Annotated in this window: 87 protein-coding genes and 3 pseudogenes; 40 read left to right on the top strand and 50 right to left on the bottom strand. The window is 72.4% G+C overall.

Going from position 1 to position 91391, the window contains the following annotated elements:
- Positions 1-769, top strand: a pseudogene (locus KBX34_RS18045) (hypothetical protein); the annotation flags it as partial.
- A gap of 182 nt (positions 770-951) precedes the next feature.
- Here the strand turns inward: KBX34_RS18045 and treZ are convergent.
- Genes treZ through glgX form a run of 3 tightly spaced genes read right to left on the bottom strand, consistent with a single transcriptional unit; the run spans position 952 to position 7098 of the window.
- Positions 952-2676 (bottom strand): malto-oligosyltrehalose trehalohydrolase, encoded by a 1725-nt coding sequence (gene treZ / locus KBX34_RS18040; protein ID WP_210925950.1) that lies wholly within the window; start codon positions 2674-2676, stop codon positions 952-954.
- Positions 2673-4979, bottom strand: a complete 2307-nt coding sequence (gene treY, locus KBX34_RS18035) for a malto-oligosyltrehalose synthase (RefSeq protein ID WP_210925948.1) — start codon at positions 4977-4979, stop codon at positions 2673-2675. The genes treZ and treY overlap by 4 nt, the downstream gene beginning before the upstream one ends.
- A 1-nt stretch (position 4980) precedes the next feature.
- Entirely contained in the window at positions 4981-7098 is a 2118-nt protein-coding gene (glgX, locus tag KBX34_RS18030; RefSeq protein ID WP_210925946.1) for a glycogen debranching protein GlgX, read from the bottom strand.
- A 315-nt stretch (positions 7099-7413) separates the two neighbouring features.
- On the opposite strand from glgX, the gene KBX34_RS18025 reads away from it, so the two are divergent.
- The gene (locus KBX34_RS18025; protein ID WP_210925945.1) at positions 7414-8859 is read left to right on the top strand and encodes a glycosyltransferase family 4 protein; all 1446 of its coding nucleotides are present in this window, start codon (positions 7414-7416) and stop codon (positions 8857-8859) included.
- A gap of 90 nt (positions 8860-8949) precedes the next feature.
- Here the strand turns inward: KBX34_RS18025 and KBX34_RS18020 are convergent, their stop codons facing one another.
- The 4 genes from KBX34_RS18020 to KBX34_RS18005 all read right to left on the bottom strand — a co-directional run bounded on the left by KBX34_RS18020 (position 8950) and on the right by KBX34_RS18005 (position 14075).
- The gene (locus KBX34_RS18020; protein WP_088947970.1) at positions 8950-10233 is read right to left on the bottom strand and encodes a citrate synthase; all 1284 of its coding nucleotides are present in this window, start codon (positions 10231-10233) and stop codon (positions 8950-8952) included.
- A 218-nt stretch (positions 10234-10451) separates the two neighbouring features.
- Positions 10452-12485 carry a sulfatase-like hydrolase/transferase gene (locus tag KBX34_RS18015; protein WP_210925943.1) on the bottom strand — a complete coding sequence of 678 codons (2034 nt, stop codon included), beginning with the start codon at positions 12483-12485 and terminating at the stop codon, positions 10452-10454.
- Entirely contained in the window at positions 12478-13908 is a 1431-nt protein-coding gene (locus KBX34_RS18010; RefSeq protein ID WP_210925957.1) for a bifunctional 2-polyprenyl-6-hydroxyphenol methylase/3-demethylubiquinol 3-O-methyltransferase UbiG, read from the bottom strand. Before KBX34_RS18010 ends, KBX34_RS18015 begins: the two co-directional genes overlap by 8 nt.
- A 17-nt stretch (positions 13909-13925) precedes the next feature.
- The gene (locus KBX34_RS18005) at positions 13926-14075 is read right to left on the bottom strand and encodes a hypothetical protein (RefSeq protein ID WP_179778832.1); all 150 of its coding nucleotides are present in this window, start codon (positions 14073-14075) and stop codon (positions 13926-13928) included.
- A gap of 191 nt (positions 14076-14266) precedes the next feature.
- Between KBX34_RS18005 and KBX34_RS18000 the strand changes: the two genes are divergently transcribed.
- Complete coding sequence (locus tag KBX34_RS18000; protein WP_210925941.1) at positions 14267-15124, top strand: arginase family protein; 858 nt, start codon at positions 14267-14269, stop codon at positions 15122-15124.
- Between the two features lie 12 nt (positions 15125-15136).
- Here KBX34_RS18000 and KBX34_RS17995 read toward each other — a convergent pair whose 3' ends face one another.
- The 5 genes from KBX34_RS17995 to KBX34_RS17975 all read right to left on the bottom strand — a co-directional run bounded on the left by KBX34_RS17995 (position 15137) and on the right by KBX34_RS17975 (position 21146).
- Positions 15137-16387 carry a glycosyltransferase gene (locus KBX34_RS17995; RefSeq protein ID WP_210925939.1) on the bottom strand — a complete coding sequence of 417 codons (1251 nt, stop codon included), beginning with the start codon at positions 16385-16387 and terminating at the stop codon, positions 15137-15139.
- Positions 16384-18528 carry a glycosyltransferase family 39 protein gene (locus tag KBX34_RS17990; RefSeq protein ID WP_210925937.1) on the bottom strand — a complete coding sequence of 715 codons (2145 nt, stop codon included), beginning with the start codon at positions 18526-18528 and terminating at the stop codon, positions 16384-16386. Before KBX34_RS17990 ends, KBX34_RS17995 begins: the two co-directional genes overlap by 4 nt.
- A gap of 44 nt (positions 18529-18572) precedes the next feature.
- Positions 18573-20078: a cell wall metabolism sensor histidine kinase WalK gene (locus KBX34_RS17985; protein WP_210925936.1), complete on the bottom strand. Its 1506-nt coding sequence runs from the start codon at positions 20076-20078 to the stop codon at positions 18573-18575.
- Positions 20056-20796, bottom strand: coding sequence for a response regulator transcription factor (locus KBX34_RS17980; protein WP_370453086.1), 741 nt, complete (start codon positions 20794-20796; stop codon positions 20056-20058). Before KBX34_RS17980 ends, KBX34_RS17985 begins: the two co-directional genes overlap by 23 nt.
- Positions 20797-20915: 119 nt before the next feature.
- On the bottom strand, positions 20916-21146 hold the full coding sequence (locus tag KBX34_RS17975) for a hypothetical protein (protein WP_141909226.1): 231 nt from the start codon (positions 21144-21146) through the stop codon (positions 20916-20918).
- A gap of 199 nt (positions 21147-21345) precedes the next feature.
- Between KBX34_RS17975 and KBX34_RS17970 the strand changes: the two genes are divergently transcribed.
- The 3 genes from KBX34_RS17970 to KBX34_RS17960 all read left to right on the top strand — a co-directional run bounded on the left by KBX34_RS17970 (position 21346) and on the right by KBX34_RS17960 (position 23939).
- Positions 21346-22293, top strand: coding sequence for a serine/threonine-protein kinase (locus KBX34_RS17970; RefSeq protein ID WP_210792961.1), 948 nt, complete (start codon positions 21346-21348; stop codon positions 22291-22293).
- A 73-nt stretch (positions 22294-22366) separates the two neighbouring features.
- On the top strand, positions 22367-22792 hold the full coding sequence (locus KBX34_RS17965) for an OsmC family protein (protein ID WP_210925933.1): 426 nt from the start codon (positions 22367-22369) through the stop codon (positions 22790-22792).
- A 295-nt stretch (positions 22793-23087) separates the two neighbouring features.
- Positions 23088-23939, top strand: a complete 852-nt coding sequence (locus KBX34_RS17960; protein WP_210792960.1) for a hypothetical protein — start codon at positions 23088-23090, stop codon at positions 23937-23939.
- 30 nt (positions 23940-23969) lie between these two features.
- Here the strand turns inward: KBX34_RS17960 and KBX34_RS17955 are convergent, their stop codons facing one another.
- From KBX34_RS17955 to KBX34_RS17935, 5 genes are all read right to left on the bottom strand, one after another.
- The gene (locus KBX34_RS17955; protein WP_210792959.1) at positions 23970-24491 is read right to left on the bottom strand and encodes an ATPase; all 522 of its coding nucleotides are present in this window, start codon (positions 24489-24491) and stop codon (positions 23970-23972) included.
- Between the two features lie 115 nt (positions 24492-24606).
- Positions 24607-25053: a response regulator gene (locus tag KBX34_RS17950; RefSeq protein ID WP_088951715.1), complete on the bottom strand. Its 447-nt coding sequence runs from the start codon at positions 25051-25053 to the stop codon at positions 24607-24609.
- 67 nt (positions 25054-25120) lie between these two features.
- Positions 25121-25468: an STAS domain-containing protein gene (locus KBX34_RS17945; protein ID WP_088947956.1), complete on the bottom strand. Its 348-nt coding sequence runs from the start codon at positions 25466-25468 to the stop codon at positions 25121-25123.
- Positions 25469-25573: 105 nt separating this feature from the next.
- On the bottom strand, positions 25574-26611 hold the full coding sequence (locus tag KBX34_RS17940) for a B12-binding domain-containing protein (protein WP_210925931.1): 1038 nt from the start codon (positions 26609-26611) through the stop codon (positions 25574-25576).
- Complete coding sequence (locus tag KBX34_RS17935) at positions 26608-28374, bottom strand: PP2C family protein-serine/threonine phosphatase (protein WP_210925930.1); 1767 nt, start codon at positions 28372-28374, stop codon at positions 26608-26610. Before KBX34_RS17935 ends, KBX34_RS17940 begins: the two co-directional genes overlap by 4 nt.
- A 221-nt stretch (positions 28375-28595) precedes the next feature.
- Between KBX34_RS17935 and KBX34_RS17930 the strand changes: the two genes are divergently transcribed.
- Positions 28596-28925 (top strand): STAS domain-containing protein, encoded by a 330-nt coding sequence (locus tag KBX34_RS17930; protein WP_210792956.1) that lies wholly within the window; start codon positions 28596-28598, stop codon positions 28923-28925.
- Between the two features lie 67 nt (positions 28926-28992).
- Here KBX34_RS17930 and KBX34_RS17925 read toward each other — a convergent pair whose 3' ends face one another.
- Entirely contained in the window at positions 28993-29307 is a 315-nt protein-coding gene (locus tag KBX34_RS17925; RefSeq protein WP_088947952.1) for a hypothetical protein, read from the bottom strand.
- A gap of 200 nt (positions 29308-29507) precedes the next feature.
- Here KBX34_RS17925 and KBX34_RS17920 point away from each other — a divergent pair, with 200 nt between their 5' ends.
- From KBX34_RS17920 to KBX34_RS17910, 3 genes are all read left to right on the top strand, one after another.
- Positions 29508-30485, top strand: coding sequence for a DUF2267 domain-containing protein (locus tag KBX34_RS17920; protein WP_088947951.1), 978 nt, complete (start codon positions 29508-29510; stop codon positions 30483-30485).
- 115 nt (positions 30486-30600) lie between these two features.
- A complete protein-coding gene (locus tag KBX34_RS17915) occupies positions 30601-31383 on the top strand; it encodes a spermidine synthase (protein ID WP_210792954.1) in 783 nt (260 codons plus the stop codon).
- Between the two features lie 95 nt (positions 31384-31478).
- Positions 31479-32579 carry an AI-2E family transporter gene (locus tag KBX34_RS17910; protein ID WP_210925928.1) on the top strand — a complete coding sequence of 367 codons (1101 nt, stop codon included), beginning with the start codon at positions 31479-31481 and terminating at the stop codon, positions 32577-32579.
- 20 nt (positions 32580-32599) lie between these two features.
- On the opposite strand, the gene KBX34_RS17905 is transcribed toward KBX34_RS17910, so the two are convergent.
- The 4 genes from KBX34_RS17905 to KBX34_RS17890 all read right to left on the bottom strand — a co-directional run bounded on the left by KBX34_RS17905 (position 32600) and on the right by KBX34_RS17890 (position 37917).
- A complete protein-coding gene (locus tag KBX34_RS17905) occupies positions 32600-33901 on the bottom strand; it encodes an NAD(P)/FAD-dependent oxidoreductase (RefSeq protein ID WP_141909214.1) in 1302 nt (433 codons plus the stop codon).
- Between the two features lie 54 nt (positions 33902-33955).
- Positions 33956-36109, bottom strand: a complete 2154-nt coding sequence (locus tag KBX34_RS17900) for an amylo-alpha-1,6-glucosidase (RefSeq protein WP_210925926.1) — start codon at positions 36107-36109, stop codon at positions 33956-33958.
- 216 nt (positions 36110-36325) lie between these two features.
- Positions 36326-36853, bottom strand: coding sequence for a GNAT family N-acetyltransferase (locus tag KBX34_RS17895; RefSeq protein WP_307871423.1), 528 nt, complete (start codon positions 36851-36853; stop codon positions 36326-36328).
- Positions 36854-36915: 62 nt separating this feature from the next.
- Positions 36916-37917, bottom strand: a complete 1002-nt coding sequence (locus KBX34_RS17890; protein ID WP_210925924.1) for a LacI family DNA-binding transcriptional regulator — start codon at positions 37915-37917, stop codon at positions 36916-36918.
- A 123-nt stretch (positions 37918-38040) separates the two neighbouring features.
- Between KBX34_RS17890 and KBX34_RS17885 the strand changes: the two genes are divergently transcribed.
- Positions 38041-38604: an ABATE domain-containing protein gene (locus KBX34_RS17885; protein ID WP_210925922.1), complete on the top strand. Its 564-nt coding sequence runs from the start codon at positions 38041-38043 to the stop codon at positions 38602-38604.
- Here KBX34_RS17885 and KBX34_RS17880 read toward each other — a convergent pair.
- Positions 38601-38990: a nuclear transport factor 2 family protein gene (locus KBX34_RS17880; RefSeq protein WP_247671940.1), complete on the bottom strand. Its 390-nt coding sequence runs from the start codon at positions 38988-38990 to the stop codon at positions 38601-38603. The two genes, KBX34_RS17885 and KBX34_RS17880, sit on opposite strands and share 4 nt — an antisense overlap.
- Before the next feature lie 68 nt (positions 38991-39058).
- Between KBX34_RS17880 and KBX34_RS17875 the strand changes: the two genes are divergently transcribed.
- Positions 39059-39838 carry a helix-turn-helix domain-containing protein gene (locus KBX34_RS17875; protein WP_210925920.1) on the top strand — a complete coding sequence of 260 codons (780 nt, stop codon included), beginning with the start codon at positions 39059-39061 and terminating at the stop codon, positions 39836-39838.
- Here the strand turns inward: KBX34_RS17875 and KBX34_RS17870 are convergent.
- Entirely contained in the window at positions 39828-40580 is a 753-nt protein-coding gene (locus tag KBX34_RS17870; protein ID WP_374223696.1) for a VOC family protein, read from the bottom strand. The genes KBX34_RS17875 and KBX34_RS17870 overlap by 11 nt on opposite strands.
- A 113-nt stretch (positions 40581-40693) precedes the next feature.
- On the opposite strand from KBX34_RS17870, the gene KBX34_RS17865 reads away from it, so the two are divergent.
- Entirely contained in the window at positions 40694-41101 is a 408-nt protein-coding gene (locus KBX34_RS17865; protein WP_141909209.1) for a pyridoxamine 5'-phosphate oxidase family protein, read from the top strand.
- A 251-nt stretch (positions 41102-41352) separates the two neighbouring features.
- Here KBX34_RS17865 and KBX34_RS17860 read toward each other — a convergent pair whose 3' ends face one another.
- The 5 genes from KBX34_RS17860 to KBX34_RS17840 all read right to left on the bottom strand — a co-directional run bounded on the left by KBX34_RS17860 (position 41353) and on the right by KBX34_RS17840 (position 44790).
- Entirely contained in the window at positions 41353-41646 is a 294-nt protein-coding gene (locus KBX34_RS17860) for a DUF6510 family protein (protein WP_088947944.1), read from the bottom strand.
- A 31-nt stretch (positions 41647-41677) separates the two neighbouring features.
- Entirely contained in the window at positions 41678-42439 is a 762-nt protein-coding gene (locus KBX34_RS17855; RefSeq protein ID WP_088951712.1) for a ferredoxin reductase, read from the bottom strand.
- A 7-nt stretch (positions 42440-42446) separates the two neighbouring features.
- Positions 42447-43046 (bottom strand): sulfite oxidase-like oxidoreductase, encoded by a 600-nt coding sequence (locus tag KBX34_RS17850; RefSeq protein WP_099852975.1) that lies wholly within the window; start codon positions 43044-43046, stop codon positions 42447-42449.
- Between the two features lie 76 nt (positions 43047-43122).
- Positions 43123-44148: a TerC/Alx family metal homeostasis membrane protein gene (locus KBX34_RS17845; RefSeq protein WP_210925919.1), complete on the bottom strand. Its 1026-nt coding sequence runs from the start codon at positions 44146-44148 to the stop codon at positions 43123-43125.
- A gap of 231 nt (positions 44149-44379) precedes the next feature.
- On the bottom strand, positions 44380-44790 hold the full coding sequence (locus KBX34_RS17840) for a DUF2267 domain-containing protein (RefSeq protein ID WP_088947941.1): 411 nt from the start codon (positions 44788-44790) through the stop codon (positions 44380-44382).
- Between the two features lie 154 nt (positions 44791-44944).
- Between KBX34_RS17840 and KBX34_RS17835 the strand changes: the two genes are divergently transcribed.
- Positions 44945-45217: a DUF2795 domain-containing protein gene (locus KBX34_RS17835; protein WP_088947940.1), complete on the top strand. Its 273-nt coding sequence runs from the start codon at positions 44945-44947 to the stop codon at positions 45215-45217.
- A 42-nt stretch (positions 45218-45259) separates the two neighbouring features.
- Positions 45260-45928, top strand: coding sequence for a DUF1345 domain-containing protein (locus KBX34_RS17830; protein WP_088947939.1), 669 nt, complete (start codon positions 45260-45262; stop codon positions 45926-45928).
- 291 nt (positions 45929-46219) lie between these two features.
- Here the strand turns inward: KBX34_RS17830 and KBX34_RS17825 are convergent, their stop codons facing one another.
- The 5 genes from KBX34_RS17825 to KBX34_RS17805 all read right to left on the bottom strand — a co-directional run bounded on the left by KBX34_RS17825 (position 46220) and on the right by KBX34_RS17805 (position 51083).
- Positions 46220-46888, bottom strand: coding sequence for a hypothetical protein (locus tag KBX34_RS17825; RefSeq protein WP_141909207.1), 669 nt, complete (start codon positions 46886-46888; stop codon positions 46220-46222).
- Between the two features lie 107 nt (positions 46889-46995).
- On the bottom strand, positions 46996-47970 hold the full coding sequence (locus KBX34_RS17820; RefSeq protein WP_210925917.1) for a pirin family protein: 975 nt from the start codon (positions 47968-47970) through the stop codon (positions 46996-46998).
- Between the two features lie 153 nt (positions 47971-48123).
- A complete protein-coding gene (locus tag KBX34_RS17815) occupies positions 48124-49146 on the bottom strand; it encodes a hypothetical protein (protein ID WP_210925915.1) in 1023 nt (340 codons plus the stop codon).
- Positions 49147-49427: 281 nt separating this feature from the next.
- Entirely contained in the window at positions 49428-49988 is a 561-nt protein-coding gene (locus tag KBX34_RS17810; RefSeq protein WP_210925913.1) for a hypothetical protein, read from the bottom strand.
- Positions 49989-50771: 783 nt separating this feature from the next.
- On the bottom strand, positions 50772-51083 hold the full coding sequence (locus KBX34_RS17805) for a MazG-like family protein (RefSeq protein WP_210792944.1): 312 nt from the start codon (positions 51081-51083) through the stop codon (positions 50772-50774).
- 356 nt (positions 51084-51439) lie between these two features.
- Here KBX34_RS17805 and KBX34_RS17800 point away from each other — a divergent pair, with 356 nt between their 5' ends.
- Complete coding sequence (locus KBX34_RS17800) at positions 51440-52810, top strand: hypothetical protein (protein ID WP_099852959.1); 1371 nt, start codon at positions 51440-51442, stop codon at positions 52808-52810.
- Positions 52811-52917: 107 nt separating this feature from the next.
- On the opposite strand, the gene KBX34_RS17795 is transcribed toward KBX34_RS17800, so the two are convergent.
- From KBX34_RS17795 to KBX34_RS17785, 3 genes are all read right to left on the bottom strand, one after another.
- Complete coding sequence (locus KBX34_RS17795; protein WP_088947933.1) at positions 52918-53631, bottom strand: hypothetical protein; 714 nt, start codon at positions 53629-53631, stop codon at positions 52918-52920.
- A gap of 245 nt (positions 53632-53876) precedes the next feature.
- Positions 53877-55058 (bottom strand): DUF3626 domain-containing protein, encoded by a 1182-nt coding sequence (locus tag KBX34_RS17790; RefSeq protein ID WP_247671939.1) that lies wholly within the window; start codon positions 55056-55058, stop codon positions 53877-53879.
- Entirely contained in the window at positions 55030-55485 is a 456-nt protein-coding gene (locus tag KBX34_RS17785; RefSeq protein ID WP_210925911.1) for a VOC family protein, read from the bottom strand. Before KBX34_RS17785 ends, KBX34_RS17790 begins: the two co-directional genes overlap by 29 nt.
- A gap of 58 nt (positions 55486-55543) precedes the next feature.
- On the opposite strand from KBX34_RS17785, the gene tsaA reads away from it, so the two are divergent.
- A complete protein-coding gene (gene tsaA / locus KBX34_RS17780) occupies positions 55544-55972 on the top strand; it encodes a tRNA (N6-threonylcarbamoyladenosine(37)-N6)-methyltransferase TrmO (protein ID WP_210925909.1) in 429 nt (142 codons plus the stop codon).
- Between the two features lie 37 nt (positions 55973-56009).
- Here tsaA and KBX34_RS17775 read toward each other — a convergent pair whose 3' ends face one another.
- A complete protein-coding gene (locus KBX34_RS17775) occupies positions 56010-56639 on the bottom strand; it encodes an MBL fold metallo-hydrolase (protein WP_088947929.1) in 630 nt (209 codons plus the stop codon).
- Positions 56636-57724: an S-(hydroxymethyl)mycothiol dehydrogenase gene (locus KBX34_RS17770; protein WP_210925908.1), complete on the bottom strand. Its 1089-nt coding sequence runs from the start codon at positions 57722-57724 to the stop codon at positions 56636-56638. Before KBX34_RS17770 ends, KBX34_RS17775 begins: the two co-directional genes overlap by 4 nt.
- A 184-nt stretch (positions 57725-57908) precedes the next feature.
- On the opposite strand from KBX34_RS17770, the gene KBX34_RS17765 reads away from it, so the two are divergent.
- From KBX34_RS17765 to KBX34_RS17755, 3 genes are all read left to right on the top strand, one after another.
- On the top strand, positions 57909-58331 hold the full coding sequence (locus tag KBX34_RS17765; protein WP_210925906.1) for a hypothetical protein: 423 nt from the start codon (positions 57909-57911) through the stop codon (positions 58329-58331).
- Positions 58332-58351: 20 nt separating this feature from the next.
- Complete coding sequence (locus KBX34_RS17760; protein WP_210925904.1) at positions 58352-59533, top strand: low temperature requirement protein A; 1182 nt, start codon at positions 58352-58354, stop codon at positions 59531-59533.
- 81 nt (positions 59534-59614) lie between these two features.
- Positions 59615-61075 carry a cryptochrome/photolyase family protein gene (locus KBX34_RS17755; protein ID WP_210925902.1) on the top strand — a complete coding sequence of 487 codons (1461 nt, stop codon included), beginning with the start codon at positions 59615-59617 and terminating at the stop codon, positions 61073-61075.
- A 12-nt stretch (positions 61076-61087) separates the two neighbouring features.
- Here KBX34_RS17755 and KBX34_RS17750 read toward each other — a convergent pair whose 3' ends face one another.
- The 4 genes from KBX34_RS17750 to KBX34_RS17735 form a co-directional block, all read right to left on the bottom strand.
- Complete coding sequence (locus KBX34_RS17750) at positions 61088-61999, bottom strand: SDR family oxidoreductase (RefSeq protein WP_210925900.1); 912 nt, start codon at positions 61997-61999, stop codon at positions 61088-61090.
- 23 nt (positions 62000-62022) lie between these two features.
- A complete protein-coding gene (locus KBX34_RS17745) occupies positions 62023-63540 on the bottom strand; it encodes an NAD(P)/FAD-dependent oxidoreductase (RefSeq protein WP_210925899.1) in 1518 nt (505 codons plus the stop codon).
- Between the two features lie 68 nt (positions 63541-63608).
- Positions 63609-64067, bottom strand: a complete 459-nt coding sequence (locus tag KBX34_RS17740) for a hypothetical protein (protein ID WP_210792935.1) — start codon at positions 64065-64067, stop codon at positions 63609-63611.
- On the bottom strand, positions 64067-64546 hold the full coding sequence (locus KBX34_RS17735; RefSeq protein WP_088947922.1) for a hypothetical protein: 480 nt from the start codon (positions 64544-64546) through the stop codon (positions 64067-64069). Before KBX34_RS17735 ends, KBX34_RS17740 begins: the two co-directional genes overlap by 1 nt.
- Positions 64547-64590: 44 nt before the next feature.
- On the opposite strand from KBX34_RS17735, the gene KBX34_RS17730 reads away from it, so the two are divergent.
- The 7 genes from KBX34_RS17730 (at position 64591) to KBX34_RS17700 (ending at position 73794) form a co-directional block, all read left to right on the top strand.
- Entirely contained in the window at positions 64591-65568 is a 978-nt protein-coding gene (locus KBX34_RS17730; RefSeq protein ID WP_210925896.1) for a YafY family protein, read from the top strand.
- 93 nt (positions 65569-65661) lie between these two features.
- Positions 65662-66294 (top strand): ATP-binding cassette domain-containing protein, encoded by a 633-nt coding sequence (locus tag KBX34_RS17725; RefSeq protein ID WP_185755283.1) that lies wholly within the window; start codon positions 65662-65664, stop codon positions 66292-66294.
- Positions 66291-67568 (top strand): extracellular solute-binding protein, encoded by a 1278-nt coding sequence (locus KBX34_RS17720; protein WP_210925894.1) that lies wholly within the window; start codon positions 66291-66293, stop codon positions 67566-67568. The genes KBX34_RS17725 and KBX34_RS17720 overlap by 4 nt, the downstream gene beginning before the upstream one ends.
- Positions 67565-69331 (top strand): ABC transporter permease subunit, encoded by a 1767-nt coding sequence (locus KBX34_RS17715; protein WP_210792932.1) that lies wholly within the window; start codon positions 67565-67567, stop codon positions 69329-69331. Before KBX34_RS17720 ends, KBX34_RS17715 begins: the two co-directional genes overlap by 4 nt.
- A gap of 59 nt (positions 69332-69390) precedes the next feature.
- Positions 69391-71712 carry a tetratricopeptide repeat protein gene (locus KBX34_RS17710; RefSeq protein ID WP_210925892.1) on the top strand — a complete coding sequence of 774 codons (2322 nt, stop codon included), beginning with the start codon at positions 69391-69393 and terminating at the stop codon, positions 71710-71712.
- 40 nt (positions 71713-71752) lie between these two features.
- Positions 71753-72376 (top strand): ABC transporter ATP-binding protein, encoded by a 624-nt coding sequence (locus tag KBX34_RS17705; RefSeq protein ID WP_088947916.1) that lies wholly within the window; start codon positions 71753-71755, stop codon positions 72374-72376.
- Positions 72373-73794 (top strand): DUF6297 family protein, encoded by a 1422-nt coding sequence (locus KBX34_RS17700; RefSeq protein ID WP_210792931.1) that lies wholly within the window; start codon positions 72373-72375, stop codon positions 73792-73794. The genes KBX34_RS17705 and KBX34_RS17700 overlap by 4 nt, the downstream gene beginning before the upstream one ends.
- 60 nt (positions 73795-73854) lie before the next feature.
- Here the strand turns inward: KBX34_RS17700 and KBX34_RS17695 are convergent, their stop codons facing one another.
- Positions 73855-74457 carry an MBL fold metallo-hydrolase gene (locus KBX34_RS17695; RefSeq protein ID WP_210925890.1) on the bottom strand — a complete coding sequence of 201 codons (603 nt, stop codon included), beginning with the start codon at positions 74455-74457 and terminating at the stop codon, positions 73855-73857.
- A 72-nt stretch (positions 74458-74529) separates the two neighbouring features.
- Here KBX34_RS17695 and KBX34_RS17690 point away from each other — a divergent pair, with 72 nt between their 5' ends.
- Positions 74530-75336: an SDR family oxidoreductase gene (locus tag KBX34_RS17690; RefSeq protein ID WP_210925888.1), complete on the top strand. Its 807-nt coding sequence runs from the start codon at positions 74530-74532 to the stop codon at positions 75334-75336.
- A 7-nt stretch (positions 75337-75343) separates the two neighbouring features.
- Here the strand turns inward: KBX34_RS17690 and KBX34_RS17685 are convergent, their stop codons facing one another.
- Entirely contained in the window at positions 75344-75952 is a 609-nt protein-coding gene (locus tag KBX34_RS17685; RefSeq protein WP_210925886.1) for a hypothetical protein, read from the bottom strand.
- A gap of 181 nt (positions 75953-76133) precedes the next feature.
- Between KBX34_RS17685 and KBX34_RS17680 the strand changes: the two genes are divergently transcribed.
- The 4 genes from KBX34_RS17680 (at position 76134) to KBX34_RS17665 (ending at position 78711) form a co-directional block, all read left to right on the top strand.
- On the top strand, positions 76134-77231 hold the full coding sequence (locus tag KBX34_RS17680; protein ID WP_099852902.1) for a DUF5919 domain-containing protein: 1098 nt from the start codon (positions 76134-76136) through the stop codon (positions 77229-77231).
- 73 nt (positions 77232-77304) lie between these two features.
- Complete coding sequence (locus KBX34_RS17675) at positions 77305-78186, top strand: pentapeptide repeat-containing protein (protein WP_210925884.1); 882 nt, start codon at positions 77305-77307, stop codon at positions 78184-78186.
- Positions 78187-78264: 78 nt separating this feature from the next.
- Positions 78265-78435 carry a hypothetical protein gene (locus tag KBX34_RS17670; RefSeq protein WP_210925882.1) on the top strand — a complete coding sequence of 57 codons (171 nt, stop codon included), beginning with the start codon at positions 78265-78267 and terminating at the stop codon, positions 78433-78435.
- A 39-nt stretch (positions 78436-78474) separates the two neighbouring features.
- The gene (locus KBX34_RS17665; protein ID WP_088947909.1) at positions 78475-78711 is read left to right on the top strand and encodes a preprotein translocase YidC; all 237 of its coding nucleotides are present in this window, start codon (positions 78475-78477) and stop codon (positions 78709-78711) included.
- Positions 78712-78717: 6 nt separating this feature from the next.
- Here the strand turns inward: KBX34_RS17665 and rnhA are convergent, their stop codons facing one another.
- The 3 genes from rnhA to KBX34_RS17650 all read right to left on the bottom strand — a co-directional run bounded on the left by rnhA (position 78718) and on the right by KBX34_RS17650 (position 81933).
- Positions 78718-79191 (bottom strand): ribonuclease HI, encoded by a 474-nt coding sequence (gene rnhA, locus KBX34_RS17660; RefSeq protein WP_088947908.1) that lies wholly within the window; start codon positions 79189-79191, stop codon positions 78718-78720.
- Positions 79192-79335: 144 nt separating this feature from the next.
- Positions 79336-80622: a lycopene cyclase family protein gene (locus tag KBX34_RS17655; protein WP_374223695.1), complete on the bottom strand. Its 1287-nt coding sequence runs from the start codon at positions 80620-80622 to the stop codon at positions 79336-79338.
- Between the two features lie 36 nt (positions 80623-80658).
- Entirely contained in the window at positions 80659-81933 is a 1275-nt protein-coding gene (locus KBX34_RS17650) for an MFS transporter (protein WP_307871422.1), read from the bottom strand.
- A gap of 136 nt (positions 81934-82069) precedes the next feature.
- On the opposite strand from KBX34_RS17650, the gene KBX34_RS17645 reads away from it, so the two are divergent.
- The 7 genes from KBX34_RS17645 (at position 82070) to KBX34_RS17615 (ending at position 87375) form a co-directional block, all read left to right on the top strand.
- Complete coding sequence (locus KBX34_RS17645; RefSeq protein ID WP_210925878.1) at positions 82070-82882, top strand: metalloregulator ArsR/SmtB family transcription factor; 813 nt, start codon at positions 82070-82072, stop codon at positions 82880-82882.
- Positions 82883-83189: 307 nt separating this feature from the next.
- Positions 83190-83675 (top strand): hypothetical protein, encoded by a 486-nt coding sequence (locus KBX34_RS17640; RefSeq protein ID WP_210925876.1) that lies wholly within the window; start codon positions 83190-83192, stop codon positions 83673-83675.
- An 87-nt stretch (positions 83676-83762) separates the two neighbouring features.
- On the top strand, positions 83763-84374 hold the full coding sequence (locus tag KBX34_RS17635; RefSeq protein WP_210925874.1) for a class F sortase: 612 nt from the start codon (positions 83763-83765) through the stop codon (positions 84372-84374).
- A gap of 129 nt (positions 84375-84503) precedes the next feature.
- On the top strand, positions 84504-85604 hold the full coding sequence (locus KBX34_RS17630) for a magnesium and cobalt transport protein CorA (protein ID WP_210925872.1): 1101 nt from the start codon (positions 84504-84506) through the stop codon (positions 85602-85604).
- A gap of 69 nt (positions 85605-85673) precedes the next feature.
- Positions 85674-86093 carry a YchJ family protein gene (locus KBX34_RS17625; protein WP_088951707.1) on the top strand — a complete coding sequence of 140 codons (420 nt, stop codon included), beginning with the start codon at positions 85674-85676 and terminating at the stop codon, positions 86091-86093.
- Between the two features lie 188 nt (positions 86094-86281).
- On the top strand, positions 86282-86992 hold the full coding sequence (locus tag KBX34_RS17620; protein WP_247671937.1) for a DUF4287 domain-containing protein: 711 nt from the start codon (positions 86282-86284) through the stop codon (positions 86990-86992).
- Positions 86989-87375 carry a VOC family protein gene (locus tag KBX34_RS17615; RefSeq protein WP_210925870.1) on the top strand — a complete coding sequence of 129 codons (387 nt, stop codon included), beginning with the start codon at positions 86989-86991 and terminating at the stop codon, positions 87373-87375. Before KBX34_RS17620 ends, KBX34_RS17615 begins: the two co-directional genes overlap by 4 nt.
- 44 nt (positions 87376-87419) lie before the next feature.
- Here KBX34_RS17615 and KBX34_RS17610 read toward each other — a convergent pair.
- Together KBX34_RS17610 and KBX34_RS17605 are read right to left on the bottom strand one after the other, a co-directional pair.
- Positions 87420-88867: pseudogene (locus KBX34_RS17610) on the bottom strand (MFS transporter).
- A 486-nt stretch (positions 88868-89353) separates the two neighbouring features.
- Positions 89354-90065 (bottom strand): annotated as a pseudogene (locus tag KBX34_RS17605) (hypothetical protein); the annotation flags it as partial.
- A gap of 193 nt (positions 90066-90258) precedes the next feature.
- Between KBX34_RS17605 and KBX34_RS17600 the strand changes: the two are divergent.
- On the top strand, positions 90259-91391 hold a 1133-nt coding region (locus KBX34_RS17600; protein WP_210925868.1), incomplete at its 3' end, for an N-acetylmuramoyl-L-alanine amidase.

Genomic DNA, 91391 nt, shown 5'->3' with positions numbered 1-91391 from the left:
ACAGGCGCGACCTGACGAGCGAAGTCGCCTGTTGATATTGGCTGCGCGTTTTGCCGAGTACACCGGCTGGATGGCTCAGGAAGCGGGAGATGATGATGCCGCAATGTGGTGGACAGACCATGCCTGTGATCTAGCGGAAGCGGCCGAATTCCACGACCTCGCCGCATACGCACTTGTCCGCCAAGCTTTGATTATGATGTACCGCCATGACGCAAGCAATACCATCGAACTGGCGAGGCTCGCGCAAGAACAGACGCAAAATCCGAGGGTCCGCGGGCTGGCAGCACAACGGGAAGCCCAAGGTCACGCGCTCGCTGGAAACTACGAGGAATGCTCTCGCGCACTTGACCGCGCGCGTGATTTTCTTAGTCGGCCGCACATCGAGGAGGGCCCTATTATCGGAACATCCACCCTGAGCGATCCCGTTACGTTAGTCACTGCCTGGTGTTTGCACGATCTCGGACGCCCACGGGAATCTGCCGAGTTATTCGAATTCGCCCTGCCGCAAATCCCTGCACATGCCCACCGAGCGAGAGCACGCTACACCGCCCGGTATTCGCTTGCCCTCGCCGCAGCCGGAGAGACAGAGCGTGCGTGCCACGAGGTCGATCAGGTTCTGGAAACCCTAGCGCGTGCCAACTCCGCGACGATCCAGCTCGATCTGCGGAGGCTGATGCAAGAACTGAGTCGGGCACACCACAATCTCGCCGCTCGTGATGTTGTGCCACGTCTGGCCGAGGCGCTATCACCGGCGAAACTGTTGTTCTGACGGCTCGGCAAGCAGATCCGAAGTGGACCCAGCCATAGTAAATAGATGTGAGTCGATCGCCGCCGACAACGGCCAGATCACTCTTATGATCGATTTCGCACGGCTATGCAGGCAATTCCGTGAGCATGCTAGGAGCAGCTCCTCGGGCCACGACCGCAGATTGATCCGAATTGAGCAGCCTGTCAGAGCGCCACGATCGCCGCAGTCTCCGCAGGCAGCTCAATCCGGTCCCGCATCACGGTGACGCCCTCCCCCGTAGCCAGCAGCACCCGCCGCGCCACCCCAGGCAGCGACACCCCCTGCCCCCGCCCAGCCAGGTTCGCCACCACCAGCGTGTCCCCCCGCCGCATCAGCAGGAACTGATCCCCGTGCTGCACAGAAACCGCGTTCAACCGAGGATCCGACAGGTCCGGCAGCGACCGACGCAGCCCAATCAACCGCTGGTAAAAAGCCAACATCTCCCGATGCTCAGTCTTGTCCAGCTCGGCCCAGTCCAACCGCGACCGTACGAACGTCTGCGGGTCCTGCGGATCAGGCACGTCCCCCTCCGGCCACCCGTGCGAGGCGAACTCCCGCCGCCGCCCGGTCCGCACCGCAGAAGCTAGCTCCGGCTCGGGATGCGACGTGAAGAACTGCCACGGCGTTGAAGCCGCCCACTCCTCCCCCATGAACAACATGGGAGTGAACGGCGCGGTCAACAGCAACGTGGCCCCAACGCGGAGCAGCGACGGTGACAGCGAGGCCGAGATCCGATCCCCGGTAGCCCGGTTCCCGATCTGGTCATGGTTCTGCAGGTACGCCACGAACCGGTGCCCAGGCACGCGAGGATCAACAGGCCGCCCATGGTGCCGGTTACGGAAGCTGGACCAGGTCCCCGCGTGGAAGAACCCACCCGTCAGCACGTCCGACAGCGTCTCCAGGGACCCGAAGTCGCCGTAATAGCCCTGCCGCTCCCCCGTCAGCAACGTGTGCAGCGCGTGGTGGGCGTCGTCGTTCCACTGCGCGTGCAGCCCGAACCCGCCCGCCTCGCGAGGGGTGATGAGCCGCGGGTCGTTGAGGTCGGACTCGGCAATGAGCGACAGCGGCCGGCCCAGGTGCGTCGACAGAGCCTCGACCTCGATAGCCAGCTCTTCGAGCAGAGGAACGGCCCGGGTGTCCGGCAGCGCGTGTACGGCATCCAACCGCAGCCCGTCGACGTGGTAGTCGCGCAGCCACATGAGCACGCTGTCGATGATGTAGCGGCGTACCTCGTCGGAGTGCGGGCCGTCCAGGTTGACCGAGCGGCCCCAACTGTTGCTCTGCTCGGCGAGGTAGGGCCCGAACTGTGGCGCGTAGGCCCCGGAGGGCCCGAAATGGTTGTAGACGACGTCGAGGATCACCCCCAACCCGCGAGCGTGAGCGGCGTCGACGAACCGTTTCAGGCCGTCGGGGCCGCCGTAGGGCTCGTGCGGGGCATACCAGCAGACGCCGTCGTACCCCCAGTTGTGTTCGCCGTTGAAGGCGTTGACCGGGAGCAGCTCGATCAGGTCGACACCCAGCGACACCAGGTGGTCGAGGCGGTCGATGGCCGCGTCGAAGGTGCCCTCCGGGGTGAAGGTGCCGATGTGCAGCTCGTAGAGGATGCTGCCGGGCAGTTGCCGGCCGGTCCACGAGCTGTCGGACCACGCGAAGGCCGCGTGGTCGTAGCGTCGGCTCGGCCCGTGCACCCCCGCAGGCTGCCACGGGGACCGGGGGTCGGGCAGCGGCGTTTCGTCGTCGTTCAGCAGAAAGGAGTAGTCGAGGCCGGCGTCCGGGACGTCGACCCGCCACCACCCGTCGGCGGCGGCGCGCATCTCGTGGTCGGCGTCGCCGGCCAGGCGCAGCCGGACGCGGGTGGCGTCCGGGGCCCACACGGAGAATTCGGTCATGAAGCAGCCTCCACGGAAGCGGTGGGAGGAGCCAGCAGTGCGACGGGATAATCGGCCAGGAGGTCGTCCAGGGGCGTCTCCCCGCCACTGTAGACCCGGCCAGTGAACAGGTCCTTAACCTCGTTAACGGGAAGCGACAGGGCCGTGTCACACCAGCCGCCAGCGCGGGCCAGGCCCAGCGGCAGGCGGGTCGCCACGGCGATCACGCCACCCCGGTCGAACGCCACCGCGTGCCGGCCCACCGGCCCGTGCGCCGGCACCGGCCGGTAGCCGGTGAACAGCTCCGGGTGCGACCGCCGCAACCGCAGGGTCCGCGACACCACGAGCAGCTTCGCTGCGCCGTCGGTGTCGATCGGGGGACGCCAGCCGCCGTCGATCCGTGCCAGCAACTCTCGGCGTACGTCGAAGTCGACCGGGCGGCGGTTGTCCGGGTCGACGAGGGAGTTGTCCCACAGCTCGGTGCCCTGGTAGGTGTCCGGCACACCGGGCATGGTGAGTTGCACGAGCTTCTGCCCGAGGGAGTTGCACCAGCCGGCCGGGGTGATCGCCGCGGCGAGTTCGGTCAGCTCGTCGTGCAGGCTCGGGTCGTCGTACATCAGGTCGACCACGGCGTGCAGGGCCTGCTCGAAGGCCGCGTCGGGGTCCGCCCAACTGGTCGAGGCCCCGGCCTCCCGGGCGGCCTTCTCGACGTACGCGTGCAGTCGCTCCCGCTCGATCGGCCAAGCGCCGACGGCGGTCTGCCACAGCAGGTGGGCGAACGACGGGTCGGGCAGCGGGGCGTACTCCATCCAGGCCTTGACCTGCTCGGCCCAGCGGCCCGGCAGCTCGCTGAGCACGGCGAGGCGGGCGCGGACGTCCTCGCCGCGTTTGGTGTCGTGGGTGGAGAGGGTGGTCATGCTGGCGGGCCAGCGCACCTGGCGGGCGCCGGCGAAGCGGTGGAACTCCGCCGGCGACACCCCGAAGTAGGCGGGGCTGTCGCCGACCTCGTTGAGCGCCACGAACCGGCTCCACCGGTAGAACGCGGTGTCCTCCACGCCCTTGGCCATCACCGCGCCGGTGAGCTGCGGGAACCGTTGGCCCAGCTCGTCGGCGGGGTCGCGCAGCCGGCGGGTGACCGCGTCCAGGGCGGCGGCCAGGTCGGGGCGGCGGCGGCCGGCCTCGGAGCGGGCGGCGGCGAGGTGCCGGGCGCCGTGCGGCGGGTAACCGCGGTAGACCGGGAACGCGGCGGCCAGCTCGGCGAGCGCCGCACGGGCCTGCTCGGTGGGCACCTCGGGGGCGAGGGCGGCCAGCCGGGTCAGCTCGGCGGCGAGCAGCCGGGTGGCGGCGGCCAGCTTGGTGGCGTGGGTCAGGTCCTCCCAGGAGGTGTGCTGCCCAGTCAGGCGGGTGTCCAGGGCGGTGAAGTCACCCTCGGCGTCGGTGTCGATGAAGAGCCCGCCGACCGCTGCCAGGGCGTCGTAGCCGGTCGTGCCGTCCACCGGCCAGTCCGGCAGCTCCTCGCCGTACTCCAGGATCTTCTCCACCACGAGCCAGGCCTGCGGCGCGGCGGCCCGCAACCGGGCCAGGTAGCCGGCCGGGTCGCGCAGGCCGTCCGGGTGGTCGACGCGGATGCCGTCGACCTCCCCGGCGGCGGCCCAGCGCAGGATGAGCTCGTGGGTGGCGGCGAACACCGCCGGGTCCTCCACGCGCAGACCGGCCAGGCCCGCGATGGCGAAGAATCGGCGGTACGTCAGCTCGGCGTCGCCCCGACGCCAGGAGACCAGCTCGTAGTGCTGCCGGTCGTGCACCTCCGTGGCGCTGCCGTCGCCGGTGCCGTCGGCGATCGGGAAGCGGTGCTCGTGGTAGCGCAGCTCGTTGTCGACCACCTTGAGGTCGTCCAGGGCGGCCGCGTCGTCGGCCAGCACCGGCAGCAGCAGCCGGCCCCGGTCCCAGTCGATGTCGAACCAGTCGGCGTACGCCGAGTCGCGCCCCCGGCGCAGCACGTCCCACCAGGCGGGGTTGGCCGCGGGGACGGCGACCCCGGCGTGGTTGGGCACGATGTCGACGACCAGCCCGAGTTGCTTGTCGCGCAGCGCGCGCAGCAGCCGCTGCCGACCGGCCTCACCGCCGACCTCCGGGTTGACCTCCCGGTGGTCGACCACGTCGTAGCCGTGCTGAGAGCCGGGGGTGGCGGCGAGCAGCGGGGCGCTGTAGAGGTGGCTGACGCCGAGATCATCGAGGTAGTCGACCATTGCGGCGGTGGCGTCCAGGTCGAAGCCGGGGCGGACCTGGACGCGGTAGGTGGCCTTCGGAGGGGTGGCCGGCATGTCAGATCGTCCTCTCCAGCACGACGAGGGACCGGTCCGGCACCCGGATGGTGCCGCCCGCGCTGATCACCGTGGCGTCGCCCGGCTCGGGTTCGGCCGTGCTGATCACCCGTTCCCACTTCTGGCCGTACTCGCTGCCGGGCATGGTGAAGTCCAGCGGCGCGTCGTGGGCGTTGAAGCAGAGCAGGAACGAGGCGTCGTGGTGTTTCTGGCCGTACTGGCCGCGTTCCCGGATGCCCTCACCGTTGACGAACAGCGCCACCGAGCGGCCGAAGTCGTTGCCCCAGTCGTCGCCGGTCATCTCCCGCCCGTCGGGGGTGTGCCAGGCCAGGTCGGGCAGCGGCTCGTCGCTGCCACGCCCACCCACCGGCAGGCCGGTGAAGAACCGGCGGCGGCGGAACACCTGGTGCCGTTTGCGGAACGCGGTCAACGTCTGGACGAACTCCAACAGCTGCTCGTCGACGTTGTCCCAGTCGACCCAGGCCAGCTCGCTGTCCTGGCAGTAGACGTTGTTGTTGCCGTGCTGGGTGCGACCCAGCTCGTCGCCGTGGCCGATCATCGGCACGCCCTGCGACAGCATCAGCGTGGCCAGGAAGTTGCGCCGCTGCTTGGCCCGCAGCGCGAGCACCGCCTCGTCGTCGGTGTCGCCCTCGACCCCGCAGTTCCAGGAACGGTTGTGGCTCTCGCCGTCCCGGTTCTCCTCGCCGTTGGCCTCATTGTGCTTGTCGTTGTACGACACCAGGTCGTTCAGCGTGAACCCGTCGTGGACGGTGACGAAGTTGATGCTGTGGAACGGGCGGCGCCCGTCGTCCTGGTAGAGGTCGGCGGAACCGGAGATCCGCGACGCGAACTCGGCGAGGGTGGCCGGCTCGCCGCGCCAGAAGTCGCGGACCGTGTCGCGGTATTTTCCGTTCCACTCCGTCCACAACGGCGGGAAGTTGCCCACCTGGTAGCCGCCCGGGCCGACGTCCCACGGTTCGGCGATCAGCTTCACCTGGCTGACCACCGGGTCCTGCTGCACCACCTCGAAGAAGGTGGACAGCCGATCCACCTCGTAGAACTCGCGGGCCAGGGTGGCGGCCAGGTCGAAGCGGAAGCCGTCGACGTGCATCTCGGTCACCCAGTACCGCAGCGAATCCATGATCAGTTGCAGTGAGTGGGGGCTGCGCACGTTGAGGCTGTTGCCGGTGCCCGTGTAGTCGACGAAGTAGCGGCGGTCCTCCTCGCTGAGCCGGTAGTAGCTGGGGGCGTCCACACCCTTGAAGCTCAACGTCGGCCCGAGGTGGTTGCCCTCGGCGGTGTGGTTGTAGACCACGTCGAGGATGACCTCGATGCCGGCCGCGTGCAACGCCTTGACCATCCCCCGGAACTCCTGCACCTGCTGACCGAGGCGGCCCAGCGCGGAGTAGCCGTGGTGCGGGGCGAAGAAGCCGATGGTGTTGTAACCCCAGTAGTTGCGCAGCCCCAGGTCCACGAGACGGTGGTCGTGCACGAACTCGTGCACCGGCATCAACTCGATCGCCGTGATCCCGAGCCGGGTCAGATAGTCGATCATCGGCGGGGACGCGATGCCCGCGTACGTGCCACGCAGCTCCTCCGGGATGTCCGGGTGCCGCATGGTCAGCCCGCGTACGTGCGCCTCGTAGATCACCGAGTGGTGGTAAGGGATGCGCGGCGGCTTGTCGTTGCCCCAGTCGAAGTACGGGTTGACCACCACCGACTTCGGCATGAACGGCGCCGAGTCGGCCTCGTTCATCCGCTCCGGCTCCGACATGTCGTAGTCGTAGACCGCCGGGTCCCACTGGATGTCACCGTCAATGGCCTTGGCGTACGGGTCGAGCAGCAGCTTGTGCGGGTTGCAGCGCAGCCCGTTCGCCGGGTCGTACGGGCCGTGCACCCGGTAGCCGTAGCGCTGGCCCGGCTCGATGCCCGGCAGGTACGCGTGCCACACGTAGGCGTCCACCTCGCGCAGCTCGACGCGGCGCTCCGCGCCGGTGTCCCACTCGTCGAAGAGGCACAGCTCGATCCGCTCGGCCACCTCGGAGAAGATGGCGAAGTTGGTGCCCATCCCGTCGTAGGTGGCGCCCAGGGGATACCTCTCGCCCGGCCAGACCTGCATGTCGCTCCTTAGACCATGGTTATGTGCGCACCGGCCGAGATCGCCCGCGCGCACGCAGGTAGTGCCCCCGGCCCGGGCGCGCCAATCCATCCTTCCAGGCGCTGCCCGGAAACGACCTGTCTGATGCGTGCTACACCCCCAGGTGTCCTCCGTCACGATGACCCAATTCAAGGTGCGTTCTTGGGCCCGATGCACTTTCCTTGACCGGGGGCAAGCGTCCGCGCGCGCCCCGCCAGGCCCTCGGCCACCCCTTACACCTCTTGCTCCGCCGCCACTGACGCCGGCGCGTACCACCATGCATGGACGGAGATTGATGTGACGACCCTGCGGGTCGACGAGCAGCTCGCTGCCACCAAGGACCGGGCCCACCGGCCCACAGTGACCTCCCGGCTCCAGCTTCCGGCGCAGCCCGGCCTCTCCGCGCAGCCCGGCACGCCCGTGCCGACGCAGTCCGGCCCCGGGGTGCCCCCGCAGACCCGTCGCATCCTCATGCTGTCCTGGGAGTACCCGCCGGTGCTCGTCGGCGGCCTCGGCCGACACGTGCACGCGTTGTCGGTCGCGTTGGCCGCCGCCGGCCACGAGGTCACCGTCGTCACCCGCCACAGCGAAGGCGCACCCCTGGAGGAGTACGCCGACGGCGTGCGCATCCTGCGCGCCCCCGAGGACCCGGTGACCTTCCCCCTCGCCACCGGCTCCCTGCTGGCCTGGACCATGGCCTTCAACCACACCCTCACCCGCACCGCCCTGCGCGCCACCCAGGCCGGCTCGTACGACGTCATCCACGCCCACGACTGGCTCGTCGCGCACACCGCGATGACGTTGCGCGACCACCTGGACATCCCGCTGGTCAGCACCATCCACGCCACCGAGGCCGGCCGACACCAGGGCTGGCTACCGGAAGAGATGAACCGCACCATCCACGGCGTCGAGCAGTGGCTCACCAGTGAGTCCAACCGGCTGATCGTCTGCTCCGGCTACATGCGCGACGAGGTGAACGCGCTCTTCGGCGTACCGGCCGGCCGGGTCGACGTGGTCGCCAACGGCGTCGAGCCGCACCGCTGGCGGGTGCCCGCGCGAGCCGTGGCCGCCGCCCGCGCCCGCTTCGCCGGAGACGGCCCGCTGGTCACCTTCGCCGGCCGCCTCGTGTACGAGAAGGGTGTGCAGCACCTCATCGCCGGACTGCCCCGGCTGCGCGAACGGCACCCCGGGCTGCGTGCCGTCATCGCCGGCGACGGCCCGTACCGCGCCGAACTGGAGGCCGAGGTGCACCGCCGCGGCCTCGGCGGCATGGTCAGCATGCCGGGCTTCCTCGGCGGCACCGACCTGCCGGCGCTGATGGCCGCGTCCGACTGCTTCGCCGTGCCGAGCATCTACGAGCCGTTCGGCATGGTGGCCCTGGAAGGCGCCGCAGCCGGCGCGCCACTCGCGGTCGCCGCCACCGGTGGCCTCGCCGAGATCGTCGAGCCGGGCGTCACCGGCATGACCTTCCGCCCGCACGACCCGGACGGTCTCACCGACGCCGTGGACGCCCTGCTGTCCGACTCCGACCGCGCCCGCGTCATGGCCCGTCGCGCCCGCCGGATGGTCCACGACCAGTACGGCTGGTCGGCCATCGCCCAGCGCACCGCCGCCAGCTACGCCGCCGCCATCACCTCGGACGCCACCTTCACCGCCGAACGCGCCGAGCAGCGCATGTCCCAGGGCCGCGCCCTCCCGGCGCTCCCCGAAGGCAACCTGCTCGCCGCAGCGGGCCTGCGCTAAGCCGCCACGCCGCGCGCGGGAATGCGGAAGGCCGTCGACCTGGATCGGTCGACGGCCTGCCGGTGTTGCGGAAAGCGGGGAAGACGGACGTCAGCGGTCGGCGAAGGGGACGTAGTCCCGCTCGGCGGAGCCGACGTAGACCTGCCGCGGACGGCCGATCTTCGTCTCCGGGTCGCTGATCATCTCGCGCCACTGGGCGATCCAGCCGGGGAGCCGGCCGAGCGCGAAGAGCACCGTGAACATCTTGGTCGGGAAGCCCATGGCCTTGTAGATCAGGCCGGTGTAGAAGTCCACGTTCGGGTAGAGCCGCCGGGAGACGAAGAAGTCGTCGGCGAGCGCGATCTCCTCCAGCTCCATGGCGATGTCCAGCAGCGGGTCGGGCTTGGCCATCCGGCCGAGCACGTCCTGCGCGGCCTTCTTGACGATCGCCGCCCGCGGGTCGTAGTTCTTGTAGACCCGGTGGCCGAAGCCCATCAGCTTGACGCCGTCCTCCTTGTCCTTGACCTTGCGGACGAAGGACCGGACGTCGTCGTCGCCGGCGTGGATCTGCTGGAGCATCTCCAGCACCGCCTGGTTGGCGCCGCCGTGCAGCGGGCCGAACAGCGCGTTCACGCCGGCGGAGACCGAGGCGAACAGGTTGGCGTTGCTGGAGCCGACCAGGCGGACGGTCGAGGTGGAGCAGTTCTGCTCGTGGTCGGCGTGCAGGACGAAGAGCATGTCCAGCACCTTCGACATCACCGGGTCGACCTCGTACGGCTCCGCCGGCACGCCGAACGTCATCCGCAGCAGGTTGTCGACGTACCCGAGCGAGTTGTCCGGGTAGAGCAGCGGCTGCCCGATGGACTTCTTGTACGCGTACGAGGCGATGGTGGGCACCTTCGCCATGAGCCGGACCGTCGAGATCTCCACGTGCTCGGAGTCGAACGGGTCCAGGCTGTCCTGGTAGAAGGTGGACAGGGCGCTCACCGCGGAGGACAGCACCGCCATCGGGTGGGCGTCCCGGGGGAAGCCGTCGAAGAAGCGGCGCATCTCCTCGTGCAGCAGCGAGTGCCGCCGAATCCACTCGGTGAACTCGGTCAGCTGCTGCTCGCTCGGCAGCTCACCGTAGATGAGCAGGTACGAGACCTCCAGGAAGGAGGACTTCTCGGCCAGCTGCTCGATCGGGTATCCCCGGTAACGCAGGATCCCCGCGTCGCCGTCGATGTAGGTGATCGCGGATGAGGCAGCGGCGGTGTTGACGAAACCGGGGTCGTACGTGGTCATCCCGGTTTCCTTCAGCAGCTTGCTCACCCCGATACCGGCGGGGCCCTCGACCGCGGGATGTACCGGCATCGACAGCTGCCCACCGGGGTGATCGAGCTTGACTTCCGTCATGTGGTTCCTCGCTTCGCCGGCAGATCTACGTTGAATTGCCTTCGCTTCTACCGTAATTGCGGTTCGGGGGACAACGCCCGCCGTGGTTCGGCGGTGAGGCATGCGTCACCCGATTCCCGACCGGGCCGCCGGGAAACCCGGGATCCCGTTGGGCGGGACACGGGCCGGACGACGGCCGGACGAGGGCGGGACAGGGGTGGACGACACCCGGTGGCAGGTCACGAGAGGGCAAGGCGTCGCAGCGTACCGTCCGTCGCGATCTCGTAGACGTCGAGCTGGTTGGTTCCGGCGCGAAACAGCCTGTCGTCGGTGAGCAGCGCGGCGAACCGGCGTCCGCCGGGGTCGGCCGGCGCGACCGGGACGACGGCCCCGATCCGGCCGTTGACGGCCACCGCGAGCAGGGTGCCGTTCGGGATCCGGTCCGGGACGTCCCCCCAGACGAGCGCCGGAAGGGTGCCGGTGTCCGGGTCCATGGCCGTGAACGCGGCCAGGTCGGCGACCCGGGCGCTGCCGGCGGGTGGGCCGGCGCGCACCTCGGTGCCGACGAGGGGGTGCGGTGTGGGCAGCGGCGGCGGGGTGGGCACGCCGCCGGGGAAGGTGACCGGTTCGCCTGGACGGTCGTAGAAGTGTTTCGTGCCGTCGGTGCGCGGGGCCTGCCGGGCGGAGCGGCCGTCGACGCGCCAGGGCAGCCGGATGTTGGCCTCGTCGGCCACTGTCGGCAGCAGGTCGACGTGTTCCCAGTTGCGGTCGTCCACCCGGCCGGTCTGCTGCCGGGGTTCCTTGACGAACATCGGCACCCAGGCGACCTCGCCGGCGGCGGCCTTGATCGCGTCCATGCCCCGGCCCTGGGCGCCGGGGCGGAAGCTGACGCCGTGGTCGGCGGTCACGACGACGAGGGCCTGGTCGTAGAGGCCGCTGGCGCGCAGCGTCCGCAGGGTCTCGCCGATGAGCCGGTCGGTGTAGCCGAGTTGGGCGAGGTGCCGTTGCCGGGCCAGGTCGACCCAGCCGGCGCCGTCGTTGGGCAGGTCCTCGGGGGCGTCGTAGCGGGCCCCGGACGGCAGGTACGCCCACGGTGAGTGCGGCATCAGCAGGTGCAGGAAGTGCAGGGTGGGCCGGGGTGTGGGCTTCAGCCCGGCCAGGAAGCTGGTGAAGCGGGCCGGCTGGTTGTCGTCGAGGCTGTCCCAGCGGAACTTCGGGTCGGCGGGCACCGGCTCGGCGGTGTCCAGGCCGGCCTCGGCGCGGGTCTGCTCCCGGTAGGAGTCCTCCGGGTCGACAGCGCTCTCCGTGGGCCCGGCGATCCGGCCGAGCAGCTTGCCGGTCTCCCGGACCAGCACGCCGAGCCCCTGCTCGGGGGTGACCGGCTGTTCGCAGCGGCTGGGCGGGCAGAGGCGGGTGATGCTCTCCTCGGCGCGGATGTCGTACAGGCCGCCGAAGGCGGTGAAGATGTTGTCCGGGTACTGCGAGTAGTGCGGTGCGACGGGCTTGGCCGGGTAGCGGCCGGTGAGCATCGCCGGCAGCGCGTTGGGCGTCCACCCGCTGACGCCGGTGGCGTTGCGGTACCAGGTCGAGCCGCCGGCCAGCTCCGCGAAGTGCGGGTACCTGGTCGCGTCGATCCGCCCGTCGGCCCCGAGCAGGCTGACCAACGGCAGCTCGTCGAGGATCAGCATGACCACCGGCGGGTGCACGCCGGTGCCCTGCGCGGTGCCGGCCGCGCCGCCGTCGCTGCGGGGCAGCACCACCGCCGAGGTGGGCGAGGCGAGCAGGAAGAGCGCCAGGAAGGCCACCGGCCCGGCGGCGGCCAGTCGCAGCACCCGGCCCGGCGCCCGCCACCGCCGGTGCGCGGCCGCGCCGGCGGCTCCGGCCAGCACGGCCACCAGCAGCAGGGGTACGCCCCGAAGCGGCGTCACGTGTCGGCCCACCTGCACGGCGAGGGCGGCGAGCAGCAGGCCGACCAGCCCAGTGTGGGTGAGGGCGCGGGCGGTCCGGCCGGCCAGGCGGCTGAGCGCGCCGAGCAGCGCCACCGCGACCGTGGGGAGCACCGCCACCAGGGCGACCAGCAGCAGGATCTGGGCCGGGTCGGCACGGTGGAACAGGAAGAAGTCGGGGCTGCGACCGAGCACGTCCAGCAGTGGCTGGGTGACCACCAGGCCGACCAGCGCCGTCACCTCCAGCAGCCGGCCCAGCTCGCTGCGCCAGCCCTGGTACCACCGCGTGGAGGCCGCTGGCGGGTCGGCGGCGGGGGGTTCAGCCACCCATCACCGTCCGGTAGAGCGTGCGGGTGCCCGAGGGCAGTTCCAGGCGCTCGGTGATCCGACCCCGGGCGGCCAGCAGCGTCTCGAAGGTGTCGCGCCGGTAGTCCGGGAAGAGGCCGGCGGGCTTGTTGGCCAGCAGCCGGCTTGCCATCGGGTCGTCCGGGTGGACGAACTCCACCACCACCGCGCCACCCGGCGCGGTCAGCCCGGCCAGCCAGTCGATGACCTCCGGCAGCGGCACGTTGCGCCCGATCGCCAGGTGGTGCACCACGGCCAGGGCGAGCACCACGTCGGCGGACGCCCGTTCGGCGAAGCCGGCCCGCTCGACGCCCCGCCAGCCGCCACCCGGTGACGGGTCGGCGAGGTCCAGCACCAGTGGCAGGATCCGGCGCTGCCCCTCGGAGCGCAGCTTGCGGTACAGCTCGTCGACCACGGCCGGGTCCTGCTCGACGGCGACCACGTAGTCGGCGTGCCCGGCCGCCAGCCGGGAGTACCGGCCGTCGTTGGCGCCGAGGTCGAGCACCAGGCGGGGTCGGGCGCCGGCGGCCACCGAGGCGGCGACGAACTGCTCCTTCGCCACCCGGTCGCGTGCCGAGTAGCCGCAGGTGCGCTGGTAGTCCGACCAGTGGGTGCCGGCCGGGCGGTGGTCCAGTTTGCGGACCAGTTTCTCGATGCCGCGTACGGTGGCCAGCAGCAACTCCCGGGAGAAGCCGGCGGCCCGCAGTTGGTCGCGGACGTCGCTGGTGCTGGCGGCGGCGTTGCGCTGCTGCATGGCACCGTGCAGGTGCAGGTGGGTCAGCACGCCGGGGCGCAGCCGGCGGGCCCCGCCGAAGAGCGGGCGCAGTTCGTCGGCCTCGATGCCGTCGACGCGGGCGCGCAGCCACGGTTGGAAGTCGACGCCCAGGTGGGCGGTGAGCATCAGCGGGTAGAGCATGGTCTGGCAGAACTGCCGGTAGCCGGCCCACGCTTCGCCGTCGCGGACCGGTTCGAAGGAGCCGATGTCGATGAAGACGGGCTCGGTGCCGTGCCACTGGAGGTTGTACGCCGAGCCGTCCTTGGTGGTGAAGCCCTCGCCGAGCGCGGCCCGCAGGATCTCCACGTGCAGCAGCGCGGCGTCGCGCAGCATGCTGAACGACCACTCGTACGGGTGGGAGACGAACGGGATGCGCTCGTGGCGCAGCACTGCGGCCCATGGCGCCCCGGCCGTGGCGGGCACCAGTGTCGACGGGGCGTCCTCGGTGGCGCAGACCTTGCCCGCGGCGACGAGCGCCGGGAAGAACCTGCTGCCGGTCAGCGCCCGCCAGTGCTCGGCGGCCCGGGTGTCCAGCCCGCGCAGCACCTCGTCGCCGACGTGGAATACGCGGTTGGCCGGGTCGCGGAAGGAGGCCGGTTCGGGCCGTACCTCGGTGGGTGAGATCGCCATCGTGGGGACCGGCCCGCTCACCGCTGGTCGGTGGGTTGCCGGCGGAACCGGTCGACCAGCCGTCGCCAGTAGAGCTTGGCGGCGACCGCGGCGCCGGCCACCCCGCCGACGACCGCCTGCACGATCAGGCTGCCGGATCCCGCGTCCAGGTAGGCCAGATGTCTCACCGATCGCTCCTTGCCCTCGCCGTCTCGATACCGGCGTCCCGGGCGTACACCGGTGAGGCTTTTGACCCAGAAAGCCGGACTTGTCCCTCACCGTACGCCGGTCGTCATCGCCGTCGCGGGCACATCGGCGTACTCCCAGCCTCGCCACAGAATGTGGCCGGGAGGCCGGACCTCGCCGGTACGCTGCGGACGTGCGCTGGACGGTCGTGGACGCGCCGCTGGACTCGTCCGGCGCTGGGCGCGGTGAGGAACGGGCCCCCGCCGCGCTGCGCGACGCCGGCCTGCTGGACGCCCTGGCCGCCGACGACGGTGGCCGGGTGGACGAGGCGTGCCTGCGCGACGCTGTCCGCGACCCGGCGAGCGGGGTGATCGGCGCCGCCGGCCTGGTCCGGGCCGGCGCGGCCATCACCGCCAGGGTCGTGGCGCTGATCGCCGACGGCCGGCGGCCCCTGGTGCTCGGCGGCGACTGCGCCATCCTGCCCGGCATCTGCCGTGCCCTGCCGCCGACTACCGAGCTGTGGTTCGTCGACGCCCACCCGGACTTCCTCGACGGCGTGACGTCGCCGACCGGCGAAGCCGCCGACATGGACCTCTCGATCGTCACCGGGCACGGCCCGGTCGCCGCCATCGGCTGCGACGGTCCGCTGCTCGACCCCGGTCAGGTCCACCTGCTCGGGCACCGCCCGGCCACCGACGACAGCAGCCGCGCCGAGGCGGCCCGGATCGACCCGGCCATCCACCAGGTACCCGCCGCCGAACTGCTGCGGCGGGGCGCGGGCACGGTCGGGGCGGGCCTGGCCACCGGCGGGGACGGCCCGGCCTGGCTGCACCTCGACCTCGACGTGGTGGACCCGCGGGACCTGCCGGCGGTGACCTACCCCGAGCCGGACGGGCCCCGCTGGGCGGATCTGATCGCGCTGGTCACGCCACTGGCCCACGCCGACCGGCTGCTCGGGATGAGCGTCACAGACCTGAACACCGACGAGGACCCCGACGGGCGTCACACCCGACGCGTCGTCGAGGTCCTCGCCGAGGTGCTGGGCGACTGACCGGCTGGCGCCTCAGGCGCGCCGGTGGTGCATGCCGAGGCGCAGCAACACGAAGCGGAGCACAGTGGCGGCCAGGTTCGCGGCCACCAGCACGGCCAGCTCGACGGGCCGGGCGGGAGCGGCGTGCGCCGCGTGCAGGACGGCCAGCGACCCGCTGGTCAACGCGAGGCCCAGGCCGAAGGCGAGCAGCCCCTGCAGGTGGTGCCGGCCGGCGTGCCGCCGACCGCTGATGCCGAACGTCAACCGCCGGTTCGCGGCCGTGTTGGCCACCGCGGTCACCAGCAACGCCAGCAGGTTCGCCGGCTGCGCGCCGAGCGCGCCCCGGGTGGCCACGAAGAGCACCAGGTACGCGAGGGTGCTGGCCACCCCCACCGCCGCGAACCGGACCAGTTGCCGTGGCAACCCGACCGGCACCTGCCTCAGCGGCGCTCGGTCGAGCTGCTCCGGCCGCGCGGTTAGCGGCGCCCGCCCGAGTTGTGCGCGCAGGTCGGTGAGCGGCAGCGCGCCGGTCAGCAGCGCCCGGCCCAGCCGACCCATCCCGCGCAGGTCGGCCAGGGCCGTGGCGACGATGTCGACCCGGCTGTCCGGGTCGTCGACCCAGTCCACCGGCACCTCGTGGATGCGCAGCCCGGCCCGCTGGGCGAGCACCAGCAGCTCGGTGTCGAAGAACCAGCCGGTGTCGCGCACCAACGGCAGCAGCTCGACGGCCACGTCGGCGCGGATCGCCTTGAACCCGCACTGCGCGTCGGAGAACCGCGCGGCCAACGCGCCGCGCAGCAGCAGATTGTAGGCCCGGGAGATCACCTCCCGCTTCGCCCCGCGCACCACCCGGGAGGTACGCGCCAGCCGGGTGCCGATGGCCAGGTCGGAGTGCCCGGAGATGAGCGGCGCGACCAGCGGCAGCAGCGCCGCCAGGTCGGTGGACAGGTCCACGTCCATGTACGCCAGCACCGGCGCGGACGAGGCGGACCAGGCCGCCGACAGCGCCCTCCCCCGCCCCTTGGCGTCCAGGTGCAGCACCTCGACACCGGGCAGCTCGCCGGCGAGGCCGTGGGCCACCGTCAGGGTGTCGTCGACGCTGGCGTTGTCGGCGATGGTGATCCGGAACGGGTACGGGAAGTGCTCGCTCAGGTGCGAGTGCAGCCGCCGTACGCACGGCCCGAGGTCGGTCTCCTCGTTGTAGACCGGGATCACCACGTCCAGCACCGCACCGGCGGCGGGTCGGGCCTGGACGGCGGCCCGGGGGCCGCTGAGCGCGGTCACGACGCGTCCCTGCCGGTGCTCAGGTCGTAGACGGTGACACCGTCTACGGTCTGCGCGGTGAAGTTCTCCGTGACCCAGGCGGCCATCTCCTGGGAGGCGGAGCTGCCGCCGTTGGCCCGGAAGCCGCCACCACCGATGAAGTAGTGGATCTTGCCGTCGGCGACGTGGCGCTTGAACTGCGCGAGGGTCGGTGACGGGTCACTGCCGTTGAACCCGCCGATCGGCATCACCGGGTCACCGGTGGCGAGCTGGTAGCCGGAGGCGTTGTTGGAGCCGACGGTGGCCGCGACCCAGGTGTAGTCGGCGCTGTCGCGCTCCAGCAGCTCACGCAGGGCGGCACTGGGCTCGCGGGTGTCGAGCAGCCCGCCCATTCCCCCGCCGCCGGGGCGTCCCTGCCCACCGGGTACCTGTCGACCACCACCAGGAGCGGTGGGCGTCTGACCGCCGTCACGGCCCCCGCCCGGGAACTGGCCGCCGTTCTGCGCGCCACCCGGGAACTGGCCGCCGTTCGGCAGTCCCATGCCGCCGGGTGGTCGTCCGCCGGGGAAGCCGCCGCGCCCGAACCCGCCCGCCACGGACGGGCCGGCGCTGGGAATCGACCCGGTGTGCGGGGTCGCCGCGGTCTGGACCGCGTACGCCACCGGGCCCGCGAGGGCCGCGGCCGCGCCGAGGCCCAGGACGACCGGCACCAACCGGCGGGGAAGCCGGGTGACCAGCAGGATCAGCGCCGCGCCGAGCAGACCGGCGACCAGCACGGTGGTGCGCAGCCACGGGTACCAGTCGGGGCTGCGCCCGAGCAGCACCCACGCCCACCAGACGGTGACCGCGAGGGTGCCGGCGAGGGTCGCCGTGGCCGCGAGGGGACGCCACCGCTGCCAGCGCGAGCCGGCTGGCGCGTCGTCACCCGGTGCGGGCTGTGGGTGGCGCTGCCGCCAGAGCACTGTCACGCCGATGCCGACCAGCGCGCCGATCGCCGGGGCGAGCGCCACCGTGTAGTAGGCGTGGAAGATCCCGGACATGAAGCTGAAGATCAGGCCGGTGACCAGCAGCCAGCCGCCCCACAGCAGCAGCCCGGCCCGGGTGCGGTCGGTGCGGGCCGCGCGACCGGCCACCAGCAGGCCGGCCACCAGCAGGATCAGCGCGGCCGGTAGCAGCCAGGAGATCTGACCGCCGATCTCGCCGCCGAACATCCGCAGCACGCCGGTCTGACCGGAGAACGGGCCACCGCCGCCTCCCGGCCGCGCTCCACCGCCGCCGACGCTGCCCACCTCGTCGCCGGTGATCCGGCCGAGGCCGTTGTAGCCGAGGGTGAGTTCCAGGACGCTGTTGCCCTGCGACCCGCCGATGTACGGGCGGGCGCTGGCCGGGACCAGCTCGACGAGCGCCACCCACCAGCCGGCGGAGACCAGCACCGCCAGGCCCGCCAGCAGCAGTTGCCGGACCCGGCGCCACAGCCCGGTCGGCGCGGCCAGCAGGTACACCCCGGCGAAGACCGGCACCACCAGGAACGCCTGGAGCATCTTGGTGAGGAAGCCGAAGCCGACCAGCACGCCGACCATCACGATCCACCGGGTGCTGGCCGTCTCCAGGGCGCGCACTGTGGCGTACGCCCCGGCGACCAGCAGCAGGACCAGCAGCGCGTCGGGGTTGTTGAACCGGAACATCAGCGTCGCCACGGGGGTGACCGCGAGGACCGCTCCGGCGATCAGAGCGGCGCCCGGCCCGTACCAGCGCTTCACCGTCGCGTACAGCACGCCCACCGAGGCGACCCCGCAGAGCGCCTGTGGGACGAGCATCGCCCAACTGTTCAGCCCGAAGATCCGCACGGACAGCGCCATCAGCCACAGCGACGCGGGTGTCTTGTCGACGGTGATGGAGTTGGCGGCGTCCGACGAGCCGTAGAGGAACGCCTTCCAGCTCACCGATCCGGCCTGCACGGCCGCCGCGTAGAACGAGTTGGCCCAGCCGGAGGCGCCCAGGCCCCACAGGTAGAGCAGGCCGGTGGCGAGCAGCAGGACCACCAGCGCGGGCGTGGCCCAGGCCGGGGATCGGCGCGCCGGCGGCTGGTGCTCCTCGGGGCGCGTGGCCGTCGGCGGCTCGGATGCGGCGGGTGCCGTCGGCAGGGTCTCGGTTCTGTCCATGCGGCCAGCCTCGACGGCCGGGCTGGCGCGACGCCGTGCGCCGACTATGCGTCAGCTGTGGGATTCGGCAACCGGACGGTGAACACGGTCCGCCCCGGGCGGCTGTCGACGTCGACAGTGCCGTGGTGGGCCTCCACGACGGCCGCCACGATCGCCAGACCGAGGCCGGTGCTGCCGTGCGCCCGGGACCGGGAGCTGTCGCCGCGCGCGAACCGCTCGAACATCTCCGGTTGCAACTCCGCCGGTATCCCGGGCCCGTCGTCGGCGACGGTGAGCACGGCGCTGCCCGCGTCGACGGCCAGTGTGGTGGTGACGGTGCTGCCGGGTGGGGTGTGCACCCGGGCGTTGGCCAGCAGGTTCGCCACCACCTGGTGCAGCCGGGCGGCGTCACCGGGAACCCGGATGGCGACCTCGGGCAGGCCGAGCTGCCAGTGGTGTTCGGGGCCGGCGACGTGCGCGTCGCTGACCGCGTCCACCACCAGGGCCGTCAGGTCGACCGGGTCGACCGCGAGCGGCCGGCCGGTGTCGAGGCGGGCCAGCAGCAGCAGGTCGTCGACGAGGCTGGTCATCCGGGTGCTCTCGGACTCCACCCGGCGCAACGCGTGTGCCACGTCGGGAGGAACCTCGTCGCGGCCACGCCGGGCCACCTCGGCGTAGCCGCGGATCGCGGCCAGGGGTGTGCGCAACTCGTGGCTGGCGTCGGCGACGAACTGGCGTACCCGGGTCTCGCTGGCCTGCCGGGCGGAGAGCGCGTCGGCGACGTGGCCCAGCATCCGGTTCAGCGCCGCGCCGACTTGACCGACCTCGGTGCGCGGGTCGGTGTCCGCGGCCGGGACGCGGACGGCGAGCGCCACCTCACCGCGGTCCAGGGGCAGCTCGGTGACCCGGGTGGCGGTGGCGGCGACCCGGTTGAGCGGGCGCAGCGTGGCCCGGACGATCAGCGCGCCGGCCGCCCCGGCGATGACCAGCCCGATGGCCGCGACCGCGGCCTGCGCGGTGACCATCCGCCAGACGATCTCCTGGACGCCCGAGAGGGGGATCGCGACGACGCGGACCCTGCCGTCCCAGTACTGCCGGCCGACCGCCCGGTAGTCGCCGCGGGCGCCGAGGTCGACGGTGCGTGGTTCGGTGCCGACCGGCACGTCGGCCAGGGTGGCGACCTCGTCGACCGGAACGGACTGCTCGTCGGGGAACGGGTCGTCACTGGACGGGCTGTTGGTCAGGGTCCGCGCGCTGGTCACCCGGCCGTCGGTGACCTCGGCGACCACAGTGCCGGACGGCAAGCCGGGCGGGATGGCCGGCCCGGTGCCCGGAAACGCCGGCCGCCCCGGACGGTCACCCCGCATGACCGTCGCGGGGGCCAGTTGGGCGTCGAGCCGCTCGATCAGGAAGTGCCGCAGCGCCACTGTGGTGAGCCCACCGATGGCGACGCTGACCACCGCCAGCAGCGCGAGAAGGGCAAACACCAGTCGGGTACGCAGGGAGCGGCCGGCCAGCCAGCGGCGGGCGGCGCGCAGCGGGCGGCGTCTACTCGGCGGGTTTGAGGACATAGCCCGCGCCGCGCAGGGTGTGGATCATCGGTGCCCGGCCGGCGTCGATCTTCTTGCGGAGGTACGAGATGTACAGCTCCACCACGTTGGCCTGGCCACCGAAGTCGTAGTTCCACACCCGGTCGAGGATCTGCGCCTTGCTGAGCACCCGGCGGGGGTTGCGCATCAGATAGCGCAGCAGCTCGAACTCCGTCGCGGTGAGGGTGATCAGTTGGCCGTCCCGGCGCACCTCGTGGCTGTCCTCGTCGAGGCTGAGGTCGCCGACGGTGAGAACGGCGTCCTCCCGGGTGGCGACCGCGAAGCCGGAGCGGCGCAGCAGCGCGCGCAGCCGGGCGATCACCTCCTCCAGGCTGAACGGCTTGGTGACGTAGTCGTCGCCGCCGACGGTCAACCCGGCGATGCGTTCCTCCACCGCGTCGCGGGCGGTCAGGAAGAGCACCGGCACTGTGGGGGCGTGCTCGCGCAGCCGGCGCAGCACCTGGAAGCCGTCCAGGTCGGGCAGCATCACGTCGAGCACCACGGCGTCCGGCTGGAACTGCCGGGCGGCGCTCAACGCCGCCATGCCGTTGCCGGCGCTGCGGACCTGCCAGCCCTCGTAGCGCAGCGCCATCGACAGCAGGTCGGTGAGGGTGGGTTCGTCGTCGACCACCAGCACCCGTACGGGTTCACCGTCGGGGCGGCGCAGCTCGATCCGGCTCGGCGCGCCCTGCCCGTTCATGACCATGTCCGCCATCGTGGCCGCGACGCCTGTGCCGCGCCCCTGTGGAGGCTGTGCCCCAGCTGTGCGGCCGGGCCGACGGGACGCCGGCGTCGCCACCGGTCAGCCCCGCCTCGTGGTCACTCGGACACCCCGTACGCGTCGGTGCGCACGAAGCGCATGCTCCAGCCACCCGCGTCGTCGGGCCGGTCGCGTTCGTAGAGGTGGTCGGGACCGGGCTGGACCGGACCGGTGCCGTCCGGGTGCCGCATGATCCAACGTGATGGTGGGGCGCCGTCCGACCCGGCCGGCAGCAACCGGACCAGACCGTCCGCGGGCCCGCCGACGAAGCGTACGGTGACCTCGCTCATCGCAGCGCCCTCTCGGGTGACCGTGCCGGCACAATCGGTGACACCGGCTCTGGCTCGCAAGCTACCGCACCCGCCGCCGTCGGCGCAGCGCGCTGCGCGCGGGGGTCGCCCGGAATGCCGCTGCGGTTTGCCCAGCTCGGAGCCCGGGTACCGCGTCCGGTGCACCCGTCGTCGGCGGGGCGGGGACGAGGAGTGGTCGATGCGCACGCTGGACGGGCGGTATCAGCTCGAGGAGCGCATCGGCGTGGGTGGGATGTCCGAGGTGTGGCGGGCACACGACCAGGTGCTCGACCGCTCGGTCGCGGTGAAGCTCATCCTGCCCGGCCCGGGCGACCAGGACGGCCCGGTGGAACGGATCCGCGCGGAGGCCCGGTCGGCCGCCCGCCTGGTGCACCCGAACGTGGCGAGCGTGCACGACTTCGGCACCTCGTCGACCTGGCCCGGCCGGCCGGTGCCCTACATCGTGATGGAGCTGGCCGAGGGTGAGACGCTCGCCGCGCACCTGCGGGCCGGGCCGCTGGACTGGCGGATCTCGGTGCGGGTCTGCGCGGAGGTCGCCGCGGCGCTGGCCGCCGCGCACGCGGAGGGCATCGTGCACCGCGACGTCAAACCGGCCAACGTCATGCTCACCCCGGCGGGGGTGAAGGTGCTCGACTTCGGCATCGCCATCCCGGCCGGCGCACCGGACCCGCTGCCGACCGGGGTCGTGCTGGGCACCCCGGCGTACCTGGCGCCCGAGCAGCTGGACGGGGAGCCGGCCACCCCGGCAGCCGACATGTACGCCCTCGGAGTGCTGCTCTACTACAGCCTCACCGCCCGCCTGCCGTACGACGCGGTCACCGCCAGCGAACTGCTCGGCGTACGCCGACGTCAGCCACCGGAGCCGCTGCCCGAGATCGACGGGCTCCCGCCGGAGGTGGTGGAGTTGTGCCACTCCTGTCTTGCCGACGAGCCCGGGCAGCGTCCCACCAGCCTGGTCGCGGCGCTGCTGCTGGCCGAGGCGGTGGACGCCCGGGTGTACGTGCCGATGATGATCCCGACGGCCCGCCACGCGGCTCCGACCTCACCGTGGACCGAACGGGCCGCAGCGGAGCCCACCGAGGCGGTGGCGGTGTTCGACGAGTCCTACCGCAGCGCCGGGCGCTGACGCCGGTAGGGCCTCCGGCGTTTCGCCGGGAGGTGGCCGGGTAGCCGAGCCGGTGAGCGACGGGAGAAACGCGATGCCGGAAAAGAGTTCCTGGCTGCGTGAGGCCACAGCGACCGCCGAGGGCGGTCACGTACGCACCGACGATGGCGAGCTCTCCACCGCGCTGGCTTCGCCGCTGGCGCCGCACTGCACCGGGTTGACCCCGGAACAGTTGCTGGCCGCGGCCTTCGCCTCCTGCCTGCACCACGCGGCCGTGGAGGTGGCCGGGGAGATCACCGACGAGGCGCACACCGTCCAGGTCCGGGCGGAGGCGAAGCTGGGGCGCGACGACGACGGCCGGTACCGGGCCGACGTGCACGCGGAGATCTCGTCCGCCGGCCTGAGTCGGGATCAGCTGGCCGACCTTGTCGAGTACGCCGACCGGCTCTGGCCGTTCTCCAGCGGCGACACCAGCAGGCACCGGCTGACCGTCACGCCGGCGGAGAACGGTCGACACTGAGATCCGGGTGACGACGGCTCCCGATGGGCAGGCGGGCGAGGCGCTGCGGACCGTTCGAGGGAACTGGCACCGCCCGTTCGGCTGAGCCTGTCGCGCGGTCTCATGCGGGACGCCAATCGCGGTGGCGTGGTCGCATTAGCCCAGCAAATCGGTAATACCCGTCTGGCCCGATCCACGAGGTTGATCGCTCTTGCTGCACCTTCGCCCCCGGAAATCCCCAAGATCGGGACAAACTGTGGCGCAGGCCACTGTACGGGCAGGCGATATCGAGCAATTGGGTCTTTAGCCTCGTCAGGTGCATCCCGACGACCCCTCCGACCAGAAGCTGACCGACGCGCGCCCGACCACCCATCCGGGCGACGCCGCATCAACCGAACGGACGATCGGCCGTCACCGCGTCCCCGAACCGCCCCGGCACACCCTGCTGGGCTCGACCCCGGTGCGGGTGGCCCTGGCCACCGGTGTCACCTGCTGTCTCGGCCTCGTCGCGGTGGCCACCGCCCGGGGCAGCGACGACGCGCCCCGCGCCGTGGAGCCGCTCGCCGAGGCCGTGGCCGACCGTGCCGCCATCGCCGACGAGCGCGCCTCCCGGTCACTGGACCGCGACCTCGCCCCCGCGCGGGTCCTGCCCAGCCCGACGGCGGCGTCGCCCACCCCGCGCCCCACAGTCGTGCGCAAGGCGCCCAAGAAGCCGGTCAAGCCCCGCCGACCCCGACCGGTCGCCGGCCTCGACCAGGCACAGATGGACAACGCGAAGATCATCGTGGACGTCGGCCTGGACATGAAGATGCCGCGCCGCGCCCTGGTGGTGGCACTGGCCACCGCGATGCAGGAGAGCAACCTCTACAACCTGGCCAGCGACGTCCTGCCGGAGTCGGCGAACTACCCGAACCAGGGCAGTGGCTCCGACCACGACTCGGTCGGGCTGTTCCAGCAGCGACCCAGCAGCGGCTGGGGCACGGTGGCCGAACTGATGCGCCCGTCGTACGCCGCACGGGCCTTCTACACCGCGCTCAACGAGATCCCCGGCTGGCAGGACATGAGCATCACCTACGCCGCCCAGTCCGTGCAGATCTCCGCCTACCCCGACGCGTACGCGCAGCACGAGGACCGGGCGACCACCGTCGTGGCGGCGCTCACCGCCTGAGCCGGGCACCCACGCAACGGCCTTCCGGCGTCAGCGACGGCCGGGCGGCTGCTCCGCGGCCGTGTCCTGCCCGCCGACTCCCACCCGACTTCCCGGCACGCCGGCAGCCGCGGTAGGGGTGTCGGCGGGCACCTGGTCCTCCGTCACCTGGCTGAGGATCTCGTCCACCCGAGCCTCACGTCGCCGGCGGACGTACAGCGCCGCCTCGAAGTCCCGTCGGGCCTGCACGGCGTCGGCGTACGCCCGCTCCCGCACCTGCCGTGCCTCCTCGCGGGCCTCGGCCAGCTCGGCACGGGCCTGGGCCCGGAGGTCGGCTGCCTCGCGCCGGGCGCCGTCACCGGCGTGCCGGCCGGCGGAGGTGTCACCGAGGTCCAACCTCTGCAGGAGCCCGCTGAGCCAGGTGGCCTCCTCGCGGATCTCGTCCCACTCCCGGGTCGCTCCGGCGGCACCCTGCGCCCGCGCCGCCAGCCGGGACAACCGGATCCCCAGTTCGTCCAGGCAGGAATCCACCTGCCGCTGGTCGTAGCCGGTCTCAACGACGGAGAACCTCATACTGTCGCCCCCCAGGCAGCTGCTGTTACTTCCCCACCTGGATCCTCGGCCCAGAGGGCGACGGCCGAGGGGGTTCGGGAAAAATGTTCAGCATGCGTGCGCGGCGGGGCCCGCGTCAGACGCGCTTGGGCAGCACGACAACCCGGCCGAAGAACTCGTCGATGCGGCGGACCACGTCGTTGAAGTCGTCCAGGTCGATCGGCTTGGTGACGTACGCGTTGGCCTGCAGCGTGTAGCTGCCGACGATGTCGGTGTCGGCGTTGGAGGTCGTCAGCACGACGATCGGGATGGTCCGCAGATCCTCGTCCTGCTTCACCGCGCCCAGCACCTGCCGACCGTCCATCCGCGGCATGTTCAGGTCGAGCAGGATCACGTCCGGGCGGCGGGCGTGCTCGTGCCGGCCTTCGGCGCGGAGAAACTCCATCGCCTCCTCGCCGTCGCTGACCACGTCGATGACCTTGTCGACGTCGGAATCCGCCAACGCCTCCTCGATCATCAGCACGTCGCCCGGGTCGTCGTCGACCACCAGGATGCGTACCGGCTGCGCGCTGTCTGCGCCCATCACTACCTGCTTCGGGTCGGCGGGACGGGACCGGACGGTCACCGCGCTGGCGGGGAAATGTAGCCCATCAGGAGGCACTGCGCGACGCGGGGTCGACCGCCTCCGGTTCGTACCGCAGCACGTCGGCCAGGCCGGTGACCCGCAGCACCCGCTCGACCCGGCCACTGGCGCCGGTGAGCCGCAGCCAACCGCCTTCGGCCGCCGCCCGGTTGTCGCCGCGGACGAACACGGCCATCCCGGTGGAGTCGCAGAACGTGAGGTCGGTGAGGTCGAGCAGCACCCGGGTCTCGCCAGCGGCGGAGAGCCGGTCGATCGCGGCACTCAGCTCGGGAGCGGTGCTCAGGTCCAGCTCGCCCGTGAGGCGCAGACAGGCAACACCGCCGTCGCGCTCGACGTGGCGGACGCTGAACGTCACCGTTCTCCCCCTCGCTCCACCCTGGGGTGGGACGTTTGCAGTGCGGCAAGTATACGCAGTGTCGGCTCGTCCGCCGACCGGCCCTGGTAGCCGGCGACGGGTCCGTCAGCGGTCGGCGGCGGGCAGCACGGCGCGCCCCAGGGCCAGCACACGCACCGCCCGGGGGAAGTCACGCAACGCGACGCCGTAGTGATCCAGAGGCTGGGCGACGGCGCCGGCGGGCACCCCACGGCTCAGCAGGATCTCCGACAGCCACTCCACGAACTCGGTGAACAACGAGGGGTCGTCGACGTAGACCGCCGCGGCCAGGAAATCCACTATGTGACCCAGGTCGCTCACCGTCGCGTCCAACTGGGTGGGGCTGTAGGCCCGTGTCGCCGGCACCCGCTCCCGCAGGTCGGCCAACGCGCTGTCGATCAGCTCGCCACGACGCCGCACCAGGCTGGCGTACTCGTCGTCGGCCAGGTGGGCCAGCCGCGCCGGCGGCACCCCGCGCAGCGCCCGCTCGTCGGCGATCAGCTCGGCCGCCGCGGGCGCGTTCGGCGCCCAGGCCACACCGAGTCGGCGCGCCCACCGACCGTCCGCACCGAACCCACGCCCACCGACCACCACCGGCACGTCGGAACGACGGCAGGCCTCGATCATCCGGTGGGCGTACGGCAACCGCATCGGCAACGCGCACGCCAACGCGACCGCGTGGGCGTCGTAGCGGTGCAGGTACGACACGAGGTGCGCAGCCGGGACACTGGCGCCCAGGAAGGTCACCTGCCAGCCACGCAACCGCAGCACCTCGGCCACCAGCCGGGGCGGCAGCGCGTGCCACTCGCCGTCCATGCAGGCGACCACGACCCGCCCGCCGGTCGGGCGCGGGTTGGCATGCGCGGCGACCGCCGCCACCACCTGCTCGCTGATGTGCGTGGCGGCGTGCTCCTGGGCGACGCTCCACTCGTTGCGCGCCCAGCGCTCGCCCACCTCGGACTGCGCGGGCGCGACCAGGTCGAGCAGCACCCGCTCCGCCGGCACGCCCGCGTCGAGCAGGCCGATCGCCATGTCGATCGCTGCGTACTCGTCGGCGTCGGCCAGGCAGTCCAGATAGCCGGCGTACGCGTCGGTCGGGTCGGCGGCCGTCGTGGCAGCGGTCACGCGTCGGTCTCCCTCTGTCGGTCGGCGCCGGCCTGCGCGGGCACCGAGTGCAGGTGCCGCGACCCGCGACCACCCGGACCGGCCGCCCGCAGCGCCAGCACCGCGATGTCGTCGTGGTCGCGGTGCGCCAACCAGTCGCAGGTGACCTGCTCGACCCGCTCGGCCAGGGCCGGCGCGGGCATCCGTTGGCAGCCGGTCACGGCGGCGACCAGGCGTTCCGTGCCGAACTGCTCGTCGCCGCGGCGGCCACCCCGGGCCTCGGTCACCCCGTCGCTGTAGAGCAGGCAGGTCTCCCCCGGCGCGAGCCGTACGGTCACCTCACCGACGCGGGGGTCGGGCACCACACCGATCAGCATGCCGCTCAGCGGCACCGACTCCACCTCACCGGAGTTGCGCAGCACCAGCGGCGGCATGTGCCCACCGCCGGCCATGGTGAGGGTCAGGCCGCCGTCGCGCTGTGGGCGGGCCACGCCGAGCACCATCGTGGCGAAGCGGCCCTGGCCGTGCGCCTGGGTGGTTTCCAGCAGCGCGTCGTTGAGCAGCCGCAACAACCGCCCGGGGTGCGACTCCAACCGGTGCAACGCCTGTAGGCACTGACGTAACTGGCCGGTGAAGACGGCCGCCTCGACGCCCTTGCCCGACACGTCGCCGAGGAAGAACACCGAGCCCCCGTCGGCGAGCCGGTGCGAGCCGTAGAAGTCGCCGCCGATGCGCAGCCCCGCCTGGGCGGGCCGGTACGCGGTGCCCCACTGCACCCCAGCGGCCTCGGCCGGCTCGACCGGCAGCAGGCTGGCCTGGAGGGTGTCGGCCACCTCCGCCTGGTCGCGGTAGAGCAGGGCGGTGGTCAGCGCCGCGCCGGCACGGGCCGCGAACGCGCGAGCCAGCTCGACGTCGGCCTCGTCGTACCAGCGGGTGGAGCGGCGGGCCACCAGCAGCACGCCGACGGGCGCGTCGCGGCCGGGCAGCGGGACGACCCGGGCGGCGCTCTCGGTGCCGGCGAGCCCGGGCAGCCAGCCGGCGTCGACCGCCTGCTCGACCAGCCAGTCGACCGCGTGCGGCTCGACCCCGGTCAGCCCGTCGGCGATGGCGGTCGGCAGGTCCCCGCCGGCCAGCACACCGCTGTCGACCGTCGGGGCCTCGTCGTCGGAGCGCGAGGCCCGCCACCAGCGGGCGCGACCGCCACGGGGGGCGAGCACGAGCACGGCCACCTCGGCCAGGGTCGGCACGGCGAGGCGGACGACCGCGGCAGCGGCCCGGTCGGGGTGCAGTGGGTTGCCGAGCTTGTCACCGACCACGGCCAGGAACGCCGAGCGGGCCCGCTCGGCGAGCAGCGCGTCGGCGCGGCTGACGCTGTCGGTGACGTCCTCGACGTACCAGCAGCAGCGGGCACCGGAGAGGGGCACCTGGCGGGCGGTGAGCCGGCGCCCGTGATGGGTGAAGCCACCGGCGTCGCCGTCGCTCAGCCCGGGCACACCGGCCGCGCTGAGCAGCTCGCCGGGCGTCACCTCGGGCAGCAGTCGTTCGGCCACCGGACTGACGTGTCGTACGACGCCGTCGGCGTCGCAGACGACAAGGCCCTCCCGGAAGTGCTCGACGACCTCGGACCAGTCGGGGGCGGCCGGATCCCGGTCGGGGGCGAGCGGCGGCAGCGCGGCGGTGGATCGGGGCGTGACGTCGGCGGACCACGCCGGGGACCGTGTCGTACTCGGCGTGGGAAGCCGTCCGTCGCCCGGGTCCCAGTCCCTGACGTCGGTAGCAGTCACCAGCTGAGCCTCACTCCTTGTCGTCCACCCGAACCCGTGCCGGAACCGGCGTCCATGGTCAAAAGTCTTCCGACCACCCTACGCCGGCCCGCGGAAACCGGCACCTCAGAGCCGTTGCCGAGCGTCGCCACCACGGCCTGAAGGGTGCCGGGCGGTCGATTTGGACGCGCGGATGTCGCCCCCGGCTTTGCGTTCTCCCGCAGGGCTGGGAACATGGTGGGATGTCCGATCAGCTGTTGACCATCGAGACGACCCGGCTCGACGCCGGGCACGTCCTCCTTCAGCTGATCGGAGAGCTCGACTACGACACCGCGCCCGAGTTGACCGCCGTGGCGGCCGACCTCAGCGGCGACGACGAGGTGCTGATCGACCTGACCCGCGTGAGTCTCTGCGACTCCTCCGGGCTCAGCGCGCTGCTGGTGGTGCTGCGGATCGCCCGGGCGATCCGGTTGACCGGGGTCAGCCCGCAGTTGCAGCGGATGCTCGACCGCACCGGCCTGACCGAGTTGCTGGCCGTCGAGCACGTCGGCGACCTGCGCGCCACCGGCTGATCTCCGGCCACCCCGGGACGGGGTGGCCCCCGACCCTGGGACCTGGGGTCGGGGGCCGGAGGAATGTCTAGGGTGCCGTCACCGGCTGGAGCCGGGGGCCGCTCTCGCGCAGTTCGCCGGTCGAGGGCGGTTCGACGTCCTCGGGCTGTCCCGAATCGGGCGTCTGGTACAGGTAGCGGACGAACTGCCCACCCGCCTCGTTGTCGTCCGCGCCGGGCCACTGGCCGATGCAGTCCATGCCGACCACCTCGCGGCCCGTCCCGTCGGCCTCCTCCAGCAGCGCCCACAGGCTCACCGGGTAACACCTGGTGAGTTCGGGCGTGAGTTGCCAGCGCGCGTACCAGCCCGGTCGAGCGGGGACGATCTCGACGATCTGTTTCATGACGACCTTCCTTCCGCGTACCTCGGAAGAACTCCGGTCCTGAGCTGATCGTGCGGGCCGAGCGGGTGAGCACCCCTCACCCCGCCCGGATGAAGCGTGGCGAAGGCCGGTCCGACCCGGCCGGCGGCCTCCGTTTCCTTCTCGGGGACGGCGGGAACGCGACCGGAGCAGCCACGATCCCCAGCGGAAGGGATGCCAGCATGCGCAAGCAGATGGAAGGCGACAACCAGAGGCGCCGGGCACTGGCCCGGCAGGCCCGGGAACAGAATCGCCAGCCCAGTGAGATCGGCGCCAGCCTGAGCGCCACCAAGCAGCTCAAGAGCCTCGATTCGGGCAAGCGGGCCGGCCCACCGGCCGCCGGGCTGCACAAACCGGACAGCACGCGTGGCGGGCCGGCGCCGCCGCCACTCGGCACCGCCGACAACCCGAGGCCACAGCCGTCCCCGCCCAGCGGCGCGGCCGGCGTGAGCACCATGGGCTACCACGACCTCGTCGACGAGGTCCGGCGTCGGGCCGGGGTCGACTTCAAGACGGCGAAGGTGGGCACCGAGGCGACAGTGCTGGTCCTCGCGTTCGCGCTGGAGGCGGCCGAGCGGCAGCGCCTGCTCGCGGCCGTGCCCGCGTCCCTGCACGACGTGCTGCCGGTCGACGGCATCGAGCGTCACCAGGACCTGCCCGGCTTCCTGGCCGAGGTGGGCCGGATCAGCGGCAACACCCCGGAGCAGGCCCGCTACCAGGCCGAGGCGACGATCGCCGCGCTCGCCGAACAGGACGGCGACCTGGTCGAGTCGTTGCACGTACCCGACGGTCTGCGTGACCTGCTGAACCCACCGGAGGCCGGTGGTGGCCTCGTCGGCGCCTCCACCACCACGCCCACCCTGGACGCGGACGAGATCAGTGCGGCACTGGACGACCTGCCGTACTGGGCCGGCGACAGCCAGGGCCTCTACCGGGTGGTCGCGCTGCCACCGGACAACCTGGACCGGGTGCTCGCCCGGCTCGACCGGCTGCGCCAGGACAACGGCCGCGGCCCGAGCATCGGACGCCCCGGTGGCACCGCCGCCGTGTTGACCGTACGGACCAGTCAGGCCGACGGGGTGACCGCGCTCGACGTGGACCTCGCCCACCAGATCGACGACGCGATCGACGAGGTGGGGGCCGGGATGGCCGGCGGCTGACCGGCAGCCCTGACCCGGGCGGGCCGGCGGACGGGGATCATCCCCGCTCCGCCGGCCCGTCGGCCGTGCCGGGCCACCGGCGTCGTGGACCGTGGGCTCGGCTAGCGTGCCGGTCATGAACCGCGCCGCCGACCGGCTGGAGCTGGTCGCCGACCCGGTCCGCCGGACCGGGCGGACACTGCTGTCCGCAGGGGTCGAGCAGTCGTACGTGGATGTCTCCGATCCCCTGCACCTGCACTTCGAGTACGTCCGACGGATCGCCTCGGCGGTGGAGGTGGCGGCCCCGGCCGGCGTCCCGTTGAGCGTTCTGCACCTGGGAGGCGGCGCGTTGACGCTGCCCCGATGGTTGGCCGCCACCCGGCCCGGCTCCCCGCAACGCGTCGTCGAGCGGGACCCCGCCGTGGTGGAGCTGGTCGCCCGGGAGTTGCCGCCGCTGCCGCCGCAGGTGCGGGTGGAGGTCGCCGACGCCCGGGACGCGCTCACCGCCGCCCCGGCCGGTTCCTACGACCTGGTGATCGCCGACATCTACCGGGCGGCCCAGATGCCCCGGCACGTGCGCACCGTCGAGTTCGCCGCCGAGGTGGCCCGCACCCTGCGCCCGGACGGGACGTACCTGGTCAACGTCACGGACCTGCCGCCACTGGTCGGCACCCGGGCGCAGGTGGCCACGTTGCGGGCGGTCTTCGCCGACGTGTGCATCCTCGGTGACCGGCGGATGCTACGCGGCCGGCGGTACGGAAACCTGGTGCTGGCCGCGACGTCGCGCCCCGGCGGCCTGCTGGTCGGGCGGCTGGCGGTGGCGGCCCTGCGTGACCCGGTGCCCGGCGGTCTGCTGCACGCCACCGCGCTCGACACCTTCGTCGCCGGCGCCCAACCCGTCACCGACGACGACCGCTGAGCACCTACGCCCTGTCGGCTCGCGTCTGGACCAGAACACACCGTCGCGCCCGCAATGCCGGGTTTCCGACGGCGAGCGGGGGGAAGGCGCGGCGGATGAGCAACGCCGACGATCGGGTGACCGCCCGTCACACCCTGATCGTGATCGGTCTGGTCCTGGCGACCGCGTTCGCGCTGGCGTTCGTGTACGCGACCCGGCGGGTGCTGGTCTGGGTCGTGGTCGCCGCGTTCTTCGCCGTGGCGCTCAAGCCCCTCGTGGACCGGCTGCAACGGCGTCTCGTCCGGCGTCGGGCCCTGGCCACGCTGCTGGTGTTCCTCGCTGCTTTCGTGCTGGTGGCGCTCCTGGGCGCGCTCATCCTGGTGCCGTTGTTCGGGGAGCTGGGCCGGTTCGCCGACCGGGCGCCCGAGCTGCTGCACGACGCCCGCGCCGGCCGGGGTCCGCTGGGGCAGCTGCTGGAGCGCACCGGCGCACGCCGGTACGTCAGCGAACACTCCGACCAGCTCCGCGATCTGGGCACCCGACTGCGTCAACCCGCGGTGGGCGTGCTGCGCGGCGTCGTCGAAACGGTCGCCGGGCTGGTCACGGTCGTCGTGTTGGCGTACCTCATGGTGTTGGAGGCGCCGCGGATCACCCGCCGCCTGCTCGCGGCGGCCGGGGACGGTCAGGGTGACCGGCTGCGCCGGGTCGGCCGGGAGGTGTCGCGCACCGTCACCGGTTACCTCACCGGCAACCTGCTGATCAGCGTGATCTGCGGGCTGTTGACCTACGTGGTGCTGGCCCTCACCGGCGTGCCGTTCGCGGCCGTGATCGCCCTGTTGGTGGCGGTGACCGACCTGATACCGCTCGTTGGTGCGACGTTGGGCGCGGTGATCGCGGCCGGGGCCGGCTTCCTGCACTCCCCCACTGCCGGGATCGTCGTGCTGGTCTTCTTCGTGGTCTACCAGCAGGTCGAGAACCACCTGCTCCAGCCGCTCATCCTGTCCCGGGCGGTCCGGCTCAACCCGCTGACCGTGCTGGTCAGCGTGCTGCTCGCCGCGGAGCTGGCCGGCCTGCTCGGCGCGCTGCTGGCCATCCCCGCCGCCGGCATCGTGCAGACGCTGCTGCGCGAGTATGGGCCACGCCGACTCCGGCCCGCCCCACCGGCCGGTCCGGAAACGCGGTCACGCCGACCGGCCGGTCCCGCCCCGCAGGGCTGACCGGCCGGGTGGTGCGTGCTTCAGCGGGCCCGCGTCGCGACCTCGGGTGAGGTGCTCTCCAACGGCACCGCGTTGGCCGGCACCAACCCCAGCTGGACCGCCGAGCGGGTCAGCGCGGCGTCCAGCGCCCAGTCGGCGGTGACCCGCGTGCGGTTTCCCGGCATCGCCATCAGGTGGTACGCCCGGGTGACCGCCTTGGCCGGCAGCCCGGCCAGGTTGACCTGCAACGGGTTCGCCGCCGCGTCCTTGCCACCCAGGTCGACGACCCAGCCCAGGTCGTGGTGCTTGTACGGCTTGCGCTTGCCGAAACCGTAGGACGCGGCGATGTTGTACGCCGCGCGCTTGCCCTGCCGCTGCGCGTGCTGGGCGGTCATCCCGCAGACCTTGCCCGGGTTGACGAGGTCGGGCACCGCGGCGGCGTCGCCGCAGGCGTACACCTCCGGATAGCCGGGCACGTTGAGGAACTCGTCGGTGACCAGTCGACCCCGGTCGGTCCGCAGGCCCAACTCGTTGACGAACGGGTCGGGGCGCACCCCCACACACCACACCAGCGTGCAGGTCGGCACGTACTCGCCGTCGGTGAGCTTCACCCCGTCGCAGGTCGCCTCGGCCACCGAAGTGCCCATCCGCACGTCCACCCCACGCCGGTTGAGCACCTTGTGCGAGGTGTCCGACATCCGCTTGTCCAGCTCCGGCAGCACCCGCGACGCGACATCGAGCAGCATCCAGCGGGGGCGGAGGGTGAGCCGGGGCCGCTGGGCGTGCAGCGCGTCGGTGAACAGCTGCCCGTGCGCGGCGACCTCGGTGCCGGTGTAGCCCGCGCCGACCACCACGAACGTGGAGCGGGCCCGCTGCTCGGCCGGGTCCTCGGCCTGCTCGGCCAGCTCGATCTGACGAACGATGTGGTCATGCAGGTAGACGGCCTCCGGCAGACCGCGGAAGCCGTGCGCGTACTCGGTGACCCCCGGGATGGGCAGCAGCTTGTTGACGCTGCCCACGGCGAGCACCAACCGGTCGTACGCCAGCCGGTTCTTCTCCCCCTCGGCCTGGGTGAAGCCGACCCAGCGGTTCTGCAGGTCGACGTGGTCCGCCTCGCCGATCACCACGCGTACGCCCTTGAGTGTCCCGGTCAGCGGCACCGCGATCCGCTTGGGCTCGACCACCCCGGCCGCCACCTCGGGCAGCAACGGCAGGTAGAGGAAGTAGTCGGTGGAGTTCAGCAGCACGATCTCGGCCCGGTCCCGGGCGATCCGGCTCAACGTCTTCGCCGCGTGGTAACCGGCGAACCCGGCCCCCACGATCACCACACGAGGTTTCGTCATTGCGGGCCGTTTCCCGTCGGAGCCCTCGACAAACGTCCGACGCGACAGCCGCGGTCAGCTGGGCTGGAGCCGGACGTGGCCGCTGCGGCCCACCGCCTCCACCTCCCACTGCTCACCGAAGGCCCGCACCCGTGAGGCGGTGATCCGGCCCAGCTCATCGGGGATGTCCGGGTCGAGCACCAACCGGCCCTCGACCGGGTTGATGCCGAGCATGGCGCGGATCAGGGCCAACGGCGTGCCGGCCGCCCACGCCTGCGGGCTGCACGCGGTCGGGAACGGCACGGCGAACAGCAGCCGTTCCCGGTCGAACCCGCTGAGCGCCTCCGGCAGCCGGTGGCCGAACTGCTCGGCCGCCTCGAACATCGCCAGGCTGATCCGGTTCGACTCGGCCCGGTAGCCGTACCGAGCCAGGCCGAGCGCGGCGATCGAGTTGTCGTGCGGCCAGACCGTGCCCAGGTGGTAGCCGAGGGCGTTGTAGAGCCGTTCCTCCCGGGACAGGGTGCGGATGCCCCAACCGGAGAACATGTCCCGGGACATGAGTTGTCGCACCACCGCTTCGGCCCGCTCCGGCGGCACGATTCCGCTCCACAGCAGGTGACCCATGTTCGACGTCTTGGAATCGACGCGGTTCTTGTCGCCGTCCAGCGCGACCGCGTAGTAGCCACCCCGCTCCTCGATCCAGAAGTCCTGGTTGAACCGCTCGTGCAGGGTGTTGGCCTCGTCGCGCAGCCGACGCGCCAACGTGGGGTTGCCCAACGGCCCGTCGAACAACTCGGCCAGTCGCAGTTTGGCGTCGTAGGTGTAACCCTGCAGGTCGGAGGTGGCCAGCGGGAGTACCGGGATCCTGCCGTCGGCGAAGCAGACGCCGTCCGGGGAGTCCCGCCAGCACTGGTTGCCGAGCCCTTCGGGCGAGCGGGTCGCGTACTCGACGTAGCCGTCGCCGTCCCGGTCGCCGTAGTCGTCGATCCAGCGCAGCGCCGCCACCGCGTTGTCCCGCAGGAGGCGGACGGTCTCGTCGTCACCGGTCCAGCGCCAGTACTCGGAGAGCAGGATCAGCCAGAGCTGGGTGGCGTCGGCGGTGCCGTAGTACGGCCCGAACGGTTTCTCGCCACTGCGGGTCAGCTCACCGCTGCGCACCTCGTGCAGGATCTTGCCGGGCTCCTCGTCGGTGAAGTCGTCACACGCTTCGCCCTGGAGGCGGGCCAGGGCGAGCAGCGCACCCCTCGCCAGCGTGGGTCCGGCGACCAACGTCTGGTAGGCGGTGATCAGGGTGTCCCGTCCGAAGACGGTGAGGAACCAGGGCAGTCCCGCACCGGGCAGCATGATCCGCTGGCCCTTGACCTCCAGATCGAGCCGCAGCGCCGACAGATCGTCGCGGGACTGGGTCACGGTGCGCTCCAGCGTCGCGTTGTCGCTGCGCAACACCGCTCGCTGTTCTATCCAGCGACGCAGCGGGTCATCGGCGCGACCGTGGAAGACGTCGGCGATGTCGCCCCGCACCGGCTCGACGACTCCCATTCCAGGCGGCAACGGCACGTGCAGGTCGACCTGCCACTCCACGCGGGGGCCCAGTTCCAGCTCCCAGATCAGGTCGTCGCCCTCGATGCGATCCGCCGGCTTGGAGCAGCACACGCGGGTCTGGGCGGAGAAGTCACCCCGCCGGTAGGAGAAACACAACTCGGACCCGTCGGCGGCGTGGTCACGGCTGATCTCGGCGGAGCGGTCCCGGACCCTCGACTTGACCTCGAACAGGTCGGCGAAGTCGGCGGCGACGGCCAGCCGCAGCTCCACCCGGACCGGTTCCAGCCGGAACGACACCAGTTCCACACGCTCGTGGAAGCCGTCGGCGACGTAGCGAAGCCGCCGCAGGCCCAGAGTGTTCGGCGGCAGCCCGGGCAGTTCCGGGTTGGTGAGCACGTACTGCGCGGAGTAGTGGTCGATCGTCTCGGCGCGCAGCAGCAGCAGCTCGCCGCCGTTGACGGTCAGGCTCCAGCCGCTGATCAGGCGGGTGTCCAGGTGGACGAGCCCGCCGATGCTGCCCGTCGGCACATCCCCGCAGGCGTTGGAGTACAGGAAGGTGGGCCCGCTGAGCACCGCCAGGGAGTTGGGGCCCAGCTCGGGCGGAATCGCTCGTTGGTCGCCGCTGTCCCCGTCCGCGACGAGCAGGTCGGGGGTGGGATTGGCAGGGGTCGCGCGGACGGCAGCCATGACACCCACCGTAGGAGTATCGATTACCACGAGTCATCACCCGCTCCGGGTGAAAGCGTTGCCGCGCCGCTCGCTGCGCCCCCGCCGGTGGCGCCCCGCCGCCGGGCCGACCCCAAGATCCGGGCAACATCAGGGATCCTGCTGTCTCAGCAGCTCGTGAGGCAGCACTTTCCCCGATCTTGCGCGGACCTTGGGCCGGCGCAGCGGGGCCGACGGTCAGGCGGGGGTTGGCGCGGTGATCGCCCAACGCTCGTGGTCGCGCCAGGCGCCGTCGATGAACAGGTAGTCCGGGGAGAACCCCTCCAGCCGGAAGCCGAGCTTGCGGGCCACCCGCCGGGACGGCTCGTTGCCCGGCTGGATGTTCGCCTCCAGCCGGTGCAGCCCGACCGTGGTGAACGCGTGGTCGATCACCAGGGCGACGCCCGCCGACGCGTGCCCGGTCCCGCTGTACGGCCGGAACGCCGCATACCCCAGGAACCCGCCGCGCAGCGCGCCAAGCACGATCCCGCTGATGTTCACGTAGCCGGCGATCTCGCCACTGGCCCGGTCGCAGATCAGGTAGCCGGCGCTGTCCCGGCGGCGGATCCGGCGCAGGTAGCTGTCGTACTCCTCGGGGCTGCCGGGCGCGACCAACCAGGGGTGGTGCAGGTCGTGGCTGCGCCGCACGGCGGCGATGAACTCGTCGGAGTCGGTGGGCCGGGGCCGCCGGATCGCGGCGGGACCACCGGTACGCAGGTACCTCACGGCGGACCACTCTGACCGACCGACGCCGCCGTTGTCCAACCGGTTACCGGCCGTCGCCCCGGTCACCGGGGCGTGGTGTCGGTGCTCTCCCGGGGGAGCACTGTGTGCGGCGCGATGATGTCGGCGACCGCGGCGTCGGGTTGACCGATCCGCACGGCGAGGCGGGCCACGGCCTCCCGGGCGAGAAAGCCGGTGTCGACAGCGACGGTGCTCAGGGTGGGCCGTGAGTAGCGCCCCTCCTCGATGTCGCCGATGCCGATCACCGCGACGTCGTCCGGCACGCGCAGCCCGACGTCGAAGGCGGCCCGCATCGCCCCGATGGCGAGCGGGTCGGAGGAGCAGAGGATCGCGTCCGGGCGGTCCGGGCCGACGAGCAGTTCGCGGGCGGCGCGGTAGCCGTCGGCCCGGCGGTGGTGCGGCGCCGGCAGCAGCCGACCGGACACCGGCACCAGCCCGGCCCGACGAAGCGCCCGGTGGTATCCGGGCGTACCCGGGTGTGGGCTGGCTGCGGGGCGTTCACCGATCGCGGCGATCCGGCGGCGACCGACGCGCAGCAGATGGTTCGTCGCGTCCTCGGCGGCCTGGGCGACGTCGATGCCGACCCGGTCGCACCGCTGATCGTGGGGTGCGCCGCCGATCAGCACGACGGGTGGACCGGTGGCGGTCACAGCGCGGCCCAGGTCGCCCGGCGTGACGGGGGCACCGACCAGGACCCCGTCCACGGGGATCGTGCGGGCATCGTGCAGGCCCGACGACGTGGGCTGGTCGTCGTCGTGCGCGACGACGACGCGGTAGCCCTGCTGCGCCGCCGCGTGGACGACCGCACCGGCGAGGTCGCCGGCGTACGGCAGGTCGGTGGTCGGTAGGACGAGAGCGAGCATGCCGGTGCGCCCGGTGCGCAGGGTCCGGGCGGACGCGTTCGGCCGGTAGTGCAGCTCGGCGACGGCCGTCTCGACCCGACGTCGCACGTCGGGGCTCACGTGGGGATAGCCGTTGACCACGTTGGAGACGGTCTTCACCGACACCCCGGCGAGCCGGGCCACGTCCCTGAGCGTGGAGGCCATGAGCCGCCCTTCCCGACCGAGATCACACCGGCAAAACCATTTCGCTGGTGTAGTTCCGACCCTCGCAGGCGATTCGACACCTGTCAAGGCGATACGGTGGTGTCAAGAAGAGGGAGGTGGTCGGTGGACGACGACGCAGCGGTGCCGGCCGCCGCCCGGCTGATCCGGGACTTCGTCAACACCGTCGAGCCGCAGATCGACCACGAGACGCTGACGAGCCCCGACCACCTTCGCGACTGGTTCGTCGAACGGCAGCTGATGCCGCTCGGCACGCAACTCGGGCCCGCGGACCTCGACCTGGCCCTCACGGTCCGGGAGGGCCTGCGCGCGGTGCTGCTCGGCCACGCAGGCCACCCCGCCGACGCCGGCGCGCTCGACCGACTCAACCAGACGCTGGCCGGGCTGCCCGTCACGCTGCGCTTCGCGGACGACGGCCACCGCCTGGTCACCGCCGCCGGCACACCCCTGGGCCCGGCCGTCGCCGGATTGGTCGACGCCGTCCGCCGGGCCGCCGAGGACGCCACCTGGGCGCGGCTCAAAGTCTGCGCCCGCGACACGTGCCGCTGGGCCTACTACGACTCCTCCCGCAACCAGGCCCGCCGCTGGTGCTCGATGGCCGGGTGCGGCAACTACATCAAGATGAAGCGGGCGTACGCCGTCCGCACCGGCCGCACGCCGCCGGTCTAGAGGAGCGCTGGTTCCCACCACGTTCCGTTGGCGGCGGCCTGGGCCACGGGTTCGATGATTTCCCATCCCTCGGCGATCAGCCCGTCGGCGACCCGCAGGACGTCGACGACCACGATCTCCGGTCCCGCGTCGGGTAGCCAACGTCGCGAGTGCACCACGACGTGATCGGCGTCGGCCAGGAGGTGAAGGATCTCGACCTGCATGCCGGCGGTCGGGCCGAGCGCGGCCTGGACAGCGGCGAGCCATTCCACCTTTGTCGAGGTGGTCGAATCCGACCGGTGGTGGAGGAAGTCGTCGCTGAGGAACGAGGCGAGGGTGTCCACGTCGCCCGTCTCGATCAGCCCCGCCAGCGCCCGTTGGACGATGCCCTTGTTCTCAGTGGTCATGGGCCCCAGTGTTTCCACGGCCGCGGCGGTTGTCGATGAAATCGCACTTCATGGCGTACGGCGCGACGATGAGTACGCTCCTGGTCGTGTACACGGTCGGGGCACTCCTGCGGCAGTGGCGGCAGCGCCGCGGGCTCAGCCAGCTCGACCTGGCGATCGCCGCAGACGTCTCGGCTCGTCACGTCAGCCTGGTCGAGACCGGGAGGTCCACACCGAGCGCGGACATGATCCTGCGGCTCGCCGACCAGCTCCACGTCCCGCTGCGGGATCGCAATCGGCTGCTGCTCGCCGCCGGCTTCGCACCCCGGTACGCGGAGCGTCCGCTCGACGACACCGCTCTGTCGGCTGCCCTCGACGCCGTCCGCCGGGTGCTCCAGGCGCACGAGCCGTATCCGGCGCTGGCGTTCGACCGCCGGTGGAACATCGTGCTGACCAACCGCGCGGTGGACCCGTTCTTCGCGCGCGTGGCGCCCGATCTGCTGCGACCACCGGTGAACCTGGTGCGGCTGGGCCTGGACCCGCGCGGGCTCGCTTCCCTGGTCGTCAACCTGGCAGACGTACGGGCGGTGTTCCGCAGCCGGATCTCGCGCCAGCTCGCCATCGCCCCCGACGCGGAACTCACCGCGCTCTACGAAGAACTGCTCCACCAGGTGCCCGAGGACACGGTGGGCCAGCAGGTCGACGCCGACGTGGTGATCCCGATGATCCTCCGGATCGACGGACGGGAGCTGCGCCTGTTTTCCACCATCACCACGTTCGGCACCCCGATGGACGTCACGATCGACGAGATCGCCATCGAGTCCTACTACCCGGCAGACGCGCAGAGCGCCGCCTACTTCACGCAGTAAACCCCGGCTGTCGGGGCGTGAGCAGGCAGAACGCGGTGCCGTCGGGATCGGCCATCAGCACCCGGCCCGTGTCGCTCCGGCCCTCGTTCAGGAGCGTCGCCCCGAGTGAGAGCAGCCGGTCGACCTCAGCCTGCTGGTCACCGTCGGCAGGCGGGGCCACGTCGAAGTGCAGCCGGTCCCTGCCGCCGTTGGGCGCCATCGGCGGCCCACCCCAGGTGATCTTCGTGCCGCCGAGGGGCGACTGGATCGCGGTCTCCTCGTCCTGGTCCCAGACCAGCGGCCATCCCAGCGCCTCGCTCCAGAAATACCCGACCGCCTGCGAACCGTCGCAGGCGAGCGCGCCCGTGAACCCGCAGCCGGCGAGGAAGTTGTTACCCGGCTCGATCACGCAGAACTCGTTGCCCTCGGGGTCGGCGAGCACCACGTGCCTCTCCTCCGGGAGCTGACCGACATCGGTGTGCCGTCCGCCGAGTTCCAGCGCCCTGGCCACCGTCCGCTGCTGCTCCTCCAGGGAACCGCTGGTCAGATCCAGGTGCATCCGGTTCTGCACGGTCTTCGGCTGCTGGTGCGGCACGAAGCGGAGTCGAAGCTCGGTGTCAGCGTGAGGCAGGACCAGGACGCCGTCCCGTGGGTCATCGACCATCTCGCGACCCAGGAGCCCGGCCCAGAACCGCCCGAGACGGAGGGGGTCGGCTGCGTCGTAGCTGATCGCGAACAGGTGGGACGTCATCGCTTCGCTCATCTCCGATCCGACCGCATGCCGAGCAGTCCGTGCGGCGGCAAGCCTAGGGACGAGCCGGGTCACCCGCACCCGAGTATTCGGCAGGTCGCGCGGCGCTGTGATCCACTGGCCCGGTGAGCCCATCCCCCTCAATCCTGCCGGCCGACGTCGAGGTGCGACTCGGTCGGGAGCGGAACGTCTGGCTGTGCACGGTGCGGCGCGACGGCTCCCCCCACCTGACGCCGGTCTGGTTCGTCCACATCGCCGGGACCTGGTGGATCGGCACCGACGGCCGCAGCGTCAAGGTCCGCAACGCCCTGGCCGATCCACGGGTGTCCCTGGCCCTGGAGGGGGGCGACGCCCCGGTCGTGGCCGAGGGCGCCGCACGCGTACACCGCGACGGGTTCCCCAGCACGGTCGTCGAGGCGTTCGCGAGCAAGTACGACGGTTGGGACGTCAGCCGACAGGTCGGCCCGGGCAGCGAGCGAGTGCTGCTGGAGATCCCCGTCCGGCGGTGGCTGCTCGCCGGAACGGCACGGTAGGAAGTGCCATTCGTCGCCGCCGGCCGAGAATGAGGACGCCCGCCGCTCTGCCACGCCGACCCGCCCTCGGGGACACGGTCGAGATCTGCGCAACTTCAGCGAAATTGCTGCCTCGGGTGCTTTGGAGGCAGCAACATCCCTGAACTTGTGCGAATCGTGCGCCACGGTAGGGCCGCCAGCGGTGTGGAACCCCATCGGCCGGCGCTCATCCGGCCATTCTGCCTCCGCCGGGCAACGCCGACCGGGATCGGTCAGAGGGGCCCGGGGAAGGGCTGCTCCATCGGCATCGGCACCTGGAGGAACGTGGTGCCGCGCATGTCCAGCCAGGCCCGGTCGGGCCCGCGGACCAGCCGCAGCATCACCTGCTCACAGGACGGGCAGCGGGCGACGAGGCCCGGGGCGTGCGAGTAGACGTGCAGGCTGGCCATCGAGCCGGTCATCCCGCAGCTTTCGCAGCGGCCCGTCGCGCTGCTCAGGTCCACGGTGAACAGCTCGCGCATCGGGCCGTCGAGCATGTTGCCGTCCAGGTACGACATCTCGGTCATCGGATCTCCTCGACGTTGCGGGGGCGAGCGGTCAGCCGGTGGGACCGAAACGTTCGGTCTTGACCTGCCGTGACGGGTGGCCGAGCCCCACCAGCAGATCGGCCACGGTTTCCACGAACGCGGTCGGGCCGCAGACGTAGGTGAGCGGTTGCAGGTCCGGTGGCCAGCCGTGTGTGTTGACGTCGGCCAGCCCGATGCGGTGCGGTTCGCCGCGCCAACCCTCGGGCGCCTCCCTGGTGTAGACGTACGCGATGTCCAGGCCGAAGTCGTCGCGGACCCTGCGGCGCAACTCGTCGGCGTAGATCACGTCCCCGGGGGTGCGCACCGAGTAGATCAGCCGGAACGGCGCCTTGTTGCCGGCCGCCCGGCGGGCCCGGATCATCGCCATCAACGGCACGATGCCCGAGCCGCCGGCGACGAGCTGCACCGGCGCGGTCTCCTCCGGCCGCCAGATGAACCAACCACCGAGCGGTCCGCGGACCTCCACCGGGTCGCCGTCGGAAAAGACATCGATGAGGTACGGGGACACCTCGCCGTCGTGCACACGCTGGACGGTCACCTCGATGCGCGGCCCGCCCGGCCCGTCCACGACGGGCCCGGCGATGGAGTACGACCGGGCGGCCTGGTAGCCGTCCGGAGCGGTCAGTCGCAGGTCGACGTGCTGCCCGGGCAGGTGCCCCGGCCAGTCCGGGACCTCCAGCACCAGGGTCTGCGCGGTCGGCGTCTCCACCCGGCGCTCCACCAGCCGGCCCACCTGCCACCGGTTGGCCGTCCGCGGTTTGCTCGTCGCCACGGCGCGCTCAGTCACCCTGGTACCGCTGTTCGCGCCACGGGTCGCCGTAGTCGTGGTAGCCGGCGGTCTCCCAGAACCCCGGCTCGTCCATCGTCTTGAGCCGGATGCCGCGCACCCACTTGGCGGACTTCCAGAAGTACAGGTGCGGCACCAGCAACCGCGCCGGCCCACCGTGCTCGGCGGGCAGCGGCGCGCCGTCGAAGGTGTGCACCACCCAGGCACGGCCGCCGCGCAGGTCGTCCAGCGGCAGATTGGTGGTGTACCCGCCGTAGGAGTGCGCGAGCGCGAAGTGCGCCCCCGTGTCCACGTCGGCGAGGAGCGTGTCCAGGGAGACGCCCTGCCAGTTGGTGCCGAGCTTGGACCAGCGGGTGACGCAGTGGATGTCCACCATCGGCGTCTCCTGCGGCAGGGCCATCAACTCCTGCCACGACCACCGGTGTTCGCTGCCGTTCTCGGCGGCGATGACGAACTCCCAGGTGTCCAGGGAGACCCGGGGCGTCGGGCCGGCCGAGAGCACCGGGAAGTCCTCGGTCAGGTACTGACCGGGTGGCAGGGCCGGCTCCTGCGTTCGGGGCCGACCCTGAAAGCCCGGTGACACGATTCCCATTGCACAGTCGTACCACCCGCGCCGGCCGGGGCGGGAGCTTTCCCGCGTACCTCCTCGTCGCTCCGGCGGGGCGCGGTCAGTGCCGCTCCGCGACCACCTTGCGGTCCTCGGGCAGGTCTCCGCCGCGGGTGGCGCGCAGGCTGGTCAGGGTGACCACCACCAGCACACCGATGATCACGCCGAGCGAGGCCAGGGTGGGGATCTCCGGCACGCTGTCCCAGATGCCGTGCGCCCAGTGCAGACCCAGCTTGAGGCCGATGAACGCCAGGATGACGGCCAAGCCGTAGCTGAGGTGCACCAGCCGGCTCAGCGCCGCGTGCAGGACGAAGTAGAGCGCCCGCAGGCCGAGCAGGGCGAACGCGTTGGTGGCGAAGACCAGGTACGGGTCCTCGGTGATGCCGTAGACCGCCGGCACCGAGTCGACAGCGAACACGATGTCGGTGGCCAGCACCGCGACCACCACCAGGGCGAACGGGGTGAGTGCCCGCTTCGCGCCCTGCCGGACGGTCATCCTGGTGCCGTGGTATTCGTCGACCACCGGCATGACCCTGCGCAGCAGCTTCACCGAGCGCATCTTGTTGATGTCGACTTCCTGCTGATGCCCGGACATGGCGTCGCGCAGCAGCTTCACCGCGGTGGCGAGGAGGATGATCGCGAAGAGCAGGAAGGCGAAGTCGAGGGTCTGCAGCGCCGCCGCGCCGAGGGCGATGAAGACGGCCCGCAGCACCAGCGCGCCGGCGATGCCGTAGAGCAGCACCCGCTGGGCGAGCACCGCCGGCACCGCGAACGCGGCCAGCAGCAGCATGAAGACGAACAGGTTGTCGACCGAGAGCGACTTCTCCACCAGGTAACCGGTGAGGTATTCCACGCCCTGCTGGGAGCCGTAGCGCGACCAGATCCAGGCGCCGAACGCCAGCGGCAGCGCGATGTAGAACGCCGACCAGCCGATGGCCTCCCGCATCGACACCTCGTGCGGGCGACGCGTGACCAGGAAGTCAAGCACCAGCAGCAGGAGTACGCCGATGATGGTGACCGCCCACAGCGTGGGCGTGCCCACCGACGACAGGTCACTGGCGGCGGACAGATATGACACTTCGCTCATGTGGGGTCTCCTCGAACACCGTCATGTTCGAGGTCTCCTTCACCCACCACCTGATGGGCAACCACCCGAGGCGCGCCGGGCGCGCCGTACTGACCGGAATGGTTCGTGGGAAGTACTCCCCTCGCCACGACAAGGTTAGGCCAGGCTGAATCGCCATGCCAAGCGGGACATCGATGGTTGCCCTGGTAAACCGCTGTGCGTGCCCGGGACGACCGCTGTGCGTCGTGCCCGTCAGCCACGACGCAGCGTCGCCCCGGGAGCCATCGCCTGCTCGACCAGACCCCGGTAGTCACGCGGCAGCTGAGTCGCCACGTCGTCGAACTCACCACCGGTGATCGCCTCACGCAGGGTCGTGAAGACCGCCCGGCTGGCGTCCCGGGCGGCCGACTCCTCCACCCCGGCGCGCAACGCGACCCGGGCGACGAACTCGGCAGCACCGAACCGGTCGGCCTGCTCGGTGCTCGGGCTCGGCTTGAGCACCAGTTGCAACGGTTGGGGCAGCTGGGCGGCCAGATCCAGGTTCTCACCGCCGGTCAACCGCTCCGCGAACGTCTCCAGCACGGCCCGGGTCAACTCGACCGCCCGCTCGGACGACGTCGCGGTGCGCTGGGAAACCTGGTCGATGAAGGTGTCGTAGTTCATCGCGTACTCCCTTGGCTCGCGTCGGCGCCTGCGGGTACCCGCGACGGCCCGGCGGAAACGGCGCCTGTTTCCTGCGCTGGGTGGGCGTGACCGGCCGGCGGGCGGGTAACCGCCGCCGGTCGTCACCACATCGATGCCCGAGGGAGCCCATGCCATGGCGAGCTACGCCGACGTCCTGCAGTACCTGTCGAGCCTGGACTACCCGGCCGAGAAGAACGACGTGGTCCGCGAGGCCGAACGGGAAGGCGCCCCGCCGGACGTGCTGAAGGCGCTGCGCGCCCTCCCGCCGGTGGATTACGCCAACGGGACCGAGGTCGCCCGGTCGGCCGGGATCGAGGCCGCGCCCGAGGTGAGCCCCGCCCAGCGGGCCGAGCAGGCCCGGGACAAGAAGCACAACCGGGTCTCGCAGCATCTGCGCGGCATCTGACCCGGCGGTGGCGCCCACCACCCCGACCCGGGAGCGTCCCGGATGACCCAGACCGGCCCCGACCGCCCAGCGGACGTACGTTTCCCGGCTGCCGCGAAGCAGCTGGCCGTGGTGGCGGTGGTCGGCGTCATCGCCGGCGGCGTCTTCACGCTGATGCTGCCAGTGCCGCTCGCCGCGCTGGCCGGCTGGGACGTGGGCGCACTGAGCTGGCTCGTGCTGGTCTGGCACAAAATCTGGCCGATGGACGCCGAGCGCACCGCCGAACTGGCCGTACACGAGGACCCGAACCGGGCGATCCGGGACGCGCTGCTGCTCGTCGCCTGCCTGGCCAGCCTGCTGGCCGTGGGGTTGGTCGTGGCCAGCGCGCAGAGCGCGCCACCCGGCATGGCCCGGGAACTGCACAGCGGCCTGGGCGTCCTGAGTGTGGTGCTCTCCTGGTTCGTGGTGCACACCGTCTTCGCCGCCCGTTACGCCCGGATCTACTACACCGGCCCGGACGGCGGGGTGAACTTCAACCAGCACGACCCGCCGCGCTACTCCGACTTCGCGTACGTGGCGTTCACCATCGGGGCGACGTTCCAGGTCTCCGACACCAACCTGACCAGCAACGAGATGCGTCGTACGGTGCTGCGGCACTCGATGGTGTCGTACCTGTTCGGCGCGTTCATCATCGCCGTGACCGTGAACCTGCTGGCGGGCCTGGCACGCTGAGGCTGGGCCGTTGGAATGGCTCTGTGGGCTGGCTGGGCGGCCTGGCGACCCCGGGGGCGTCACGGGGTGGGGGCTCGCCTGAATCGCCGGGACAGGCGGGCGCCCCTGGTCACGAACCGCGACCTAGGGCGCCACGCAAACCTGCCCAGGCGGTGAGCCGCTTCCGAACCGGTCGCGGTCACCAGGCGGTGGATGCCCGCTCGAACCGAGCGGCCAGCACTGCCGGGTCCAACCATACGACAGAACATCCTCCGTTTGGTCAGAATTTGGCGAAGTGTGGGCCAGGGCACGTCACGGCCTGCCGGTGACCTCCGCGTACCGGTGCTCAAGGTCGACCCGCGCCAGCGCCCCCACCAACCAGGCCAGTTGCTCCGACTCGCCGCTGGCCAGACCGGCCAGGTCGTTCGCCGACCTGCCCAGCCCGAGGCGACGGGCGGCGGCCAACGCCCGCCGGTCCGCGACCGGGGCCACCTCCCGCCACAGTGCCTGCGCCTCACGCAGAAACAGGTCGACGACCTGATCGTCCACGCCGGGAAGCTCGGCGAGGAGCGCCCGCTCCCGGACCGGATCGTGATGCGCCACCGCCCGCAACCGGCGCAGATCGCCCCGGTACCGCTCGACCACAGAGCGGCCCAGGTCACCGAGCGCGCTGGCCAACGCGTCCACGTCACCGCGCTGACCGCTGGCGCGCAGCACCCGTACCCGGTCCTCGTGCAACGACCGGGCCAGCCTCGCGGCGCTGTCCCATCCCTCGTCACGCAACGCCCGGGCCCCGTCCAACGCCCGGCGGAAGTCACCCCGGCGGGCCAGCAGCACCGCAAGATAGAGCACCTGGAACAGGCTCGCCGGGTTGTTGGTCACCCGAAAGCCGTACTGCTCGGCGAAGCCCCGCCCGCTGCCGGCGAGCCGGCGCGCCAGGCGCTTCCGGTCCTCGACCGGGGTGATCAGAGTGGTCGGCATGTCGACGACTACCCGCGCGACAGTGGGTCACACGGGCCGCGATGTGCTGGCGCCCGTGCAGGCCTCGGGCCTGCGTGTGGCCCTGGCGTGGGCGCCCTGGCGTGGTGTCAGCCGTGCAGGCCGCCGGTGCGGTCGCGGGCCTTGAGACGGGTCGTGGGCAGGGCGGGCGCCGGCAGCGGAGGCGCCGAGTCGTCGGCGACCACCCCGAATCGTCGGTCCCCCGCCATCCAGTCCTCCCGTGCGGCGGCGATCTCCTCGTGGGAACGGCCCACGAAGTTCCACCACATCACCAGCGGCTCCTCGAACGGCGTACCGCCCAGCAGCAACAACCGCGCCCCGGCCCCACCGCGCACCGTCAGCTCGCGGCGGCTCGAGCCCAGATAGAGCAACGCCCCCGGCTCGAACCCGACCCCGGCTGCCTCCGCCGACCCGGACATCGCCAGCAACGCGTACTCGAAATCGGGCCGCAGCGACAGCGTCGTCGGCGCCCCGCCACCCAGCTCGACCTGCACGCCCACCAGCGGGGTGTGCACCACCGCCGGTGACCGATGCCCGCCGAACTCGCCGACCAGCAGGGTGCAGTCCAGATCGCCGTCGCGCCAGCGCGGCAGGTCCGCGTGGTGCGCGAAGTCCGCTGCCCCGGCCCGCGCGGGGTCCGGCAGAGCCACCCAGAGCTGCACGCCGTGCATCACCGGCGGGTGGACGGCCGGCGACCGCTCCGAGTGGGCGATCCCGTTACCGGAAGTCATCACGTTGAGCTGACCGGGCCGGATCGGCTGCACGTTGCCCAGGCTGTCCCGGTGCAGGATCTCCCCTTCCAGCAACCAGGTCACCGTCTGCAGACCGGTGTGCGGGTGCGGCGGCACCTCCATGCCAGGCCGCTGCTCCACATCGTCCGGGCCGAAATGGTCGACGAAACACCACGCGCCAACCATCCGGCGGGGACGCTGCGGCAGCAGTCGCCGCACCGTGGTGTACCGACCCAACGGCACGTCGTGGCCGGGCAGCAGCACGCTGCCGGGATCAACGTCGGCCACACCAGGTGGTCGGGTCTGCGCCAGCATCGATTCAGTACGCTCCACCGCCCGACTGTACGCTCACGCCCGCCCACAACCGCGGCGCTTCCAGCAGGGCGGGTGGGGGTCCGCCGGGTTGGCTCAGCGGCTTGTTGCACAGCGGGCTGGGTGCAGGGGGCTGGGTGCAGCGGGGTGGGGTTGGGCTCAGCGGTTGCTGGCTTACCGGTTGGCGGACACGGTCACGGTGTTGGCGCCCGCGACCAGATCCAGGAACAACCGCGCGGCCGAGCGGTCCCAGCCCGGCGTACTCAACACCGCACCCGCCGCCACCCCATCCCAGCGGTCATCGCGTACCACAACCGAGCCGGCGCCAGCTCCCACGCGGACCCGCACCGGCGTCTCCCCGGCGGCCCGGATGTCGAGCTGGCTGGTCCCACCGACGAGTCGTACGGTCATGATGCTGGTGCTGTCCGGGTCGCTCGCGTTGCCGGTGCTGGTGGCGGTGATCGGTGGCAGCAGGATCTCGGTGCGCGACGACCCGCCGGCGAGTTCCACTCCCAGCAGCCGGGCCCGGGTCAGATCCAGCACCTGACTGCTCACCCCGCCGACGAGCTGAAGACGCCAGGCGACCCGCTCGTTGAGCGCCACCCGCAGGCTGCGCGTCTCGGAAGCCCCTGACTTCACGACCTCAAGCCGGACGGTCTCGCCGACCACAGTCGGTCGACCCAGCACACCCGAACCTGCCGGGCTGCTGATCCGGTACAGGTCATCCCCCAGATCAGCCACCCCCAGCTCTAACGAGGACAGCCCGTCCGCGAGCACGAAGGTGCCCTTCTGGCGGCCCGCCAGCGGCGCGGTCAGCAACTCGCCGCCAGCGGCACCCGGTCGGCCGTCAGCCGAGTCCGGGTCTTCACCTCCGGGACGGCCGACGTCACCGGGCCAGGTGCCGTCCGGTCGCGTGCCATCTGCTCGCGTGCCGTCCGGTCGCGTGCCGTCCGGTCGCGTGCCGTCCGGTCGCGTGCCGTCTGCTCGGGTGCCGTCGGGTGCGCCGGAGTAGGTCACGCCGAGGCGGTCAGGGTCGGCGACGATCACAGCCACCGCGGCCGCGCCAAGGACAAGCACGACGGCTGCGGCAGCCACCAACAGGCGAACCCCGGTGGACCAGCGCCCTGGTGTGGCGTCGTCGGCAGGTTCCGGCGGTGACGCCGGTTCGCGATCCGTGCCGTACCCCACCGCGGCCATACCTCTGTCCCTCCGCCGGTCCCCGTCGGGAGGTACGTACCCGTCCGCCGATCGGATCACTCCGCGCCGATCACGGCACTCCGCCGCGTCGTCAACGCGAGATCTTGGACAGTTTCCGTTAGCGGGGCGGGCTCAACTGGTGGTTGCCCGGCTAACGGAAAGTGTCCAAGATCTGCCGGGCCTGGTTGTCGGTGTCCTTGTGTTTGGCGGGATATGCCGCTGGCCGGCACCCCGGGTGGGGGTGCCGGCCAGCTGTGCTGTGCGGTGTGTGTGTTGGCGGGTCAGCTGTTCCAGTACTGGCCAACCAGGTCGGTGGCCTGCTGCTCCCACTGGGCGTAGGCGTCCGGGTAGGCCGACACCTGCACCGTCTGCGCGGCCTCGGTCAGGGGCATGTCCTGCCACCCGTCGACCTGGCGGAGGCCCTTGAGGAACGCGGTCGTGGAGTAGGCGGGGTCGGTGATCTGCTCCGGCGTACCCCAACCACTGGTCGGGCGCTGCTGGAACAGGCCCAGCGAGTCATGGTCATTCTTGTCGCCGAGGTGGCCCAGGTTTTCCAGCTTGGATTCCTGCAGGCTCGTGGCGATGGAGATGACCGCGGCGCGCTCGGGCAGGCCGGCCTTCTTCGTCGCGGCGATGATCGCCTTGACGTTGGCGGTCTGCTCAGCATTCAACGTGATGTGGGACTGGTCGCCCTGGGGCTTCGGGGCGGTCGACTGCACCGCTACCGCGACCGGCTTGGCGTCGACGGGGTTGGCGTGGGCGGCGATCGGGCCGGCGAAGACACCCCCGGCGAACGCGAGACCAGCAACAGACACCATGCTCTTACGGAAGATCGTGTTCATGGGGGTAGCTCCTTCGGGGGTAGGAAACACCCGCACCGCCAAGGGGGGTCGGCGACGCAAGGGTGTGAGCACCTCGTCCGGCGCTGCATCAAACAAAGGGGAAAAGTCTTAGGGAGATCGGCACCAGTCAGGCCGGGGGGCTTGCGGGGGCCGGGTCGGCGGCCTGCGAGCGGAGGGCTCGGGCGCCGGGGTCGGCGGTGACAAGCGCGGGCTTGTGGCGCCGGGTCCATGTGTAACGACCGGGGGTCGGGGGTCATTCCCCGGGTGGCTCCCCGACGTCCACTCGTGTGAAGCGGTGGTCGCTCGTCGGGACTGCAACGACCGGGGGCCCGGGGTCATTCCGCAGGCCGGGCCATTCCGCAGGCCGGGCCATTCCGTCGCACCCGTTGGAGCGGGGTGCTGGGGAGGCTTCAACGATGCGGGCCGGGGCGGCATTCCAACCCCGATACCAGCTGTTCCAACCCCGGTGGGCGGGGCGGTTAACCGGTGGTCCTGCGATCGTCAGAGTGTGTAACGACCCCGCCCCGGCCATCATTCCGACCCACCGGTGCGACCGCTCACAGGCCAAACGCCCCGAAGGCCGCAACCCTCGTGGCGCGGTGCTCGGCGCACCCGACACAAATACCTATAACGGACAGACGCCCCTACGCGTCGAACATGACTGGGCCCCAGGGCCACCCGATTGACCTTGATCGACTCGGCTTTCTGAAAATCGGGGCATCTGAGACGGCATGACACCCCGACTTCGTGAAAGCCGAGTCGATCACCACGAACGAGTGCCACTCAGCCCGTGAGGCGGGAGCGCACCTTCGCGGCGCAGGCGTCCAGGACCGTCTGCGCGTCAAGCCCCAGGCTCTCGATGGCCACCAACGCCGTGAAGGCGACGTCGGCCAACTCTGCCGCGACATCGTCGCGCGTGTGGGTGACACCTTTGCGCGGATTCTGCCCGAGCAGACCGATCCAGGCGGCCGACGCCTCCCCCGCCTCCTCGGTCAACTTGAGGATGCGGCAGGTCATTTCGGTTTGCCCGGCCCCGTTCGCCGCGTCCAACCAGCTACGCGACGCGCGGGCCGCCTCCCAGATCGACTCGTCCACGGCGACCAGTCAACCCGACCGACTCCCCGACCCGCGCGACCGGGTACGGCGAACGACAGACGCCTGGCAAAGAATGGATCGCCGCCCGGAACACGAGGGCGGACGCCGACGAGGGCGGACGCCGACAAGAGCGCCGCCCCGGCACGACGAGGCGGAACACGAGGGCAGCCGCCGACGAGAGCGCCGGGCATGGGGAGCGCCCCGGGCTGATCGGCCGGACAGTCGTGCTTGACCGGCCGATCAGCGTAGCCATTGACACTGTTCGACGGCGGTCCTAGGTTCAGGACGCTACCGGCCGGTAGGCAACCGTCCCGCCTGGTCGCCCCCGGGCGACGTCCGTCCGATGGGGAGCATCGATGCTGTCCACACCCGTTCGTACCCTTCGCCGGCTGCTCGCCGCCACCGCGACGCTGACCCTGGCGGTCGGTCTGGCCGGCGCCGCGCCGGCCAGCGCCACCGGTCGCGACCCGAAAGGCGGCGAGCCGCTGCCCGGGTACACCATCGAGAATCCGCCGCTGGCTCCGCTGGTCGTGGGCGGCAAGCCGACGACGGTACGTCAGGGCGTGCACCGCCACGCCGGGTACATCATCGAGGTCCCCGCCCGGTGGAACGGTGACCTGGTTCTGTGGGCGCACGGCTACCGGGGCCAGGGCACGGTGCTGTCACCGGAGCAGCCGGGCTTCGGGCTGCGCCAGCGACTGCTGGAGCAGGGGTACGCGTGGGCGTCGTCGTCGTACGACCGCAACGGCTTCAACATCCGGTCGGGGGTGCTGGGCACCAAGGATCTCGCCGACCACTTCGGGCGGACGGTCCGCAGGCCGCAGCACACCTACATCGCCGGGGTGTCCATGGGCGGATACGTCATCGGGCGTTCCCTGGAGCAGTATCCCGGCTACTACGACGGGGCGCTGCCGATGTGCGGGGTGCTCGGCGATCAGACGCTGCTGGACTTCTACCTGGACTACAACCTGGTCGCGCAGGCGCTCGCCGAGGTGCCGGCCTATCCCACCCCGGCCGACTACCTGACCAACGCGGTGCCCCGCATCCAGGTGGCACTCGGTCTGGCCGGGTTGACTCCCACCGGGCCGGACACCACCACCGAGCGGGGCAGGCAACTGCGGGCGATCACGGTGAACCGTTCGGGCGGGCCGCGTCCGGGAGCCGACGCCGCGTTCGCGGTGTGGAAGGACTTCCTCTTCTCGATCAGCGTGCCCACCGGCAGCGGCAACTCCCCCGCCCAGCGGCCCGGTCAGCTGTCCACCAACCTGCTCACCCGCTACGCCCCGAACAGCCCGGTGAACGTCAACGCCACAGTGCAGCGGGTCGCCCCGGAGAACGTCGTGCAGCGGCTCCTGCCGACGCTGACCGAGGTGCCGCGGATCGCTGGTCGGCCCACCGCGCCGGTGCTCAGCCTGCACGGCCTCGGTGACATGTTCGTCCCGTTCAGCATGGAGCAGGCGTACGCCAGTGACGTGGCGCGCAACGGTCGCAGCAGGCTGGTGGTCCAGCGGGCCATCCGAGCCACGCAGCACTGCGAGTTCAGCCCGGCGGAGGCCGGCGCCGCCTGGGACGACCTGACGTCCTGGGTACGCACCGGCAAGCGCCCGGCCGGCGACACCGTGACCGACCCGGCGGTGGTGGCCCGGCCGGACTACGGCTGCCGGTTCAGCGACCGGGACGCGTACGCCGCGGGCGTCGGCACCCGGCGCCTCTACGCAGCCTGCTGAGCAGTCGACCAGCACGAAAACAGCACGACACAAGCCAGCACGACACCGAGCAGCACAAAACCGGCCGGCTCCCGTGAAGGGGAGCCGGCCGGTTTTGTGTACGGGTGTCACCACATCTGCTGGACGATGTCCGCCGCCTGCTCCTCCCACTGCGCGTACGCGTAGGGGAAGGCCGAGACCTGGACGGTCTGCGCGGCGGTGGTCAGCGGCAGGTCCTGCCAGCCGCCGACGTTCTTGAGCGCGGTGAAGAACGCCGTGGCGGAGTACTCCGGGTCGGTGATCTGGTCGGGCGTGCCCCAACCGGACGACGGGCGCTGCTGGAACAGGCCCTGCGAGTCGTGGTCGTTGTAGGCGCCGAGGTGGCCGAGGTTGTACAGCTTCGACTCCTGCAGCGAGGTGGCGACGCCGATCACCGCGCCCCGGTCACCGACGCCGGTCTTCTTGGCGGCGTCGACGATCGCCCGGGCGTTGGCCAGTTGTGCGTCGTCGAGCGGTACCCGCGACTGGGCACCCTCGATGCCGTGCGGGATCAGTTGGTCGCGGCTGGGCTTGCCCGCCGGCGGCTTGCCGGTGGCGGAGCCGGTGGTGAGGCCCGACTCGACGGGCTGGTCGTCCTGGCGGGCCTGGGTGGCTGCCTTGCCGGTGGCGCGGTCGATGGCGGCGACGGCGCCCTGGTGCGGTCCGGAGGTGACCGGTGCGGCGACCGCGGTCGGCGCGAGGGCCAGACCACCGAGAGCGGCCACACCCGCCACGCTCAGCGCGGTCTTGCGGTACGAGTCCTTAGCGATGGCGGGGAGCCATCGAGTGAAGTCGACCTTCACGATGGTTGCCCTTTCGATCGTGCGGAGCGCTCCGGGGTGAACACTCCTCGGGAGATGACCGCGGAAAAGGGTTTGGGCTCCGGCGGTACGGGGGACACAACCAGGTTCACGTGTCGGTCATTCCGGAAATGCCGGGGCCTGGGTGAGGTGCGGTCCCGGTCACCTGGGGAAATGGGACGGTCGACGACAGCGGCCGAACGTCGGCCTGAAACGGACGATCGGCGCAGACGTGACGAGCCGGCAGATCAGGTGCCGTACGGCGTGCCGAAGCGGACCAGCACGTGCCAGAGCTGCTTGAGGTGCTGAAGGGTGTCCGCGATCGGGCCGCGATCCGCCCAGCGGTGCGGTTCGGCGACCACCGAGGCCGCCGCCCGACCGATCAGCGCCGCGTCCACCGGGTCACCCGACCGGGCGAACTCCCGGTGCACCCGGGCTGCCAGCACGGGGATCGCCGGGCCCCGGAACTCCGCGTCGACCTGGTCGACGGCCAGCACGAAGCCGGGGTGCCATCGCAACGGGAAACCGAACCGCGCCGCGATCGATTCCAGGGTCGCGCCGGTGGGGGTGCCGGCGAAGGACGGGTCGACCACCAACTCCTCGACGTCGTACGCGAGGTCGAGCGTGCCGTGGACCTGGGCCTCCACGTAGTCGTCGAGCGCGCGACCGACCGCGCCCGGCGTGGTCGGCACCCCCTTGGCTCGCGACTGCGGGGCTCGCACGCCCGGCTCACTTCTCGCGTTCGGCTGGTCCAGCAACGTCCCCACCAGCGCGGCGACGCCCGTCCCGGCACGGCCCAGGCATTCGCCGGTGGCGGCGACGCCGGCCAGGAGCCCGGCGAGGACCGCCTCGAACGCGTCGGCCGTGCCCACCACCTCCGGGCCGAGGTGGCTGTCGCCGAGGCAGAAGGTCGCCCGGCTCAGCACCGCCGGGCGAAGCCGCAGGTGGCAGGAACCGAAGCGGGGGCAGGCGCCGTCCGCGTGGTCGAGCAGGTTCAGACCGCCGTACGTGGGCCGCTGCGCCAGCGTCACGCCGGGCCGCTGGTACGCGCCGCCGAACATCTGGTGCTCCCAGCGGTCCCGGTCACCACCGGGATACGCGGTGAGCCCACCGTTGGAGATCCCGGTGACGAACTGGCTGCGGTAGACCCCGTCCTCGGCCAGCGCGTCGGCGACGGTCCGACCGTCGGCACACAACCGGTCGGGGTGGAAGTTGACGGTCAGCCGCCCGGACCCGATGGCCCCGAGCAGATGCTCCGGGCGGTGGCCGACGTCGGCGGTGGTGAGTTGCCGGGCGATGGTGGCCAGCGCGGCAGGACGTTCGACCACGGCCAACGACCGCACGTACGCGACGGCAGCCGTCTGCGCCGGGGTGAGAGCGGCGGCGCGCGGGCCGCGCCGCTCAGACGTCGCCGTCATGTCCGGGGTCATCGTCGTCCACCCCGGTGCCCAGCTCCTGGAAGATGGTGATGTGCAGGTCGGCCGGGGCGTCGAGGCGGGAGTTGAGCGACTGCCACGGCGTGCGGGTGGGCGGGGCGACCTCGCTGGCCCCGGCGGCCACCAACCGGGTGGTGGTCGCCTCGGCGTCGTCCACCTCGAAGGCAACCCGGATGCGGGGCGCGACCTGCCGACCCACCTCAACCTCGTCGATCATGCGCTTCTGCGCCGGGTTGGCAATCTCCAGGGTGGCGCGGCCGGCGTCCAGGATCACCACCCGGGCGTCGCCGTCGCCGCTGAACGCCGCCTCCGCCGGCATGCCGAGTGCGTCGCGGAAGAACGCGACGGCGGCGTCGTGGTCGGCGGCCTCCACCACGAGTCGCAGCTGACGGACAACGGGGGCGGGCGAGTCGGCGGCCATGTTCAAGATCCTAGCGCCGCGGCGAGGTTAGGTTGGGACCGTCCAGAGGGGAGCACCAGTGGTCGAGGCGGCGAACGATGACACGTACCTGCTGCGACCGGTCGGGCGGGTCGTCTCCCCGCTGACCGACGCGGCGAGCGCACCGCGTCAGGGCGACGAGGGCGCGCCACCCGCGTGGCTGATCTTCGACGCGCCCGTCGAACGGGCCCTGCGCGACCTGCACGTCGGCGCGGAGCTGCTGGTGCTGACCTGGTTGGACCGCGCCCGGCGCGACGTGCTGGCGGTGCACCCGCGCGGCGACGAGAGCCGGCCGGAGACCGGCGTGTTCAGCACCCGCTCCCCGCACCGGCCCAACCCGATCGGGCTGCACCGGGTGCGGGTCCTGACGGTGGACGGCCTGCGTGTCCAGGTGGCCGACCTGGAGGCCCTCGACGGGACCCCGGTCCTGGACGTCAAGCCGGTGCTGGGCGCGGTCGACGAACGCTGAGCCGTCGACCGCGCGCCAGCAGGCCGGTGTGTCGGGCTCAGTGGCCGCGGTCCAGCCACTCCTGCAGGTGCGGCGCCTCCGCGCCGATCGTGGTGTCGTCGCCGTGACCGGTGTGCACGACCGTCTCCGACGGAAGGGTGAGCAGGCGGGTGCGGATCGACCGGACGATGGTGTCGAAGTCGCTGTACGAGCGCCCGGTCGCACCCGGCCCTCCGGCGAAGAGCGTGTCGCCGGTGAACACCACGCCCAGGTCGGGGGCGTGGAAGCTGCACGCGCCGGGGCTGTGCCCCGGGGTGTGCAGCACCCGCAGCGTCGTGCCGCCCACCTCGATGTCCTGCCCGTCGTGCAACTCGCCGTGCGGCGGCAGGTGCGGGTGGACCATGTCCCACAGCACCCGGTCGGCGGCGTGCAGCAGCACCGGCGCACCGGTGGCCTCGGCCAACCCGGGTGCCACCCGGACGTGATCGTCGTGGGCGTGCGTCGCCAGGATCGCCCGGACCTGGCGGTCACCCACCAGGGCGAGGATCGCTGCCACGTCGTGCGGCGCGTCCAGGACGACGCACTCGCGGTCGTCACCGATCACCCAGACGTTGTTGTCGACGTCGAACGTCTGCCCGTCCAGGGAGAAGGTGCCCGAGGTGACCGCGCGGTCGATCCGGGCGGTCACGGGAACACCACCACCGAGCGCAGGACGTCGCCGTGGTGCATCCGCTCGAACGCGTTCTCGACCTGGTCGAGCGCGATCTCCTCGGTGACGAACGCGTCCAGGTCGAGGCGGCCCTGCAGGTACAGATCGGTGAGCATCGGGAAGTCCCGGCTGGGCAGGCAGTCGCCGTACCAGCTGGACTTCAGCGCACCGCCGCGCCCGAAGACGTCCAGCAACGGCAGCTCGATCTGCATCTGCGGGGTCGGTACGCCGACCAGCACCACGGTGCCGGCCAGGTCCCGGGCGTAGAACGCCTGCTTCCACGTCTCCGGCCGACCCACCGCGTCGATCACCACGTCGGCGCCGAAGCCGCCGGTGGCGGCCTGGATCGCCTCGACCGGGTCGGTCTCCGAGGCGTTCACTGTGTGCGTGGCACCGAACTGGCGGGCCCAGTCCAGCTTGCGGCTGTCGGTGTCCACCGCGACGATCGTCGTGGCGCCGGCGAGAACCGCACCGACGACCGCGGCGTCTCCGACACCGCCGCAGCCGATCACTGCGACCGAGTCGCCGCGGGTGACGTTGCCGGTGTTCATCGCCGCGCCCAGCCCGGCCATCACACCGCAGCCGAGCAGGCCCACGGCGGCCGGCCGGGCGGCCGGGTTGACCTTCGTGCACTGCCCGGCGTGCACCAGGGTCTTCTCGGCGAACGCCCCGATGCCCAGCGCCGGTGCGAGTTCGGTGCCGTCGGTGAGGGTCATCCGCTGGGTGGCGTTGTGGGTGTTGAAGCAGTACCAGGGGCGACCCCGGCGGCAGGCACGGCAGACCCCGCAGACCGCGCGCCAGTTGAGGACCACGAAGTCACCCGGGGCGACGTCGGTGACGCCCTCGCCCACCTGCTCGACGATGCCCGCCGCCTCGTGGCCGAGCAGGAACGGGTAGTCGTCGTTGATGCCACCCTCGCGGTAGTGCAGGTCGGTGTGGCAGACGCCGCAGGACTGGATCCGGACAACGGCCTCACCGGGGCCGGGATCGGGCACCACGATGGTGGTGACCTCGACCGGTGCTCCCTTGCTGCGGGAGATGACTCCCCGGACTTCCTGGCTCACTTCGCCTCCTGCTGGTGGTCTGCGGCAGGGCCGGGCGCCGGGTGGGCGAGTGTGCCACGGGCTCGGCGGTGGGCCCCCCGGCGAACCTACCGCGACCACCACGGTCAGCCCAGCCGGCCCGGCGGTTATCGCTGGCGGTCCGGGGTACGCGGGCCGCATTCGACCACGGCCATCGGGAGTGACCATGAAGCTCGCACACCTGCCGTTGCGGGTCAGCATCGGCGCGTACGTCCTCAACTCGGGTCTGGGCAAGCGCAACCTGGAGGGCGCCGCCGCGGAGGGCATGCACGGGATGGCGGTCGCCGCCATGCCCCAGCTCGGCCAGTTCGAGCCGGCGCGCTTCGCCAAGCTGCTGTCGTACTCGGAGATCGCGCTGGGGGCCGCGCTGCTCGCGCCGTTCGTCCCGGCGCCGCTGGTCGGGCTCGGATTGACCGCGTTCGGCGCGGGCCTGGTGCAGCTGTACCTGAAGACGCCGGGGATGCGGGAGCCCGGCAGCGTACGTCCGACCCAGCAGGGCACGGGGCTCGCCAAGGACATCTGGCTGGTCGGCGCGGGGCTGACCCTGGTGCTGGAGGGGCTGACCCACCGCCGTCGGTGGCACCGCTGAGCCCGGTCTGAGGAGCGGCGTTGACCGTCTCCCGTTCGGTGCGGCCCTTCTACCGGCCGATGCGTCCTCGTCGCCGCGACGAGCCGCACCGCGCGGCCACGCCGCTGGAACTCTTCTTCGACCTGTGTTTCGTGGTGGCGGTGGCACAGGCCGCCAGCAGCCTGCACCACGACGTCGCCGAGGGGCACCTCCGCCATGCGGTGACCAGCTACCTCATGGTGTTCTTCGCGATCTGGTGGTCGTGGGTGAACTTCACCTGGTTCGCCTCGGCCTACGACACCGACGACGACGTCTACCGGATCACCACCCTGGTGCAGATCTGCGGAGCGCTGATCCTGGCGGCCGGGGTGCCGCCCGCCTTCGCCGGCGGCAACTTCACCGTCATCACCTACGGGTACGTGGTGATGCGGCTGGCCGCCGTCGTGCACTGGAGCCGCGCGGCGGCCGGCGACCCCCGGCACCGCGCGGCGGCGCGTCGCTACGCGATCGGCGTGAGCGTGGTGCAGCTCGGGTGGCTGCTGCGGCTGTTGCTGCCCGCCGAGTGGGGCATCGCGTCGTTCGTGCTGCTGGTGCTGGCCGACCTGCTGGTGCCGGCGGTGGCCGAACGCCCCGGGATGACCCCGTGGCACCCCCGGCACATCACCGAGCGGTACGGGTTGTTCACCCTCATCGTGCTCGGTGAGGCGGTCCTGGCCATCTCGATGGCGATCCAGACCGGGCTCGACGCCGGCGAGCACGACCTGTGGTCGCTCGCGGCGGCCGGCGCCGTCATCGTGTTCGCGCTCTGGTGGCTCTACTTCGACCGGCCGATCGAGGCGCCCGACCGGCTGCCGTACTCCTTGATCTGGGGTTATGGCCACTACCTGGTCTTCGGCGCGGTCGCCGCGGTCGGCGCCGGCCTGGGCGCGACGGTGGACGTCGAGCGGCACCTCGCGCACATCTCCGAGACCACCGCCGGGTACGCGGTGGCCATCCCGGTCGCGGTCTTCCTGCTCACGATCTGGGTGCTGCACGTGCGCCGGCACCAGCACGGCGCGGTGGTCGTCGCCTTCCCGGTGGTGGCGCTGCTCGCACTGCTGGCGCCACTCGGCCCGGCCCCGGTGTACGTGCTCGCGGCCCTGCTGGTCGCCCTCGTGACGCTGACCGTGCTGCTGCGCGGCCGCGACCTCGGACCCGCAGCGACGGTGTCCGACCCGGCCTGACCCGACGCCGCGCGGAATCCGGTGCCCGAACTGCCGGACCGGCGTCGGTTGCGACGGCCGGAAAGTGGGCAGAATTGCGGCATGTATCGCCGCCGATGGTTGCTGGCCGACCAGCTCGGGCCACACTTCCTCGACGACCCCGACCAGCCGGTGCTGCTGGTGGAGATCCGAGAGCTGTTCCGCCGACGGCCGATGCACCGGCAGAAGGCTCATCTGATCCTGTCCGCGCTGCGCCACCGGGCGGCCGAGCTGGGCGACCGGGCGCTGCTGCTGCGGACCGGCACGTTCCGTGAGGCGCTGGCGCAGGTCGCCGAGCCGGTGGAGGTATGTCATCCGCACTCCCGGGCGGCCCTGCGTTTCGCCCGTTCGGTGCCGGAGCTGACAGTGCTGCCACCTCGTGGGTTCATCACCAGCCGGGCCGACTTCGCCGGCTGGGCAGACCGCCCCCGGCGCGGCCCGCTGCGGGTGGCCGACTTCTACCGGTACGCGAAGCGGCGGCACGACATCCTGACCGCGCCGGCCGCAGCGGCCGGGCCGGGGCGTCGACCCCGCGCCGAGGGGCGGGACGCGTCGGCGGTGTCACCGCCGCCCCCACCGATCGTCGAGGACGACATCGACGCCGAGGTCCGCCGCGACCTGGACCGGTGGGCGGCCGACGGGGTGCGGTTCGTCGGCCGGGACGGCCCCCGGCGGCACCCGGCCACCCATGCCGAGGCGCAGGCCCGGCTGGCGCACTTCCTGACCCACCGGCTACCGGTGTACGGCCGCTACGCCGACGTGATGAGCGGCGACGACCCGGTGTTCGCGCACTCGGTGCTGTCGTCGTCGTTCAACCTCGGGTTGCTCCACCCGGAGCCGGCCGTGCGGGCCGCCGAGCAGGCGTGGCGGGACGGGACGGCCCCGCGGACGGCGGTGGACACCTTCGTCCGGGGGTTGCTCGGCTGGCGGGAGTTCCTCTGGCAGCTGTACTGGTACTTCGAGCCGCGCTTCCGGGGGGCGAACTGGCTGGCCGCGACCGAGCCCCTGCCGGAGTGGTTCGCCGAGTTGGACGCCGACGCCGTGGAGGCCCGCTGTCTGGCCGACGTCCTCGGCGGTGTCCGGGACCGGGCGTGGACCCACCACACGCCCCGACTGATGGTGCTGGGCAACTACGCGTTGCAGCGCGGCTGGCGGCCGACCGAGCTGGCGGACTGGTTCCAGCGCTGCTTCGTGGACGGCACCGACTGGGTGATGAACGCGACGGTGATCGGCATGAGCCAGTACGCCGACCTCGCCCGGTTGGACACCCGCCCGTACGCGGTGGACGGCACCGACATCGACGAGATCAGCGACTACTGTGCCGGCTGCCGCTACGCACCCGAGCAGGCGCTCGGCGAGCTGGCGTGCCCGTACACCGGGGGTTTCGAGAGTTTCCTGCACCGCAACCGGGGTCGGTTGGTGGGCGACCCGCGGCTCGCCGCCGAGCTGGCCCGCCGCGACGAGCCGGAGCACCGCGAGGCGGTGCTGGCCCAGGAGGAGAAGCGGGGCAGCACACCCCCGTGACCGGGACGCCGGTCACGCCACCTCACGGGCCGGGTCGACAGCGGCGTCGCCGGGGCGTTGCGCGGGTACGCCGGGGGTCGGCGACGCCGGACGGACGACGCCCCGGTTCAGACCGGTGACCAGAAGCCGGTTGTACGAGGCCGGCAGGACCCGGGCCAGCAGGTCGGGCAGCTTCGCCGACCAGCCGATCAGCACCCGGCCCCGACGCCGCTCGACGCCGCGCAGGATCACCTCGGCGGCCCGCTCCGGCGAGATGGTGAGCAGCTTCTCGAACTGCGCCCGGCCGGCCGCGTACTCCTCGTGTGAGACGCCGCTGCCGATCCGGGCGTTCTCGGTGATGCGGGTGCGGATCCCGCCGGGGTGCACCGACGTCACCCCGATGCCGTCGTCGACCAGCTCGTGGCGCAGCGCCTCGGTGAAACCGCGCACCGCGAACTTGCTCGCCGAGTATGCGGTCTGCCCGGCCGGCGCGATCAGCCCGAACAGGCTGGAGATGTTGACCAGGTGCGCGCCCGGCTCCGCCTTGAGGGTGGGCAGCAGCGCGTGGGTCAGCTGCACGACGGCCCGGAAGTTGACGTCGATCACCCAGCTGAACTCGTCGAACGTCACCTGGTCGAACCGGCCGCCGAGGCCGACGCCGGCATTGTTCACCAGCAGTCGGACGCGCGGGTGACGCTGACCGATCTCCGCGGCCACCTGGGCGGTAGCCGTCACGTCGGCGAGATCCAGCAGGTACGTGTGCACCTGGCGGCCCGGGTGGTCGAGGCGGATCGCGGCGGTGACCGCCTCCAGCCGCTCGGCGTCACGGTCCAGCAGGACCAGATCACTGCCCCGGCGGGCCAGTGCGTGCGCCAGCGCCGCGCCGATGCCGCTGGCCGCGCCGGTGACCACGGCCGTGGCGCCGGCGAAGTCGAACCTCTGCACGATGGGTGCTCCTCTCCGGGCGGTTACCGACGAGCAGACGGACTGGTCGGGACGGGACGCTGGACGCCGACGGGTGTGGCCACCTCGCCGGCCCGGGTGAAGCGCACACCCTCGTCGGTGAGCCGGCCGTGCCGCATCAACAGCACGTCACGGGCGTAGTTCTGGTGCAACCGCCACGGCGCGGCCGCACCCTGCTTGGGCAGGGCGTCGACAGCGCGCAGCACGTAGGAGGAGCGCAGGTCGATCAGCGGCACCCGCCGCGCGTCGGGCGGCGGGAGCGGGGTGACGACCTGCTGACCGGTGCGGTCCAGGTGCCGCAGCAGCCGGCAGACGTACCCGGCGACCAGGTCGGCCTTGAGCGTCCACGACGCGTTGGTGTAGCCGATGGTCAGGGCGAAGTTCGGCACGCCGGAGAGCATCATGCCCTTGTAGGCGACGCTGTTTGCCAGGTCGACGTCGACGCCGTCCACGCGCACTGTCAGACCACCGAGGGCCAGCAGGTTGAGCCCGGTCGCGGTGACCACGATGTCGGCGGGCAGCTCGTCGCCGGAGGTCAGCCGCACGCCGTGCGCGGTGAAGGTGTCGATGGTGTCGGTGACCACCGACGCCCTGCCCTGCGCGACGGCCGTGAACAGGTCGCCGTCGGGTGCCACGCAGAGCCGCTGGTCCCACGGGTCGTAACGGGGCGAGAAGTGCCTGTCGACGTCGTACCCGACCGGGAGCCGGCCCCTCGCGGCCCGGCGCAGCACCCGCTTCACCAGCCCCGGCGCACGCCGGCTGAGCTGGAAGTTGACGGTGGACAGCAGCACGTTCTTCCACCGCACCACCGGATACGCGGCCTTCGCCGGCAGCCGGCGCCGCAGCGCGTCGGCCAGCCGGTCACGCGAGGGCAGCGCCATGACGTACGTGGGTGAGCGCTGGAGCATCGTCACGTGGGCGGCCCGCTCCGCCATGGCCGGCACCAGGGTCACCGCCGTCGCGCCGCTGCCGATCACCACCACCCGCTTGCCGGCGTGGTCGAGATCGTCGGGCCAGTGCTGTGGGTGCACCACCTGCCCGGCGTACGCGTCGAGACCGGGCAGCGCCGGGGTGTAACCCTCGTCGTAGCGGTAGTAGCCGGTGCAGGCGAACAGGAACGAGCAGGTCAGCACCACGGTTTCGGCGGTGTCGGTGCGCTGGGCGTGCACCGTCCAGCGGGCGGCGGCGCTGTCCCAGTCGGCGCGCAGCACCCGGTGCCGGAAGCGGATGTGCCGCTGCACGTCGTACTCCCGGGCGGTCTCCCGCACGTACTCCCGGATGGTCGTGCCGTCGGCGATGGCCTTCGGGGCGGTCCACGGCTTGAACGAGTAGCCGAGGGTGAACATGTCCGAGTCCGAGCGGATGCCCGGGTAGCGGAACAGGTCCCAGGTGCCGCCGACGGCGTCGCGCGCCTCCAGCACCGCGTACGTCTTGTCGGGGCAGTCACGACGAAGGTGGCAGGCGGCCCCGATGCCGGACAGGCCGGCACCGATGATCAGCACGTCGACGTGGTCGGAGGCCAAGGCGTTCCTCCATCCGGGGCGGTGGACGGACACTAACACCGCGACCACCGCCCCACCATCGTCCTGCGTCAGTCCCCCACCCGGGTGGACGTCATGATCCAATTGGTCTCCCAGGTCTGCTCGCCGTCGACGGAGAACGCCTGCTCCCAGCGGGCCGTGGTCGCGCTGATGTCCGACCAGATGAACCGGCACCGCACCGGTCGGCCCTCGTGCTGGTCGTCGGCGTAGAAGCGGCCCACCCCGTCGACGAAGCGGCCCACCATCGGCGGCAGCCCCAGCACGCCGTCAACGCTGCTCATCCAGTAGATCGACCACTCCTGCCGGGCCGGGTCGAAGATCCGGACCGTGGCGCCAGCGGAGCCCTTGGTCGGGAAGGTGATCTCGTCGAAGTTGCCGCCACCACCGAAGAAGCTGTGCGCGACCGACACCCCCGGAAACTCCTCCCACTCGTCGGAGCCCACCAGCCGCTCGCGCAGCCGCCGGTTCACCACGTTCCAGGTGCCCACATAGAAGTCGAAGTCGCCCATCAGCGGCCCACCGGCCCTTCCGCTCGCGTGTCACGCAGATAACCGATCAGATTCGGGCTCTCCGGCGTCAGCATGTGCCGGACCCAGGCGGCCCGCTCGTGCTCCAGCACCGCCAACTCCCAGACGCAGCCCACCGCCGGGCGGCGTAGGTGGACGAAGTGTGCCGGGTCGTCGTCGGGACAGTCCAGCGCCGGCTGCCCGGCCGCGGCGACGCGGACCTCCACCGCGTTGTCCCACACCCAGGTGTACGCCAGCAGGTAGGCGCCGGTGTCCGCGCCCCGGTGCAGCACCACCCACCCGGCGGCCGGGGTGCCGTCGTCGACGACGTCGGCCAGCAGCGCCGGCAGCAGGTCGTACGCGGCCTTCTCCACCTCCGGCTCGATCGGCCGCTCCGGCTGGTCGACGTGGTAGCGCTTGAGTTGTCGACCGTCCACCGTGATCGGTCCCGGTGTTGTCAGATCCTTGTCGCGAAAAGCCATGCCGGGACCGTACGAGCGCTCCCCTGACAGCTAGTGTCAGTGAAGTGCGGGCCAGTCGACTCCTTTCCGTCCTGCTGCTGCTGCAGTCACACGGTCGGTTGACCGCCGCGCAGCTCGCCGACCGGTTGGCCGTGTCCCCCCGCACCATCTACCGCGACGTGGAGTCGTTGCACGCCGCCGGCATCCCGCTCTACGGAGAGGCCGGGCACGCCGGCGGCTACCAACTGGTCGACGGCTGGCGGACCCGCCTGACCGGGCTGACCGCCGACGAGGCCGACCGGCTCTTCCTGGCCGGGCTACCCGGCCCCGCCGACGAGCTGGGCTACGGCGACGTGGTCGCCGCGCTGCAACTCAAGCTGCACGCCGCCCTCCCCGCGCCGCTGCGCGATCGGGCCGCCCGGCTCCAGCAACGCTTCCACCTGGACACCCCCGGCTGGTACGCCGACGGCGACGCCTCCCCCGAGCTGGCCCGCACCGCCGAGGCGGTCTGGCGGCAGCACCGCGTCGAGGTGCGCTACCGCGGCTGGAACGGTGAGGTGACCCGGGTGCTGGAGCCGTACGGCCTGGTGCTCAAGGGTGGCCGGTGGTATGTGGTGGCCGACCAGCCCGGCCGGGGCTCGCCGGCGACGTACCGGGTCAACCAGATCCTCGCGCTGACCCCCCTGGCGCAGGAGTTCCACCGACCCGCCGACTTCGACCTGCCGACCTGGTGGCGGGCGCACGTGGTGCGGTTCCGCGCCCAGCTGCACCGCGACGAGGCAACCGTCCGGCTCTCCTCCGCCGGTCGCCAGCGCTTGCGGGAGATCGGCAGCGATCCGGTGGTGACCGCGGTGGACGCCAGCGCCGGGCCGCCGGACGCACGTGGCTGGGTGACCGCGGTGCTGCCGATCGAGTCGCTCACCCATGCCCACGGTGACCTGCTGCGCCTGGGCGCCGACGTCGAGGTGCTGACCCCGGTGGCGCTCCGCGAGCGTCTGGCCGCCACGGCGGCCGGGCTCGCCGCGCTCTACGGGCCCGGCTGAGAAGCTCCGCCATCTCCATAGTGGAGATGGTGAGGACATCGATTGTCGGCACGATGTGCCACCCTGGGGACGTTCGCCCAGCGGTCACCGGAGGTGAGGGCCACGTTACGGCTACGCGCACTGGTCGCCGTCCCCGGCACCGGGCCGGTGACCCTCGACGTCCCCGCCGGCACCCTCGCCGCCCTGGTCGCGCCGCCCCGGTTCGGCACGGCGGTCGCCCGGGTGCTGGCCGGGCTCGCCGCCCCGGTGACCGGTCGCATCATGGTCGGCGACCGGGACGTCACCACCCTGCCGCCGCCGCGCCGGCAGATCGGCTACGTGCCCGCCGGTGGCGCGCTGCTCCCCCAGCTCACCGTGCGCCGCAACATCGAGTACGGCCAGCGCAAACGCGAACGGGTGCACGAGGTTGCCGACGACTGGACGGCCACCGTTGTCGACCGTCTCGAGCTGGCGTTCTCTCTCACCCTGCTGCCGCACCAGATCAACGCCGCCCAGCGGTTCCGGGTGGCGCTCGCCCGGGCGGCTGCCTGCCTGCCCGAGGTGCTCGTCATCGACCTGCCGGCCGGGTCTGCGGGCGACAGCGCCCTCGGTGACCTGATGCCTCGACTCTCCCCACCGGCCTCCCCCGGGGTGGCGGTGCTGGTCTGCACCGCCGACCCGGCCACCCTCGCCGAGATCCCGGTGCGCCACGAGCTGGTCACCGAGCCGAGCGAGGCCACCCCATGACGCCGACCGTCCGACTGGGTCGCCGTGCCCTGCTGCGGGCCGCCGCCGCGGGTGCCGCGGCCCTGGCCGCAGGCTGCTCCGGCGGGACCCGGTCGGTGCAGGTCGCGGTCGTCTGGAGCACCAGCGAGCTGGACCGGTTCCGCGAGGTCGTCGCCGACTACCCCGGCGACGTGCAGGTGGTCAGCGCCGGCAACGACATCGACGCGTTCCTGCGGGCCCGGCACCTCGCCGGCACCAGCCCGGACGTGGCGATCCTGCCGCGCCCCGGTCTGGTCACCGAGTACGCCCAGCGCGGCTGGCTGAGCCCGGTGCGCCCGTCCACCGAATACGCGGTGCCCGACGCGCTGGGCGAGCTGCTGACCGCCGAGGGCCGGCGCTACGGCGTCTGGGTGAAGGCGGCGCACAAGTCACTCGTCTGGCACCTGCCGTCCGTGCTGTCCGAGCAGCCGGCCAACTGGGACGAGCTGGTCGCGCTCACCCGCCGGCTCGGCGCGGCCGCACGGCGCGACGGCGGCCCGGCGCCCCTGGCCATCGGCGCGGCGGACGGGTGGGTGCTGACCGACTGGTTCGAGAACGTGCTGGCCGACGTGGCGCCCGAGAGCTACAACATCCTCGCCCGGCCGGACGCCGACTGGCAGGCCAGGCCGGTGCGCGACGCCCTGGGTCGGCTCGCCGAGCTGTGGAGCGTCGACGGCGCGTTCCTCGGCGGCGGGCGTCGGGCCCTGCTCACCCAGTACGAGGAGTCGGTGATCCAGATGGTGCACACCCGGCGTGCGGTGATGCTCTTCGGGGCCGACTTCACCGCCGACGTCGTCGGCCCGTTCCAGCGGGGCCCGGAGGCACCGACCACGTTCCCGTTCCCGGGGGCCCTGCCGGGCGGCGGCCCACTGATCGTCGGCGGGGACGCCGCGGTGGCGTTCACCGGCGCCCAGGGCGGGGTCGAGCTGGTCGAGTGGCTCACCAGGGCCGGCTCGTTCGGGCCGTGGCTGCGCGCCGGCGGCTATCTCTCGCCCAACACCAACGTCCCGATCAGCAGCTACACCGACCCGGTCGGCCAGCAGTTGGCCCGGGAGATGCAGGCACCCGGCACGTTGCGTTTCGACCTCTCCGACCAGCTGCGCGGCGCGTTCACCGGCTCGGACGGGGTCGGCATCTGGCGGATCATGCAGGGCTTCTTCGCCGACGTCACCGACGGCGTCGGCGCCGACGAGGCGATCCGACGCGCCACCGGTCAGCTCGCTCTGGCGGCCCGCAGCGCGGGTGGCGGCCGATGAGCCAGGTGCGGGTCCTCGGCGAGCTGGCGGTGCTCGACGACGTCGGGCCGCCCCGGCGCGGCCGGGCCTATCCGGCGGCGGGGGCGACCTCCGCACTGCTGCTGCCGGCCGCGGTGCTGCTCGGTGGGCTCGTGCTCTGGCCGGTGCTGCGGACCATGCACGCCAGCGTCACCACCGACGGCCGCTGGGTCGGCGCGGAACACTTCCGCACCGCGCTCGCCGCCCCGGGCACCGGCGCGGTGGTCGGCCGGACGGTCCTCTGGGCACTGCTGGTGCCGGCGGTCGTGACGGCACTGGGCTATCTGCTCGCCGCCGCCTCCCGCCGCTCCCAGGAGGGCGGGCTGGTCCGGTTGATCCTCCTGGTGCCGGTGGCGTTGCCGCTGGTCGTCACCGGGGTCACCTTCCGGCTGATGTACGACCCGGACCCGCGCCGGGGGCTGGCCACCCTGGTCGCGGCCCGGCTGACCGGCCGCTCGTACGACGACGCGCCGCAGCTGCTCGGGCCGGGGCTGGTCACCGTGGCGTTGATGTCGGCGTTCGTCTGGGCCTGGGTGGGTTTGGCCGTGCTGGTCTTCCGGTCCGCGCTGGACGCGGTGCCGTCGAGTCTCGCCGACGCGGTCCGCGCCTACGGCGGGGGGCGTCGGCATGTCCTGTGGGACGCGCAGTGGCGGCCACTGCTGCTGCGCACGACCGCTGTGGTGTTCGCGTTGGTGGCGGTCGGCACCAGCCGCACGTTCGACCTGATCCTGGTGATGACGCCCGGCTCGGTCCGGGACGAGGCCTCCGTGCTCGCGCTGCGGATCTGGCAGACGTCGGGCGGCACCACGACCGGCGACGGCGCGGCGCTCGGAGTGGTGTGGCTGGTGGCTGTCGTCGGCGGGATCATGGTGGCCGCGCTCTTCGTCCGACAGGCCTGGCCCCCGCCGCGCGCCGAGGCGGCCCCGGAGCCGGGCCCCGTAGCCCCGCCCCGGCGGGTGTTCCGGCTGCTCGCGGCGGGCGCGGCGATCGCCTGGCTGGTGCCGCTGGGGGTGCTGGTCGCCACGTCGGCACACGGCAGGGTGGACGCCGCCGCGCGGGGCTGGTGGTCGGCGCCGCCGAACGGCGAGTCCTACCGCGATCTGATCACCGGCACCGAGCTGTGGCACACGCTGGGCTTCACGCTGCTCCTGGCCTCCGCGGTCACCGCAACGGTGCTGGTGGTCGCGCTGTTGGCCGCGTACCCGTTGGCCTGGTTGACCGGGCCGGCCGCGCAGGCCACCGGGCTGGTGCTGCTGGCGGCCAGCGTCGTGCCGATCCAGGTCATCGCCGGGCCGGTCAACGAGGTGCTGGGCCTGGTGCTCTCCTCCGGCACGGCCCAGGGCCTGGCCCTGGTGCACATCGCGCTGGGTGTGCCGTTCGCGGTGCTGGTGCTGCGCAACGCGTTCGCCGACCTGCCGGTCGAGCAGGTGCGCGACGCCCGGCTGGGCGGGCGTCGGTGGTGGCACACCCTGCGCCGGTTGGCCCGGCACAACCTGTCGGCGGTGGTGGCGGTCTCCGTGCTGGAGTTCGTCCAGGTCTGGAACGACCTGGTGGTGGGTCGGCTGTTCAGCGGGCCGGGGGCGTCGCCGCTCGGCCCGTTCCTGGCCGAGCAGACCCGCAGCTTCGTGAGCAACAGCGGCGCGCTGGCGGCCAGTTCGGTGCTCGCCTCGGTGCTGCCGGTGGTGCTGGTGGTGCTGTCACGGCGGCACCTGGTCGCCGGGCTCGTCTCTGGAGGTGTCCGCTGACCCGGCCGGGCGGTGGCCGCCGCGGCTCCCGTTGGCCGGCGCTGATCGCGATCGGCGGGGTGGTCAGCGGTGTCCTCGCCAACGTGGTCAGCAACCTCGCCAGCGACCTGCTCTCCGGGCTGGCGGCCAGCGTGCTCGGGCCAACGAGCATCGCCCTCGCCGTCGGGGGCATCGTCGGCTTCGTGGTCTACGAGGTGCGTCGCCGCCGGGCCGACCGGGAGGTCGACCCCGAACCAACGGATGTGCTCACCGCGCCGTCCACCGGCGCGCCCACCCTGCCCTACACGGCCGAGTTCACCGGTCGCGAGGACCATGTCGAGGCGGTGCTCGGGCTGCTCGCCCGCGAGCACGCGGTGGCCGTGCTGGGCCGCCGCGCGGTGGGCACCTCCGCGTGCGCGGTGCAGGCCGCGAACCTGTGCCGGGACGACTTCCCCGACGGGCAGTACTACCTCGACCTGCGGCGGCGCGGTCGAGTTCACTCGGCCCGGCAGGTGCTCACCGCGCTGGCCCGGATCCTGGGCACCGCCCCGCCGGTCTCCGGTCGGCCGGACGCGCTCGTCGCCGCCGCCGACGCCCTGCGCGGCCAGCTCGACGGCCGCCGGATCCTGCTGGTGCTCGACAACGTCGACCGGCCCGAGCAGGTGTGGCCACTGCTGCCACCCACCGCGCGCACCTGTCGGCTGCTGCTCGCCGGCGGTCCGGCGCTGGTGGGGCTCAAGGGTGTGGTCGCACACTGGATCGCCGAGCCGGGCACCTCCGAGGCGGTCGAGCTGTTCGCCGCCGCCGGTGGGGCCGCCCCCGCCGCCCGGGTTCGCCGTGCCGATCCCCGCACTGACCCGGAGGTCCGCGAGATCGTCGACCTGTGCGGCCGTCAGCCGCGCACCGTCCGTGCGCTCGGTTACCGCACCGCGCAGCACGGCTGGCGGCACTCGGACCTGCTGGACGCGCTCCGCCGCGCCGTGCAGACACCGCCACACCAGCGGCTCGCCGTCTCGCCGGCCGCGCGTCTGATCACCGAACGGGACACCGCGTACCGGGCGTTGACCCGCGGGGCCCGACGGTTGTACAGGGTGATGTCGCTGACCCCCGCCCCGGTGGACCGGCCGACCATCGCCGCGCTGGCCGGGCGGCACCCCGAGCGGGTGACCGCGCTGCTCGACCAGTTGGCCGCCGCGGCGTTCGTGGTCGGCGCGCCCGGCGACCGGTACGAGATCCGCCCGCTGCTGGCCGCCAGCGCCCGGCTGCACCTGCGCGACGCCGATCCGGCCCGGGCCCGGGTCGCCGCGCAGGCCCGACTGACACGACACCTGGCCCGCAGAGCCGAACGGCACGCGGCCAACCTGGCGGTGCTCGGCACCCCACCGGACCGGGAGTGGTCGTTGCCGCTGGACGACGACCCGTACGGCTGGTTCGACCTGCACCAGGAGCTGCTGCTGGCGGTGGTGCGAGTGCCGGCCGGCGCGGCCGAGACGCTGCCCCGCCGCGTGCGCCGGTGGTGGTTCCGGCTGGCCGTGGCGCTCTGCGGCTGGCTGGCGTACGCGGAGCGGCTCGACGAGTGGGAGCAGGTCTGCCGCACCGTGCTGGCCACCCCGACGGCCGACGACCGACCGGAGATCGCCGGGTGGGCGCACAACGAGCTCGGTGTGCTGCGCCGTCGCCGCCACGACCCGCACGGGGCGGCGGCCGCGCTCACCCTCGCGGTCAACGAGCGTGGGCGCCGGGGCACCGCCCAGGCCCGGATGAACCTGGGCCTGGCGCTCCTGGACCTGGGGCAGCTCGACGACGCGGTGGAGCACCTGGAGATGTCGCGTCGGCACCGCTCGGGGGCCGACCGCGCCGGGCACGCCCTCACCGACCTGGGTCTGGGCGCGGCGCAGCTGGCCCGCGGTGAGCTGGACATCGCACATCACCACCTGGTCCGGGCGGCCAACACGTTCCGGTCGGTGGGTGACGCGCGCGGATACGCGGCGGCGCTGACCAACCTGGTGCTGGTGCACGCGGCGCTCGGCGAGCACCTGGACGCCGCGCAGGCGTGGCGGGCCGCGCTGCACGAGTACGAGTCGGTCAACGACCCGACCAGCCGGGCGACGGCGCTGCTCAACGCCGGGGCGACGCTGCTGAGCAGCACTCCGGGGCAGGCGCACACGGCGTACGAGCTGCTGGCCGAGAGCCGGCGTCTGCGCGAGGAGGCACGGCCCACGGCGGGGCTGGCGCGCACCCTGCTCTACCTGGGTGACGCTGCCGCCGCGCTGGGCGACCATGCCGACGCGCGGCGGCACTGGGCGGACGCGGCGGCGGTCGCCGAGGAGGTCTCCGACGATCAGGGGCTGGCCGCGGCCGACGCCCGACTTGAGGCCGACGCCACGGACCGCGTGACGTAGGTCGCTCAGGTTGGTCGGTGGCAGGGCTCTGGGAGACTCTGTGATCGTGGACGCGCTCTCGGTACGGGGACTCAGTCGCAACTTCGGCAACCTGGTCGTGCTCGACGATGTGAGCTTCACGCTCGCGGCGGGCCGGATCGCGGTGGTGCTGGGCCCCAACGGCAGCGGCAAGACCACCCTGCTGCGCTGTGTCGTCGGCGCGGACCGCCCGGATGCGGGCGAGGTGCGGGTGCAGGGCCGCCGGGCCGACGAGACCGACCCGCAGGTGCGGGCGCTGGTGGCGGCGGCCCTGGACGACATCGACTTCTTCCCCGACCTGTCCGTGGTCGAGCACCTGGAGCTGGTGGCGTACGCCCATGGGGGTGACGCCGAGCCGGTCGAGGAGGTCCTCGCCGAGCTGGGTCTGGAGCCGGCCCGCGACCAGCTGCCGGTGACCCTGTCCAGCGGGCAGCGCCGCCGGCTGGCGTTGGCCTCGTGTTTCGTTCGGCCGCGCCGGGTGCTGATCCTGGACGAGCCCGAGCAGCGGTTGGACGTGCGCGGGCGGCAGTGGCTCGCCGAGCGGCTGCTGCGGGAACGCGCAGCCGGGACGGCCGTGCTGCTGGCCTCGCACGACCCGGAGTTGATCGACGCGGTGGTCGACGAGCGCATCGAGATCGGCCGGTGACCGCCCCGCCGGCCACGATCGCCGACACGCCGGCCGGGGTGCCCACCGCCCGGCAGCTGCGGACTCACCTGCGCAAGGCACGCAGCCGACACCACGACCACTCCCTCGGCGACGTGCTGGGTGACGCGTACGTCATGGTCCTGTTCGGGGCCATGTACGGCTGGTTCGCGATCAGCGCGAGCCGCGACCTGCTGGACTCGCCCACGATGGGGCGGGCCGAGCCGGGCGTGCGGTGGTGGTTGGCGGTCGCCGCGCTGCTGGCCGGCGCCGGGCTCGCCTGGCGTGGTCTGCGCGCGCTCGGGCCGCTGTTGGTCACCCCGGCCACGCAGAGCTGGGCGACCAGTGCGCCGGTGGACCGGCGGGCCTGGCTGGCGCCGCGCTTCGTCCTGCTGCTGGTGGGTGCCGCGACCGGCACCGCGGCGCTCGGGGTGGCCGTGGCGGCGCTCGGCGGTGTCACCGACCTGGCGGCGCTGGGCTGGGCGGCCGGGGCCGGCGCGGGGTGGGGTGCGGCCGCGCTGGCGCTCAGCGTCGTCGCCCAGAGCAGCCGGGCGGGTCGGCGGTGGCCGACAGTGGTCGGTGCGGTGCCGATGGTGGCCGCTGCGGCCATCACCGCCCTGGTGGTGCTCGTCGGTCGTTTCGGCGACGGGCTGCCCCGGCCGGCGACGATGCCGACGGTCGCGCTGTTCGCCGCGGCGGTGCCCCTCGTGGGCGCGGGCACCATCCTCGCGGTACGCGCGTTGCCCCGGGTCGACCGGGCCACGCTGACCACCGGCGCCCAGTTCGCCAACGCCGCCTCCACGGCCATGATCCTGCTGGACCCGAGCCTGCTCGCCGGCCTGGTGGAGAGCCGGCGTTGGCGTCGGATCGGCCGGGTTCGCAGCAGCCGCTTCCTGCCCGGCCCCGGCTGGTGGGCGCTGCTCCAGGCCGACGTACGCCGGTTGCGCCGCCACCCGAGCGCCGTGCTGATCTGGGCCGCCCTGATCGGGGTGCAGTATGCTGCCGCGCTCGCCCTGCCCGGGCTGGCCGGGGCCGCGCAGGTGGTGTTCGCCTACCTCGCCGTCGACCGGCTGACGGGTGGTCTGCGGTCGGTCAGCCGCTCACCCGGGCTCCGCCGGGCGCTCGGTGGCAGCGACACCCTGCTGCGGGGGATCCACGTGGTGGTGCCGGCGATCGGCGCCGGTCTGTGGTGGTTGCTGACCCTGCCGACGGTCGACCCGGGGCCGGCCTGGCTCGCGCCGACTCTGGCGGTCGGGGTGGTGCTCGCCGCGTTCCGGGCCGGCACCCGCCCGCCGATCAACTACGGCGGCGCGACGGTCAACACCCCGTTCGGGATGATCCCGGTCGACCTGATGCGGCAGGGTTCACGCGGGCCGGCGCTGCTCGCCGTGCTGGTCCTCGTCCAACTGTTCCTGGGCTGAGGCCGGGCCGACCCACGCTGAGACGCTCGGCGTGACCCTCGCCCTCCCGAACGACAGGAGTCAGGCGGTGTCGCCGGGCACGAGGTGGCGGTAGCCGGGGATCGTCTCGGTGAACCAGCCGGCGACGCTGGCCAGGCCGCGCTCGTTGAGCTGCGCGTCGTGGATCGGGTACGCCGCCGCAGCGCCCACGGCGGCGGCGAATCGGATCGCCTCGTCGAGGCGCAGCCACGACCCCTGGGCCGGGACGAGCAGAGTGTGCACCGGCTCGTCCGGCACGTGCAGTGAGTCACCGGGGTGATAGAGCTCGGCACCGACCAGGTAGCCGAGGTTGGGGCAGTCCGGTTGCCCCTCGTGGATGGCGGCGTGCCGGCCGCCGTGGGCGCTGACCTCGATGCCGGCCGCCGTGAAGCGTTGCCCGGCGCGGACCCGGGTCACCGGCAGCGGCGCGAGATCCGGCAGTCGGGCGCCCTCGGGGGCGTACACCGGGACGCCGAGGCCGGCGAGCCGCAGGACGTCCACGTGGTCGGTGTGCTCGTGGGTGACCAGGACGGCGTCCGCGCCGACCAGGGCGCGCGGCTCGCTCCACGTCCCCGGGTCGATGACCAGCACCCCGCCGCCGTGCTCGACCCGGACACAGGCGTGCGTGAATCGGGTGATCCGCATCCGGCGACGGTACGCCCTCGGCGGCCAGGGACGTGGCGATTGGGTCGGCCCGCTCGGGGTAGTGCGAACCACATGCCCCAGCGATACGAGAACTACCCGAGGATCGCCGTGGTCACCGGTGCGGACTCCGGCATCGGCAAGGCCTGCGCGGTCGCGCTGGCCGAGGCCGGCTTCGACATCGGCATCACCTGGTACGGCGACCCCGACGGCGCCGAACGGACGGCGACCGAGGTCCGCGCCACCGGTCGTCGCTGCGAGGTCGCCGAGGTGGACCTGACCCGGCTACCGGAGGCGGCGGCGGTCGTGGACGAGCTGGCCGACCGACTGGACGGCATCGGGGTGCTGGTCAACAACGCCGGCACCGGCGCCTCGACGCCGTTCGTCGACACCGGTTGGGAGCAGTGGCGCGAGGTGCTCGCCGTCGACCTGGACGCGCCGTTCCTGTGCGCACAACGGGCCGCGCGACGGATGCGGGCCGCCGGCACGGGCGGGCGGATCATCAACATCACCAGCGTGCACGAGCACGCGCCCCGGGTGGGCTCCGCCGCGTACTGCGCCGCCAAGGGTGGGCTGGGTCTGCTGACTCGGGTGATGGCACAGGAGCTGGCCGCCGAGGGGATCACCGTCAACGCGGTCGCCCCGGGTGAGATCGCCACACCGATGACCGGCATGGAGGACGTCGACCCGTACACCCAGGACCGGCCCGGCGTGCCGGTGGGGCGACCGGGCGACGCTCGCGAGGTCGCCGCAGTGGTCGCATTGCTCGCCTCCCCCGCCGCCAGCTACGTCACCGGGGCGTCCTGGCCGGTCGACGGCGGGATGCTGCTGATGGGCCCGCAGGCCAACTCGTTGATCAGCGACGACTGGCGTTCGGTCTGAGCGGCGGTCAGTTCCGCTCGGCCGCGGCCGTGCGCAGGATGTAGAGGAACTGCGCGGCGAACGCCGCCAGCGCGACCACCACCCCGGCCGGGATCGCGAGCGTGTGCCCGACGCCGGCCAGGCCGGCCAGCAGGGCGACCCCGAGCCCGACCAGCAACGCGTTGACCGCGCCGACCAACGCGGCAGTGGTCAGCAGGAACTCCCATCGCCCGCGCTCGATGCCCACCAGGGACCAGGCAGATCGCATCGTGCCCTCGTCCGTCACGGCGTCGGCGAAGAAGTCGTGCTGGCCGGCGAACCGGTGGTGGTAGTACGCGCGGATGCGCTGGATCCTCCACAGGTCCAACGAGTTCTCGACTGTCGTCTCGACGAGCCGCAGGAAGGTCAGCAGCCCGATGACCACCAGGGTCGGCAGCACCGCGCCCAGGTAGGGCCGGACCAACCTGTCGTTGCTGGCCACGAAGCCCAGCCCGATCAGGGCGGCCGACAGGACGGACAGGTAGATGGTGGCCCGGCCGGTGGACTCGGCGACGGTGCCCGAGCGGGCGGTCTCCAGCGCGAAGTGCTCGGTGGTCAGGGCGGTCAGCAGCGCCTGTTCGCGTTCACTGTCGTTCATCAGAGCCCACCCTGTGTAGTCGCGCGCCACCGTTACCGTCACCCTATGAGCGGTGGTGACGGTCCGGTCGACGAACCCGCTGGCCCCGAACGGGACAGCGAGCAGCAAACCGGGCACGTATCCTCCGCATCCTGGTGATTTGCGGGCGGCGGTGGGCCGACCGACGAGGGAAGGGGACCGGATGCCCGAGTGGGCTGGTCGGGGCGGGCGGCAACGACGCGCCTTCGTCGTCGGTGGGGCACTGCTCGGGGTCGCCGTCGTCATGCTGGTGGGCGCCTGGCGCAGCACCGGCTTCCTCAGCGACCTGCTGCTCAACCTCGGTGCCAGCGTGGTGCTCGCGGCCATCTCGTACGTCATCTTCGACCCGCTGTTCGAGGAGGCCCGCAAGGCGCGGGTGCAGGAGCACCTGAGCTTCGACCAGCAGGCGTTCGTGAGCCGGCTGAACCGCTCCGGACGCCGGGTGCGCATCCTCGACACCTGGACGATCCTGCTGGAGCAGCGGCACCGCGAGGAGACCCTGACCGCGATACGAGCGGCGCTCGGCAACGGCGCCCAGGTGCAGTTGCTCCTGCTCGACCCGGACTGCACCGCCGCCCAGCAGCGCTCCGAGGAGTTGGAACGGCAGCGGGTGGACGTGCCCCGACAGATCCGCACCAACCTGCGCCACCTGGCCGCCTTCAGCGACGCCCTCGACTCCCGGCTACGGCAGCGCCTGCAGGTCCGGCTCTACGACGCGTCCCCGTCGATCCAGCTCTACCAGTGGGACGGGCGGGCGTTGATCTCGTTCTTCCCGATCGGGAAGCTGTCGTTCAACGTGCCTCAGCTGGAGGTGGACATGGACAGCCCGTGGGGCGGGTTCGTGCACGCCCGCTTCGAGGAGTTGTGGGAGCACGAGCAGGCCACCCTGAACCTGGAGCGGTACTGGTCGGTCGTGGTCACGCTGCGCCACGACGACTCGGACGTGGTCGAGGTGCGCGTGCCGTACGTGACGGTGGACGGGCAGCACTACGTCGACTGCCGCGGGTTCCGGGTGACCGGGCCGCTGACCGTGCGGGCCATGCTGCCGCCCCGCGCGCCCGGGGCGTCCCCCGCGGTGTTCGCGCTGGCCGAGCCCGCCGACGGCGACCACACGCCGGCCGACGCAGTGAAACGGCACTTCGACCAGAAGTACGGGCACGACGACGGGGACCGGGCGATCTACCGGTTGGTGCCGCCACCGGGCCACTCCCGTACCCCGGCTCCCCGCTCGGCGGCGGCCGGCGACACGCACGGACGGTGACCCCGACCCGTCCGGTCGGCTCGGCGCGCGAAACAATGGTGGTCTCGCCCCGGACACCAGGAGGACCGGCCACGTGTCGCCCAGCCCCACACCGCCGCCCGGGTCGGCGCAGCTTCGCGCCGACTGCGGACGCTGCTTCGGTTTGTGCTGCGTGGTGCCCGCGTTCGCCCGATCGGCGGACTTCGCCATCGACAAGCCGGCCGGGCAGGCCTGCCCCAACCTGGGCCCGGACCACCGCTGCGGCATCCACACCGAGCTGCGGCAACGCGGGTTCCCCGGTTGCACGGTGTTCGACTGCTTCGGCGCCGGCCAGCAGGTCTCCCAGGTCACCTTCGGCGGGCGCGACTGGCGGGGCGCGCCGGAGACGCTGCCGGCCATGGCGGAGGCGTTCGCCGTGCTGCGGCCCCTGCACGAACTGCTCTGGTACGTCACCGAGGCGCTGACGCTGCACCCGCCAGCCGACCTGCGCGACGAGCTGGCCCGCGCCCGTGCCGAGACGGCGGCACTCACCGAGGGTGACCCGATGCACCTGCGCACGGTGGACGTGGCCGCGCACCGGGACCGGGTCAACCCCCTGCTGTCCCAGGCCAGTGACACGGCCCGCTCCCCCGGGGGCGTCGACCACCGGGGCGCGCGCCTGCCCGGCGCCGACCTGCGCCGGGTCGACCTGCGCCGGGCCAACCTGCGCGGGGCGCTGTTGATCGGCGCCGACCTGCGCGGCGTCGACCTGAGCCTCGCCGACGTCACCGGCGCGGACCTGCGCGGGGCCGACCTGCGGGGCAGCGACCTGCGGAACACGCTTTTCCTGCACCAGTCCCAGCTGGACGCCGCTCGGGGCGACGTACGCACCGGCCTGCCGGCGACGCGCACCCGGCCACCGCACTGGACGGCGCTGCCGCTCACCCCGGTCCGCCAGCCGTCCCGGGCCACGGCCCGTCGCGGCCGGCGCCGATAGCGGCCTGGTTGCAGACGGCGGGTCAGCTCGGCATCGCCGGCGGCTCCGCGACCAGCGGCGCGGTCAACGACCACCTCGGTGACACTCCCGGCGTTCCTGGTGGTCTGCGGCGCGCTGGCGGTGGCGCTGACCGTCGCGCTCAGCCGTCGCCGGACGCTGCGGCTGCCGTCCGCTCCCCCGCCCGCCGAGACTCTCGGACCGGCGGTCACCCCTGGCGGGCGAGGTTTCGGCCGTGACGACGCCGGGTAGCCAGCGCCGACGCGGACCGGCATCGACGGGAGGCACGGCGTGGGCTACCGAAAGCGCGACGGTGAGTTGCCGGGCGACCCGCAGCACAGCGAGGACGAGGCCGGCCAGGTGCCGTTGGTGCAGGTCGAGGCGGACACCGAGGTCCCGGCGCCGGAAGACACCGACGTACGGCCGGACATCGTCACCGAGGACAACAGCGCGGGCATGACCGGCGGCTCGTCCGGCAGCAGCGGCGGCGGGTCGAGCATGCCGGGGCACCCCGACGCGGCCCGCTGACCCGGCTCAGCGGCTGGCCAGTGCGGCTCGCGCCTCCGTCATGCCCTTGTTGGCCAGCCCGTCGGCCCGCTCGTTCTCCGGGTGACCGTTGTGCCCCTTGACCCACAGCCAGGTGACCTGGTGCCGCTCGCAGGCCGCCTCCAGCCGCTGCCACAGGTCGGCGTTCTTCACCGGCTGCTTCGCGGCGGTCAGCCAACCGTTGCGCTTCCAGGACGCCAGCCAACTGGTGATGCCGTTGCGCACGTACGTGCTGTCGGTGTGCAGTTCGACGGTGACCGGCCGGTTCAGGCTCTCCAACGCCTGGATGGCCGCCATCAGCTCCATCCGGTTGTTGGTGGTCGGCGTGGCCTCGCCACCGCACAGCTCCCGCTCGTGGTCGCCGTAGCGCAACAGCGCACCCCAACCGCCCGGCCCGGGGTTGCCACTGCACGCCCCGTCGGTCCAGATCTGCACGCCCCTGCCGGCCGCCGCGTCCACCATGCCCGGCAACCTACCGGGCGGTGGCCTCGTCCTCCCCTCTCGGGGGGCCCGGCGCGCCGAGGCGGCGGCCCCGGGTGCCCCACTCCCGGGGCAGCTCGACAGGCGGCCCAGGAGACGACGCCGGTCAGGTCAGGACGCCGCCGGTCAGGTCGGACGGGGTGCTCCACCCGCACTGGGCTCCGAGCCCAGCGGGTCGCCCACCACGGCGGGCGGAACGGCCGGCGCCGGGCGGGTCGGGCGCAGCCGGTCGCGGACGCGGTGCGCCGCGTCGCCGGCGGTGGCGGCGATCATCGGCAGCAGCCGGGTCGAATTCATGATCGCGACCTCCTCGGCCGGGGTGGTGACGCCGTCGAGGAAGCGCAGCACCCGCTCGGCCGGGTTGCGGTCGAAGAGCCGGTCGAAGAAGTCCGGACCGCCGACCCCGCCCCGGTCCAGCACCCGCAGGGCCACCGCGTCCATCCAACGGTGCCGGCGCGGGTAGGCCGCCTGCGGCACCGGGGGTCGTCCCGCCGCGAGGGCACGGGCCACCTGGTCGGCCTGTCGGTACATGGCGGAGAAGGTGAAGCCGGTGGAGGGGCGGGTTGCACCACCGGCCGTACCGAGCCGGACCACCCGGGGTGAGGGCCGGGCCGGGAAGGGCGCGTCGGTCATCGGGATCACCCCGTTCTCCACCTCGCGCACGCGCAGCCCGGCCGGGTCCAGGCCGAGCAGGTCCCGGTAGCCGGCCAGCGCCGCGTCGTACCCGGCGTCGGTGAGCAGGTCGGGCGAGAACTCGGTGTACTCGACCAGGGCGTACCTGTCGCTCACCGGCAGCACGTAGCCGAAGGAGACGCCCCGGGGCGGCTGCGGGGTGCGGAAGTCCATCAGCACCGCGCGCGCCGGGTCGAAGACGGGCCGGTCGGCCTCCAACCACCAGCCGCGGAAGTGCTGCAACCAGGTGGTGCGCCCCGCTCGCGCCGGCGGGCGGGGGCGGGAGTCGAGCACCCAGCCGGCCCGTATGCTCCGCCCGTCGCCGGTGCGCACCAGCACCCGAGTGCCGTCGTCGGTCACCGTCTCGGCGGGTGCGACGATCCGGGTGGCGTCCAGCCGGCGTTCGGCCGCGGCAGCCTGGTCGTAGACCGGGCCGGAGCGGAGCATGGCGTACCTCAGTGGGGTCAGGTCCAGGACGCGGCGCCGGGCCGTCGTCGCCACCTCGACCTGCTGCCAGCTCGCGCTGAGCAGCGGGTCCAGATCGGTGCCCGGGTGGCCCCAGAACGCCCAGGTGCGGTCCTGACCGCGCCGGCGGACCGGATCGACGACGGCGATGCGCAGGTCCCGCACATCGTGCCGGTCCAGTGCGGCGAGCAGCAACGATGCCGCGCCGCCACCACCGAGCAGCGCGAGGTCGACATCGAGCGGCGCGGAATCGGTCACCGCACCACGCTGCCACACCGCCGCGGGCGGCCGCGCGCCGCCACCCGACAGCGCTCAGGGCACCGGCGTGGGCCGCTGCTCGGCCGGAGGCGGATCGGCGTAGGCGCGTGCCACCGTCGCGCGGTCGAAGACCCGCCAGGTGGCCAAGGAGACGCCGATGGCCACCACCAACCCGACCCAGTACGGCGCGGTGATGCCGAACCGGGCGGCGAGCAGCCCGCCGAGCAGTGCGCCGACGCAGTTGCCCCCCGCCGCCACGAAGAGGGTCGTGCTGGCCACCCGTCCCTGCAGTGTCGGTGGGGTGAGTCGTTGGCGCAGGGAGTTCGCCACGATGTTCCACAGTGCGCTGTGCACGCCGAAGGCGAAGAGCGCGATCCCGACCACGATGGTGCTGCGCGAGGCGGCCAGCGCCAGGTGCAACCCCGCCTCGATCAGCAGACCGACCCGGATCGTCCAGGTGGGGCTGATCCAGGCGATGAGCCGGTCGCCGAGGAGCGCGCCGAGCACCCCGCCGACGGCCATGCAGGTGAACAGCAGCCCGTAACCGACGGACCCGAGTCGCAGCCGCTCGGCGGCGAGCAGCACGAGCACGGCGAGCGCTGCGGTGAGGGTCACGTTGAGCAGGCCGATCAGCACTGCCATCGTGCGCAACAAACGCTGGTGGGCCAGCCAGCGCAGCCCTTCGACGATCTCGGCGCGCATCGATCGGGTCGACCGTACGCGGGAGTCGGTCGCGGCGGCCCGGAAGTCACCGCCGATCAGCGCCACCAGCACCGCGCTGAGGGCGTACGTGACGGCGTTGACGAGGAACGGGCTGCCCGCCGAGAGCGCGAACAGGAACCCGCCGAGCGGTCCGGCGAGCATCCCGTTCATGAGGGTGGTGCCACCGCCGAGCCAGCCGTTGGCGCGCTCCAGGCGGTGCCGCGGCACCACGGTCGGCAACATCGCCTGGCTGGCCGAGCGGAACACGATCTCACCGGTGTTGACCACGAACAGCACCACGTACAGCAGCACCACCCCGGCCCGACCGCTCATGATCGCCGTGGCCAGGACGGCGAGCGCGACCACCCGGACCAGGTCGATGATGATCATCAGGCGGCGTCGGTCCATCCGGTCCACCAGCACGCCGCCCGGCAGGGCGAAGAGCAACCACGGCAGCCAGGCCACGGCGGACGCCGCGGCCACCACGAGCGGATCGTCGGTACGCGAGGCGACGAACAGCGGTGCGGCGACGGTGGCCAGCCCGCTGCCCAGGGCCGACAGGGTGCTGGCCGCCCAGAGGCGGGCGAACACCGTTCCCAGGCCGGCCGTCGTGTTGTCCTGTGTCACGGCGAGCGAACCTATCAGCGCCTCCCCGGCTCCACCCGGATTTATCCGAGCGGCAGAAGCCCGAACGGATTGACAGGCAACCGTCTGGTTGCCTATTTTGACAGGCAACCGCTTGGTTGCTTTTTACGGAGGGCCGATGGACGACGCGTTCCGGGCGCTGGCCGATCCCAGCCGGCGTCGACTGCTCGACCGGCTCAACGACCGCAATGGCCAGACCCTGCGGGAGCTCTGTGACGGGTTGGCAACGAGTCGACAGGCGGTCAGCAAGCACCTCGCGGTGCTGGAGGCGGCCCACCTCGTCACGAGCATTCGGCGCGGCCGGGAGAAGGTGCACTACCTCAACGCCGCGCCGATCAACGCCATCGCCGACAGATGGCTCAGCCGATACGACCGCGAGCGAGCCGCCGCGCTCGCCGACCTGAGCACCGCATTGGAGCGACAGTCCATGGAGAGTCCCGCGTTCGTCTACACCACCTACGTCAGGACCACCCCGCAGCGGCTCTGGGCCGCACTCACCGAACCGGCCTTCACCCGCCGCTACTGGGGCGGGGTCGCCCTGGCGTCCGACTGGCAGGTCGGATCCCCGGTGCTGTGGCAGGACACGCCGGACGGCGAGCCACGCGATCTCGGTCAGCGGGTGCTCGTCGCCGAGCCGTACCGTCGCCTGTCGTACAGCTGGCACGGCTTCCAGCCGGAGCACGCCGAGCACTTCGGCTGGTCACCCGAGCAACTGGTCGCCCGGCTCGGTGAGCGCCGGTCGAAGGTGACCTTCGAAATCGAGCCACACGGCGACGCTGCCGTCCGGCTGACCGTCGTCCACGACGGCTTCTCCCCCGACAGCGAGATGCAGCGGGCGATCAGCGGCCAACTCGATGGCAGCGGCGGCTGGCCGGAACTGCTGGCCAGCCTCAAGACCCTGCTGGAGACCGGCGAGCCGATCCCCGCGTGACCCGCCGGGCGACCGGTCCCGCCCAGCGGGTCCTGGACAGCCGACGCCATACCTCGCCATCGACCCAGCGGCGACAGCCCGGGCGGAGCGGACATCGACCGGAGCACCGGTGCCGGTCGGGCCGTCCGGGCCTTTCCGCAGCTCTCCCCGCCTTCGGGTGGACACGTGACGGCAACGAGGAATTCTCATTTTCACCTGATCGTGGGCCCAACCCACCTAGTGTTGGGCACACCGGTGCTAGTCACGGAGTTGGCCACCCGAACGACGTCCCACGCAGTCAGCGGACGAAAAGTGAGGGAAGACGCGTATGAAGGTCTCAACAGCACTCTGCTCGGCGGCGCTCGGCGTGGGCCTCGGCACGCTCCTGCTGCCAGGCGCCGCACTGGCCGACACCACGGTGTCACCGGCCACCACCCCGGTCGGTGGGACCGTCGTGCTCACCGCGACGACCTGCAACCCGAAGTCGGGTGACGCCCTCTTCCGGGTCACCGGCCCCAACCGCGACCAGAACGTCCGATCCACCACGGCCGCGGCCGGCGGCGGGCTCAGCGCCGAACTCTTCACCGCCGGGTTCACCCTGGGCACGTACACGGTGGCGGCGACCTGCGGCGACGGCAGCTCGGCCGGCACGGCCACGTTCACCGTCACCCCGATCGGCGGCGCACCCGCCGGTTCCGGCGGCGACAGCCGCGACACCGGCACCCTGGCCGCCGGCGGCACGCTGCTCGGCACCGCCCTGGCCGGCGCGGTGATCCTGAACCGCCGGCGACGTCCGGTGTCCACTGTCGCCTGATCGGCGACTGCTCCATCCCTGAGGACGGGTGCCCGCACCGGTGACACCGGCGCGGGCACCCGGACGATCCAGCGCGGAGGTGCCCAGGTGTGGTGGCGGCGGACCCTACCGGCCGTGGTGGCCCTGCTCGGCGTGACCGGGCTGGGGCTGATCACCGTCGGCCTCACCGCCGACCCGGCGCGGCCACCACGGCCGCCGGCCGACGCGCCGCGACGCACCCATCCCGCACCGGACCTGGCGCCGCTGTCACGCGCCGCGCCGGTCCGGGTGCAGATCACCGCCATCGGCGTACGCGCCGAGGTTGTCCCGATCGGCGCGGACGCTACCGGGGTGCTGGAGGTGCCCCCACTGGACAAACCCACCCTCGCCGGCTGGTACCGGCACGGGGTGAGCCCTGGCGAAACCGGCAACGCCGTCCTGGTGGGACACGTCGACTCACCGGCCGGCCCGGCGGTCTTCTTCGACCTCGGTCGACTGCGCGCCGGTGAGCAGATCCAGGTCACCCGCGCCGACGCGCAGGTCGCCACATTCACAGTGGACGACGTCCAGGCGTACCCCAAGGACCGCTTTCCCAGCACGCTGGTCTACGGCCCGGCGGACGCGGCCGGGCTGCGCCTCATCACCTGCGGCGGCCGGTTCGACGCCTCGACCGGCAACTACGTCGACAACATCGTCGTCTTCGCCACCCGCACAGCCTGAGCCACCCGCAGGGCCTGAGCCACCTGCCCCGCTGTCGGGAGCCGGACCCTGCTCGGCAGAATGCGGTGGCACCATCCCCTGCGAGCACACCGTGACCGGGGCGGTGCGCGGGCGACGGGGAGGCACGTGGTGGATCAGCGGCCGGTACGGGACCGGGCCGGTCAGGGCGTACGCGCGCTGGCCCGTCGACTGCTCGGCCGACCCGAGGCCGTCGCCCCCAACCCCCGCCGGTCCAATCCGGACGCCGTGGTCGACTGCGCCGTCTACGTCAACGGTCGGCGCGAGCCCGGTCGACCGCACTACGACGACGCGTACGCCCGAGCGCGGCACGGTCGCGACGCCTTCGTGTGGCTGGGACTGCACGACCCGGGCCCGGCCGTGCTCGCCGCGGTGGGCCGCACCTTCGGCCTGGACGAGCTGACCGTCGAACAGGCGCTCGCCGACGGGCACCGCCCGACCGTGCAACGCCACGGGCCGGTCACGCTGCTGGTGCTGCGCACCGCCGGGTACGTGGAGCACGACGAGCTGACCGACACCTCCGAGGTGATCGACACCGGGGACGTGATGGTGCTGCTCGGGGACCGGTTCGCCATCACCGTGCGGCACGGCGCCGCCGGGGCGCTGCGCACCGTCCGCGCCGACATCGAGGGCCGCCCCACGCTGCTGGCCGCCGGCCCCTGGGCGGTTGCGTACGCGGTCTGCGCCCGGATGGTCGACTCCTACCTGGAGGTGGCCGGGCATGTGGAACGGGACCTGGAACGGGTCGAGGAGGCGGTGTTCGCCCGCGACCGTAGGGCCGACATTCAGCACATCTACCAGCTCAAACGGGAGGTGGTGGAGTTCAAGCGGGCGGTCCTGCCGTTGCAGGCGCCGATGCGTACGCTGCTCGACCCCGACGGCCCGCCGCGCGCCCTGCACCGCTGGTTCGTGGACGTGGACGGCCGGTTGAGCAGGGCGGTGGACCGGGTGGCCGCGTACGACGACCTGCTCACCTCGATCGTCCAGTCGCGACTGGCACAGCTCGCCGTGGAGCAGAACAACGACATGCGCAAGATCGCGGCATGGGCTGCCATCGCGGCTACCCAGACCGGCATCGCCGGCATCTACGGCATGAACTTCGACCACATGCCGGAACTGGCCTGGCGCTACGGCTACGCCGGTGCCCTCGCCCTGATGGCGGCGGCCGCCCTCTTCCTGTACCGGCTGTTCCGCCGCTCCGGCTGGCTCTGATCGCCCCGGCCGCCCCGACCGGCGGGAGTCGTCGCCGATCGACGCCCGGCGGTGGGGCAGGATGACGACGTGGGTAAGGGTGCGGGACGCCGACGGGCGAACACGACGACGGGACGGGCCTGCCCGTGCGGCTCCGGCCAGGCGTACGCGGACTGCTGCGCCCCGGCGCACAGCGGCGACAGCCCGGCAGGGACGGCCGAGGCGCTGATGCGCTCCCGGTTCAGCGCCTTCGCCCTCGGCGACACCGGCTACCTGCTGCGCAGCTGGCACTCCTCGACCCGGCCCGCCTCCTTGGAGTTGGACCCGGGGCAGCGGTGGACCCGACTGGAGATCGTCGAGACCGAGCGGGGCGGCCTGCTCGACGCCGCCGGCACTGTGACATTCCACGCCCACTACCGGGACGCGGGACGGCCCGGCACCCTGACCGAACACAGCCGGTTCGTCCGCGAGGACGGCCGATGGGTCTACCTCGACGGTGACCAGCCCTGACGGACAGATTGGCGTAGGATCTCCTTGGCGTAGTCCTGCGCCGCACCTCCCTCCCGGCGCTCACGCCGCCGGCAACGCGGAGGCAAAGGGGGCCCTGAGCCCTCGGGACGTGGTGCCACATGCCCCACTGCGGCGGGGTCGGCGGGAGCGTGGGTCCCGGTGACCGTGCCGTTGACCGGGAGCATGTGATGACCAACCAGAGATCGTTCAAGACCCGGGTCCGCGCCCGGATGGAGAAGACCGGCGAGAGCTACACCACCGCCCGCCGACACCTGATCAACAAGGCCACCGAGCCGGCAACCGAGCCGTCCCCGGCCTCGTCTCCCGCGCCCGCCGCGGCGCAGACCGAGCGGATCGCCGACGACCTGATCCGCGCCCGGACCGGCCGTGGCTGGGCCGAGTGGTTCGCCCTGCTCGACGCCGCGGCCGCCACCGAGCGGACCCACACCCAGATCGCCCGCCACCTGGTCACCGAGCACGACGTGCCGGGCTGGTGGTCACAGACCATCACCGTCGGGTACGAGCAGGCGCGTGGCCTGCGCGCGCCCGGTCAGCAACGCGACGGGGGCTTCTGGGCCGCTGCCAGCCGGACGGTGGCGGTGCCGGCGGCGCGACTGTACGAGGCTTTCGCCGACGAGACGGCACGCGCCGGGTGGCTGCCCGACATCGAGGTGCGCGTCCGCACCACCACCGCGCCCCGCAGCTTCCGGGCCGACTGGGCGGGTGGTCCCACCCGGATCGGCGTTCGCTTCGACGCTGTCGGCGAGTCGAAGGCCCGGGTCAGCGTGATGCACGAGAAGCTGACCGGAGCCGAGCAGGCCGCCGAGCTGAAGGCGTACTGGCGGGAGCGGCTCGCCGCGTTGAAGGCACTGCTCGAGTCGAACGGAGACAACCGATGACCATGACGTTCATCAACCTGCCGGTGCGCGACCTGGCCACTGCCGCCGAGTTCTACCGGGCGCTCGGGTTCACCGCTGACCAGGCCGACCTGGACGGGGACACCATGGTGTTCACCATCTCCGACAGCACCCGCCTGGTGCTGCACCTCCGCTCCGGCTTCGAGTCGTACACCGGCGTCGCAGCCACCGACACGGAGACCAGCCGGGAGGTCGTCGTCGGGCTGTCGGCGCAAAGCCGCGAGCAGGTCGACGAGCAGGTCGACCGGGCGGCGGTCGCCGGCGGGCAGTCGCTCGGGCCCGGCATGGCCAACGGGCCGATGTACATGCGCGGTTTCCGCGACCTCGACGGCCACCAGTGGTCCTTCCTGCACCTGTCCAGCTGAGCGAGGGCCGGCGGCGGCCACGTCGGCCGCCGCCGGCTCCCCGGTCATCGCGGGCCGTGCGCCGCAGCCGCCGTGCTGCTGGCGGGCACGACCGTCGGGCGCCGGCGGGTCAACAGCACCAGGCCCAGCACGAGGTACGGGCCGGCTGTCACCGCGAACGCCACCGCATTGCCGACCACTGTGGCCAGAAGACCATAACCGGCGTACGTCCCGATGATCAGCAGGTCGGTGGCCATCCCGGCCAGCGACGTGACGGTGGCGCGGCTGTTGCCGGTGATCCTGGCCTGGAGCCGCGCGTCGGCCAGCACGGTGGCCAACTGCGCGGCACCGAACCCCAGCGCGAGCAGCACGAAGCCGGCCGGTCGCCCGGTCAACGCGCCACCGGCCAACCCGACACCGACCACGCCCAGCAGAGCGGCGTAGCCCCCGGCGGCCCAGCCGCTCCCCCACTCCGGCGAGCAGCCCGCCGACCGTCACCCCGGCCCAGAGCAGCAGGAGCAGCAGCGGTACGACCTCCGCCCGCACACCGGTGTCCAGGGCCAGCAGCGGGGAGTACTCGTCCAGGGCGCCCCAGTCGGCGGCGACCACGGCGACCAGCAGCACGGCTGACCGCACCGGGGGGCGGGTGCGGACCTGCGTCACTCCGGCCCGCAGTGTGTCCCACCAACCCAGGTCGCCCTCGTCGTCCGCTGGGGAGCCGTCCGGCTCGCGATCCCCGGGCATGGCCGCAGCCACCGGCCGTACCGCAGCGGCCGGGTGGTGCCCGCTGGCCGGGACGGGCACGCCAGCTTGGACGGGCGCGTCGACCGGCGCGTCGGCTGGTGGGCGGTGCTCCGGGAACCGGGCGGCGACGATCGTGGCGAGCAGACAGGCCAGCACGCTGGCCGCGCCGACCGCCGGGTACCCGCCGACGGCGAGCACCGGGCCGGCGAGCACTCCGGAGACCACCACGCCCAGCACACCGGCCGTCCGCGCGCGCCCGAGCACCCGGGCGTACCGGCCGACCGCGCCGAGCCTGTCCAACTCGGTCCAGACCAGCGCCTCCAGGGCACCGGAGACGAGCGCTCCGCCGGCACCCCAGAGGAGGAACCCGACCGCGAACGCGGGGTAGGACGGCAGCAGGACCCAGAGTGCGAACCCGGCGGCGGTCACCAGCGGGGCAAGGCACAACAGCAGCCGACGGGACACCACGTCGGCCCACGCGCCGGACGGCACCTCGAACAGGATGCCGGCGGCCGACCAGATGACGAAGAGCGACGAGATCTGCCCCACCGACAACCCGGTGTCGGCGAAGAACACCACGTACAGCGGGTAGAGCAGGACGAGGTCGCTGAGGAACGCATACCCGTAAAGGGTGGCCGTCAGACGACGGACCGCCGGGTCGGGCACGCGCGAGGCGAGGTGAATCATGGGGCCTTCCCGTGGGAGTGGAGACGGACACCGGACGTGCGGTGCCGGTGGTGGCCCACGGGATCGGCCTGCTCTGCTGGATCAATGTCGCCAGGTCATGTCAGCGATGCTAGACGCGCACCGGCGCGCCGGAAAGCACTTTCGGCGTGCCGGACAACGCGAAGCGGGGCGGGATCCGATCGATCCCGCCCCGCTTCAACAACTGCTGGTCAGCGCCGGTCCACCGGCGGGATGACAGTGGTGGTCTCGCTGTCGTCGCTGGTACGCGGACCGGGCACCGCACCACCGGTGCCAGTGCTCACCACCTGGGTCGTGTCCGAGTCGCCATCACCCCGACCGACCACCTGGGTCGTGTCCGCGTCGCCGCCCCGGCTGACCACCTGGGTGGCCTCCGAGTCGGCCGGGCGGGTCACCACCTGGGTGGCCTCCGGGTCGGAGGGCGCACGCACCACCTGGGTGGCCTCCGTGTCGGTCGGTCGCGTCAGCATCTGGGTGCGCTCCGGGTCGTCGGCGACGAACGGCGGCCGGGCCGGCTCGGCGGGGGCGGCGGACGCCCGGGCCAGCTCGGCCTCGGCGTCGCGGCGCCCCTCGCGGTAGGCGCGGGCGTGCGCGGCGATCTGCTGCGACTCCTGCTCGGCGCGGGTCAGCCACGCCTCCCAACGATTCTGCATCGGACGGATGAGGCCACCGCCGACCCCGACGACGAGGATGCCGCCGATCGTGGCCAGCACCGCGATCAGAACAGGGGTGGTGACCGCGGTGGCCACCCCGATCTGGTTCAGCGCGGCGATGACGCCGAGGCCGAGGATGAACACCGAGGCGATGGTGGCCAGCACCCGGCCGTACGACAGGCCGCCGAGCGCGCCGCTGATGATGTCCTTGACCGCGTTGGCGATCGCGGCGGCCACCACGACGATGACGATCGCGACGAACGCGCGCGGCAGCCACGCGATCACCGCGCCAAGCAGGTCGGAGATCGGGTTGGGCCCCCAGATGCCGAAGGCGAGTTGCAGGGTGAACAGCAGCAACCCGTAGTAGACGAGCTTCGCGACGATGTCGCTGGCGTCGTACCGGGAGCGACTCAACGCGCGGCGGATGCCGCCACGTTCGACGGCGCGGTCGAAGCCCACCCGTTCCAGGACCTTTTCCACGATCTTCAGTACGGCCTTGGCGATCAGCCATCCCGCCACCAGGATCGCCAGGAAGGCGACGGCCTTGGGCAGGAAGAGCATCACCGATCGGAGGGCGTCGCCCACCGCGTCGCTGACGTTGTCACTCATATGGTCATTCCTTCATGCGGCAGCCGGGATGGTCAGCCCCGACCTACCCCCGACCCGAGTCGCGGAAACCCAAGTGATCATGAGGTGGCGCGGACCTCTGGCGCGCACCGAGTCTTGGCAATATTCTCCGGAGTGCGTGCGGCCACTGGAGCTACTTTTCATCCCCCCGCCGTCGGCCGCAGGAGGAGATGTCATGCACGTCGACCATTCCGAAGTGGATCGCCGGACACTGCTGCGAGCCGGTCTCGGCGCCGCCACGGTCGCCGTCGTCGGGAGCGAACTGGCCTTCCCCACCTCGGCGCAGGCCGCCGCCCCCGGTGCCGACCTGGACTGGATCATCAGCTGCGACGAGTGGGCCGCCCGTCCGCCGAAGGACCCGCTGTCGGTCAGCGCCATCGCCACCAACAAGATCATCGTGCACCACATGGCGTTTCCGAACGTCACCGACTACTCCCGCGAGCAGGCGGTCAAACTGGCCCACGAGTGCCAGGACCTGCACATGGACGGCAACGGCTGGTCGGACACCGGCCAGCACTTCACGGTGAGCCGCGGCGGCTACGTGCTGGAGGGTCGCCGGGGCAGCCTGGAGCGCCTCGAAGCCGGCGACCGCCAGATGATCTCGGCGCACTGCCCGGGTGAGAACGGCCGGGCCATCGGCATCGAGAACGAGGGCACCTACGTCACCGAGACGCCGCCGAAGGCGCTGACCGACTCGCTGGTCAAGCTCTGCGTCTCGATCTGCCGGCAGTACGGGCTGCACGCCCATGACATCTTCGGCCACTGGGACTTCCGCACCACCGAGTGCCCGGGCGCCGCCTTCTACCGGCAGTTCCCCGAGCTGCGTCGGCGGGTGCACGCCGCCCTCGGCACGACGCTGGGCGAGGTGCCGGCCCGCCGCTGGCCGGACCTGTGGCGGTTCGTCAACTCCCCCTCGGTCCGGGTGGTGCAGCACCTGCTCGCGTTCCGGGGCTACGCGGTGACGGTCAGCGGCACGTTCGACGCCGCGACAGTGGCGGCCGTGCAGGACTGGCAGGCCCGCAACGGCATCGCGGTGGACGTGGACGCCACCCTCACCACGCCGACCTGGGAGACCCTGGTCCCCGAGCTGGACCAGCACGCCACCGGCGCGCCGGTCACGGCGGTGCAGGAAATCCTCGCCACCAAGGGGTACGCGGTCACCGTCACCGGGGCCTACGACCACGCCACCCGGGCCGCGGTGCAGGACCTCCAGGCGCTGCACGGCCTGCCCCGCAACGGCAAGCTCAGCACGAGCACGTGGTGCACGGTGGTCGGCGGGTCGGTCCGCGAGTCCTTCCGGCGCCGCTG

The organism is Micromonospora sp. M61, from assembly GCF_018070245.1.
Classification (GTDB): domain Bacteria; phylum Actinomycetota; class Actinomycetes; order Mycobacteriales; family Micromonosporaceae; genus Micromonospora; species Micromonospora zamorensis.
Note: the sequence above shows the minus strand (reverse complement) of the source record. Positions and strands in the feature narration are given on the sequence as shown.

What these genes read in the sequence shown, in the direction of transcription:
- treZ (WP_210925950.1), bottom strand. Translation starts at nt 2,676, where the DNA reads ATGACCGAATTCTCCGTGTGGGCCCCGGACGCCACCCGCGTCCGGCTG.
- treY (WP_210925948.1), bottom strand. Translation starts at nt 4,979, where the DNA reads ATGCCGGCCACCCCTCCGAAGGCCACCTACCGCGTCCAGGTCCGCCCC.
- glgX (WP_210925946.1), bottom strand. Translation starts at nt 7,098, where the DNA reads ATGCAGGTCTGGCCGGGCGAGAGGTATCCCCTGGGCGCCACCTACGAC.
- KBX34_RS18020 (WP_088947970.1), bottom strand. Translation starts at nt 10,233, where the DNA reads ATGACGGAAGTCAAGCTCGATCACCCCGGTGGGCAGCTGTCGATGCCG.
- KBX34_RS18010 (WP_210925957.1), bottom strand. Translation starts at nt 13,908, where the DNA reads ATGGCGATCTCACCCACCGAGGTACGGCCCGAACCGGCCTCCTTCCGC.
- KBX34_RS17990 (WP_210925937.1), bottom strand. Translation starts at nt 18,528, where the DNA reads ATGGACAGAACCGAGACCCTGCCGACGGCACCCGCCGCATCCGAGCCG.
- KBX34_RS17985 (WP_210925936.1), bottom strand. Translation starts at nt 20,078, where the DNA reads ATGTCCTCAAACCCGCCGAGTAGACGCCGCCCGCTGCGCGCCGCCCGC.
- KBX34_RS17980 (WP_370453086.1), bottom strand. Translation starts at nt 20,796, where the DNA reads ATGAACGGGCAGGGCGCGCCGAGCCGGATCGAGCTGCGCCGCCCCGAC.
- KBX34_RS17975 (WP_141909226.1), bottom strand. Translation starts at nt 21,146, where the DNA reads ATGAGCGAGGTCACCGTACGCTTCGTCGGCGGGCCCGCGGACGGTCTG.
- KBX34_RS17970 (WP_210792961.1), top strand. Translation starts at nt 21,346, where the DNA reads ATGCGCACGCTGGACGGGCGGTATCAGCTCGAGGAGCGCATCGGCGTG.
- KBX34_RS17965 (WP_210925933.1), top strand. Translation starts at nt 22,367, where the DNA reads ATGCCGGAAAAGAGTTCCTGGCTGCGTGAGGCCACAGCGACCGCCGAG.
- KBX34_RS17955 (WP_210792959.1), bottom strand. Translation starts at nt 24,491, where the DNA reads ATGAGGTTCTCCGTCGTTGAGACCGGCTACGACCAGCGGCAGGTGGAT.
- KBX34_RS17950 (WP_088951715.1), bottom strand. Translation starts at nt 25,053, where the DNA reads ATGGGCGCAGACAGCGCGCAGCCGGTACGCATCCTGGTGGTCGACGAC.
- KBX34_RS17930 (WP_210792956.1), top strand. Translation starts at nt 28,596, where the DNA reads ATGTCCGATCAGCTGTTGACCATCGAGACGACCCGGCTCGACGCCGGG.
- KBX34_RS17925 (WP_088947952.1), bottom strand. Translation starts at nt 29,307, where the DNA reads ATGAAACAGATCGTCGAGATCGTCCCCGCTCGACCGGGCTGGTACGCG.
- KBX34_RS17920 (WP_088947951.1), top strand. Translation starts at nt 29,508, where the DNA reads ATGCGCAAGCAGATGGAAGGCGACAACCAGAGGCGCCGGGCACTGGCC.
- KBX34_RS17915 (WP_210792954.1), top strand. Translation starts at nt 30,601, where the DNA reads ATGAACCGCGCCGCCGACCGGCTGGAGCTGGTCGCCGACCCGGTCCGC.
- KBX34_RS17910 (WP_210925928.1), top strand. Translation starts at nt 31,479, where the DNA reads ATGAGCAACGCCGACGATCGGGTGACCGCCCGTCACACCCTGATCGTG.
- KBX34_RS17905 (WP_141909214.1), bottom strand. Translation starts at nt 33,901, where the DNA reads ATGACGAAACCTCGTGTGGTGATCGTGGGGGCCGGGTTCGCCGGTTAC.
- KBX34_RS17900 (WP_210925926.1), bottom strand. Translation starts at nt 36,109, where the DNA reads ATGGCTGCCGTCCGCGCGACCCCTGCCAATCCCACCCCCGACCTGCTC.
- KBX34_RS17890 (WP_210925924.1), bottom strand. Translation starts at nt 37,917, where the DNA reads ATGGCCTCCACGCTCAGGGACGTGGCCCGGCTCGCCGGGGTGTCGGTG.
- KBX34_RS17880 (WP_247671940.1), bottom strand. Translation starts at nt 38,990, where the DNA reads ATGACCACTGAGAACAAGGGCATCGTCCAACGGGCGCTGGCGGGGCTG.
- KBX34_RS17875 (WP_210925920.1), top strand. Translation starts at nt 39,059, where the DNA reads ATGAGTACGCTCCTGGTCGTGTACACGGTCGGGGCACTCCTGCGGCAG.
- KBX34_RS17870 (WP_374223696.1), bottom strand. Translation starts at nt 40,580, where the DNA reads ATGAGCGAAGCGATGACGTCCCACCTGTTCGCGATCAGCTACGACGCA.
- KBX34_RS17860 (WP_088947944.1), bottom strand. Translation starts at nt 41,646, where the DNA reads ATGACCGAGATGTCGTACCTGGACGGCAACATGCTCGACGGCCCGATG.
- KBX34_RS17850 (WP_099852975.1), bottom strand. Translation starts at nt 43,046, where the DNA reads ATGGGAATCGTGTCACCGGGCTTTCAGGGTCGGCCCCGAACGCAGGAG.
- KBX34_RS17845 (WP_210925919.1), bottom strand. Translation starts at nt 44,148, where the DNA reads ATGAGCGAAGTGTCATATCTGTCCGCCGCCAGTGACCTGTCGTCGGTG.
- KBX34_RS17840 (WP_088947941.1), bottom strand. Translation starts at nt 44,790, where the DNA reads ATGAACTACGACACCTTCATCGACCAGGTTTCCCAGCGCACCGCGACG.
- KBX34_RS17835 (WP_088947940.1), top strand. Translation starts at nt 44,945, where the DNA reads ATGGCGAGCTACGCCGACGTCCTGCAGTACCTGTCGAGCCTGGACTAC.
- KBX34_RS17830 (WP_088947939.1), top strand. Translation starts at nt 45,260, where the DNA reads ATGACCCAGACCGGCCCCGACCGCCCAGCGGACGTACGTTTCCCGGCT.
- KBX34_RS17825 (WP_141909207.1), bottom strand. Translation starts at nt 46,888, where the DNA reads ATGCCGACCACTCTGATCACCCCGGTCGAGGACCGGAAGCGCCTGGCG.
- KBX34_RS17815 (WP_210925915.1), bottom strand. Translation starts at nt 49,146, where the DNA reads ATGGCCGCGGTGGGGTACGGCACGGATCGCGAACCGGCGTCACCGCCG.
- KBX34_RS17810 (WP_210925913.1), bottom strand. Translation starts at nt 49,988, where the DNA reads ATGAACACGATCTTCCGTAAGAGCATGGTGTCTGTTGCTGGTCTCGCG.
- KBX34_RS17800 (WP_099852959.1), top strand. Translation starts at nt 51,440, where the DNA reads ATGCTGTCCACACCCGTTCGTACCCTTCGCCGGCTGCTCGCCGCCACC.
- KBX34_RS17790 (WP_247671939.1), bottom strand. Translation starts at nt 55,058, where the DNA reads ATGACCCCGGACATGACGGCGACGTCTGAGCGGCGCGGCCCGCGCGCC.
- KBX34_RS17785 (WP_210925911.1), bottom strand. Translation starts at nt 55,485, where the DNA reads ATGGCCGCCGACTCGCCCGCCCCCGTTGTCCGTCAGCTGCGACTCGTG.
- KBX34_RS17765 (WP_210925906.1), top strand. Translation starts at nt 57,909, where the DNA reads ATGAAGCTCGCACACCTGCCGTTGCGGGTCAGCATCGGCGCGTACGTC.
- KBX34_RS17755 (WP_210925902.1), top strand. Translation starts at nt 59,615, where the DNA reads ATGTATCGCCGCCGATGGTTGCTGGCCGACCAGCTCGGGCCACACTTC.
- KBX34_RS17740 (WP_210792935.1), bottom strand. Translation starts at nt 64,067, where the DNA reads ATGGGCGACTTCGACTTCTATGTGGGCACCTGGAACGTGGTGAACCGG.
- KBX34_RS17735 (WP_088947922.1), bottom strand. Translation starts at nt 64,546, where the DNA reads ATGGCTTTTCGCGACAAGGATCTGACAACACCGGGACCGATCACGGTG.
- KBX34_RS17720 (WP_210925894.1), top strand. Translation starts at nt 66,291, where the DNA reads ATGACGCCGACCGTCCGACTGGGTCGCCGTGCCCTGCTGCGGGCCGCC.
- KBX34_RS17715 (WP_210792932.1), top strand. Translation starts at nt 67,565, where the DNA reads ATGAGCCAGGTGCGGGTCCTCGGCGAGCTGGCGGTGCTCGACGACGTC.
- KBX34_RS17695 (WP_210925890.1), bottom strand. Translation starts at nt 74,457, where the DNA reads ATGCGGATCACCCGATTCACGCACGCCTGTGTCCGGGTCGAGCACGGC.
- KBX34_RS17690 (WP_210925888.1), top strand. Translation starts at nt 74,530, where the DNA reads ATGCCCCAGCGATACGAGAACTACCCGAGGATCGCCGTGGTCACCGGT.
- KBX34_RS17685 (WP_210925886.1), bottom strand. Translation starts at nt 75,952, where the DNA reads ATGAACGACAGTGAACGCGAACAGGCGCTGCTGACCGCCCTGACCACC.
- KBX34_RS17680 (WP_099852902.1), top strand. Translation starts at nt 76,134, where the DNA reads ATGCCCGAGTGGGCTGGTCGGGGCGGGCGGCAACGACGCGCCTTCGTC.
- rnhA (WP_088947908.1), bottom strand. Translation starts at nt 79,191, where the DNA reads ATGGTGGACGCGGCGGCCGGCAGGGGCGTGCAGATCTGGACCGACGGG.
- KBX34_RS17645 (WP_210925878.1), top strand. Translation starts at nt 82,070, where the DNA reads ATGGACGACGCGTTCCGGGCGCTGGCCGATCCCAGCCGGCGTCGACTG.
- KBX34_RS17640 (WP_210925876.1), top strand. Translation starts at nt 83,190, where the DNA reads ATGAAGGTCTCAACAGCACTCTGCTCGGCGGCGCTCGGCGTGGGCCTC.
- KBX34_RS17620 (WP_247671937.1), top strand. Translation starts at nt 86,282, where the DNA reads ATGACCAACCAGAGATCGTTCAAGACCCGGGTCCGCGCCCGGATGGAG.
- KBX34_RS17615 (WP_210925870.1), top strand. Translation starts at nt 86,989, where the DNA reads ATGACCATGACGTTCATCAACCTGCCGGTGCGCGACCTGGCCACTGCC.